Annotated in this window: 85 protein-coding genes, 4 tRNA genes and 1 pseudogene (1 of these 90 running past the window's edge); 24 read left to right on the forward strand and 66 right to left on the reverse strand. The window is 62.9% G+C overall.

Features of this window, described 5'->3' with window-relative positions:
• The 4 genes from AC1DWA_RS24235 to AC1DWA_RS24250 form a co-directional block, all read right to left on the reverse strand.
• Window positions 1–227 carry the 5' end (the start) of a DHA2 family efflux MFS transporter permease subunit gene (locus AC1DWA_RS24235; protein ID WP_003942006.1) on the reverse strand. 1,306 nt of this gene lie to the left of the window's left edge, so 227 of the gene's 1,533 nt are visible here — the first part of the coding sequence; its start codon is at window positions 225–227; its stop codon lies beyond the left edge, outside the window.
• A complete protein-coding gene (locus AC1DWA_RS24240; RefSeq protein ID WP_003941890.1) occupies window positions 224–694 on the reverse strand; it encodes a MarR family winged helix-turn-helix transcriptional regulator in 471 nt (156 codons plus the stop codon). Before AC1DWA_RS24240 ends, AC1DWA_RS24235 begins: the two co-directional genes overlap by 4 nt.
• Before the next feature lie 89 nt (window positions 695–783).
• Window positions 784–1,749 carry an NADPH:quinone oxidoreductase family protein gene (locus tag AC1DWA_RS24245; RefSeq protein ID WP_019744299.1) on the reverse strand — a complete coding sequence of 322 codons (966 nt, stop codon included), beginning with the start codon at window positions 1,747–1,749 and terminating at the stop codon, window positions 784–786.
• Window positions 1,750–1,828: 79 nt separating this feature from the next.
• A complete protein-coding gene (locus AC1DWA_RS24250) occupies window positions 1,829–2,485 on the reverse strand; it encodes a TetR/AcrR family transcriptional regulator (RefSeq protein ID WP_019744300.1) in 657 nt (218 codons plus the stop codon).
• A 65-nt stretch (window positions 2,486–2,550) separates the two neighbouring features.
• On the opposite strand from AC1DWA_RS24250, the gene AC1DWA_RS24255 reads away from it, so the two are divergent.
• Together AC1DWA_RS24255 and AC1DWA_RS24260 are read left to right on the forward strand one after the other, a co-directional pair.
• The gene (locus AC1DWA_RS24255) at window positions 2,551–3,540 is read left to right on the forward strand and encodes an NAD(P)-dependent alcohol dehydrogenase (RefSeq protein ID WP_020906826.1); all 990 of its coding nucleotides are present in this window, start codon (window positions 2,551–2,553) and stop codon (window positions 3,538–3,540) included.
• A gap of 44 nt (window positions 3,541–3,584) precedes the next feature.
• Complete coding sequence (locus AC1DWA_RS24260) at window positions 3,585–4,343, forward strand: acyl-[acyl-carrier-protein] thioesterase (RefSeq protein WP_020906825.1); 759 nt, start codon at window positions 3,585–3,587, stop codon at window positions 4,341–4,343.
• On the opposite strand, the gene AC1DWA_RS24265 is transcribed toward AC1DWA_RS24260, so the two are convergent.
• Window positions 4,340–4,540, reverse strand: a complete 201-nt coding sequence (locus AC1DWA_RS24265; protein ID WP_003941897.1) for a hypothetical protein — start codon at window positions 4,538–4,540, stop codon at window positions 4,340–4,342. The genes AC1DWA_RS24260 and AC1DWA_RS24265 overlap by 4 nt on opposite strands.
• Before the next feature lie 73 nt (window positions 4,541–4,613).
• On the opposite strand from AC1DWA_RS24265, the gene AC1DWA_RS24270 reads away from it, so the two are divergent.
• On the forward strand, window positions 4,614–5,111 hold the full coding sequence (locus AC1DWA_RS24270; RefSeq protein WP_007728426.1) for a SixA phosphatase family protein: 498 nt from the start codon (window positions 4,614–4,616) through the stop codon (window positions 5,109–5,111).
• Window positions 5,112–5,124: 13 nt separating this feature from the next.
• On the opposite strand, the gene AC1DWA_RS24275 is transcribed toward AC1DWA_RS24270, so the two are convergent.
• Window positions 5,125–6,132 carry an LLM class flavin-dependent oxidoreductase gene (locus AC1DWA_RS24275; protein ID WP_477847374.1) on the reverse strand — a complete coding sequence of 336 codons (1,008 nt, stop codon included), beginning with the start codon at window positions 6,130–6,132 and terminating at the stop codon, window positions 5,125–5,127.
• An 88-nt stretch (window positions 6,133–6,220) separates the two neighbouring features.
• On the opposite strand from AC1DWA_RS24275, the gene AC1DWA_RS24280 reads away from it, so the two are divergent.
• Window positions 6,221–6,607, forward strand: a complete 387-nt coding sequence (locus AC1DWA_RS24280) for a glyoxalase superfamily protein (RefSeq protein WP_003942070.1) — start codon at window positions 6,221–6,223, stop codon at window positions 6,605–6,607.
• Between the two features lie 64 nt (window positions 6,608–6,671).
• Here AC1DWA_RS24280 and AC1DWA_RS24285 read toward each other — a convergent pair whose 3' ends face one another.
• The 27 genes and pseudogenes from AC1DWA_RS24285 to AC1DWA_RS24415 form a co-directional block, all read right to left on the reverse strand.
• Window positions 6,672–10,628, reverse strand: coding sequence for a DNA-directed RNA polymerase subunit beta' (locus AC1DWA_RS24285; protein WP_019744304.1), 3,957 nt, complete (start codon window positions 10,626–10,628; stop codon window positions 6,672–6,674).
• A 117-nt stretch (window positions 10,629–10,745) separates the two neighbouring features.
• Window positions 10,746–14,252: a DNA-directed RNA polymerase subunit beta gene (gene rpoB / locus AC1DWA_RS24290; protein WP_477917136.1), complete on the reverse strand. Its 3,507-nt coding sequence runs from the start codon at window positions 14,250–14,252 to the stop codon at window positions 10,746–10,748.
• A gap of 461 nt (window positions 14,253–14,713) precedes the next feature.
• The gene (locus tag AC1DWA_RS24295) at window positions 14,714–15,577 is read right to left on the reverse strand and encodes a hypothetical protein (protein WP_477847370.1); all 864 of its coding nucleotides are present in this window, start codon (window positions 15,575–15,577) and stop codon (window positions 14,714–14,716) included.
• Between the two features lie 45 nt (window positions 15,578–15,622).
• A complete protein-coding gene (locus tag AC1DWA_RS24300; protein WP_019744307.1) occupies window positions 15,623–16,351 on the reverse strand; it encodes a hypothetical protein in 729 nt (242 codons plus the stop codon).
• A 99-nt stretch (window positions 16,352–16,450) separates the two neighbouring features.
• Window positions 16,451–17,698: an MCE family protein gene (locus AC1DWA_RS24305; protein ID WP_019744308.1), complete on the reverse strand. Its 1,248-nt coding sequence runs from the start codon at window positions 17,696–17,698 to the stop codon at window positions 16,451–16,453.
• Window positions 17,695–18,972, reverse strand: coding sequence for an MCE family protein (locus AC1DWA_RS24310; protein WP_020906821.1), 1,278 nt, complete (start codon window positions 18,970–18,972; stop codon window positions 17,695–17,697). Before AC1DWA_RS24310 ends, AC1DWA_RS24305 begins: the two co-directional genes overlap by 4 nt.
• Window positions 18,969–20,222, reverse strand: coding sequence for an MCE family protein (locus AC1DWA_RS24315; protein ID WP_003941941.1), 1,254 nt, complete (start codon window positions 20,220–20,222; stop codon window positions 18,969–18,971). The genes AC1DWA_RS24310 and AC1DWA_RS24315 overlap by 4 nt, the downstream gene beginning before the upstream one ends.
• A complete protein-coding gene (locus AC1DWA_RS24320) occupies window positions 20,222–21,217 on the reverse strand; it encodes an MCE family protein (protein ID WP_003942053.1) in 996 nt (331 codons plus the stop codon). Before AC1DWA_RS24320 ends, AC1DWA_RS24315 begins: the two co-directional genes overlap by 1 nt.
• On the reverse strand, window positions 21,214–22,293 hold the full coding sequence (locus AC1DWA_RS24325; protein WP_019744310.1) for an MCE family protein: 1,080 nt from the start codon (window positions 22,291–22,293) through the stop codon (window positions 21,214–21,216). The genes AC1DWA_RS24320 and AC1DWA_RS24325 overlap by 4 nt, the downstream gene beginning before the upstream one ends.
• Complete coding sequence (locus AC1DWA_RS24330; protein WP_019744311.1) at window positions 22,290–23,651, reverse strand: MCE family protein; 1,362 nt, start codon at window positions 23,649–23,651, stop codon at window positions 22,290–22,292. Before AC1DWA_RS24330 ends, AC1DWA_RS24325 begins: the two co-directional genes overlap by 4 nt.
• A complete protein-coding gene (locus tag AC1DWA_RS24335) occupies window positions 23,648–24,508 on the reverse strand; it encodes an MlaE family ABC transporter permease (protein WP_003941894.1) in 861 nt (286 codons plus the stop codon). Before AC1DWA_RS24335 ends, AC1DWA_RS24330 begins: the two co-directional genes overlap by 4 nt.
• Window positions 24,509–24,513: 5 nt before the next feature.
• Window positions 24,514–25,308: an MlaE family ABC transporter permease gene (locus tag AC1DWA_RS24340; protein WP_003942038.1), complete on the reverse strand. Its 795-nt coding sequence runs from the start codon at window positions 25,306–25,308 to the stop codon at window positions 24,514–24,516.
• A gap of 9 nt (window positions 25,309–25,317) precedes the next feature.
• Window positions 25,318–26,439: an ABC transporter ATP-binding protein gene (locus tag AC1DWA_RS24345; RefSeq protein WP_024487305.1), complete on the reverse strand. Its 1,122-nt coding sequence runs from the start codon at window positions 26,437–26,439 to the stop codon at window positions 25,318–25,320.
• A 259-nt stretch (window positions 26,440–26,698) separates the two neighbouring features.
• Window positions 26,699–27,085 (reverse strand): 50S ribosomal protein L7/L12, encoded by a 387-nt coding sequence (gene rplL / locus AC1DWA_RS24350; RefSeq protein WP_003941857.1) that lies wholly within the window; start codon window positions 27,083–27,085, stop codon window positions 26,699–26,701.
• Between the two features lie 78 nt (window positions 27,086–27,163).
• Window positions 27,164–27,748 carry a 50S ribosomal protein L10 gene (gene rplJ / locus AC1DWA_RS24355; RefSeq protein ID WP_003942074.1) on the reverse strand — a complete coding sequence of 195 codons (585 nt, stop codon included), beginning with the start codon at window positions 27,746–27,748 and terminating at the stop codon, window positions 27,164–27,166.
• Between the two features lie 453 nt (window positions 27,749–28,201).
• On the reverse strand, window positions 28,202–28,894 hold the full coding sequence (locus AC1DWA_RS24360; protein ID WP_042951226.1) for a hypothetical protein: 693 nt from the start codon (window positions 28,892–28,894) through the stop codon (window positions 28,202–28,204).
• A gap of 111 nt (window positions 28,895–29,005) precedes the next feature.
• Window positions 29,006–29,554: pseudogene (gene rplA / locus AC1DWA_RS24365) on the reverse strand (50S ribosomal protein L1); the annotation flags it as partial.
• A gap of 109 nt (window positions 29,555–29,663) precedes the next feature.
• Window positions 29,664–30,098 (reverse strand): 50S ribosomal protein L11, encoded by a 435-nt coding sequence (gene rplK, locus AC1DWA_RS24370; protein ID WP_003941896.1) that lies wholly within the window; start codon window positions 30,096–30,098, stop codon window positions 29,664–29,666.
• 66 nt (window positions 30,099–30,164) lie between these two features.
• Entirely contained in the window at window positions 30,165–31,001 is an 837-nt protein-coding gene (nusG, locus tag AC1DWA_RS24375; protein WP_003942049.1) for a transcription termination/antitermination protein NusG, read from the reverse strand.
• Window positions 31,002–31,085: 84 nt separating this feature from the next.
• On the reverse strand, window positions 31,086–31,589 hold the full coding sequence (gene secE / locus AC1DWA_RS24380) for a preprotein translocase subunit SecE (RefSeq protein ID WP_020968963.1): 504 nt from the start codon (window positions 31,587–31,589) through the stop codon (window positions 31,086–31,088).
• Between the two features lie 31 nt (window positions 31,590–31,620).
• A tRNA-Trp gene (locus AC1DWA_RS24385) sits at window positions 31,621–31,693 on the reverse strand.
• Between the two features lie 173 nt (window positions 31,694–31,866).
• A complete protein-coding gene (gene hadB, locus AC1DWA_RS24390) occupies window positions 31,867–32,292 on the reverse strand; it encodes a (3R)-hydroxyacyl-ACP dehydratase subunit HadB (RefSeq protein ID WP_003941909.1) in 426 nt (141 codons plus the stop codon).
• Window positions 32,279–32,833 carry a (3R)-hydroxyacyl-ACP dehydratase subunit HadA gene (hadA, locus tag AC1DWA_RS24395; protein WP_019744315.1) on the reverse strand — a complete coding sequence of 185 codons (555 nt, stop codon included), beginning with the start codon at window positions 32,831–32,833 and terminating at the stop codon, window positions 32,279–32,281. Before hadA ends, hadB begins: the two co-directional genes overlap by 14 nt.
• An 86-nt stretch (window positions 32,834–32,919) precedes the next feature.
• Complete coding sequence (rpmG, locus tag AC1DWA_RS24400; RefSeq protein WP_003941903.1) at window positions 32,920–33,087, reverse strand: 50S ribosomal protein L33; 168 nt, start codon at window positions 33,085–33,087, stop codon at window positions 32,920–32,922.
• A 61-nt stretch (window positions 33,088–33,148) separates the two neighbouring features.
• Window positions 33,149–33,221 (reverse strand) — tRNA-Met (locus AC1DWA_RS24405).
• A gap of 45 nt (window positions 33,222–33,266) precedes the next feature.
• A tRNA-Thr gene (locus AC1DWA_RS24410) sits at window positions 33,267–33,339 on the reverse strand.
• A gap of 312 nt (window positions 33,340–33,651) precedes the next feature.
• Window positions 33,652–33,734 (reverse strand) — tRNA-Tyr (locus tag AC1DWA_RS24415).
• Window positions 33,735–33,958: 224 nt separating this feature from the next.
• Here AC1DWA_RS24415 and AC1DWA_RS24420 point away from each other — a divergent pair.
• The gene (locus AC1DWA_RS24420; RefSeq protein WP_003941854.1) at window positions 33,959–34,450 is read left to right on the forward strand and encodes a YajQ family cyclic di-GMP-binding protein; all 492 of its coding nucleotides are present in this window, start codon (window positions 33,959–33,961) and stop codon (window positions 34,448–34,450) included.
• A gap of 70 nt (window positions 34,451–34,520) precedes the next feature.
• Here the strand turns inward: AC1DWA_RS24420 and htpX are convergent, their stop codons facing one another.
• Window positions 34,521–35,384, reverse strand: a complete 864-nt coding sequence (gene htpX, locus AC1DWA_RS24425; RefSeq protein ID WP_029254860.1) for a zinc metalloprotease HtpX — start codon at window positions 35,382–35,384, stop codon at window positions 34,521–34,523.
• A gap of 135 nt (window positions 35,385–35,519) precedes the next feature.
• The gene (locus AC1DWA_RS24430; protein WP_477917145.1) at window positions 35,520–36,569 is read right to left on the reverse strand and encodes a polyprenyl synthetase family protein; all 1,050 of its coding nucleotides are present in this window, start codon (window positions 36,567–36,569) and stop codon (window positions 35,520–35,522) included.
• A gap of 104 nt (window positions 36,570–36,673) precedes the next feature.
• Here AC1DWA_RS24430 and AC1DWA_RS24435 point away from each other — a divergent pair, with 104 nt between their 5' ends.
• Window positions 36,674–37,936, forward strand: a complete 1,263-nt coding sequence (locus AC1DWA_RS24435) for a geranylgeranyl reductase family protein (protein WP_370627643.1) — start codon at window positions 36,674–36,676, stop codon at window positions 37,934–37,936.
• A gap of 55 nt (window positions 37,937–37,991) precedes the next feature.
• Here AC1DWA_RS24435 and AC1DWA_RS24440 read toward each other — a convergent pair whose 3' ends face one another.
• The 4 genes from AC1DWA_RS24440 to menD form a co-directional block, all read right to left on the reverse strand.
• Window positions 37,992–38,690, reverse strand: coding sequence for a demethylmenaquinone methyltransferase (locus AC1DWA_RS24440; RefSeq protein ID WP_003941879.1), 699 nt, complete (start codon window positions 38,688–38,690; stop codon window positions 37,992–37,994).
• 37 nt (window positions 38,691–38,727) lie between these two features.
• Window positions 38,728–39,873, reverse strand: a complete 1,146-nt coding sequence (locus AC1DWA_RS24445; protein ID WP_024487303.1) for a glycosyltransferase family 4 protein — start codon at window positions 39,871–39,873, stop codon at window positions 38,728–38,730.
• A 68-nt stretch (window positions 39,874–39,941) separates the two neighbouring features.
• Window positions 39,942–40,385 (reverse strand): DUF3592 domain-containing protein, encoded by a 444-nt coding sequence (locus AC1DWA_RS24450; RefSeq protein ID WP_020968960.1) that lies wholly within the window; start codon window positions 40,383–40,385, stop codon window positions 39,942–39,944.
• Window positions 40,382–41,995, reverse strand: coding sequence for a 2-succinyl-5-enolpyruvyl-6-hydroxy-3-cyclohexene-1-carboxylic-acid synthase (gene menD, locus AC1DWA_RS24455; protein WP_020906813.1), 1,614 nt, complete (start codon window positions 41,993–41,995; stop codon window positions 40,382–40,384). Before menD ends, AC1DWA_RS24450 begins: the two co-directional genes overlap by 4 nt.
• A 68-nt stretch (window positions 41,996–42,063) precedes the next feature.
• On the opposite strand from menD, the gene AC1DWA_RS24460 reads away from it, so the two are divergent.
• The gene (locus tag AC1DWA_RS24460; protein ID WP_205907656.1) at window positions 42,064–42,666 is read left to right on the forward strand and encodes a flavin reductase family protein; all 603 of its coding nucleotides are present in this window, start codon (window positions 42,064–42,066) and stop codon (window positions 42,664–42,666) included.
• A gap of 58 nt (window positions 42,667–42,724) precedes the next feature.
• Window positions 42,725–43,552 carry a siderophore-interacting protein gene (locus AC1DWA_RS24465; RefSeq protein ID WP_477847356.1) on the forward strand — a complete coding sequence of 276 codons (828 nt, stop codon included), beginning with the start codon at window positions 42,725–42,727 and terminating at the stop codon, window positions 43,550–43,552.
• 64 nt (window positions 43,553–43,616) lie between these two features.
• On the opposite strand, the gene AC1DWA_RS24470 is transcribed toward AC1DWA_RS24465, so the two are convergent.
• Genes AC1DWA_RS24470 through AC1DWA_RS24480 form a run of 3 tightly spaced genes read right to left on the reverse strand, consistent with a single transcriptional unit; the run spans window position 43,617 to window position 45,753 of the window.
• Window positions 43,617–44,063 carry a DUF6918 family protein gene (locus AC1DWA_RS24470; RefSeq protein ID WP_205907655.1) on the reverse strand — a complete coding sequence of 149 codons (447 nt, stop codon included), beginning with the start codon at window positions 44,061–44,063 and terminating at the stop codon, window positions 43,617–43,619.
• Window positions 44,064–44,111: 48 nt separating this feature from the next.
• Window positions 44,112–45,107 carry an o-succinylbenzoate synthase gene (locus tag AC1DWA_RS24475; protein ID WP_205907654.1) on the reverse strand — a complete coding sequence of 332 codons (996 nt, stop codon included), beginning with the start codon at window positions 45,105–45,107 and terminating at the stop codon, window positions 44,112–44,114.
• Between the two features lies 1 nt (window position 45,108).
• A complete protein-coding gene (locus AC1DWA_RS24480) occupies window positions 45,109–45,753 on the reverse strand; it encodes a PaaI family thioesterase (protein ID WP_024487302.1) in 645 nt (214 codons plus the stop codon).
• A gap of 83 nt (window positions 45,754–45,836) precedes the next feature.
• Here AC1DWA_RS24480 and AC1DWA_RS24485 point away from each other — a divergent pair, with 83 nt between their 5' ends.
• Both AC1DWA_RS24485 and AC1DWA_RS24490 read left to right on the forward strand, forming a co-directional pair.
• Complete coding sequence (locus AC1DWA_RS24485) at window positions 45,837–46,730, forward strand: 1,4-dihydroxy-2-naphthoyl-CoA synthase (protein ID WP_024487301.1); 894 nt, start codon at window positions 45,837–45,839, stop codon at window positions 46,728–46,730.
• A 28-nt stretch (window positions 46,731–46,758) separates the two neighbouring features.
• Window positions 46,759–47,148, forward strand: a complete 390-nt coding sequence (locus AC1DWA_RS24490) for a VOC family protein (RefSeq protein ID WP_019744328.1) — start codon at window positions 46,759–46,761, stop codon at window positions 47,146–47,148.
• Between the two features lie 80 nt (window positions 47,149–47,228).
• Here AC1DWA_RS24490 and AC1DWA_RS24495 read toward each other — a convergent pair whose 3' ends face one another.
• From AC1DWA_RS24495 to AC1DWA_RS24515, 5 genes are read right to left on the reverse strand one after another with little or no spacing between them, the layout of a single operon-like run.
• Window positions 47,229–47,588, reverse strand: coding sequence for a hypothetical protein (locus AC1DWA_RS24495; RefSeq protein WP_003942018.1), 360 nt, complete (start codon window positions 47,586–47,588; stop codon window positions 47,229–47,231).
• A gap of 2 nt (window positions 47,589–47,590) precedes the next feature.
• The gene (locus AC1DWA_RS24500; protein WP_141487551.1) at window positions 47,591–48,349 is read right to left on the reverse strand and encodes an ABC transporter ATP-binding protein; all 759 of its coding nucleotides are present in this window, start codon (window positions 48,347–48,349) and stop codon (window positions 47,591–47,593) included.
• Window positions 48,346–49,089: an ABC transporter ATP-binding protein gene (locus AC1DWA_RS24505; protein ID WP_007728482.1), complete on the reverse strand. Its 744-nt coding sequence runs from the start codon at window positions 49,087–49,089 to the stop codon at window positions 48,346–48,348. Before AC1DWA_RS24505 ends, AC1DWA_RS24500 begins: the two co-directional genes overlap by 4 nt.
• Complete coding sequence (locus AC1DWA_RS24510; protein WP_030535486.1) at window positions 49,082–51,340, reverse strand: ABC transporter permease; 2,259 nt, start codon at window positions 51,338–51,340, stop codon at window positions 49,082–49,084. The genes AC1DWA_RS24505 and AC1DWA_RS24510 overlap by 8 nt, the downstream gene beginning before the upstream one ends.
• 60 nt (window positions 51,341–51,400) lie before the next feature.
• On the reverse strand, window positions 51,401–52,825 hold the full coding sequence (locus AC1DWA_RS24515; RefSeq protein WP_317558366.1) for an ABC transporter substrate-binding protein: 1,425 nt from the start codon (window positions 52,823–52,825) through the stop codon (window positions 51,401–51,403).
• Window positions 52,826–53,109: 284 nt separating this feature from the next.
• On the opposite strand from AC1DWA_RS24515, the gene AC1DWA_RS24520 reads away from it, so the two are divergent.
• The 5 genes from AC1DWA_RS24520 to menE are packed head-to-tail and all read left to right on the forward strand — an operon-like array spanning window position 53,110 to window position 56,421.
• A complete protein-coding gene (locus AC1DWA_RS24520; RefSeq protein ID WP_477847351.1) occupies window positions 53,110–54,309 on the forward strand; it encodes an inorganic phosphate transporter in 1,200 nt (399 codons plus the stop codon).
• 15 nt (window positions 54,310–54,324) lie between these two features.
• The gene (locus AC1DWA_RS24525; RefSeq protein WP_019744334.1) at window positions 54,325–54,588 is read left to right on the forward strand and encodes a membrane protein; all 264 of its coding nucleotides are present in this window, start codon (window positions 54,325–54,327) and stop codon (window positions 54,586–54,588) included.
• 54 nt (window positions 54,589–54,642) lie between these two features.
• Window positions 54,643–54,978 carry a DUF3349 domain-containing protein gene (locus tag AC1DWA_RS24530; protein WP_019744335.1) on the forward strand — a complete coding sequence of 112 codons (336 nt, stop codon included), beginning with the start codon at window positions 54,643–54,645 and terminating at the stop codon, window positions 54,976–54,978.
• Window positions 54,979–54,982: 4 nt separating this feature from the next.
• Window positions 54,983–55,285 (forward strand): DUF3349 domain-containing protein, encoded by a 303-nt coding sequence (locus tag AC1DWA_RS24535; protein WP_019744336.1) that lies wholly within the window; start codon window positions 54,983–54,985, stop codon window positions 55,283–55,285.
• On the forward strand, window positions 55,282–56,421 hold the full coding sequence (gene menE, locus AC1DWA_RS24540; protein ID WP_041814793.1) for an o-succinylbenzoate--CoA ligase: 1,140 nt from the start codon (window positions 55,282–55,284) through the stop codon (window positions 56,419–56,421). Before AC1DWA_RS24535 ends, menE begins: the two co-directional genes overlap by 4 nt.
• 54 nt (window positions 56,422–56,475) lie before the next feature.
• Here menE and AC1DWA_RS24545 read toward each other — a convergent pair whose 3' ends face one another.
• Window positions 56,476–57,369: a hypothetical protein gene (locus tag AC1DWA_RS24545; RefSeq protein WP_477847347.1), complete on the reverse strand. Its 894-nt coding sequence runs from the start codon at window positions 57,367–57,369 to the stop codon at window positions 56,476–56,478.
• 154 nt (window positions 57,370–57,523) lie between these two features.
• Between AC1DWA_RS24545 and AC1DWA_RS24550 the strand changes: the two genes are divergently transcribed.
• Both AC1DWA_RS24550 and AC1DWA_RS24555 read left to right on the forward strand, forming a co-directional pair.
• Complete coding sequence (locus AC1DWA_RS24550) at window positions 57,524–58,531, forward strand: daunorubicin resistance protein DrrA family ABC transporter ATP-binding protein (protein WP_003941960.1); 1,008 nt, start codon at window positions 57,524–57,526, stop codon at window positions 58,529–58,531.
• Entirely contained in the window at window positions 58,528–59,355 is an 828-nt protein-coding gene (locus tag AC1DWA_RS24555) for an ABC transporter permease (protein ID WP_003941848.1), read from the forward strand. Before AC1DWA_RS24550 ends, AC1DWA_RS24555 begins: the two co-directional genes overlap by 4 nt.
• A 21-nt stretch (window positions 59,356–59,376) precedes the next feature.
• On the opposite strand, the gene AC1DWA_RS24560 is transcribed toward AC1DWA_RS24555, so the two are convergent.
• Window positions 59,377–62,625 (reverse strand): AfsR/SARP family transcriptional regulator, encoded by a 3,249-nt coding sequence (locus AC1DWA_RS24560; RefSeq protein ID WP_477917139.1) that lies wholly within the window; start codon window positions 62,623–62,625, stop codon window positions 59,377–59,379.
• 49 nt (window positions 62,626–62,674) lie between these two features.
• Between AC1DWA_RS24560 and AC1DWA_RS24565 the strand changes: the two genes are divergently transcribed.
• Window positions 62,675–63,544: a 1,4-dihydroxy-2-naphthoate polyprenyltransferase gene (locus AC1DWA_RS24565; RefSeq protein WP_019744341.1), complete on the forward strand. Its 870-nt coding sequence runs from the start codon at window positions 62,675–62,677 to the stop codon at window positions 63,542–63,544.
• A 12-nt stretch (window positions 63,545–63,556) separates the two neighbouring features.
• Here AC1DWA_RS24565 and AC1DWA_RS24570 read toward each other — a convergent pair whose 3' ends face one another.
• The 4 genes from AC1DWA_RS24570 to AC1DWA_RS24585 are packed head-to-tail and all read right to left on the reverse strand — an operon-like array spanning window position 63,557 to window position 65,602.
• Entirely contained in the window at window positions 63,557–63,937 is a 381-nt protein-coding gene (locus tag AC1DWA_RS24570; protein WP_003941998.1) for a phage holin family protein, read from the reverse strand.
• 49 nt (window positions 63,938–63,986) lie between these two features.
• Window positions 63,987–64,553, reverse strand: coding sequence for a Clp protease N-terminal domain-containing protein (locus AC1DWA_RS24575; RefSeq protein WP_182261704.1), 567 nt, complete (start codon window positions 64,551–64,553; stop codon window positions 63,987–63,989).
• Between the two features lie 5 nt (window positions 64,554–64,558).
• On the reverse strand, window positions 64,559–64,810 hold the full coding sequence (locus AC1DWA_RS24580; RefSeq protein ID WP_003941869.1) for a helix-turn-helix domain-containing protein: 252 nt from the start codon (window positions 64,808–64,810) through the stop codon (window positions 64,559–64,561).
• Window positions 64,811–64,864: 54 nt separating this feature from the next.
• A complete protein-coding gene (locus tag AC1DWA_RS24585) occupies window positions 64,865–65,602 on the reverse strand; it encodes a lysophospholipid acyltransferase family protein (RefSeq protein WP_003941959.1) in 738 nt (245 codons plus the stop codon).
• A 122-nt stretch (window positions 65,603–65,724) separates the two neighbouring features.
• Between AC1DWA_RS24585 and AC1DWA_RS24590 the strand changes: the two genes are divergently transcribed.
• Window positions 65,725–66,348: a GNAT family N-acetyltransferase gene (locus tag AC1DWA_RS24590; protein WP_477847340.1), complete on the forward strand. Its 624-nt coding sequence runs from the start codon at window positions 65,725–65,727 to the stop codon at window positions 66,346–66,348.
• Here AC1DWA_RS24590 and cds1 read toward each other — a convergent pair.
• The gene (cds1, locus tag AC1DWA_RS24595) at window positions 66,246–67,349 is read right to left on the reverse strand and encodes an L-cysteine desulfhydrase Cds1 (protein WP_019744346.1); all 1,104 of its coding nucleotides are present in this window, start codon (window positions 67,347–67,349) and stop codon (window positions 66,246–66,248) included. The two genes, AC1DWA_RS24590 and cds1, sit on opposite strands and share 103 nt — an antisense overlap.
• Window positions 67,346–67,732 (reverse strand): DUF4229 domain-containing protein, encoded by a 387-nt coding sequence (locus AC1DWA_RS24600; RefSeq protein WP_019744347.1) that lies wholly within the window; start codon window positions 67,730–67,732, stop codon window positions 67,346–67,348. The genes cds1 and AC1DWA_RS24600 overlap by 4 nt, the downstream gene beginning before the upstream one ends.
• A gap of 291 nt (window positions 67,733–68,023) precedes the next feature.
• Here AC1DWA_RS24600 and AC1DWA_RS24605 point away from each other — a divergent pair, with 291 nt between their 5' ends.
• Window positions 68,024–68,236 (forward strand): BldC family transcriptional regulator, encoded by a 213-nt coding sequence (locus AC1DWA_RS24605; RefSeq protein ID WP_003942029.1) that lies wholly within the window; start codon window positions 68,024–68,026, stop codon window positions 68,234–68,236.
• A gap of 164 nt (window positions 68,237–68,400) precedes the next feature.
• Window positions 68,401–68,607 carry a hypothetical protein gene (locus tag AC1DWA_RS24610; RefSeq protein WP_019744349.1) on the forward strand — a complete coding sequence of 69 codons (207 nt, stop codon included), beginning with the start codon at window positions 68,401–68,403 and terminating at the stop codon, window positions 68,605–68,607.
• Between the two features lie 25 nt (window positions 68,608–68,632).
• Here AC1DWA_RS24610 and AC1DWA_RS24615 read toward each other — a convergent pair whose 3' ends face one another.
• From AC1DWA_RS24615 to hemL, 7 genes are all read right to left on the reverse strand, one after another.
• Window positions 68,633–70,312 carry a MinD/ParA family ATP-binding protein gene (locus tag AC1DWA_RS24615; protein ID WP_080909970.1) on the reverse strand — a complete coding sequence of 560 codons (1,680 nt, stop codon included), beginning with the start codon at window positions 70,310–70,312 and terminating at the stop codon, window positions 68,633–68,635.
• 142 nt (window positions 70,313–70,454) lie between these two features.
• On the reverse strand, window positions 70,455–71,417 hold the full coding sequence (gene ccsB / locus AC1DWA_RS24620) for a c-type cytochrome biogenesis protein CcsB (RefSeq protein ID WP_021333940.1): 963 nt from the start codon (window positions 71,415–71,417) through the stop codon (window positions 70,455–70,457).
• A complete protein-coding gene (gene resB / locus AC1DWA_RS24625) occupies window positions 71,414–73,078 on the reverse strand; it encodes a cytochrome c biogenesis protein ResB (RefSeq protein ID WP_021333939.1) in 1,665 nt (554 codons plus the stop codon). Before resB ends, ccsB begins: the two co-directional genes overlap by 4 nt.
• On the reverse strand, window positions 73,075–73,923 hold the full coding sequence (locus AC1DWA_RS24630) for a cytochrome c biogenesis CcdA family protein (RefSeq protein WP_003941906.1): 849 nt from the start codon (window positions 73,921–73,923) through the stop codon (window positions 73,075–73,077). The genes resB and AC1DWA_RS24630 overlap by 4 nt, the downstream gene beginning before the upstream one ends.
• A 2-nt stretch (window positions 73,924–73,925) precedes the next feature.
• Window positions 73,926–74,531, reverse strand: a complete 606-nt coding sequence (locus AC1DWA_RS24635) for a TlpA disulfide reductase family protein (protein WP_021333937.1) — start codon at window positions 74,529–74,531, stop codon at window positions 73,926–73,928.
• Window positions 74,528–75,187, reverse strand: a complete 660-nt coding sequence (locus AC1DWA_RS24640; RefSeq protein WP_003941868.1) for a histidine phosphatase family protein — start codon at window positions 75,185–75,187, stop codon at window positions 74,528–74,530. Before AC1DWA_RS24640 ends, AC1DWA_RS24635 begins: the two co-directional genes overlap by 4 nt.
• A gap of 67 nt (window positions 75,188–75,254) precedes the next feature.
• Window positions 75,255–76,580 (reverse strand): glutamate-1-semialdehyde 2,1-aminomutase, encoded by a 1,326-nt coding sequence (gene hemL / locus AC1DWA_RS24645; RefSeq protein WP_283384609.1) that lies wholly within the window; start codon window positions 76,578–76,580, stop codon window positions 75,255–75,257.
• 110 nt (window positions 76,581–76,690) lie between these two features.
• On the opposite strand from hemL, the gene AC1DWA_RS24650 reads away from it, so the two are divergent.
• On the forward strand, window positions 76,691–77,038 hold the full coding sequence (locus tag AC1DWA_RS24650; protein WP_007735283.1) for a hypothetical protein: 348 nt from the start codon (window positions 76,691–76,693) through the stop codon (window positions 77,036–77,038).
• A 59-nt stretch (window positions 77,039–77,097) separates the two neighbouring features.
• Window positions 77,098–79,029, forward strand: coding sequence for an acyl-CoA dehydrogenase family protein (locus tag AC1DWA_RS24655; RefSeq protein ID WP_046379830.1), 1,932 nt, complete (start codon window positions 77,098–77,100; stop codon window positions 79,027–79,029).
• A 40-nt stretch (window positions 79,030–79,069) separates the two neighbouring features.
• On the opposite strand, the gene AC1DWA_RS24660 is transcribed toward AC1DWA_RS24655, so the two are convergent.
• Window positions 79,070–80,086: an ABC transporter permease gene (locus tag AC1DWA_RS24660; protein ID WP_046378213.1), complete on the reverse strand. Its 1,017-nt coding sequence runs from the start codon at window positions 80,084–80,086 to the stop codon at window positions 79,070–79,072.
• A gap of 131 nt (window positions 80,087–80,217) precedes the next feature.
• On the opposite strand from AC1DWA_RS24660, the gene AC1DWA_RS24665 reads away from it, so the two are divergent.
• A complete protein-coding gene (locus tag AC1DWA_RS24665) occupies window positions 80,218–80,778 on the forward strand; it encodes a TetR/AcrR family transcriptional regulator (protein ID WP_020968944.1) in 561 nt (186 codons plus the stop codon).
• Here the strand turns inward: AC1DWA_RS24665 and AC1DWA_RS24670 are convergent.
• The 3 genes from AC1DWA_RS24670 to AC1DWA_RS24680 are packed head-to-tail and all read right to left on the reverse strand — an operon-like array spanning window position 80,769 to window position 84,385.
• Window positions 80,769–81,644, reverse strand: a complete 876-nt coding sequence (locus AC1DWA_RS24670; RefSeq protein ID WP_030535495.1) for a TIGR03619 family F420-dependent LLM class oxidoreductase — start codon at window positions 81,642–81,644, stop codon at window positions 80,769–80,771. The genes AC1DWA_RS24665 and AC1DWA_RS24670 overlap by 10 nt on opposite strands.
• Complete coding sequence (locus AC1DWA_RS24675; RefSeq protein WP_195791854.1) at window positions 81,641–83,299, reverse strand: ABC transporter substrate-binding protein; 1,659 nt, start codon at window positions 83,297–83,299, stop codon at window positions 81,641–81,643. Before AC1DWA_RS24675 ends, AC1DWA_RS24670 begins: the two co-directional genes overlap by 4 nt.
• A gap of 24 nt (window positions 83,300–83,323) precedes the next feature.
• Window positions 83,324–84,385 (reverse strand): DUF1214 domain-containing protein, encoded by a 1,062-nt coding sequence (locus AC1DWA_RS24680; protein ID WP_477917141.1) that lies wholly within the window; start codon window positions 84,383–84,385, stop codon window positions 83,324–83,326.
• Between the last annotated feature and the right edge of the window lie 56 nt (window positions 84,386–84,441).

Here is an 84,441-nt window from a genome sequence, read left to right on the forward strand (position 1 = left end):
CCGGTAACCGGAATGACCGTCGCCAAGGCGAGCGTGTAGGCCGTCATCGTCCACGCGACGGTGGCGTACGAAGTTTCGAAGTCCTCGGCAAAAGTGGTGAGCGCGACGCTCACCACGGTTACGTCGAGAATCGACATGATGGCGCCGAGCACCACCACGGAAGCGATCTTGAGGACCGCCCCGTCAAGTTTGTCGGACGCCGGTGCCGGCGCGTTCGGCGATGTCATCGCGAAGTCTCCTGGTTAAGTGCTCGCAGATAGTCACCCGCGAGAATGGGCTTGAGAGCCTCGAACAAACGAATCCGCTCTGGCTCAGGAACACGCGACGCGAATTCGCGAAGCTGGCCGCGCTTGCACTCGATGTGGTTGGTCGTCACCTTACGACCGGCCTCCGACAAGGAAACCCGCTTGACGCGTCGGTCCCGCTCGTCTTCACGGCGATCGACCAGACCCATGTTCACGAGCTGATCGATGTTCCGCCCCGTAGCTGCCACCGAGAGCCGAAGCTCGTCGGCAACCTCGTTGATCGGGATCGCCGCATCACGTTGTGCAAGTACGAACAGCACACGCACCTGAGAGAACGAGAGATCCAGTTCGATCAACGCATCGATCGACTCCGAATCACCGGCGCTCATCAGGCGAGTGAACAACTCGTCGAGTGCTCCATACAGGTCATCAGAATCGGAAGCGATCACCTGGCAAATGGTAGTGCGGTTGCAACTATTGCCCAAATGAAAACATGTTGCAACTTATTATTTGGTGAGCACCATCACGTTGCGAAGAATCATTCCTGCAGCAAGATGGCCTTTCCGAGAACTTTGCCGCTTTCGAGATCAGCCAGGGCAACTGCTGCGTCGGCAAGCGGATACCGTGCCTTGACCAGCGGACGCAAGCCGTTCCGGACGTGTTCTACCAGCGATGCATGCACCTCGGCTACCGCTTCGGGATTGGTGCGCGTGAACTCGCCCCACGCCGCGCCGACAATGCTGATGTTGCGGAACAGCACCCGGTTCACCTTGACCTGAGGAATGCCGCCGCCGGCAAAACCGATAACCACAAGACGCCCCTCCGGCGCCAGAACCCGGACCGCGTCGTCGAACGCATCCCCGCCTACCGGATCTACCACGATCTGAGCGCCGACGCCGTCGGTCAGTTCCCGAATCCGCTCTCCCCATCCCGGAGCCAGCGCGACAACCTCGTCGGCACCGAGCTCACGCAAGAAGTCCTCGACGCCTTCGCGTCGCACTACGGCAATCACCCGAGCCCCGTGTGCCTTGGCCAGCTGGATGGTTGCCGTTCCGACTCCGCCCGCAGCGCCGAGCACGACGACCGTCTCCCCCGCGACGATCTTCGCGCGACGAGCCAGCGCGAACTCCATCGTCTGATAGTTGATGATCAGAGAGGCCGCCTCGTCGAAGGCGAGTCCGTCCGGAATTCGGAGTACCTGCGCCGGGTTGACGGCAATCCGCTCTGCATAGCCGCCCAGATACGCGGCCGCGAGAACACGATCGCCCGGAGCGAAACCCGACCCTTCCGGCGCGGAGACCACGACGCCCGAGATCTCCGCGCCGGGAATGAACGGCGGTTCCGGGCGGATCTGATACTTGCCGTAGGTGATGAGTAGGTCCGGAAAGCAGACGCCACTGGCCTTCACATCGATGAGAACAAGACCTTCGGCTGCGGGCTCGGGAACCTCCTGCGCGACAATTCCTTCGGGACCGGACAGTTCCGTAACCACCATGGCGCGCACAGAAAGCTCCTCTTCGGGACATCTGAAGTCTGGACCGGTAACCCGGTTTTCTCGACTTTAACCCGGTACTCACGTCAGATCATCGTTCGCTCCCGATGTGCAGACGTTCGAGTCCGTCGAGAATCAGATCAAGACCGAAAGCGAATTCGGCGGCGTAGCTGTATCCCGGAGCTAGGACGTGCTCGGTGGTCAGCTCGGCCAGGTGCGGATACTGACCGCTCTCGAACGAGCCCATGATCGCCTTCGCCAGTTCCGTCGTTTCCTGCGCCGTTTCGAACGGCAAGCTCACCTCTTGCAGCACGAAGCCGTAGATGTACGCATCCATGATCGAAAAGGCATGCGCAGCAAGGGCGACCGGAAAGTCGGCAGCGCGTAGTGTTCCGATGACGGCGTCGTGGTGGCGCAGGGTCGCGGGACCAGGCGTCGTTCGGGACTCCATCAACGGAGTTGCCCACGGGTGCCTCCCCAGCACCTCCCGAGTCGATACCGCTCGCGCGTGAACTTCCGTTCGCCACGGCAGTCCCGGCGTCGGAAGATCGATCTCCGCAAAGACCGCGTCGACCATTCCGTCGAGCAGATCCCCCTTGTCCGAAACATGGTTGTACAGAGACATCGCCTCGACGCCAAGTTCGGTCCCCAGCTTCCGCATGGTCATCGAATCGATTCCGACGGAATCTGCAAGCGCCACGGCAGCGCGTACAACGTGATCTCGGGTCAATCTTGTGCGCTTCTCCACATTGACAGAACTTACACCGTAAGTGCAATACTTACGGTGTAAGCATTCGACGAACGGAGACTCGCATGCCGCAGGAACTGATGACCGCCGTCGTACAGGATCGCTACGGCGAAGCCGACGTTCTCTACCTCGACCACATTCCGCGCCCCACTGTCGCCGACAACGAAGTGCTGATTCGCGTCGAGGCCGCGTCCGTCGACCGCGGGGCATGGCATCTCATGGCCGGACTGCCATATCCGTTGCGCCTCGCGGGATTTGGACTGCGCAGACCTGAGAACCGGGTCCGCGGACTGGACGTGTCCGGCCGAGTCGAGGCCGTCGGCAGTTCGGTGACCCGCGTGGCAGTCGGCCAGGAGGTATACGGGATCGCGGTCGGTTCGTTTGCGGAGTACGCGTGCGCACTCGAGACGAAGATTGCCGCAAAACCTGCCCGGTTGTCGTTCGCACAAGCAGCAGCGGTGCCGGTCTCCGCCCTCACAGCGCTGCAAGCCGTGCGCGACCACGGCCGTGTGCAGGCGGGGCAATCCGTCCTCGTTCTCGGTGCATCCGGTGGCGTCGGGATCTACGCGGTGCAGGTGGCAAAAGCCATGGGCGCGCTCGTCACCGGCGTATGCAGCACCTCGAAAACCGATACCGTCCGCTCCCTCGGTGCCGACGAGGTTCTCGACTACCGCGTCGACGACGCCACCGACGGATCGCATCGGTACGACGTCATCATCGACACCGGCGGCAACCGCCGACTGCGAGATCTTCGACGGGCGCTCACACGCACCGGAAGGCTCGTGATCGTGGGCGGCGAGAACGGCGGACGGTGGCTCGGCGGAATCGATCGCCAAATCCGCGCACTGTGCTTGTCTCCGTTCGTATCTCAGAAGCTCGGGTCTTTGATGGCTTCGGAGAACGCCGAGGATCTGGAGGTGCTGACGGCAATGATCGACGCAGGTGTCATCACCCCGGTGATCGACTCCGTTCATCCCCTTGCCGACACCGCCGTCGCCGTGGCACGAATGGTCGACGGTTCCGGCTGCGGAAAGCAGATAATCGCCACTCGCTGAAAAGCCTGACAGAATCGGCTCACTCCAGCGAACAGGAATCTCACGTGAACCCAGATCTCACGCTCGCGCCGCAGCCAGACAGAGGACCGATCTTCGTCAAGTCCCGCCCGGTCCGTACCGGCGACATCGACGTCGCCAAGCAGGTCAGGCTCGACGCCGTCGCCCGTTATCTGCAGGACATCGGCAACGACAACATCGAAGCCGCCGGCGCCATCGACACTCATCCGCTCTGGATAGTGCGTCGTACGGTCGTCGATGTCGTACGCCCGGCGATCTGGCCGGAAGAGTTGACGATGACTCGCTGGTGCTCCGGCTTCTCCACGAGATGGGCGAACATGCGCGTGCGCTTCGACGGCAGCAACGGCGCGCTGATGGAAACCGAAGGCTTCTGGATCAACATCAGCGCCGAGTCAGGCATGCCCACCAGGATGAGCGACGACTTCATGCGGCCGTTGGAAGAATCCACCGACGAGCATCGCCTGAAGTGGAAGCGTGTCCTCGCCGAGAACGCACCGGAGGCAGACGACGCGGGTGTTCTGGACACGCCGTTCGCTCTGCGCGCCACGGATATCGACCCGTTCGACCACGTGAACAACGCCGTCTACTGGCAGGCAGTCGAAGAGGTCCTCAGCGCGCGCACCGAACTGCGTACAGTTCCGCATCGAGCACTGATCGAGTACCTCTCCCCCATCGTCTCCAGTGACGACGTCGTCCTGCGCAGCCGCGTCGACGACAAGACCGTCACGGTCTGGTTCCTGGTCGGCGAAGCGCTCCGCGCAGTTGCGCAGGTGAGCGCCCTCTAACGCAGTTTCTGGGTCGCGACAGCCGCGACACCGAACACCAACGCAAGAAGAATCGCGGCCCAGAAACCGAAGAGCCACCACACCACGCCGAACACGACCACTGCCGGGGCAACGGTGATGAAAGCGATGGTGGGGCTTTCGCGTACCACCTCGAGTGCAGTTCGGGCATTAGTTCGATCGAGCTTCTTACCGGCCATCGAAAACCTCCTTCAAGGTCCTGACCATCCAGAGTAACCGGACTGACGGGCACAAAGCGGATACCGTGAACGCATGGCCGACCACCGCACCCTCGTCCTCATGCGACACGGCAAGTCCAGCTACCCCGAGGGCATCCGTGATCACGAGCGTCCGCTCGCCGAACGGGGCCTGCGCGAGGCCCGCATCGGCGGCGAATGGATCCGCGAAAACGTCCCGCCCGTAGACGCCGTTCTGTGCTCCACCTCCCGGCGCACCGTCGAAACCCTTGCCTCGACGGGAATCGAAGCTCCCGCCGGATTCGAGAAGTCCATCTACGGCGGCTCACCCGCAGACGTCATTGCAGCTGCGCGAACCACGTCCGACCACGTCAAGACGCTCCTGATCGTCGGACACGAACCCGGAATTCCCTGGACTGCACTCGATCTCGCATCGAACGAAAACTCCGAAGCGGCCCAACGTATCCGCGACAAGTTCCCGACTTCGGCGATCGCCGTCCTCTCCGTACCGGTGCCGTGGACCGAACTCGACGACTCCGTCGCCACTCTGCTCGAGTTTCACGTGCCCCGTTAGATCAACCACACCGCTAAAGCACCTCACGTAGCAGGCGGTCCGAAAGTGCAAGCGCGTCACGGTCGTACGTCGACGTCGACGCCAGCACTTCGTCGGCACCGGTCCGCTCGGCGAGATCGTGAAGCTGTTGTTTCACCTCGACAGGTGTGCCGTGCAGCGCCGACGCCATGAACGACTCGATACGCCTGGCATTTCGATCACTGCGCGGGGCGCGCCTGATCTCGTCCGGCGACGCGAGCGGCGGAAACTCCCCCGTCCGTGACGATTCTGCGAGCGCGTATGCCTCCGGGATCAGCAACTCACGCGCCGCGTCGGTGGTATCGGCAACCGCCACTTCGAGAGAAACCACCACATAGGGTTCGGGATGAGCGTCGGTGGCCCGGAAAGCTCGGCGGTACTCGTCCAATGCATCCACCCGGTCGGTGCTCCCGATTCCGAGTATCGGCCCACCCACGACCACCGGAAGCCCCAGTTGCGCTGCCACTTTCAAACCTGTACGCGTCGCGAGTACGAAGATCGGCACCCCGGTCTCCGACGCCGGCCGTGCCGTCACTGCCGCGGATCCGTCCAGATAGCGCCTCACCTCATCGAGATCTGACGCAAACGTGTCCGGAACATCCTTGCTGCGTCGTAGTGCCTGACGAACAGGCTCCGTGAATCCYAGCGATCGGCCGAGGCCGAGATCGATTCGCCCCGGGTACAGAGCCTCCAGCATCAAGAACTGCTCGGCGACGATCAGCGGTTGGTGATTCGGCAGCATGACCCCACCGCTCCCGAGTCTGATATCGCGCGTATGCGCGCCGATCGCGGCAAGCAGTACTGCCGGCGACCCGCTCCCGATCCCGGGCACCGCGTGATGCTCGGCCACCCAGAACCGGTGGTAGCCGAGAGCGTCGGCGTGCGCGGCGCGTTCGACGGAATGCGTCAGAGCTGCGGAGTCGGGGTATCCGCTCCTGGTTCGGGATCGGTCGAGAAGTGAGAGAAGCACTCTCGGAGCAACAAGGAATTCGGAAAGTTTCATCCGGGCGCCTAATGAGGACCGTTTCTGACCGCAATACCCGCAACACTGGACCTGTCGCCGGAATCCACCATCACATGAAGGGCACGTCATGGACATCAAGCTCGAACTGGTCGCCATTCCCGTCACCGACATCGACCGCGCCAAGGACTTCTACGTCCGCCTCGGCTTCAACGCCGACCACGATCACACGGTCAGCGAGGACCTGCGCTTCGTCCAGCTGACCCCACCCGGTTCGGCCTGCTCGATCTGCATCGGCAAGGGAATCACCGACGCCGAGCCCGGTTCCGTCGTCGGCATGCAGGTAGTGGTCAAGGACATCGAAGAGGCTGAGCGCGAGTTCAAGAGCCGCGGCATCGACATCAGCCCGATCGACGACCAGGCCTGGGGGCGGTTCATCTACTTCGCCGACCCCGACGGCAACAAGTGGGCTGTCCAGGAGATCGTCATCCCGGACCTCAGCGGCAGCAACTCCTGAAACGAGCGACATGAAAAATCCCCCCACCTCTTTCGAGGTGGGGGGATTTTCTACGAACTAACGCTTAGCGGTAGTCGTTGCTGAAGCCGTAGTCGTCCAGCGGAACTGCAGCACCGGTGTTCTGGCCGAAGCCGTCCGGGCTGTAGTACTGGTCGTCGTACGACGGCACTGCGTAAGCAGCGGCGCGTGCCTCTTCGGTGGGCTGAACCTGGATGTTGCGGTAACGGTTGATACCGGTACCGGCAGGGATCAGCTTACCGATGATGACATTTTCCTTCAGACCGATCAGCTTGTCCGAGCGGCAGTTGATAGCCGCGTCGGTCAAGACACGAGTGGTCTCCTGGAACGATGCCGCGGACAGCCACGAATCCGTCGCGAGCGACGCCTTCGTGATACCCATGAGCACCGGACGGCCGGCTGCGGGCTCGCCACCCTCGGCGACAACGCGGCGGTTTGCCGACTCGAACTCGGCGCGCTCGGTGAGCGAACCGGGCAGGAACTCGGTGGCACCGGAATCGATGATCGTCACGCGACGAAGCATCTGGCGCACGATGACCTCGATGTGCTTGTCGTGGATCGACACACCCTGGCTCCGGTACACCTCCTGGACCTCGTTGACCAAGTGGATCTGAACCTGACGCGGACCCATGACTCGCAGGACCTCGTGGGGATCGGCAGCACCTTCCATGAGCTGCTGTCCGACCTCGACGTGGTCACCGTCAGCCAAGAGGCTTTCGCGACCATCGGCATGCTTGAAGACGCGCAGACGCTGACGCTTGCTGAGCTTGTCGTAGACAACCTCTTCGCCGCCGTCGTCCGGAACGATGGTGATCTTGTAGAAACGATCGCCGTCTTCGAGCTGTACCCGACCGGTGACGTCCGCGATAGGAGCCTTGCCCTTGGGCACACGTGCCTCGAACAGCTCCTGGACACGCGGCAGACCGCCGGTGATGTCATCTCCTGCGACACCACCCTGGTGGAAGGTACGCATGGTCAGCTGGGTACCGGGCTCACCGATCGACTGTGCGGCGACGATACCGACAGCCTCACCGATGTCGACCAGCTTGCCGGTGGCCATCGAACGGCCGTAGCAAGTGGCGCAAACGCCGGTGCCGGTGGTGCAGGTCAGGACCGAGCGGACCTTGACCGTCGTGATGCCGGCTTCGAGCAGAGCATCGATCGCGGGGTCACCGAGATCGTGGCCACGCTCGACGATGACGGTGCCGTTCGCGTCGACTGCATCGGCCGCCAAGGTACGGGCGTACGTGCTGGTCTCCACGTGAGCATCGCGGATCATCGTGCCGTCGGCCTGCTTCTCGGCGATCGTGGTGACGATGCCGCGCTCTGTTCCACAGTCGACCTCGCGGACGATGACGTCCTGCGAAACGTCCACCAGACGACGGGTCAGGTAACCCGAGTCGGCGGTGCGGAGTGCGGTATCGGCCAGACCCTTACGAGCACCGTGCGTGTTGATGAAGTACTCGAGAACGGTCAGGCCTTCCTTGAAGGAAGACTTGATCGGACGCGGGATGAACTCACCCTTCGGGTTTGTCACCAGACCCTTCATACCGGCGAGCGAGCGAACCTGAGTCATGTTGCCGGCTGCGCCGGACTTCACGATCATCGGGATCGGGTTGCTGTCGGGGAAGTGAGCCTCCATGGCCTTGCCGACCTTGTCGGTCGCTTCCTGCCAAATGGTGACCAGAGCGCTGTTGCGCTCCTTCTTGTCCAGAGCACCACGCTGGTACTGCTTCTCGATCTTGTCGGCCTGAGCCTCGAAGTCCTCGATGATGGCAGGCTTCTCCGGCGGCACGAGCACGTCGGAAATCGAGACCGTGACACCCGAACGGGTGGCCCAGTAGAACCCGACGTCCTTGAGCTTGTCGACGGTCTGAGCAACCACGATCATCGGGTACCGCTCGGCGAGATCGTTGATGATCGTCGCCTGGCGCTTCTTCGGCATCTGCTCGTTGACGAACGGGTAGTCCGCCGGAAGCAGCTCGTTGAAGAGCACACGGCCGAGTGTCGTGGTGGCGGTCCAGCCGTCACCGTATTTCCAGCCCTCGGGGAACAGTTCGTTCTCGAGGTCGCGCGGCGGACGCTGCTGCGTCAGACGCACCTTGATCTGAGCCTGAACCGAGAGCGCGCCGCGGTCGACTGCCATCTGAGCCTCGGCGGGCGAGGAGTACACGCCCTGCTCTGCCTCGTCGTTGGTCGGAGCAACGAGCTCACCGGTGACACCCTCGTCGAGACGGGTCAGGTGGAACAGACCCGTGACCATGTCCAGACGCGGCATGGCGAGCGGGCGACCCGAAGCAGGCGAGAGGATGTTGTTCGAGGACAGCATCAGGATGCGGGCCTCGGCCTGAGCCTCTGCCGACAGCGGGAGGTGAACAGCCATCTGGTCACCGTCGAAGTCGGCGTTGAAGGCCTCACACACCAGCGGGTGGAGCTGAATGGCCTTGCCCTCGACGAGCTGCGGCTCGAATGCCTGGATACCCAGACGGTGCAGCGTAGGTGCACGGTTGAGCAGCACGGGGTGCTCGGCGATGACCTCTTCGAGGACGTCCCACACCTGGACGCGCTTGCGCTCGACCATGCGCTTGGCCGACTTGATGTTCTGCGCGTGGTTGAGATCGACCAGACGCTTCATCACGAACGGCTTGAACAGCTCGAGAGCCATCAGCTTGGGCAGACCACACTGGTGCAGCTTGAGCTGAGGACCGACGACGATCACGGAACGACCCGAGTAGTCGACGCGCTTACCGAGCAGGTTCTGACGGAAACGACCCTGCTTGCCCTTGAGCAGATCGCTCAGGGACTTCAGCGGGCGGTTACCCGGTCCGGTGACCGGACGTCCACGACGACCGTTGTCGAACAGGGCGTCGACCGACTCCTGCAGCATCCGCTTCTCGTTGTTGACGATGATCTCGGGAGCACCGAGGTCGATCAGTCGCTTGAGGCGGTTGTTGCGGTTGATGACGCGGCGGTACAGGTCGTTGAGGTCGGACGTCGCGAAACGTCCACCGTCGAGCTGAACCATCGGGCGAAGCTCCGGCGGGATCACCGGAACAGCGTTGAGGACCATGCCCATCGGCGAGTTGCCGTTGGTCTGGAATGCCGCAACCACCTTGAGGCGCTTGAGTGCACGCAGCTTCTTCTGGCCCTTGCCGCTGCGGATGGTCTCACGGAGAGACTCTGCCTCGGCGTCGAGGTCGAAGTTCTGCATCAAGATCTGGATGGACTCTGCGCCCATCGCACCCGTGAAGTACTCGCCGTAACGGTCGACCAGCTCGCGGTACAGGAGCTCGTCGATGATGAGCTGCTTGACGCTCAGCTTGGTGAAGGTGGTCCAGATCTCGTCGAGACGATCCAGCTCACGCTGCGCGCGGTCACGGAGCTGACGCATTTCGCGCTCGCCGCCGTCCTTGACCTTGCGGCGGACATCGGACTTAGCGCCCTCTGCCTCGAGCTCGGCGATGTCGGCTTCGAGCTTCTGCGCACGTGCCTCGAGATCGGCGTCGCGCTGATCTGCGACGGTCTTCTTCTCGACCTGCATCTCGGCTTCGAGGGTGGACAGCTCGTTGTGACGGAGCTCCTCGTCGACGCCGACGATGACGTAGGCAGCGAAGTAGATGATCTTTTCGAGATCCTTCGGAGCCAGGTCGAGCAGGTAACCGAGACGGCTCGGAACACCCTTGAAGTACCAGATGTGCGTGACCGGTGCGGCCAGTTCGATGTGACCCATACGCTCACGACGAACCTTGGCGCGAGTGACCTCGACGCCACAGCGCTCACAGATGATGCCCTTGAAGCGGACACGCTTGTACTTACCGCAGTAGCACTCCCAGTCCCGGGTGGGGCCGAAGATCTTCTCGCAGAAGAGGCCGTCCTTCTCGGGCTTGAGCGTGCGGTAGTTGATGGTCTCCGGCTTCTTGACCTCGCCGTAGGACCAATTGCGGATGTCCTCTGCACTGGCCAAGCCAATGCGGAGTTCATCGAAGAAGTTGACGTCGAGCACGTAACTTCCTTTCCCCGTTGGGGTTACGGTTGCCGGTCACCCGGCAACCTGACTGCCAATTCAAATGTGAACTACGCCCCCGGGCCGCTCTTTCAAGAGCAACCCGGGGACCGAAACCTAGTTCGCGAGGTCGTCGACCGTCGCAGCTTCGTTCCTGGACAGGTTGATGCCCAGGTTCGCTGCGGCCCGCTCCAAGTCCTCGTCGTCGCCGTCCGCCATCGTGATGGCCGCGCCGTCCGAGGACAGCACCTCCACGTTGAGGCAGAGCGACTGGAGCTCCTTGAGGAGCACCTTGAACGACTCGGGGATGCCGGGTTCGGGGATGTTCTCGCCCTTGACGATGGCTTCGTACACCTTGACTCGACCGACCACGTCGTCCGACTTGATGGTCAGCAGTTCCTGCAGCGTGTAAGCCGCGCCGTAGGCCTGCATCGCCCAGCACTCCATCTCACCGAAGCGCTGGCCACCGAACTGGGCCTTACCACCGAGAGGCTGCTGCGTGATCATCGAGTACGGACCGGTCGAACGAGCGTGGATCTTGTCGTCGACCAAGTGGTGCAGCTTGATGATGTACATGTAACCGACCGAGACCGGGTACGGGAACGGCTCGCCGGAGCGGCCGTCGAACAAGGTGGCCTTTCCGTCGGGTCCGACCATCTGCTCGCCGTCACGGTTCGGCAGCGTCGCGCCGAGGAGACCGGTGAGCTCGTCTTCCTTCGCACCGTCGAACACCGGGGTGGCGATGTTCGAGTCGGCCGGAGCGGACAGCATCTCTTCCGGCAGGGTCGCAGCCCAGTCGGGACGAGTGCCGTCGGACGCGATCTGAATGTTCCAGCCGGTCTTGCCGATCCACCCGAGGTGGGTCTCCAAGACCTGACCGATGTTCATACGACGCGGGACACCGTGCGTGTTCAAGATGATGTCGACAGGCGTGCCGTCCGAGAGGAACGGCATGTCTTCCTGCGGCAGGATCTTGCCGATGACGCCCTTGTTACCGTGGCGGCCGGCGAGCTTGTCGCCGTCCTGGATCTTGCGCTTCTGTGCCACGTAGACGCGGACCAACTCGTTGACACCGGGAGGCAGATCGTCGTCTTCGTCACGTGAGAACACGCGGATTCCGATGACCTTGCCGGTCTCACCGTGAGGAACCTTGAGGGACGTGTCACGAACCTCGCGAGCCTTCTCACCGAAGATGGCGCGAAGGAGGCGCTCTTCGGGGGTCAGCTCGGTCTCGCCCTTCGGCGTGACCTTTCCGACCAGCACGTCGCCGTCACGAACCTCGGCACCGATACGGATGATGCCGCGCTCGTCGAGGTCGGCAAGGACCTCGTCGGAGACGTTCGGGATGTCGCGAGTGATTTCCTCGGCACCGAGCTTGGTGTCGCGGGCATCGATCTCGTGCTCCTCGATGTGAATCGAGGTCAGGACGTCCTCTTCCACGAGACGCTGCGACAGAATGATCGCGTCCTCGTAGTTGTGGCCTTCCCACGGCATGATCGCGACGAGCAAGTTCTTGCCCAGCGCCATCTCACCGTTCTCGGTGCAAGGGCCGTCGGCCAGAACCTGGCCGGCCTCGACACGCTGTCCCTCGTCCACGATCGGACGCTGGTTGGCGCACGTGCCCTGGTTGGAACGCGCGAACTTGCGCATCCGGTACGTCTTGCGGCTTCCGTCGTCAGCCATCACCGTGACGTAGTCCGCGGAGATCTCCTCCACGACACCGGTCTTCTCGGTGATGATGACGTCGCCGGCATCCACAGCTGCACRCAGCTCCATGCCGGTTCCGACGAGAGGTGCCTCGCTGCGAACCAGCGGGACAGCCTGACGCTGCATGTTCGCGCCCATCAGGGCACGGTTTGCATCGTCGTGCTCGAGGAACGGAATCATCGCGGTTGCGACGGACACCATCTGACGCGGCGAAACGTCCATGTAGTCGATGTCGGAGGACGCGACGAACTCGACCTCGCCACCCTTACGGCGGACGAGAATCTTCGAGTCGGTGAAGCGACCCTCGCGGTCGATGGCCGAGTTGGCCTGCGCGACTACGTGGCGGTCTTCTTCGTCAGCGGTCAGGTAGTCGACCTCGTCGGTCACCTGTCCGTCGACGACGCGACGGTACGGGGTCTCGATGAAACCGAACGGGTTGACGCGGGCGTAGACCGACAGCGAACCGATCAGGCCGATGTTCGGGCCTTCCGGGGTCTCGATCGGGCACATGCGGCCGTAGTGCGACGGGTGAACGTCGCGAACCTCGAGGCCGGCGCGCTCACGGGACAGACCACCCGGGCCGAGGGCGGACAGACGACGCTTGTGCGTCAGCCCCGACAGCGGGTTGTTCTGGTCCATGAACTGCGACAGCTGGGAGGTTCCGAAGAACTCCCTGATCGCAGCGACGACGGGACGGATGTTGATCAGCGTCTGAGGCGTGATTGCCTCGACGTCCTGCGTGGTCATACGCTCACGAACCACACGCTCCATGCGGGACAGGCCCACGCGGATCTGGTTCTGAATGAGCTCGCCGACGGTACGCAGACGACGGTTGCCGAAGTGGTCGATGTCGTCGACCTCGACGGGAACCTCGACGCCGCCAGGAGCCGTCATCGAGGTGTCACCTGCGTGCAGACGCACGAGGTACTCGACGGTGGCGACGATGTCTTCTTCGGTGAGCGTGGATGCAACGATCGGCTGACCCGCGTTCAGGCCGAGCTTCTTGTTGATCTTGTAACGACCCACGCGAGCGAGGTCGTAGCGCTTGTCCTTGAAGAACAGGTTCTCCAGCAGGGTCTGCGCGCTCTCCTTGGTGGGGGGCTCGCCCGGACGCAGCTTGCGGTAGATGTCGAGCAACGCCTCATCGGTGCCGGCGGTGTTGTCCTTCTCCAGCGTGGCCATGAGGATCTCGGAGAAGCCGAAGCGCTCCGTGATCTGCTCGGTGGTCCAGCCGAGTGCCTTGAGCAGGACGGTGACAGGCTGACGACGCTTGCGGTCGATACGGACACCAACGGTGTCGCGCTTGTCGACGTCGAACTCGAGCCATGCGCCGCGACCCGGGATCACCTTGACGCTGTGCAGATCCTTCTCGGTGCTCTTGTCGACGCTCATGTCGAAGTACACACCGGGGGAACGCACGAGCTGCGAGACGACCACACGCTCGGTGCCGTTGATGATGAAGGTGCCCTTGTCGGTCATCATCGGGAAATCTCCCATGAAGACCGTCTGGCTCTTGATCTCACCAGTGTTGTTGTTGATGAACTCCGCGGTGACGAACAACGGCGCCGCGTAGGTCATGTCCTTGTCTTTGCACTCGTCCGTCGAGGCCTTGACCTCGTCGAATCGAGGGTCGGAGAAGGACAGCGACATAGTGCCGTTGAAATCCTCGATCGGAGAAAGCTCCGCGAGGATGTCCTCGAGACCACCGGACACTGCATTGTCGCCGAGTGCCGCTGCTCGTTCACGCCAACTCTGCGCGCCGATCAGCCACTCGAACGAATCTGTCTGTACGTCAAGAAGCCCGGGAACTTCGAGGGGTTCGCGAACTTTCGCGAACGAAACCCTCTTCGGGGCTCCGGGGATTCCGGAAACTGCCTTGGTCTGGCTAGAGACTGCCAAGATGCGTCCTTCCAGCACCTCACGCGGGCCGCTCCGTGCTGTTGCGACCGCCGCTGTATCTGCTTCGAATTTCGCTGGTTACAACCCGAACGAAACCCGTCGCAGAAAGCAAGAAGTACTTGACTTCGCAGCGGTTGAGACGAGGGGTGGACAGGAGGCAGCCAGCGCAACGTCCAAAAGTACACCCTTACTCTGGAAATGTCGAGTCGGGTGTAACTGAGGGTCGAATTCAGATACTGACGTGAGACTGCCGATCACTCGTCCGTGCATGTTCACCGATCAGAGTGGACCTTGCAGACGGCTCCGTCAAGGGCGAGAGCGCGTGTCGCAGCATTCGAACATTTGTGACGCGCATTCGAACACCGCCACCGGAAGTGTAGCCAGCAACGGCGTCACATACGAAAAATCTGGACCGACATCGTGCGTCGGTCCAGATCTTCGCGCTGGTACGCAGGTGCTACTGGTCGCGAATCTCCGAGCTACTGGTCGCGAATCTCCGAGATCAGCCAGTTTCCGTCCTGCTTCTCCAGACTCACGATGACCATTCCGGAGCGAGAGTCTGCCGCCACGCCGTTCTGCGTCGAGCTGACGTTCAGTTGGGCGAGCAACTGCGCCCGGTCCTTCTCGAGTCGTGTGATCCCGATCAGCGGGACATCAGCGGTCGTTGTCGTCTGAGTTTGTTCGACGCCGGCCTTCTGCGTGTCCTTGTACTGGGTCAGCTGATCGCGCATCGACTGGTTCAGGCCCTGGACACCCTTGTCGAAATCGGCGTCGAACGTGTCGGGAGAGAACGTGAAGACTGCAGCCAACGCCGACGGCGTCACACGAAGAACCTCAGCCGTGGCGCCTTCGTCCACCCAGGCGATGTCGTCCGTCTTCGCGCCGACTTTGAAGAAGGCGATGCCGGCGAGGATCGCGACGATGACCGCTGCGGCCCCCAGGATCGCGACCAGGCGCCAACCGGCCTTGGATTGTGTAGGTGTTGTCGCCGACTCCCCCGCGCCCGTCTCCGGGGTAGCAGGGGCCTTGGGCTCGTCTGCGACGGTTTTCGCCGGTTTGGTCAGATCGGGGCCTGGTGTGGATTCCGGCGCGTCGGTTTCCGTCTTCGACGGCTCGATGTCTCCGGACTCGGCCTTCGTGAGCGTCGGCTTCGCAACCTTCGGCTTCGCAACCTCCGGCTTCGCAGCCTCCTGTGTCTCTTCTTCCGGCTGTTCGATCGCGGGCTCGACCGGGTCCGAGTCGGACGTCCCCGCGGGGACGTTGAGCGAACGAGCGCTTCCAGCGATCTTCGGCCGACGGTTCTGAGGGGAGGACGGTCCGCCGGTACGACGTTTGGGTGGCATTACGCGCTTCTCCTTCGAGGGATGTCGGTGTGCAGGTTCGACGAACTACTGGCCACCGGAATCACCACCCTCGGTTGTCGGTGCAGGAGCACCGGATGCAGGTGCTTCGGTCCCCGAACCGGGTGCGGGCGTTGCGTCAGGAGCAGGCGTGGAGCCGTCGGCAGCCGGCAGAGTGCCCGAGCCGAGATCGAGCCGCGATCCGATCGGATCAGCGGACTGCGCCTTCCAGACCCCGTCGACCTCGACCATGCCCAGCCGCATGCCGAGCTGATTCTTGACGAACTGGTTGCCCTGGGTCGTGGTGACTCGAACGACGACCAGTGCCGTGGCGGTCCGGTCATCGGTATTGAGCTCGGTCAGCGCGGACTGCACAACTTCGGTGTCAGCCTTCGAACCCGAGTTCCGCAACTCGTCGGTGATGGAATCCTGAACGGTCTGCAGATACGTCGTCATCTCGTCACCGGTCACCGAAGAACGCATGTTCTCGATCGACTGGTCGAGATTTGCCGAATCCGCGTTGTTGAGGTTGATCGCGACTTGCTGCGCACCGATCAGCGCGTCGTCACGCATCTCGGCGGTGGTGCGGTCGGTGGTGAGCGCCCGAACGTACGGGACGCCGAACACACCGAGCGCAACCACTGCCGCCAGAAGCAAGACACCGACCGCAATCAGAGACGCTGTCAGCCCCTTCGGTCTACCGGTTGTCGGCGCTCCCGATTCGACTTGCTCGGGCCCGCCGGACTGCGGGGAACTGTTTCTCTGAATCACACTCACTACCCTACTTACCTGTTTTGCCCAGCCTCTGGCCGCGAATCGTCAACTGCCACAACTCAGTAGCCTGAACTGCACAAACTCGACCACATTCGGATCGGTCTACTTCGGTGTCACTCCGAGCAACGGCGCCAACTGCGTCGCGATCGGGTTGAGGTTCAACTTGTCCGGATCGACCTTCGGCTTGAAGTCCCAAGGCTGGATCGTGTCGGGATCGGCGTACACCACGCGGTTGGCACTGCGGACGCCCGTCTCGCTGCCCAGCGGCGTCTCACACGACGCCGCGGTGTTGAGCGGGAAATCCTGCTGGGTGTCGTCGAAGTTGGGATTCTGACGTTTCATCTCGTCCAGGATCGCCATGGTGCCTTCGTAACCCACCGTGCACGAGAGCGGATTATTGGTCTCGAGCACCAAGCCCTGATGGACCGTTCCGTCGCCGGGAGCAACCGTCGGTGCGGCAGCGGCCAGGCCGGGAAGGAAGATCAGGAACGGCTGCAGCGCGATCGTTCGGGGTGCAAGCGTCTTGGTGGTCGCGGCAAGATTGGTCAGGTCAGTCGTCAGGCTCGGGCCCGCCTCGTTGATGAGGGCACCGATCTGATCGCTGGCCGGGATGCCGTTGTCGATCAAGCGACGGATGTCCGGATCGCTGGTCCGCAACTGCGCCGTGACAGCATCGAGATCGGTACTGAACTGCTTGATCGCGGAGGACTGATCCGACTGCGTCGTCAGTACCGTCTCACTGTTCCGAATCAGCGCGAGCGTCTGAGGCAGAGTGTCGAGCCCGGACTGCGAGAGACCGGACAGCGAATCGGCCAGGACCTGAATGTCCTCGCCCTTGCCGTTGAATGCGGCACCGAGTTCGACGGCGACGGTGTGGAGCGCGTCGACCGGCACGGACTTGACCAAGCCGTTGGCACTGGTCAGCACATCCTCGATCGGGATCGGAGTTGTGGTGTCCCCCACCGCGATCACCGAGCCGTCCGCGAGGAACGGTCCCTGATCGGTATCGGGCTGAAGGTCGACGTACTGCTCACCGATGGCGGAGCGGTTGGCCACGACTGCACGGGCCGACGCGGGAATCTCCGGAGCACTGTTGTCGATCTTCAGGTCGACCTGAATTCCGTCCTCGGTCAACGACATGTCGCCCACTCGCCCGACCGGCACACCGCGATACGTCACCTCGGCGTTGGTGAAAATTCCACCGGACGTGGCCAATTCGGTCTTGACCGTGTACTGACCGAACCCCATGAGGTTGTCCAGACGCACGTACTTGGCGCCGACGTAGATGAGACCCAGGAGCGCGACCACCACGAAGCCGACGAGCTGCCATCTGACCAGAGCTGATCTCACTGTCCATCACCACCGATTCCGAACTGTTCCAGCATTCCCTGGATGGGGTTGAGTGGGTCCGCTGCCGGAGCCGGTGTTGCCGGGTCGCCGGCCGTGGTGGCGGGTAGACCGGCGACGACGGGGATCTGCGGCAGGATCGGAGCGATCGGCAGCAGCGACACCGTCGGCCAACCCGGCCGCGGTCCGTTTCCGTTGTAGTACGGGTTGGACGGATCTACCACCGGCTTGGGATTGCCGAACTTCGGCTGACGGTATTCCGGTTCACCCTGTCCGACACCGAGACCCGAGAGAGTGTTGCCGATCTGCAAGTCGACGCTCAGGAAGAGGTTCACGGAACCACCCTGCGCAATCTTCTCGACACCGTCCGGGAACGGGAACGTCGGAAGGAAAGGAAGTGCCCCGACGAAGTCGTCACCGGAGTCTGCGAGCGCCTGCAGCGTTGGACGCAGAGCCTGAAGATCAGCGATCAGATCGTCCTTGGACTGCGTGAGGACGTCGGTTCCCACTGTTCCGAGTCGATCCACCTGAGCAAGCATCTGCGTCAGCTGCGGGCGCTGCTCGTTGAGAACCTGTGTCGCAACGGGGAGTTCCTCGAGAATCTTCCCGATCTTCTCGTTCTGATCGTTGACGCGGGTCGAGAGCACATCCAGGCCGTCGAGCGCGCGGGTGATGTCGTCACGCTGTTCGTTGAGTCCACCGATGAGTGTGTTCGCCTGCTCCAGAAGACTTCTCGTCTTGCCCTCGCGACCGTCGAATGCGGCCCCGAGTTCTTCGACGATGGGTTGCAACTGGCCCACACCGCCGCCGTTGAGCAGCAGCGACAATGCGCCGAGAACCTGCTCGATCTCCGTGGCGTGGCGAGTGCGATCGAGCGGAATCAGGTCTCCGTCGGCCAGCTTCGCAGAGTCCGGTCCGGACGGCGGGGCCGACAACTGGATGAACTTCTCGCCGAGCAGGTTGGTCTGCTCGACCGCGGCAATTGCGTTGGCGGGTAGATCAACCGACGAGTCGAGGATGATTCCGACGTCCGCGGTCCATCCGTCCGGGCCGACCGACACGTCGTCGACTCGACCGACCGGAACACCGTCGACCTTCACAGCGGACTGCGGAACAAGGTCCAAGACATCGTCGAACTGAATGGTCAAGTGCATCGGATCGGAACCCACATCGGGACCGCCGGGAAGCGGAACCGCGTAGATTCCCTCGGACGAGCAGGCTGTTGCCGAGATCAGGACGGCGCACAGTCCGGCGCCGACTATCAATGAACGCTTCACTCGCCCTCCCCGTTTCCACTGGTCAGTCGCGGTGACACGACGCCGGGCACAGTGCCCGGAACTACCTGCATCTGTCGTTCGGAACCGGCAAGGATGCCGAAGGGAAGGTTCAGGCCTGCAGCCTGATTGGCTGCGTCGGTCATCGCCGCGACGTTTGCGCACTGGTCGATAGCCGGTTGCATCTGCCTTCCCAATGCCTCGAACCGAGGATCACCGGGCAACAGCTTGCCGAGGTCCATCAACTTGCAGAGCACGCCGGCCGGGTTCTGAAGATCAGGGAACGCCAGACGTGAAGCCAGCACACCTGATTCGGCGTCGTACGAGTTGACCAGGTTGGAGATCGCCAACGGAAGCATGGTGAGCGTGTTGGCCAGGGCTTCCTTGTTGTTCGCCAATGTCTGTGTCGGTTCGACGAGACCCTCGGTTGTCTGGACCAGTTGATCACGGTTGTCTGCCACGAACTTCGCGACGTCGCCGAGAGCAATCGAGAGCTGGTTCAGAGCGGCACCGAGATCGTCGCGCTCACCTGCCAAGAATCCGGTCAGGTCCGACAACTGAGTGTTGAACTGGCGCACCTGCTGATCGTTGGCCGCGAGAGCGCCCACGAAAGTATCCAGGTTCTTGATGGTGAGCGAGATGTTGTCACGCGAATCGTTGAGCGTCCGTGCGGCATCCGAGAGGTTGGTGATGCTGTCTCCCAACGCTTCACCGTTGCCCTCGAGGTTGGCCGCACCTGTCTCTACGAAATCGGACAGTGCTCCGTTCTTGTTGGCACCTTCAGGACCGAGCGCCGACGCGAGTTCGTCGATGCTGGAGTACAACTGGTCGACCTCGACGGGCGTCGCCGTCTTCTCGATAGGAATGACTGCACCGCTGGCCATCTTGTCGCCGCCGGTGAAGACCGGTGTCAGCTGGATGTAGCGGTCGGCAACCACCGAAGGCGTGATCTGAGCGGCACTGGCACCGGCGGGGATGTCGATCCCACGATCGACGCGCAACTCGACCTTGACCTGATCTCCCTGAGGTTCGACGGATTCGACGGTGCCGACCTTGACACCGAGAACACGAACGTCGGAACCGTCGTAGATACCCACCGACTTGTCGAAGTAGGCGGTGATCTTGGTGGTACCGGCGCGAGTGAACACCCACCACAGCGCGCCACCGATTACGAGTAACCCGATCAGAACAGCGGCGATGATCGCGACCGAGCGCTTCTTGGAGCCGCTTCCGGCTTCGGCAGTATCAGCCATCAGTTGCCTCCCAACGTACGAACGGGGTCACGGTAGCCCGGAATATCCGGCAGACCCGGCGGAAGGAGGTTCACGACGACCTGGTCGAACCAACGGCCGTTGCCGACCACGTTGGCGTACAAGCGAATGAAGGGTTCGTAGAGCTTCAGTGCCTTGTCCAAGTTCTCGTTGTTGGCCTTCAAGATGTCGATGACGCCGTTGAGCTGCGTCAGCGCCGGCCCGATTGCCGCCTCGTTGTCGCGAACGAGACCGGTGAGCTGCTGAGAGACGCGCTGAGTTCCGGTGAGCAGCTGCGAAATCGCTTGCTGGCGATTGTTGAGCTCCTGCACCAGAAGTCCGCCGTCTCGGATCAGCTGGGTGAACTCCTTGTTGCGATCCGCAAGAATCTGCGACGTCTTCCCGGTGGCGGCGAAGAGCTTCTGCAGGTCCTGATCGCGGCTCGCAATCGTCTGCGACAGCCGGCTGACACCGTCGAGCGAAGCGCGGACATCGCCAGGTGTCTCGGAGAATGCCTGGGACAACGTCTCCATGCTCTTCGCCAACTGGTCGGTGTCGATGTCGCCGACGGTGTCCGCCGCTGCCGAGAAGGCCTGAACGACGTCGTACGGAGAGGTGGTGCGCTCGAGCGGAATCCGGTCCTTGGGATCGAGGTTGTCGGTTCCGCGCGGATCGAGTGCGAGGTACTTCTGTCCCAGAATCGTCTTGATCTGAATGGACGCAGAGGTTTGATCTCCCACCCACGCGTCACTGACCTTGAAGTCGACGAGAACACGGTCACCGTCGAGGTCGACGGAAGTGACCTTGCCGACCTTCACGCCGGCGATACGAACCTCGTTGCCAGGCTTGAGACCCGCAGCTTCGGAGAACTCGGCGGAGTAGGACGAGCCTGCTCCCACGAACGGAAGCGAATCGAGGAAGAACGCGGACAAAGTGGCCAACAGCACCACGAAGATACCGATGGCTCCGGCCATTGCCGGACTGCGACGTTTACTCATCGACCTTGCAACTCCCTCATACCGTCTTGAGTGCATCGCGTGGCCGCGTTGGTGTAAATCGGCTGATTGACCGTCGGCAGGCCGGTGGGCAGATTCAGCGAGGCAGACTGTCCTGGACCGGCAACGATGTCGATTCCGCACAGGTAGAACTGGAACCAGGAACCGTAACTCGCTACGCGAGCGAGCTTGTCGAGCTTGACCGGCAAGGTCTCGAGCACCGCGTTCACATCGTCACTACGACGGTTGAGTGTGGTCGCCAGCGTGTTGAGCGCCGTGATCGAGCCCTGAATCGACGGCCGCGTCGGCTCGAGCAGATCTGCCGTGGCATCGGTCAACCCGGCGAGTGAGGTGACGGCCGAACCGACGACACCGCGCTCGTTGGCCAACCCGGTGACGAGTTGCTGGGTATTGACGATCAGCGAATCGAGGTTCTTGTCGTTCGCATTGACGGTGTCGAGAACGTCGTTGAGGTTCTTGATCACCGCCCCGATGACGGCGTCCTTGTCCGCGACGGTGTTGGTCAAACTCGCTGTGTTGCGGACGAGTTCGCTGATGGTGCCGGACTCCCCCTGGAAGACCTGGATGATCTGGTAGGACAGCTTGTTGACGTCGTCAGCGCTCAGGGTGGTGAACAGCGGCTTGAAGCCGTTGAACAGCGTCGTGAGATTTACTGCCGGGCGAGTCTGCGCCAACGGCAGGGTGTCGCCGCCGGTGATCTTCTGCCCCTGGCTGCCTTCACCTTGCGAGAGCGAAATGTATCGCTGCCCGACCAGGTTGCGGAACCGGATCGTGGCGATGGAACTGGCAGGCAACCAATCACGGTCGGACACCGAGAACTGCACCTCGGCCTGGTTGTCGTTGACGATCGCGATCTTCTCGACCTGTCCGACACGAACACCGGCGATGCGCACCTCGTCACCCTCGTTCAGCGAAGTGACGTCGGAGAACACTGCGTTGAACTTGGTGCCTCCGCCGCCGCCGAGGTTGGCGATGCTGGCGGCCAGCAATCCTGTTGCCAGGACGGTGACCACCACGAAGATGATGAGCTTTGTCAGTGGAGCTGCGAGTCCTCTCATTGGACGCTCACCTCCGCACCGGAAAATGCCGGAGCACTGACCATCGTGGTCCACGCCGGAACATCGTCCGGCGCAACACCGTTGGCCTGTCCGTAGATCACCTTCAACGTATCCTCTTCGAGTTTCGAGCCCGCGTAGCCGGCCTGCTGAGCAGGACCGCTGTTGTTGGTCGAGAACAACTGAGGTCCTGAGCCCTCGGGTGCAGGCAGGAATTCCATGGTGGCGGGACCGGGATTGCGGGAAGGAACCTGGTAGGAACCGTCGCCGTACGAACCACCGGGGTACTGCGGGAACGGACGACCTGGCTCGGTCACGTTGTCGTAGCAAACCGGGCCGCGGTTGTCGACTAGCCGTGGCTCGTCCTGGTTGGGCAGGTAGCGACCCTTGGGGTTCACGATCTGAATACTCGCACGCACACCAGGATTGGGCGCATCGGTGGACAGGATCTTGGCAGCTTCCGGGGCGGTGTCCGAGAAGCCCTTGAACGTGCACCCGAACGTCGGTGAGTACTGAGCCAGAAGCTGGAGAGCTTCCTTCGAATCCGCAGCGAGCGTGATGATCGAGGACGAGTTCGCTTCGAGGAAGGCTGCGGTGTCCGACGATGTCACGGTGAGCGACGCCAGCAGAGTCCGCAACTGGTCCTGCTTCTGCACCACCGTGTTACCGGTCGTCCGCAGATTGTCGAGAGCGTTGATCAGATCGGGCGCAGCGTCCGAGTATGTCTGGGAGAAGTCCGCGAACTTGCGCAGATCCTCTTGCACCGCGGGCAGCTCGGTGTTGACGCCGCGGAAGATCTCCTCGAGACGATCGACCGTCAGACCGAGCTCAGCGCCGCGTCCCGTCAGACCCTGCGCGAGAGAACCGAGAGTGTTCGCCAGATCCTGCGGCGGAATCGCCTGCAGAAGTGGGAGCAGTCCGTCCAGAACGTCGCCGACCTCGACAGCGTTTCCGCTCTTGTCCTGCTGGATCACCGTTCCCGCGGAAATCGGAGCAGCGGTGGTTCCCTCCGGAATGATCAGGGAGACGTAGCGCTCACCGAAAAGCGTCTTCGGGAGCAGACGTGCCGTCACGTTCGACGGAATCAGATCAGCCTTGTCCGGTTCGATCGCGAGGACAGAGGTGACCTGGCCGTCTTTTGTCGACGCGGATCGCACCTCGCCGACCAGCAGACCACGAACCTTGACGTCCGCGTTGGGTGGCAAGGCATTTCCGACGGTGTCGGTGACGAGGTCGATCTTCACGACGTCCTTGAACGTCTTGTTGAAGGTTCCGATGGTGAAGGCCAGGAACAATGCCAACACCACGAAGAACACGAGTCCGAGCACACGGCGGCGCAGGACTGACGGAGCCTCGATCATCCGGCCACCCTCACTGTCGTCGTGGTGCCCCAGATTGCGAGGCTGAGGAAGAAGTCGAGAACGGCGATCGTGACGATTGCGGCGCGAACAGCGCGGCCGACGGCCACGCCGACGCCTGCGGGACCACCCGAGGCATGGAACCCGTAATAGCAGTGGATCAGGATCAGCACGAAGGCGAAGACCAGGACTTTCGCAAACGAATACAGCACGTCCTGCGGTGGCAGGAACAGATTGAAGTAGTGGTCGTACGAGCCCGTCGACTGCCCGTTGAACACGGTACTGATCACTCGCGACGCGAGGTACGCCGCAAGCAGACCCACGATGTACAGCGGGATGACGGCGACGAAGCCGGCGATCATGCGGGTCGTGACCAGGAACGGCACTGACGGAACTGCCATGACCTCCAGTGCGTCGATCTCTTCGGAGATTCGCATGGCACCGAGTTGAGCGGTGAAACCACAACCCACCGTGGCCGAGAGCGCAAGAGCCGCAACGATCGGAGCGATCTCACGGGTGTTGACGTATGCGGACAGGAAGCCGGTCAGGACCGAGCTACCCAACTGCTCCAGAGCGGCGAAGCCCTGCAGACCGACGACGACACCGGTGAATCCCGACATCATCGCGATGACACCGATCGTTCCGCCGATGACTGCGAGCGCGCCGCTACCGAAGGTCACTTCGGCGAGCAGCCGAAGCGTCTCCTTCCGGTACCGATGCAGGGTGCGCGGGGTCCATGCGATGGCGCGCGCGTAGAACGACATCTGCTCGCCCGCGCGGTCCAACGCGTTCACTGGAATTCTGGCAACTTTGCGGCTCTTCAGCAGGAACTGATCGCCGCGGCCTCGTGCGATGGTCATTTAGGTCAAGATCCCTTCGCCGGCACGATCTGGAGGTACACCATCGTCAGAATCAGATTGGCGAAGAACAACAGCAGGAACGTGATGACGACGGCCTGGTTCACCGCCTCACCGACGCCCTTCGGGCCACCGGATGGGTGGAGTCCCTTGTACGCGGAGATCACACCGGCGATGACACCGAACACCGCGGCTTTGATCTCACCGCTCCAAATGTCCGGTAGCTGCGCAAAAGCTGAGAACGACGAGATGTAGGCACCGGGGTTACCGCCCTGCAGGATCACGTTGAAGAAGTAACCACCCGCGATACCGACGACGGACACCAGTCCGTTGAGCAGCACAGCGATCAGCACCATCGCGAGTACACGCGGAACCACCAGGCGCTGAATCGGATTGATTCCGAGGACTTCCATCGCGTCGATCTCTTCGCGAATGGTTCGTGAACCGAGGTCGGCCGTCACGGCCGATCCGGCCGCACCGGCGACCAACAATGCTGTCACCAGAGGGCTACCCTGCTGGATCACCGCCAGGACGCTGGCAGCGCCGGTGAACGATTCTGCACCCAACTGCTTGATCAGCGAACCGGTCTGCAGTGAGACGACGGCGCCGAAAGGGATGGCTACCAATGCCGTCGGCAAAATTGTCACGCTGGCGATGAACCAGGCCTGCTCGATGAACTCACGGAACTGAAATGGACGCCGGAACGTATTCCTGACGACGTCGACAAACAGTTCGACGATGTTTCCGGCCTGAGTTAATGCTCCGTTGACCGGACTCAGAACCGAGTTGCGGGTAACCCCCATCCGATATGCCTACCCTTGCCCGTGTGTCGTGTTTCCGTAGGGATCGCCCTCGTATGCAGGAATGACCTGCGTGTCTTGCGAGTTGTCGTTCCACTCCCCCTGATAGCCGCTCGCGTCGGCGTACTGGGGAGCGTACTGCCCAGTTCCGTCAACCTCGTCGAGGCTGTCCTGAATTGCCGCCTGAGCGTTAGCTGGGAGGGTGTGCATGATCTGGCGGACGCGCTCCTGGCGACGACGAACAGCCTGACGCTCCGGGTTTCCGGGGGTGGCCTTCATCTGCGGCACGATGCCCTCGACGTCGTCGACACCACCGGCGTGGTGACCGGCGTCGACGAGCGCCTGCTCGTGCGCCATCTGAGCCTCGTCCTTTTCCTCCGACATACCGATCGGACCGATCATCGTTCCGTTGAGGAACTGCTTGACGACGGGCTCGTCAGAGGTGAGCAGCACCTCACGAGGACCGAACATCACCAACTGACGACGGAAGAGCATGCCGATGTTGTCCGGCACCGTGCGTGCGAGGTTGATGTTGTGCGAGACGATCAGAATCGTCGCGTCCGACTGGGCGTTGATGTCGATCAGCGTCTGGCTGATGTACGTCGTACGCACCGGATCCAGACCGGAGTCAGGCTCGTCGACGAGGATGATCTCGGGATCGAGAACGAGTGCACGCGCAAGACCGGCACGCTTGCGCATACCGCCGGAGATCTCACCGGGAAGCTTGTCCTCGGCGCCGACCAGACCCGTGAGATCGAGCTTCTCCATCACGATCTTGCGGATATCGGATTCCGACTTCTTGGTGTGCTCACGAAGCGGGAATGCGATGTTGTCGTACAAGTTCATCGAGCCGAACAGTGCGCCGTCCTGGAACAGAACGCCGAACAGCTTGCGGATCTCGTAGAGCTCCTTGGAGGAGCACTGCAGGATGTCCGTGCCGTCGATGACAATGGAGCCTTGTTCAGGGCGGAGCAGTCCGATCAGGGACTTCAGGAACACCGACTTACCGGTACCCGAAGGCCCGAGCAGTGCGCTGACCTCACCCGCGGGAAGTGTCAACGACACGTCCTGCCAAATCCTCTGCGACCCGAAAGACTTTGTCAGTCCTTGTACCGCTACCTCGACTCCCACCATTACCTCCGCGACGTCCGTTGCATGCATGCACCCGTGTGGGTTGGGTCACTCTATCGCATGGGAGTGGTACCCGTGACTGCGAATACTACTAACGAGTAGGGAAGAAGCATAATTCAGGTCACAGCCTAGTTCGGGCACCCCTCCCACCTGCATGGATTCCGACATATCACCCGCGAAAAAAGTTCAAAAAAAGAGGGCCACTCCCCGTGGGGAGTGGCCCTCTTCGTTACTACTCGCGAAGAGCAGCGGGAAAACCGTCTTACTTGATGACGATCTTTGCGCCGGCAGCTTCGAGCTTTTCCTTGGCAGCCTCTGCGGCGTCCTTGGCAACCTTCTCGAGGATGGCCTTCGGAGCGCTCTCGACGAGGTCCTTGGCTTCCTTCAGGCCGAGGCCGGAAACGACCTCACGGACGACCTTGATGACCTGGATCTTCTTGTCGCCAGCCGACTCGAGGACGACGTCGAACTCGTCCTGCTCTTCAGCAGCTTCTGCGCCGGCAGCCGGTGCGCCTGCAGCGGCGACGGCGACGGGAGCAGCAGCGGTGACCTCGAAGGTCTCCTCGAATGCCTTAACGAACTCCGAGAGCTCGAGGAGGGTGAGCTCCTTGAACTGGTCCAACAACTCTTCGGTGCTGAGCTTCGCCATTGTGGCGGTCCTTCCTGTAAGTCCCATGTCGCTGATCCGCGACCGGGCGGGGTTATAGCAGTGATGCGCGGGTGCGGATCAGCTTTCGGCTTCGGCCTCGGCCGGAGCCTCGGTGGCAGCCTCTGCGGGGGCCTCTGCGGCTCCGCCTTCTGCGGCCTTCTTCTCCTGCAGGGCAGCGGCCAAACGGGCCATCTGCGAAGCGGGAGCATTGAACAGGCCTGCGGCCTTTGCCAAGTTGCCCTTCATCGCGCCGGCAAGCTTTGCCAACAGGATTTCGCGGGATTCGAGATCCGCGATCTTGTTGACCTCTTCCACGGACAGCGCAGCGCCGTCCATGTAGCCGCCCTTGATGATGAGCGCCTTGTTGTCCTTAGCGAAGTTCTTCAGAGCCTTCGCAGCGTCGACCGGTTCGCCCTTGATGAATGCAATGGCGGTCGGACCAACGAACAGGTCATCAAGGCCCTCGATGCCAGCCTCTGCGGCGGCACGCTTGACCAGGGTGTTCTTGGCGACGGAGTAGGTGGCACCTTCTCCGAGAGCGCGTCGCAGTGTCGTGATGTTGCCAACCGAAAGGCCACGGTATTCCGTGACCACAGCGGCGGTCGAACCCTTGAACTGCTCGGTGATTTCCGCAACTGCGGAAACCTTCTCAGGCTTTGCCATACTTCGCCTCCTCTCGTGACAGTCGTTGTCCCACTCAGGAACCGCTGCACCTCATCGGGGTGAACCCGAGAAGACACAGTCCGCGACATGCAAAACGCCCCGGCGCAAGCGCACGGGGCGTACAGAGGAAACATGAAGAAGAGGCTTACGAATCAGCGTAACGATGCAACGCAAAGCAGTGCATAACCAGGCAAACTGTAGAACCACTACATCAAGCTATCCCCCTACCTCGTTCACCTACGTGGGCCGCCGGGCACTCCCGGACTTTCAACCACACTCATTACTGAGTGCAATCACCAACGGTCTTGGGTAGAACATGATTTTGGGGTGAAGTTCATATCCAGCACTGAACTCCGCGTCGAAGACTACCTGACTACTCGCTGCATAACCAAATCGGCCTCGTCACGCAGCTGGTTTCTTCAAGCACCCGGTTTCTTCAAGCACCCGGTTTCTTCAAGCACCGATGGCCCTGGCGATCTTGTGTTCGATCTCTGCCCGAGCTCGGTCCGGCAGCACCAGCAGCCCGTCGAGTTCCTTGTGAGCCTTCCGATACGCACTCTGACGTTCCTGTGGCGTCGCGCCATCGTCCATGGCCAGGCGCAGCAGACGTTGCGCCCTTACCAGGCGCTCTTGTTCGTCGAGGGTGAATCCGCTCCGTCGGCGACGCTTCGCCTCCGCTTCCGCGATCTCGAAGGCGATCGAGTAAGTGTGCACCGCCTCGCGGTACTCGGTTTGCGCCTGCTGGTTACCGATCATCGTCTCCGGATTGCCTGGACGGAGCAGATCGGCACGATATTTGGCTCGATGAAAATCGGCCGTCAAAGGCTCACGCATGTCCGTCATCATCGGAGTGTCGAGCAGTGTGACCGGATCGAGCTCGTACGAGAACCATCGGGCGTCGACCGCATCGTGCTGCTCGATGGCCTTGGCCAGCTCTCGGCGTTGTGTTTCTTCGTCGGCGTGATGTTGTGCGTTGGCCTGCGCGATGGCGACCTTGGTCTCCTGCTTGAGCCGGAAGCGCTCTTGCCGGCGCTCGATCCGCCTTTCGTTGGCAACCGCGACACCTTTCAGCGCCCCACCGATGGTGCCGCCGAAAACGAAGATCAGCCACCAAAAGTTTCCGAGGAACTGGAACGCTTCGTGCATACCCCGATGATGCCACCGTTAGATCGATACCACCGTTGGACCGATACCACCGTTGGACCGATACCACCGGCAGGGATCACCCTCTCCCGAAACAGACAAGAAGGCCGGCAGGGAGTGATCGAACGATGCCTTGCCGATGACGAAGTGCAGGTTGGCCTGCTTGTCGACGCGGAAGTTGATCTTTCCGCCCTTGATGTCGTTGACAGCCTTGGTGACATCCGCCGTGACGGTGCCCGTCTTCGGGTTCGGCATCAGGCCACGCGGTCCGAGGACACGGGCGATGCGGCCGACCTTGGCCATCTGATCAGGAGTCGCGATTGCGGCGTCGAAATCGACCCATCCACCCTGGATGCGCTCGATCAGGTCTTCTGCACCGACTACGTCAGCGCCTGCAGCCTCGGCTTCTGCTGCCTTCTCGCCAACAGCGAACACGATGACGCGAGCGGTCTTACCGGTGCCGTGGGGCAGGTTGACCGTTCCGCGGACCATCTGGTCAGCCTTACGGGGGTCGACGCCCAGACGAACTGCAACCTCAACGGTTGCATCCATCTTGGTGGACGACGTCTCCTTGGCGAGCTTTGCAGCCTGAAGCGGGCTGTAGAGCTTGTCTGCGTCGATCTTCTCAGCGGCGGCGAGGTACGCCTTGCTGCGCTTTGCCATTTGTTCTGTCCTTACTTATCACTGCAGCGAATTACCTGTGCAGTGGTGAATGGTTCAGTTGTGGTCGGGGCCTGGCCGGCCCTCCCACGTAGTGCTGTGGAGCGGACTATTAGCCCTGGACCGTGATGCCCATGGAACGAGCGGTGCCGGCGATGATCTTCGCGGCCTGCTCGATGTCATTGGCATTGAGGTCTTCAGCCTTGGTCTTCGCGATTTCGCGCACCTGATCCATGGTCACCGAGGCAACCTTGGTCTTGTGCGGTTCGCCGGAGCCCTTGGCGACGCCGGCTGCCTTGAGGAGCAGCTTGGCGGCGGGAGGGGTCTTCAGCTTGAAATCGAAGGTCCGGTCTTCGTAGACCGAGATCTCGACCGGCACAACGTTGCCGCGCTGGGACTCAGTCGCCGCGTTGTAGGCCTTGCAGAACTCCATGATGTTCACGCCGTGCTGACCGAGCGCGGGACCCACGGGAGGTGCAGGGTTAGCCTGACCTGCCTGGATCTGCAGCTTGATGAGCCCGGCGAGCTTCTTCTTCTTTGGGGGCATCTCTAGTTCCTAGTTTCTAGCTTGGGTGTGTGTCTTGCGTCGAACAAATTGCAAGTTTTGGGGTGGTCAGATCTTCGCGACCTGGTTGAAGTTGAGCTCAACCGGGGTTTCACGACCGAAGATCGACACGAGAACCTTGAGCTTCTGCTGCTCGCCGTTGACCTCGCTGATGCTGGCCGGAAGGGTTGCGAACGGGCCGTCCATGACGGTGACCGACTCGCCGACCTCGAAGTCGACCTCGATGAGGGGCTTGCCGAAGGACTCGGACGGTGCCTCGCCTGCTGCGACGGCGGCCGCTGCAGCCTGCTGCTTCTTCTGCTCCTGCTGCGGGAGCAGGAACTTGACGACCTCGTTGAGGGTCAGCGGCGAGGGACGCGACGTGGCACCGACAAAACCGGTGACGCCAGGCGTGTTGCGCACTGCGCCCCACGACTCGTCGTTGAGCTCCATGCGAACGAGGATGTATCCGGGCAGAACCTTGCGATTGACCTGCTTGCGCTGGCCGTTCTTGATCTCGGTGACCTCTTCGGTGGGAACTTCCACCTGGAAGATGTAGTCACCGACGTCGAGGTTCTGAACGCGAGTCTCGAGGTTGGTCTTGACCTTGTTCTCGTAACCGGCGTACGAGTGGATGACGTACCAGTCACCCGGGGCGCGACGCAGCGCAGCCTTGAGTTCGGCAACGGGATCCTCGACCTCGAGCTCGGCGGCGGGAGCGGCCTCGTCGGAGTTCTCGGCATCGTCGGAGATGACGTCCTCGGTCGCTGCAGCGTCTGCATCAGTGCCTTCGGCAACGTCTGCATCGGTGCCTTCGGCAACCACGACGTCTACTTCGGCTGCCGCCTCGGCAGAAACACGCTCTTCGGCCAAAGCCTCATTCGTGTCGTTCTCGGGGGTGCTCACTGGGGCACTCGCTTCCTCTCGTTACTCGGACCCGGGTCGGGTCTTGTCGCGCTCGCAGGCAAAGACGCCCGACTGCTACGGCGATCAGCCGAACAGCCAGGTGACACCCTTGATCACAGCGATATCGACGCCGCTGATGAAAGCGACCATGAAGACCACGAACGTCAGCACGACGCTGGTGTAGGTGATCATCTGCTTGCGGTTCGGCCAGATGACCTTACGGAGTTCTGCGATGACCTCGCGGAAGAATTTGCGCAGGCGCTTGAAGATGTTGTCCTTCTTCGCCTTGGGCTTCTTGCCGGGGTTCGTTGCAGTCGGCTTGGCCGAAGATGTCCGGGATGCCGTCCGGGCCGGAGTCTTCACGGTGGACGCGCTGACCGAGGCGCCGCGTGCAGCGCGCTTGCCGGTCGGCTTGTTGGAAACCCCACTGGATGCGGAGGGAGCCTTCTCGGCACCGTCCTTGTCCAACGACAGATCGGAACGCGTAGTCGCGTCAGCTGCAGTGTCGTCGACACCGGTCGAATCGGCAGACGTTGAAGTCTCCGCATCCGAAGTGTCGGCGTCGCGCTTGGCGCGCTCCTCGCTCACGTCGTTCCTCTCAGTCGCTGGCATCCGGGGGCAGGGGCGACAGGACTTGAACCTGCAACCTGCGGTTTTGGAGACCGCTGCTCTGCCAGTTGAGCTACGCCCCTTTGGTTGACATCGACAGGTGGACCCTGCCTGAATCAACCGTTCTGCGATCACACAACATACGCGCTACCCGAGGTGAATGTCTTGCAACATTCAGGGCAGCGCGCAGCGCTGAGGAATCCCAGAAATCTCAGTGTACTTCAAAGCCCCGGAACAAACACAATCCGCCCTGCGATCAGGCTAGACGGACCGTGGCGGTGGCACGACCGAAGATCTTCTTACCTTCGGACTTGGCCACGATTGCCAGTACTGCGGTCTTGCTTTCTTCGTCGATCGACTTCACCTTGGCGGTGAACTCGATCTCGGCAGCCTTGTCGGCTGCCACGATCACCGGGCTCGTGAACCGTACGTTGTACTCGGTCACTGCGCCCGGATCCCCCAGCCATTCGGTGACGTAGCCGGCACCGATGCCCATGGAGAGCATGCCGTGCGCGACGACGTCCGGCAAGCCGGCAAGTCGTGCGACCTCGTCACTGAAGTGAATCGGATTGGGATCTCCCGAAACACCCGCGTAGTTGGCGAGGTTTCCACGCGTCAGGGTGACGGACTTCTCGGGGAGAAGTTCGCCGACACTCACGTCGGAAAATTTACGAAGCGACATGCATCATCACGTCCTTGACTGCGTGGGCGATGTTCTCGTCCACTTCCCCACCCGTTCGAGCAACAAGCGTTGTCCACGTGGTGACAACTGCTTCGTCGTTCTGATCGGTGATGATGTTCTTGGTCACGATGATGTCGCTACCTGCGGCCTGCCTGAACGAATCCAGGAAAACATCGCAGAAGAGTCGGTCACCGACCTGCATGGGCTTGTGCAGCACCAGTCGCTGATCGGTCTGAAGAATCTGACTCAAGTCGTAGCCTGTGACGATCTCTTCGAACAGACGTCGCTGAGCAATGGCACCCACGATGGCGACGAACGTAATGGGAGCAATCAGGCCGTCGTATCCGAGACCTTTGGCTGCCGATTCGTCGTAGTGCGCAGGATGCGCGTCCTGGACGGCGCGAGCGAACTCGCGCACCTTCTCGCGTCCGACCTCGTAGAAGTCTTCGACACGATAGTGGTGACCGACCATCTGGACGGCATGAGCGGCCGGGTCCGTAGGGACCTCGGCCGCTGCCTGGTTCTCTTGCAAATCTGTCACGCGGTGAGACTCTCTTCTAGCTAGGACCCGAAGACGCAGGCCCCGAGAGGGTCTTCCGCGAAAATCGTCGTCCTGTTAAGGACTTACTACTTCGACTCGCGATGCGACTGGTGGGTTCCGCAGTTGGGGCAGAACTTCTTGAGCTCCAGGCGATCGGGGTCGTTGCGCCGATTCTTCTTGGTGATGTAGTTGCGGTGCTTGCATACCTCGCAGGCCAAGGTGATCTTGGGCCGAACGTCGGTCGAGGAGGCCACGGGATGCCTTCTTTCGGGTGTATCTGATTACGAGCAATCAGGGTGGATCATGCATATTGTGTAGCGGTGACCGGACTTGAACCGGCGACGCAACGATTATGAGTCGTTTGCTCTACCAACTGAGCTACACCGCCTCGGTGTCGAGTGTCGCGCGGAAAGCACGGCACCACAATCCAGCGAGCCCCCTAACGGAATCGAACCGTTGACCTTTTCCTTACCATGGAAACGCTCTACCGACTGAGCTAAGGGGGCGTGGCTCAGGAGTGCGTTGCCGCTCTCTTGAAGCCTCCGAAAGATTACACACGAACGAGCGCCAGCACCAAATCCGCTGGTCATCGGGGCAAAAATGGTGCCGGAGCCCATTGTTGCACCGATCGGGGCCGCTGGCGAGGGCTTTGCGGGAACCAACTTGACCCCGCACTCCCCCGAAGCCATCCCCAGAAGCACTCCCGAGGCCCCTGAGCCGCAGCCGACGCCGGCGTCACCAACGCGCACCCGACCTCGGAACAAGCACAAAAAAAGTCAGCCCCGACTCTCGTAAAGAGAATCGGGGCTGACTTGGTGTGGCAGATGTAGGATTCGAACCTACGTAGGCATAAGCCGACGGATTTACAGTCCGCTCCCATTGGCCGCTCGGGCAATCTGCCGTGCTTGCACCAGGCTTCGATCCGGCGCATTCGCAAGTATATCGCGACGTGCGGCGGCCGAAAACGGCTTCCTCGGTGCGGTGAGAAGAATACAACGAACACACCCCCATTTTGCAAACCGGGTGGTAACGGGCGGTGCCGACCCGATAACGTCGAGGTGTCCACCGGTATGGAAGGTGGGCAGAACTCGATGTTCGTGAACTACCGGAAAGCGGGAGTGTGAAGTGGCTGATTCGTCCTTCGACGTGGTGAGCAAGGTTGACCGTCAAGAGGTGGACAACGCCCTGCATCAGGCTGCCAAGGAGTTGACCACACGTTTCGACTTCCGAAACACGGGAGCGTCGATCGAGTGGTCTGGTGAAGAGACGATCACGTTGAACGCCGACACCGAGGAGCGACTGCTTGCCGCCCTCGACGTGTTCAAGGAGAAGTTGATCCGTCGTGACATCTCGCTGAAGGCATTCGATGCCGGCGAGCCGGCGCAGTCCGGAAAGATCTACAAGCTGTCCGGAACCTTGGTCCAGGGCATCAGCAGCGAGAACGCGAAGAAGATCACCAAGAAGATTCGCGACGAGGGCCCCAAGGGCGTCAAGGCGCAGATCCAGGGTGAGGAACTTCGTGTGAGCAGTAAGAAGCGCGACGACCTCCAGGGTGTCATCTCCCTGCTCAAGGGTGAGGACTTCGGGATCGCCCTGCAGTTCGTGAACTACCGGTAGTAGGGGCTGCGCCCCTGTGCGCGGTTAAGGAGTCCTAGGACTACCTAACCGCGCACAGGGGCCGAAGGCCCTACATCCCGGCCATCTTCTCCAAACGCTCGATCCGGTCCGCCATGGGCGGATGCGTCGAGAACAGCTTGCTCACCTTGTCCCCCGCTCTGAAGGGGTTGGCAATCATCAGGTGGGACTGCGCCGCGAGCTTGGGCTCAGGCGGCAACGGCGCGGCTGCCACGCCCGACTCGAGCTTGCGCAGCGCCGACGCCAACGCCAATGGGTCACCGGTGAGCTCGGCTCCCGATTGATCAGCCTGATACTCGCGAGAGCGCGAAACGGCCAGCTTGACCACGGTTGCCGCGATCGGTCCCAGTAGGGAGACGAGCAGCAAGGCGATCGGATTACTTCCCTGCCCGTTCCCTCGGCCACCGAAGATGCTCGCGTACATCGCGAAGTTGGCCAGGCCCGAGATGACGCTGGCCATCGCGCCGGCCACGGACGAGATCAAAATGTCCCGGTTGTAGACGTGGGAGAGTTCGTGCCCGAGTACGGCGCGCAGTTCGCGTTCGTTCAGGATCTGCATGATGCCGCTGGTCACGCACACCGCGGCGTGACGAGGGCTACGACCGGTGGCAAACGCGTTCGGGGCGTTCGTGGGGCTGATGTACAGCCTGGGCATCGGTTGGTGCGCCGTCGTGGCGAGTTCGCGCACGATCCGGTAGATCGCCGGTGCCTCGACCTCGGTGATGGGCTGGGCGCGCATCGATCGAAGCGCCAGCTTGTCGCTGTTGAAGTAGACGTAGGCATTCATGCCGACGGCAAACAGAACGGACCCCCACAGAAGGAACGGGCTGTTGAACAGCGAGCCGATGAAGACGATCAGCGCCGACATCCCCACCAACAACCCGAATGTCTTCGCACCGTTCGCGTAGCCGTGCAAACTGCTCACCTCTTGCCTCGCTGGAGCCGAAGGCTCACCCGAACTCCCGGCGTATGCACCGGTTCTGTTCAGTCAACGAAGGACAGGGTCATCAGGGTTCCCACCCAGGGTCGTCAGGGTTTCACCCCAGGTGCGTCAGCCGACTCGTTCGATCGTGTAGTCCACGAGGCGCACGAGCGCTTCGTTCGCCGGTCCCTGCGGGAGCTCGGCCAACTGGGCCTTTGCCGAGACTGCGTACTCGCCCAGCTTTGCCTTCGCCTTGACCATGCCCGGCGAACGCTCGAGCAGTTCGAGAGCTTCTTCTACCAAAGCGTCTTCGGTGACCGGGCCCGCGAGCAGCTCCCGCAGGCGATCTGCGTCGGCTCCTTCTTCGCGGAACGCGTACAGGACGGGCAGGGTGTGGACACCCTCGCGCAGGTCGGTGCCCGGAGTCTTGCCGGACTGCGCCGATACGGAGGAGATGTCGATGATGTCGTCGGAGATCTGGAATGCGGTGCCGACGGCGTCACCCAGGCGCTCGAGGCGCTCGATGTGAGCTGCGTCGGCGCCGGAGAAGGTGCCGCCGAATCGTCCGGATGCAGCGATGAGCGAACCGGTCTTCTCCCACACGACCTTGAGGTAATGCTCGACCGGATCCTGTTCCTTCTTGACGCCGATCGTCTCGCGCATCTGGCCGGTGACCAGCTCGGCGAAGGTTTCGGCGATGATCCGAACGGCTTCGGGTCCGAGCGTCGATACCAGGCGTGATGCGTGCGCGAACAGATAGTCGCCGGCCAGGATCGCCACGCTGTTTCCCCAGCGGGCGTTGGCGCTGGGTGCTCCGCGCCGCATGGAGGCCTCGTCCATGACGTCGTCGTGATAGAGCGTCGCCAGGTGAACGAGTTCGGTGACAGTCGCTGCGGTGATGATCGACGGATCGTTCGGCACCGGTCCGAGTTGCGCGGTCAGGATTGTGAACAACGGACGGAAGCGCTTTCCACCGGCTCGCGCGAGATGCAGCGCGGCCTCGGTGAGGAAGTCTTCGCCGTCGGACAGCTCGCTGACCAACAACTCCTCGACATCGGAGAGTCCACCACGCACTACTGCGGCGAGCTGTTCGTCGCCCAGGTCGATGYCTGCAACGACGGTGCTCGATGCGGTTGYGTCGGCAGCAGTCTTTTCGGTGCTCACGATGTCAGTACCCATTCCTGTCGTCAGTGACGGCTCGGTTCCCACGGTAGTGAACCTAGCGGTTCGCACTCGGGACGGCCTCGCCACGGTGGCGATCGCGAGCCTGGGAAGATGTGAGTGTGTCCGTAGAAGAGCAGTCCCCCGTCGTCGATTCGCTTCCGACCGAAACCGACATTGTGGTCATCGGCGCAGGTCCCGCGGGTTCTTCGGCCGCGGCTTGGGCCGCCCGCAGCGGCCGAGACGTCGTGCTGGTGGACGCTGCCGTGTTCCCGCGAGACAAGACCTGTGGTGATGGACTCACTCCGCGCGCCGTGGCCGAACTGGATCTCCTCGGCCTCGGCGAGTGGGTTCGGTCACATACGACGAACAAGGGCCTGCGGTTGTCCGGCTTCGGACAAGAACTCGAACTCGAGTGGCCGGGGACGTCGTTCCCGCCGATCGGCAGTGCGATCCCCCGGACCGAACTCGACGACGCCATTCGCCGGTGCGCCGTCGAATCCGGCGCGGTCATGGTCGAGGGCACCAAGGCCGTCGACGTCGAACTCGACGGTGATCGAGTAGCCGCCGTCGTACTCGCCGGCCCCTCGGGACGCAGCACTCTTCGTTGCCGGACGCTGATCATCGCCGACGGCGTTCGCTCGACGCTCGGCAAGAAGCTGGGACGGCAGTGGCACCGGGACACCGCGTACGGCGTCGCGGCACGCGCTTACGTCGCGACGCCGCGCAGCGCCGACCCGTGGATCACCTCGCATCTGGAACTGCGGGACGCCGAGGGCACGTTGCAGGCGGGGTACGGCTGGATCTTCCCGCTCGGCACCGGCGAGGTGAACATCGGCGTCGGGACACTGGCGACGTCCAAGCGCCCGGCGCCGGGTGCTCTGCGTCCCTTGCTCGACTTGTACACCGACCAGCGCCGAACCGAGTGGCAGTGGAGCAGCGAAATTCATTCCGTCGCTTCGGCTTTGCTACCCATGGGCGGCGCCGTCTCCAACATCGCCGGACGCAACTGGGCCGTGATCGGCGACGCCGCAGCGTGTGTGAACCCGCTCAACGGTGAGGGCATCGACTACGGCCTCGAAGGCGGACGTCTGGTGGTCGAACAGCTCGGCGCCGACGACCTCACGGAGCTGTGGCCGACCGTGCTTCGGGAGCATTACGGGCAGGCGTTCTCGGTCGCGCGCCGGCTCGCAGGCCTGCTGACGGTTCCGCAATTCCTGCCCGCCTCGGGCCCGATTGCGATGCGCTCACGGGCACTGATGACGGTCGCCGTTCGGGTGATGGGGAACCTCGTCACCGACGCCGACGCCGATCTGACGGCGAAGGCATGGCGTGCGTCGGGGGCCGCGTCGAGAAAGATCGACTCCCGACCGCTGTTCGGCTGAGCAAGTGCTGTGCGCCTTTATTAACCGCCGGGGGTTGATAAAGGCGCACAGCAGTTCAGGCAGTGGCGTAATGCAGCGCCACGATGCCGCCGGTGAGGTTGCGCCACTTGACGTTCTTCCACCCGGCAGCCTCGATCTTGCGTGCCAACTCTTCCTGGGTCGGCCAGGCGCGGATCGATTCGGCGAGGTAGACGTAGGCGTCGGGGTTGCTGCTGACGGTGCGTGCGACCTGCGGGAGCGCCTTCATGAGGTACTCCATGTAGACCGTGCGGAAGGGCCCGAAGACGGGCGTCGAGAACTCGCTGACGACGAGACGTCCGCCCGGCTTGGTGACGCGGGCGATCTCGCGCAGTCCGGCTTCGAAGTCGGAGACGTTGCGCAGCCCGAAGGAAATCGTCGCGGCATCGAACACGTTGTCGGCATAGGGCAGGTACATCGCGTCACCTGCGACCATCGGAACTTTGCGCGAGATTCCGGCCTTGAGCATTCCCTTGGAGAAATCGGTGGCGACGCACCAGGCACCGGAGCGCCCCAGTTCGACGGTCGAGACTCCGGTTCCGGCGGCGAGGTCGAGTACCTTCTCGCCCGGCTTGAGGTCGAGGGCTTCGCGGGTGGCCTTGCGCCAACCCTTGTCCTGGCCGAAGGACAGCACGGTGTTGGTGAGGTCGTATCGCTCCGCGACGTCGTCGAACATCGACGCGACTTCGTGCGGTTGCTTCTCGAGAGTTGCTCGGGTTCCGTGTGTAGTGGCCACACCCGAAACGCTACCAACCCTCGGGCAGCGAAGGCGTTCAGGCTGCTCTGGCACCCGTTCGCCGCCCGAGGCCCTGCACGTCCTCGTAGTGACGGAGCAACTCTTCGCAGATTGCCGGCCAGGTCCGGTGCAGCACCGAGCGCCTCGCCGCGGAGCCGAACTGCACCCGCAGATCACGCTGACGAAGTGCGTCGACGGCGCTTGGCAGGAGTTCGGTGAACCTGTCCGTCGGCAGGAGGTAGCCGTTGCGGCAATGCGAGATCAGGTCACGTGGTCCACCGGCGTCCGGTCCGACGACAGGTACACCGCTCGCGAGGGCTTCCTGAACCGCCTGGCAGAAGGTCTCGTGCTCGCCGGGGTGAACGAATACGTCCAGGCTCGCATAGGCGTCGGCCAGCGCGGTACCGCCGAGTTGTCCGGTGAAGATCGCATCCGGCATCAGTCGTCGTAGGTTCTCGCGATCCGGGCCGTCTCCGACGATCACGATCTGCACGCTGGGATCGGCCGCCAGCACGGCCAGTCGCTCGACGTGCTTTTCGGGCGCGAGGCGACCGACGAAGCCGACCACCAACTGGTCGCTGTCGCCGATCCAGGACTGCCGCAACGCCGAACTACGACGCGAAGGCGCGAACCGTTGTGCGTCGACGCCGCGGGCCCATCGGTGCACGCGCGGAATGCCGTGCTCTTCGAGGGCGTCGACTGCCGACGTGGAGGGTGCAAGGGTCCTGTTGCAGCTCTTGTGGATTCGACGGGTCCACGCCCACGCGGCGCGACTGGTGACGCCGAGACCGTAGCTTTCGGCAAATCCGGCGACGTCGGTCTGGTAAACCGCGACGGTGGGTATCGCGAGCCGCTTGGCGACGGCCACTCCCCCGGCGCCGAGCAGGAACGGCGACGCCAGATGGACGACGTCGGGCGCGAAGGTCCGCACGGCCGTCGTCAGACGCGGTTGTGGCAGGCCGACGGGGAGTGAACTGACTTTGGGCACCATRACGGCGGGCACCCGAACCACCTGAACACCTTCGTGTTCGGTGGCGGCAGAGGTGTCGGATCCGACAGTGTCCGGCGCAATGACCATGGCGTCGTGGCCAGTGCGATCGAGGTGTTCGAGCACGCGTAGTACCGAGTTGGTGACGCCGTTCATGTTGGGCAGGAATGACTCCGCAACGATGGCTACTCTCACACCGAGAACGGTGACAGGGCCAGGAAAAGTCCACGTCATGTTCGTGTGAAGTTCCGGCGAAGCGCGAACTAACTCGAAGCGACCGGTGCCGATCCCGGAGCTCCCGCTTCCCGCTTGCGCAGGTACCAGATCGACGGTCCAGCCAGGAGCCACGTCACGACGATCACCGATCCCGCCGGGATCAGCGCCACCGTCGCGTTGCGTCCCGCTACCCGGACCAAATCAGGGTCGGCTTTGGAGTACTCCACCTCGATGCGTTGTCCCACAGTCAGATTGGTGGGGTAGAGCACGCCGAGTTCAGGGTTGTGATTCGCGCCGTCCGGTGTCACGAAGCTGATCGCCGAACGTAGCGAGCCTGCCGAGAGCACCTCGGCGGTTGCGGTCCCCATGTTCGATTCGATGGTCCGATCGTTGCGCCAGGCACCGAGAACCAGGATCACCGCGAGCACCGAAATGCCGACCGCAACCACGAGTACGCCGATGCGGAAGCGCCGCAGAACCGTTTGCGTCACAGCTGTGCTCGCACGGAAGCGTGGAGTTCGCGCAGTCCACTGCGATCTGTCGCGACTTCGAGCACACGAATGCCGTTTGCGGGTTGCGCCAGCGTCGTTGCCAGGGCGTCGACGGTGACGGCTGCGTGCGGCACGCGGTAGGCCGCGCACAGCGCAGCGAGGTCCATGCCGTGCGGTGTTCCGAACACTCGCTCGAAGACGCCGGCGTACTGCGGGTCGCCTTGTTCGAGGAGCTCGAAGATGCCGCCGCCGTCGTCGTTGGCCACGACGATGGTGAGGTCGCTCGGCCTCGGCTCACCGGTCCCGATCAGCAGCCCGGACGCGTCGTGCAGGAAGGTCAGGTCGCCCATGAGAGCGACGGTCCGGCCGCCCTCGTATGCCAGTGCGGCACCGACCGCCGCCGAGACGGTGCCGTCGATACCTGCGACCCCGCGATTGGACAGCACCCGCACGGCGGGCTTGGGATAGCTCACGAGGGCCGCGTCGCGAACGGGGTTGGACGCGCCGAGCAGAAGCTGGTCGCCGTCCGCGAGTGCATCCATCACGGCAGCTGCCACGTGCAGGCCAGTCGCTTTGGGGTGGGCGTCGAGTTGCTTGCGGACGGCAGTTTCGGCGTGTTCGGTCAGCGCGGCGCATCGAGCAATCCAGGCGGGATCGGGCGTCCCGGTGACCACTGCCCTGGTTCCCGTGGCGAGCACGTTGCCGGATACGTCGGGCCAGCGCGGCCCGGTGGTCAGCGCGTAGACGTCGACGCTCGGGTCGGCCAACACCTTCGAGACCTGACGATGCAACGTCGGGCGGCCGGTGATGATCGCCTGCTTGGGCTTGAGTTGCGAGAGCGCGAGTGGATGCAGTGCGATCCCGTGCATCGGAGCCGTCGGCTCGGCCACCGTCGGCAGTCCGGCCAGCTCAGGCCGAAGTGCGCTGCCGTGTCCGGAAATGACCACCGTATCTGCGGTGAGGTCCAGATCGACCGGAACATCGAGCGTCGCGTTCTGGGTGGTGGTCCAGGCTGCACCGCCTGGACGGCCCTCCGGAACCGGGCCATGGACGTGCACGTCCGGCACCAGCGGCTCTCGGAGCGGGATGTCGAAATGCACCGGACCCGCGTTTCCGGATCTGGTTCCGCGGGCAGCGGCGAGGACCCGGCAGACCGCCGAGCGCCACTGGCTGTTCTGCGTCGAATCGTCCTCGGCCAAGCCCAGGCTGATGGTTGCGCGAACCTGACTGCCGAAGAGCCCGAGCTGCTCGACGGTCTGGTTGGCGCCGGTGCCGAGCATCTCGTAAGGCCGGTTGGCGCTCAGGACCACCAGCGGCACTCGCGCGTAGTTGGCCTCGAGGACAGCAGGTCCGAGGTTTGCGACGGCGGTCCCGGAGGTCATCACGATGGGGACCGGTCGTTTCCCTGCGATTGCCAGTCCGAGTGCCAGAAAGCCTGCTGTCCGCTCGTCGATCCGCATGTGCAGACGCAACCGGCCGTCGAGATCGGCGGCCTGGAGGGCAAATGCGAGGGGCGCGTTGCGAGAGCCTGGACACAGCACGACTTCACGCACGCCACCACGAACCAGTTCGTCGACGACGGCTGTGGCTTGTGCAGTGGACGGATTCACGCCTTCAAGAGTGTCAGATGTTCGGGTGCAAGCATGCCCAGGGGCGGGGACAGCGGCATTATGTGTGGGTGCGCACACTCTTCGATCCAGCCGAGCTCGAACCCCGCCGGTTCTATCAGTTACTCACCGCTTCGGTGGTCCCCCGGCCGATTGCCTGGGTGTCCACCCTGTCGGCGGACGGCGTCGGCAATCTGGCTCCGTACAGCTTTTTCACCGTGGCAAGTTCGGCGCCGCCGATCGTGCAGTTCACGTCGGTCGGACGCAAGGACAGTCTGCGCAACATCGAAGCGACCGGCGAATTCGTGATCAACCTGGCGACCGCCACGCTCGCAGACGTGGTGAACAACAGTTCGGCCTTCTACGACGCCGAGGCCGACGAATTTCTCGAGTTGAACATCCGTAGCGAACCGAGCGAGCGGGTTCGCCCTGTCCGGGTCGCCGACTCCCCGATCGCCATCGAATGCACGCTTCACCAGGTCATCGAGGTCGGTAATTCATTTGTCGTGATGGGAAATGTGGTCGCGGTCGCAGTACGTCCCGAGGCTGTCGCCGACGACGGGTTACCGGACTTCGCGGCAATCGCACCGATGAGCCGACTTGGCCGAGCGCAGTGGGGTCTTCCTCCCGAAGTCGTCGAAAAGGACAGACCCACCACTCCACAGCGACCCTAAATCAGGTTAGGGTTACCTGATTAGGTTCGAGTAACAGATAATCAGGGAGCAACCAGTCATGGCCAAGCGCGCCAAGTTCGTGAAACCGGCCTCACGCAGCATCGTGTCGGCGCAGGTCGTGGCGAACAAACGAATCAGCCCGAGCTTCATCCGGGTGACCATTGCCGGCGAAGAGCTGTCCACCATCACACCGATGGGTGCCGATCAGTGGTTCCGCATGTTCATCCCGCAGGTCGGCCAGAGCGAACTCCGGTTGCCGAGCGCGGCAAGCAATCTCTGGTACGCGCAGTACCTGTTGATGTCCAAGGACACGCGACCGGTCGTGCGCAACTACACGATTCGCGCCTACCGTGCTGCCGGAACCGGTCTCTTCGGCGAGACCACGGAAATCGACATCGACTTCGCTTATCACGGCGACATCGGCCCGGCATCCGCGTGGGCGGACACCGCGTCGACCGGCGACAATGTCGCCCTCCTCGACGAAGGCTGCATCTACAACCCCACACCCGAGGCCAAGTGGCAACTGCTCGTCGGCGACGAGAGCGCACTTCCGGCGATCATCGGCATTCTGGAAACCGCGCCGGCAGACCTGCGTGCCGAGGTCTTCGTCGAGATTCCGAACATCGAAGACAAGCAAGACATTCCGGAGTTGGCGAACGTCAACGTGCATTGGCTCGTTCGCGAGGACGAACACGCAACGCCGGGTGTTCTGACCCTCGAGACCGTCCGCGCCGCCGAACTGCCCGAGGGGCCGTCCTACACGTTTGTCGCCGGCGAACAGGCACTCACCACCGGGCTGCGTCGACATCTCGTGAACGACCGAAAGTTCGCCAAGACCGACATCACCTTCACCGGCTTCTGGCGCCACGGACATTCGGCTCACTGACAAACGAATGCAAAAAACGAGCGGCCCGGGAGAAACTCCCGGGCCGCTCGTTGTCTACGTTCGCTTATGCAGCGTGCTTCTGGATCACATCGCCCAGACGCGGCAGAGCTGCAGTCACATGCTTCTTGGCCGAACCGCGCAGCTTCGAGTACATCGACTTGACGACGGCCTTGTCGCTACCTTCGATACGCTCGTCCGTCACCTCGAGGAGGGAATCGGCAACCGCGTCACCGCGGGTGCTGATGAAATCGGCGAAGCTGCCTTCACCGGAAGCCGAGAATTCCTGCCAGTACGGCTCGAGCTTTGCCACGAAAGCCGGCAGAAGCGCGGTGACGGCGTCCGGCACGATGGACGGGCTCACCTTCTTGACCGCGCCGTAACCACCCTTGAGAGCCAGCCCTGAGGCCCCCGACTTATCCGAAACCTCTGCGTCGATCAAGGTCTGCACGTCCGCGACGACCGCGGGAACCCGTGATTCCTCGAGCAGGGTTTCGTTCAGAGCTGCAACCACTTTCGATCCCTTCATTCTTCACTGATGTTCATCAGGTCGCGCCCGAGACTATACGAAATTCGGCAGGTCTCTACTGCCGAGTATCCGATGGCAGCGCCTGGCCCTCTCCAACCACCAGTCGCGCCGGCCCGCGGGCGCGGCCAGCGTCTCGAGCAGAACCGGATCAGGCTCGACAGCACCAACGGACAAAGCGCCGTCGACGGCTGCTCCGGTGACCGCGACATCCCGGACGAACAGGCCGCCCGTGCCGAGGCCGCAGGCAAACGGAAGCCTGGGCAAGGCTGCCGCGGCCGCCAGTCCCGCGGACATCCCCACAGCCGTGTCCAGCGCACTCGAGACCACCACCGGCACCCCGTAGTCCGCCAGCTGCGCCGACAGCGCCACCACAGCACGCATTCCGCCCAGCGGGGGCACCTTCACGACGGCTACGTCCGCTCCCCCGGCTCGTACGACGCGCAACGGGTCCTCCGCACGGCGAATGCTCTCGTCGGCAGCGATCCGCACACCGGTCCCCGCGGCGCGGACGCTGACCAGTTCCTCGACGCTTGCACACGGCTGCTCCGCGTATTCGAGTTCACCGTCTTCGGTGATCGCTCGCAAAGCCGTGATCGCCTCGTCCACACTCCAACCGCCGTTGGCGTCGACGCGCACGTTCGGGATGTGCCGACGCACCTCGTTCACCCGGGCGACGTCCTGCGCCAACGACTGCCCCTTCTCGGCGACCTTGACCTTGGCGGTCCGGGCCCCGGGGAAGCGCTCCAACAATTGCGGAACGGCAGAGGCGTCGATCGCCGGCACGGTGGCGTTGACGGGAACGGCGTGACGAAGCGCAGGCGGCGGACCCAGCCACGCCGCCTCGATCCCGGCGAGCAGCCACTGCGACGCCTCGTCGTCGTCGTACTCGACGAAGGGTGCGAATTCTCCCCACCCGGCCGGGCCACGAACGAGCAGAGCCTCACGAGTCGTGATGCCGCGAAAGCGAACTCGCATCGGCAGCGCGAGCACCACGGCGTCCGAGATCAGATCGTCGAACGAGGGGAACATGTCAGGGCTGTCCTGGAAGCAGTTCGATCATGAGCGCCTCACCGTCGGCGAGGAGCTTGCCGTCGAGGTCGGTCAGACGTGCGCTGACAAAGGTCTTGCGACCCTCGACCCGATCCACCTTTCCTTCGATCACCAGTTGCGTGTTGAGCGGAGTGATCGCGCGGTAGTTGATGTGGAGGTAGCCGGTCCGGGAAATCGGACGGCCACCCGCGTGGACCGTCATCCCGAAGACGTCGTCGAACAGCAAGGGCAGGACACCGCCGTGAGCGGCACCGTTGCCGCCCAGGTGGTAGCGGCGGAAGACGCCGGTACTGCGGACTCCTTCGGTGTCGAACTTCTCGACCATCCACGGGAGCATGAGGAGGCTGCCGCGTCCGGGCAGTTGGATGTTCGAGCCCGCGGGCGACTTGCCCTCCGGCACCTCGTACGGAGTCAACCGATCGGCAAGCTCCTCGGCCTGCGTAGCGATGTCTGCGAGTACGTCGTCGGGAACATTGGTCGAGACGGCAAGGTCCTGCAACCTGCGCATCGCTTCGACGAAGCGGCCGAAGTCCGGACCTGCGGGAGTATGCCGGAACCGTGGAAATCCGCCCCGCTTCTCACCGTCTGTGACGATCTCCGTGCCGTCTGCGGTTTGTTCGCTCATGACCTGCACGTTAGCGCGCCCGGGAACGTGTTCTACCTCAGGCATCCGTTAGACACGCGAGGCGTGCCTCTATCGTGACTGAGGTGACCTTCAACCCGCAGCTCTGGCGCCCTGTTCCCGGATTCGAGAACCTCACCGACATCACGTACCACCGGCACGTCAGTCAAGGCACCGTTCGCGTCGCCTTCGACCGACCGGAAGTACGTAATGCGTTCCGCCCGCACACCGTCGACGAGTTGTACCGCGCGCTCGATCACGCCCGTATGACCTCCGACGTGGGAGCGGTCCTGCTCACCGGCAACGGACCGAGCGAGAAGGACGGCGGCTGGGCGTTCTGCTCGGGCGGAGACCAGCGCATCCGTGGCCGCAGCGGCTACCAGTACGCCGAAGGTGAAACGGCGGACACCGTCGACAAAGCACGCGCCGGACGCCTTCACATCCTCGAGGTCCAGCGCCTGATCCGCTTCATGCCGAAGGTCGTGATCTGCCTGGTCAACGGTTGGGCTGCGGGCGGCGGTCACAGCCTGCACGTGGTGTGCGACCTGACGCTCGCCAGCCGCGAGCACGCACGGTTCAAGCAGACCGACGCCGACGTCGGAAGCTTCGACGGCGGCTACGGCAGCGCCTATCTGGCAAAGATGGTGGGCCAGAAGTTCGCTCGCGAGATCTTCTTCCTGGGTGAGACGTACACCGCCGAGGAAATGCATCAGATGGGCGCGGTCAACAAGGTTGTCGACCACGCGGAACTCGAAAACGTCGCGATCGACTGGGCAGGCAAGATCAACGGCAAGTCGCCGCAGGCACAGCGGATGCTCAAGTACGCGTTCAACCTGCAGGACGACGGGTTGGTCGGCCAGCAGCTGTTCGCCGGTGAGGCAACACGTTTGGCGTACATGACCGACGAGGCCGTCGAGGGTCGCGACTCGTTCCTCGAAAAGCGTGATCCCGATTGGTCACCATATCCCTGGTACTTCTGAGACAGTAGGTGCGAGAGGGAGGTCGGACGTGGAGATTCTGAGTAGCCGTACGATATTGCGCCCGAGCGAGTACGAACGAACGCTGAGCTTCTACCGAGACACCCTCGGTCTGGCGATCGCTCGTGAATATCCCGGCGGCACAGTCTTCTTCGCCGGCCAAGGGCTGATCGAAGTCGCAGCGCACGGCGGCACCGGCGAAGGTGGCTTTCGCGGCGCGATCTGGCTGCAGGTCCGTGACCTCACTGCCGCTCAGACCGAACTGGTTCTCGCCGGAGTCAAGATCGCCCGCGAGGCCAGGCAAGAACCGTGGGGTCTGCACGAGATGTGGATCGCCGACCCCGACGGGACACCGATCGTGATGGTGCAGATCCCGGAGGACCATCCGATCCGACGCGATTCCCGGCCACCGTCCGCGTAGTCGAGACACAGCTGTAGCCGAGCAGTGACAGATGCCCGCCACGACTTTCGTGGCGGGCATCTGTCGGTTCTTCGCAGAGATCAGTTGCGCGTGCTCAGCGCCTGAGAGATCTGATCTGTCTGGGCCTGACCCTCGAGCAGTTGGCGAACCAACCACAGCCGCAGCACCTTTGCCACCGATGCGGCCAGGAAGAGTGCGGCACCGACCACTGTCAGGGCGAGGAAAACCACGGTGAGGATCTGGTACGACACCAGATCCCGCAGGTCCGAGAGCGTCAGCGAAGAGATGTAGACGACGAAGGCGCCGACGACTCCGACGACCATGAGCACCAGGCCGGCGATGCGCGTCGCAGCGTCGCCGCCTGCCTGCTTCTTGTCCAGCTTCAACTCTGCGATGTTCTTCTTGAATTCCTCACGGCGATCTTCGGCGAGAGTAGTCATCGTCATCCTCCTAGATAACTGGTAGAAAGTTCGTTTTCGATGTCGTGTGGATCGCCGGTCTTCACGACGCGTCCCTGCAACATGAGTGCGGCCGAGGTCGCGATGGGCAGCACCGCTCGTGCGAACTGCTCGGCGACGAGAATGGAAATGCCTTCGGCTGCAAGCGAGCCGACGACGTCGTACATCTGCGAGACGATTCGAGGTGCGAGACCCATCGACAGCTCGTCGAGCAGGAGCACCGTCGGGTGAGTGCCGAGCGCCCGTGACAGCGCCAGCATCTGCTGCTCGCCGCCGGACATCGATCCGGCCAACTGCCCGCGCCGCTCCCCCAGGATCGGGAACCTGCTGTACGCAACCTCTTCGAGTTCGGCCAACCCGACGCCCGTTCCGGTGGCGATCCACAGATTTTCGCGCACGGTCAGGTTTGCGAAGATCCCGCGCCCCTCGGGGATGGAGCAGACGCCCAGCCTCGCCAACTCCGAAGGCTCGACGCCGTTCACGACCTGGCCCGCGAGCCGGAACTCGCCGCGGGTGACCGGCAGGACGCCTGAGCAGATCTTGAGCGTCGATGTCTTGCCACCGCCGTTGGGTCCGAGCAGCGCCACCACTGCGCCCGGTTCGAGTACCAGATCCACCCCGTGCAGAACCTCGATGGATCCGTAACCGGCACGGACACCGGACAGTTCGAGCAACGGTTCGGAGCGGTCGGGGCTGCGTATGCCCTCGTCGATTTTCGCCTCGCCAATTTTCGCTGAAGTCATACCGCCTCCTCCTCGGTCCCGATGTAGGCCGCGATCACTTCCGGATCCGTCCGGATCTTCTCCGGATCGCCCGAGGCGAGGACTGCGCCGTAGTCGAGCACGTGAATGGTCGAGCACACCTTCATCACCAGCGGAATGTCGTGCTCCACCAGACAGATTCCGAGTCCACCCGCCGCCAGCTCGGTGAGCATCTCGGCAAAGACCTCGGTTTCCTGCTCGGTCTGGCCCGAGGCCGGTTCRTCGAGCAGCAGCACTCGCGGGTCGGTCATGAGCGCCCGTGCAACTTCGACAACGCGGGCGCGTCCGGTGGGGATGTCCGCGACGTCCTTGTCCGCGACATCCGTCAGCCCGGTCAGCTCCAGCAGACGATCCGTCTCGCTGTCCACGTCGATCTTGTTCCGGCCGTTCGCCTTGTGGATGTCTCCGGCGACGCGCAGGTTGTCACGCACCGACAGCGAGACGAACAGTTCGAGCCGCTGGAAGGTACGTGCGAGCCCGCGACCTGCCCGCTTGTGCGGCGGTAGCTTCGTCACGTCGACGCCGCCGAGGAACACCTGACCGGACGTGGGTTTCTGCAGCCCGGTGATGGTGTTGAAGAGCGTCGTCTTGCCCGCACCATTCGGTCCGATGAGTCCCGTCACGGTTCCGGGTTGCACGGTGAGCGAAACGTCCTTGACCGCGACGTGCCCACCGAAACGAACACTCACACCGCGTGTTTCGAGAAGAGGTGTGTCAGACATGGGCGGTCAACTCCTTCGGCGAGCCGCCCTGGTACTGAGGAATCCCCAGTTCGCGGTCGATCTCGTCACGGATCTCGGGGCTGTACGGGACGTCGATCCCGACGTCTTCGGGAACGACTGTCGCCTTGGCGGCCAATTCTTCCGGAGTGAGAACCGCACGGGGCATGACCATCTCGCCGATCACGGGCAGCATGAACACCACCGCGATCGTGATGGATGCGAACCACCAGTTGCCGAGCACGCCGGTCAGAGCAAGGACGTAGGTCAGTAGAACGACTGCGGCGCCGCCGATCAGAACCGGCCTGGCATCGGAGAGTCGACGGTATCCCTCGATCACGCTGTGCACGGTGCCACTGGGGTTCGCGCCGACACCGATGCCGATCAGCGCCGGGCTGACGGCCGCGATGTTGCCCAGCAGCAGCCACATTCCCTCCAACTCCGGTTGCGCCGAAGCCAGATTGGTGAACGAGACCATGATGACGGCAAAGCCGATTCCGGCCATGAGCCCACCGAACAGCGCGCCGGTGACGTATCCGATGCCCGCGACGACGGTCAGCATGAGCAGCGAGAGGCTGACCATGATGGCAAAGCTCTCACCCGAGACCGAACCCATCGCGCTCGACATCAGAATGCCGCCGAGACCGGCGATCCCCGAAGAGATCATGAAGACGCTCAGCTTGAGCCGAACCAGGCTCTGGCCGAGCATGGCCGAACCGGCCGGGCTGTCCTTCATCGCAGCGAGTCGGCGCCCGTAGCCGCTGTTACGCAACGCGATGACGCCGACGCCGAGTACCGAGAACAGGGCGGTCACGGTCATCAGGAACACCGTCTCGTTGCTCAGATCGAGCGGGCCGATCTTCAGCGGCGGGAGGGCGATGTTGCCGTCTTTGAACAGCGAATACTTCATGCCGAACATCTCGTGTTCGGTGGTGTCGCGAAGGACCATGTTGGAGAGGAACACTCCGAAGGCCATGGTCGCAAGCGCGAGATACAGCCCTCGAAGTCGCAGCGCCGGCAGGGCGACGAGGCCACCGATCACTGCGGTGACGAGGACTCCGACGACGATGCCCCACAGGTTGAGGTGCGCAGCCAACCCGGAACCTGAGATCCCGAAGTGGAAGGCCACGATGGTCGCGATAGCGCCGAAAGATACCGGCGCCAAGTTCAACTCACCCGCGTAGCCGGTGAGGAGTGTGAGCGAGAGTGCGATGATCGCGAAAGTCATTCCGATGGTCAGTGTCGTGACCGCCGACGTCACCATCAGCAGACGGATCAGGTACACGATGACGATCAGTGCCACGCCCCAGACGACGGCCTTGCGCACGCTCGGAACGTGGTACCGCTCGCGAGTGCGAGTGACCGCACCGCGCAGGCGGTCCTGAGGTAGGACGATGAGTACGACGAACAGCGCGATCATCGGCAGGGAGACACGGAAATTCGACGTCCAACTCCAACTGGTCGGGAAGTACGCCAATACGTACGTACCGGCAAGCCCGAGAACCACGGCGCCGACAAACGTGCGTGGGATGCTGCGCAACCGACCGAACATGGCCGCGGCAAACGCGTCGATCACCAAGAGCGTCAACATGTTCGCCTCGAGTGTGCCGCCACTGATCGGGGTGATCAGGATGCCGGCCAGGACTGCAAGCGTCGAACCCATCGCCCAGGACAGTGCCGCGAGACGCTCCGGATTGTGGCCGTTGAGGCGCAGTAGTTCCGGATCGTCGACGACGCCGCGCATCGCCACACCGGCACGGGTGCGCGTGAAAAGAATACGCAGACCGACGGCGATAGCAATCGCAACGAGGATGCAGATCAGCTCGTGGTAGCGGATGCTCGCGCCGAACACCGTGATCTTGGACTGGTCACCGAAGAACATTTGCATCGTTCGGGCGGTCTCGGGATGCCAGAACCAGTGCGAGATCGAGAGCATTCCGAGCAGGATCGATACCGTCACAACGATTTTGGTGACCTCGGCGGTATCGCGTAGCCCCTTCATGATCAGGACGTAGAGGCCGAGACCCATCAGCGGACCGACCAGGACCAACGAGATCAGCAAGGCGACAACCGTGGGAAGTTCCCAGCCGTAGCGCAACTGCCAGTAGATGAACGCACCGAGCATTGCCTGTGCACCGTGCGCGAAGTTGAAGATGCCTGACGTGTTGTACGTGAGTACCAGCCCGGAGGCGGCGATCGCGTACACCGACCCCAGGACCAGGCCCAGGATCGTGAAAGTGACAAAAGTGTTCATGGCTGAACCCTCGTTAGGGACTCGGGCGGCGGTTGGCGCKCGCCGCCCGAGTCGGAAGAATCAGGACTGCGGCTTGATGACGTTGGCGTTCTGGTACTTCGTCGAAACGCGGTCAGCGCCGAGCTCGGTTCCCCAGGTGCTCTTGTCGGTCGCGACGAGGTACTTGGGGTCGCACTTGAATTCGCCCGCGGTGGACGGGAAGGCCTGCGAGTAGGTACTGCCCTTCAGCGAGGTCATGAGTCCGCAGGTGGCCGGCATGTTCTTGCCGGGATCGGTGACGGCATGCAAGCCGCCGCCGTCCCACTCGTGAATGTTCGAGAGTTCGTCGACCATGCACTGACGCGTCAGATCGCTGCCGCACTCGTCCGCGGCGGCCGCCCACAGCAGGAACGACGACGCCGCCTGCATACCGAGAAGCGCAGTCTTGCCACCCTGCTCGGAAACCAGATCCACGTACTTCTTCACTGCAGGCACCTTGTCCGCGTTCTCGAGCATCTGGAAGGTCATGCCCGCGTTGAGGTTGTCGAGCAGTCCGGTGTCCTTGTTCCAATCGGAGACGGTCGCGCCGTACCAGGTGGCTTCACCGAAGAAGATGGGATCGATCCCGACCTGGTCGAGGGCCTTCACGAAGTTCAGCTCCGACGGGCTTGCCGATCGTGACGTCCAGATACCCTTCGCACCGCACTCCTTGTACTTCTCGGCAAACGGCACGTAGCTCGATTCGCCCTCGTAGTTGAGTGTGACGCCGCAATCCTTGAGCTTGAAGCCCGCAGCCTCGGCGATCGAACGAATCTTCGTGGTGGAGCTGATGATCGTGGGCATCGTGCTGTTGACGACGTCGAAGTCGTTCACCAGATCGGGATGCATCTCGGCCATCTGGAACCACTGCGAACCGTTCGCGTAGTCGACGGGGAACGGAACTCCCTGGAACGTCATGGGTCCGTTCGCGGCGTCCGGCGAGACGGTGAAGCCTGGCACTGACACCAGGTTGCACGCGACACGCGTCTGCTCGGCGGTCTGATCCATCGCGAAGCCGTAGCCGACCATCATGAACTGACTCCCGCACGCTTCCTGCATGACCGAGTTGGCCTGCGTCATCGCGGCGTCGTAGTCGGTACCGACGACCTTGCGCCCGTTGATACCGCCTTGATCGTTGCACCACGAGATGAGCGCGTTCACCGCATCGCTCATTTCCTTGTTCAGCCCGGGAGACTTCACGTACCCGCGGTCGTCACCGAACCCGATCTTGATCTCGGTGTCGCTGACGCCTTGATCGGTTGCGCCGGTGGCATCGCCTTCGCCGCACGGCGAATCGAGGGTGCCGAACTTCGCGTCGGATGTGCTCGACGCAAGATCGGCGCTGGCGCCTGATCCGCCGACAGCGACGGCGTAGGGATCGTCACCACGATTCGATGCGCAGGCTGATGCCAGAACGGCGGTCGCTGCGAGTGCCACGATCAGCTTCGTGGACTTGTTGGGCTTCACGGTCGGAGCTCTCCTTCTCACTGACAGACACCGAGATACAGAGGTGAAACCCCTGTTCCGGTGCGCTCGGTGCCCGTAGGTAATCAGCGTTTAAAACGGTCCGAATGTGCCTTCCCGGTGAGTGAGACCAAAAAGTGAGGTCCCACACAGGGTTCGGATTTCGTGGCGCTGAACACATCGCGAACGGCAGCGCCGCAGCCCACGCGCGGGGACGTACTCCACGGAGGCCCTGTTCGCATCCCGTTCGCTGTACTTTTACGCGTTCGATACGCACAATTCACGTTGTGACCGCAGAGCTCGTAATCCTCCTGGTGGTAGTTGTCACCGCCCTCGCGTTCGATTTCACGAATGGTTTTCACGACACGGGTAACGCAATGGCTACCTCCATAGCGACCGGTGCACTCAAGCCCAAAGTTGCGGTCACACTTTCCGCGATCCTGAACCTGGTCGGTGCGTTCCTGTCCGTCGAGGTCGCCGCGACGGTAGCCAAAGGTGTCGTCAACCTCGGCGCGGTCAGTGGGCAGGATCTGCTGCTGATCGTGTTCGCCGGTCTTGTCGGCGGAATCATCTGGAACCTGGCGACCTGGCTTCTCGGATTGCCGTCGAGCTCCTCGCACGCGCTGTTCGGCGGATTGATCGGCGCCGCGATCGCCTCCATCGGTATGGGCGGAGTCGAGTGGGGCGGAGTGCTGACCAAGGTCGTCGTCCCCGCAATCCTCGCGCCGGTCGTCGCTGCTCTGGTCGCGGGCGTCGGCACCAAGCTCGTGTACCGCATCACCGCATCCGTCAAGGAAGACGAGCGCGAGCGCGGTTTCCGTTTCGGCCAGATCGGCACCGCCTCCCTGATCTCACTTGCACACGGCACCAACGACGCCCAGAAGACGATGGGCGTCATCTTTTTGGCCCTGGTCGCTCACGGCACCATCACCGCCGAGACCGAGATGCCGTTCTGGGTGAAGTTCACCTGTGCCGTCGCGATCGCCCTCGGCACCTACCTCGGCGGTTGGCGCATCATCCGCACCCTGGGCAAGGGTCTTGTCGAGATTGCCGCGCCGCAGGGTCTGGCAGCCGAAGCGTCGTCCGCCGCCATCATCCTCACGTCGAGCCACCTCGGACTCCCCCTCTCGACCACCCACGTCGCCACCGGCTCGATCCTCGGTACGGGTATCGGTCGCAAGGGCGCCGAGGTCCGTTGGGGTGTCGCCGGCCGGATGGCCGCAGCCTGGCTGATCACATTGCCGTCGGCTGCCATCGTCGGAGCTATCTGCTGGGCTCTTGCACATCTGGTCGGCGGACTCGCCGGCGTGCTCGTCGTCTTCGCCGCGCTCATCGCCTTCGCGATCTTCATGTACATACGCTCGCGTAAGGAACCCGTAGACGCGGCGAACGTCACCGCCGAATGGGACGAGAATTCAGATGCGGCAATTGCCGAGATCCCGGCAGCCGAACCCACTCCGTCCACCGAAGCCACCCGCAACTCCTGAAAGGGGCGCAAGAGAATGCATCTACTCACCGATACCCTCGATTCGCTCTGGCAGGTAGTGGCAGTAGGACTGCTCTTCGGAGCGGGACTGCCGGCGATCTTCGCATTCGGCCTCAAGTCGCTGAGCCTGCCTAATCCCGACGGCACCGAAGGACCGACCACCCTGGGTAAAATGGGTGCGTACCTCTGTTTTGCGATCGTGCTCGTCACGATCTTCGCCGGAATTCTGTTGTTGATGAAGAACTTCTTGGCCAGCACGTTCGGAATCCACGTCTTCTGAGTGGTCGTCGCGGCACACCACTGAAACCACCGAAACGAAAATGAGGCCGAGGATTTGAGCAAGTATTCATTGCGCAGCGTGCTCGACTGGCTACGCGCCGGGTACCCCGAGGGCATCCCGGACAAGGATCATTTCGCCCTGCTCGCGGTTCTCCGTCGACGTCTGACCGACGAGGAGATCGAGCAGGTCGTTTCGATGTCCATCGAGTCCGCGCACGAGGTACCGGACCGCCACGTCGACTACGACACGATTCGCGCCATCATCGAGGGGATCCTCAACGAGGAGCCGTCCGAGGACGACGTCGATCGTGTCACCGAAAGACTGCGCGCAGGTGGGTGGCCGGTTATCGAAGACGTGGACGCCGACAACGAAGTTCGAGATGTGAGCTGACGTCATGGCTCTTCCGCCCTTCCTCACGTCGATAGTCGGCTGGTTGCGGGCCGGCTATCCCAATGGCGTCCCCGAACAGGACTACATCCCGCTCTTCGCACTCCTCACTCGCAGACTCTCCGAGGCCGAGGTCGACGCCGTCGCCGACGCGTTGATCGAGGACGGCGATCTGCCCATCGAGAAGACCGACATCCAGGTCCTCATCACGAAGATCACCAACGAGATGCCTCTCGAAACCGATGTCGACCGCGTGCGAAGCCATCTGGCTGACGGCGGTTGGCCCCTTGCCGGGCCGGACATCCGGTGAACGTTCTTCGCACACTCGCGGTTCCGCAGGGCGAGGCGGCTTTCGAGGTATTGCCTGCCGTCGCGCAGATCCTGGGCGGCGAGCACGACGCCGTGCTCCCCGTCCCGGCTGCCGACGCACGCGAGACGGCCCGACTGAGCGACGCTCTGCACCCCGATCAGCCCATCGACGACGGCGTCTCGCTGGTAGTCGCCACGTCGGGAACCACGGGAACGCCGAAGGGCGCGATGCTCGGTGCTGATGCCCTGCGTGCCAGCGGCGACGCGACCCACGAACGCCTCGGCGGCACAGGATCCTGGTTGCTCGTTCTCCCTCCGCACCACATCGCCGGTATGCAGGTTCTGCTGCGCAGTGTTCTCGCCGGAACGCAACCGGTGATCGTCGACGTCAGTGCGGGTTTCGACCCGGCAGCGCTTCCGGGCGCCGTCGCCGCGATGAGCGGACCGCGCCGCTACACCTCCTTGGTGCCGACGCAGTTGGTCAAGGCGCTCGGTGATCGCGCCGCGGTCGAGGCGCTGGCGTCACTCGACGCGGTTCTGCTCGGCGGCGCTGCGACTCCCGCGCCGGTACTCGCGCAGGCCACCGAAGCGGGCATCACCGTCGTCCGCACCTACGGGATGAGTGAAACCTCCGGCGGTTGCGTCTACGACGGAATCCCGTTGTCCGGAGCGCAGATTCGTATCGACGACGGGCGAGTGCTGCTGGGCGGACCGATGCTCGCGTCCGGGTACCGGGGGCTTCCCGACCACCCCGCTTTCGCCGAGCCCGGTTGGTTCCGGACCGACGACGCCGGAGCTGTGGTCGACGGAGTCCTGCGCATCAGCGGCCGGTTGGACGAGGCAATCTCCACCGGCGGGCTGACCGTCGTACCGCAGGTGGTCGAGGCCGCGTTGGCCGATCACCCCGCCGTTCGCGAGTGCGCGGTGATCGGCGTCGAGGACCAGCGGCTGGGGCAGCGGGTGGTGGCCGTGGTCGTACCCGAGGGCGAAGCTCCGACGCTCGACGAACTACGCACACATGCTCAGCGGACACTCGACGTTACCGCGGCGCCGCGCGAGCTGTTCGTCGTGGACGCACTGCCGCTCCGGGGGCCGGGCAAGCTCGACCGCGCCGCCCTGGTGGCTCGGTTCAGCTAGCAGCCGCAGCCCGATTGTTCAGCCGCAGGCCTGATCAGCGCCGCGGCTGCACAATCAGCGCGCGGCTCCGCGGAGGCAAGCCCGCTCGAACCTTTCGCGGACACGTTCGAAGTCGCGAAGATCCGCCCATACCCACCGGAACACCTCGAACCCCGCGTCCCGGATCGCGTCCTCCCGCAGTTTCTCGCGCTCTACCGCCCTCCCCGGATTGTCGCCGCGATACTTGACCATCCCGTCGAACTCGCCCACCACACCGTGCTCTTTCCAGAAGAAATCGACTCTCCCGATGAACCTGCCACCGTGACGGATCTCGTGCTGCAGGGTCGGCATCGGCCAACCGTCGTCGCGCATGCGTACCCGGCTGATGGACTCCCCCGGACTCTCGGCACCTGGTTCGATGAACATCGCCGCCACTCGAGCGCGACTCATTCCCAGCCGTCCGCGCGCATGATCGAGCGAAGCGTCGACGTTCTCACGCCTCATCCCACGTCGCAGGGCGCAATCACCGATCACCACGGCGGTCTCGAACGGCGTCGTCCGTGCGAGGTCGACGAACGTTCGCGCAAGCGACGTGGTTGCGACGCCGTCGATCAGCACGACCTCCTCGGCCGGGACCACTGCCGGATGAAGATGCAAGGTTTGACTCTTCCGCCCACCCGAGCACCGGTTACGCGTCATGTGCACGGTGCCCAATCGCAATCCGCCGCAATCCAATCCGTGCATGACCGCTGCCGAAGCGTGGCTCACGATTGCGCCTGGTCCACAGCTTTCGGTGGCTACCATGACAGCGCAGCGGTGGCGTGCTCTCGCATCGAGTTCGCGGAAGTGATCGGCGCGCATGTAGATCCCCGCTGCGATTCGGTGCAGCTCGCCGCGCCTGACCGCTCGCTGCAACTGCGCGTCGCTGGTGCCGTCGCGGTGAGCCTGTGCCCGCGTGAGAATCTCCATGCAGCGAGCGTGATGCCGCCGCGCCCGCACACCGACAAGCAAGATCCGTCTGGGGATTGTTTGCCGGTTGTGGAGCACCGACCTCGCGCGCTGTGCAAGTAACCGCAAGTTCCACGCAAGGTCCATGCAAGATCGATCTGCCAAGCTTCATCCCATGAACCACACAGCTTCGCCTCTTGCCATCGAGGCCGACGGACTCGTCAAGAAGTTCGGCGAGCACCGCGCGGTCGACGGCGTCAGCCTCACCGTCCCCACCGGCTCGGTGTTCGGCGTCCTCGGGCCGAACGGCGCCGGCAAGACCACCACCGTCCGCATGCTCGCCACCCTCCTTCGCCCCGACGGCGGTGAGGCGCGCATCTTCGGTCACGACGTCAGCCGTGAACCCACCGCGGTCCGCTCCCTGATCGGCGTCACCGGGCAGTACGCCTCCGTCGACGAGGATCTGACCGCGACCGAGAACCTCGTGATCTTCTCCCGGTTGCTCGGCCTGAGCCGCCGCGATGCGCGCACCAAGTCCCTCGAACTCCTCGAGGAGTTCGATCTGGTCGAGGCCGCAACCAAGCCGCTGAAGAACTTCTCCGGTGGTATGCGTCGGCGCCTGGATCTGGCGGCCAGCCTGATCGCCCGCCCGCCGCTGCTGTTCCTCGACGAACCCACCACCGGTCTGGATCCGCGCACCCGCGCCCAGATGTGGGTGACCATTCGGCGACTCGTCGCCGAGGGCTCGACGGTGTTGCTCACCACGCAGTACCTCGACGAGGCCGATCAGTTGGCCGATCGCATCGCGGTGATCGACCGCGGTCGCGTGATCGCCAACGGCACCGCCGACGAACTCAAGGCTTCGGTAGGGATCTCCTCCCTCCAGCTCAAGTTGGTCGACCGTGACCGAACCGAGGAAGCTCGCTCGCTCATTGCGGCTGCGCTCAGCGTCGAGGTGGGAGTCACCCCCGAAGTCGGTCGGATCACCGCACCGCTCAGCGACCCGTCGATCACAGCGGACCTGTTGATCCGTCTGCGTGAGCAAGGAATTGCCGTCGACGAGATCAACGTACAGAAACCCAGCCTGGACGAAGTGTTCCTGACCATTACCGGGCACCAGCCCGAAGACGGTGGACGCAACGACGCCCAGTCCGACAACGACTCCGATCGGAGCGTCGCATGACAACCACCCTCACCAAACCCCGGTCGCCGATAGCCCAGCCGGACGCCGCACCCCGCCGCATCAGCCTGCAGCAGAGCTTCGCGAACACGTTCACGATGGCGTACCGCGGAATTCTCAAGATCAAGCACAACCCCGAGCAACTATTCGACGTCGTCATCCAGCCGATCATCTTCACGTTGATGTTCACGTACATCTTCGGCGGCGCGATCGCCGGTGACGTGACGGCATATCTGCCGACGATCATCCCCGGCATCCTCGTCCAGACCGTCATCACCGGTTCCATCGTCACGGGCACTCAGCTTCGTGAGGACATGGACAAGGGCGTGTTCGACCGCTTCAAATCCCTTCCCATCGCTCGTATCGCCCCGCTGTCCGGCGCATTGCTCGCCGACGTCGTGCGCTACGGCATCGCCACGACCATCACGTTCATCGTCGGTTTCGCGATGGGATACCGCCCCGCAGGCGGCGTGGTCGGCATTCTGTCTGCCGCGATCCTGGTCATGGTGTGCGCGTTCTCCATCAGCTGGATCTTCGCCCTCATGGGCGTGCTGATGAACAAAGCGTCTACGGTGCAGGGTGTTTCGATGCTCGTGCTGTTCCCGCTGACGTTCCTGTCGAATGCGTTCGTCGATCCTGCCACCATGCCGAGTTGGCTTCAGAAGTTCGTGAACGTCAATCCGGTCTCACACTTGGTGACCGCGGTTCGCGAGCTGGCCAACGACGGTCACTTCGGTATCCACGTCGTGTGGTCGTTGGTCGGCGCCGCGGTGATCGTTGCCGTCATGGCGCCCCTGACCGTGCGGATGTACATGCGCAAGACATAAGTCCCGCAACATCGTCCAGCTCTAATCCAGCACCGGTCCGCGAAGCGCAGCCAACACTGCTTCGCGGACCGCTCTGCGTGAGTAACCCGATACCTTCTCGGTTTCCACAGACCACTTGTCGGCTCCGACTACACCAACCGCGAATTCGGAGAGGCGCGCATGGTGGAGCGAGACGAAGTCCTGTCTCCCCGGCATTTTCAACGACAGAGCCATCAGTTCGACCCCTCGATCGATGTTGCCCGCGACAAGATCGAACGACCCGATCGCCGACGCCAAGGAACCCGCGAGCGGCAGGTCCGCATAACCCTTGGGATCGAACTTGAGAGCACTCGAATCCTTCATCTGCAGAACACGATTTGCCACGAGTTCATGTCGGCCGTGAACGACGTGAGCACACACGGCCGCAGCACCGAGCAGAACGACGAAGGGATCACCGAAGATGTTCTCGATCGCAGAGCCCAACAACTCCAGTGCTTCTCGATACCTGGCCAACCCTTCGTCGATTCGGCCGTCGGCGAGATCCGCCTCGGCGATGCTCGCTATGAGCGCCGCGCGCCGTTGATCGGTTTCGATGGCACCGGTCCCACCCGAGTGCGCCAAGGCCGGGCGTGCCCGATCGAGAAGTGTTCGCCCGCCGGCGGTGTCACCGGATGCGATCATTGCTCCGGCTTGAAAGCAGATGAGCTGCATCGCCTCGTCACGTGCACCGAGGCGTTCCATCGACGCCGCCGCAATCGCGTAGAACTCGATGGCCTCGCCATATCGCGCGGATTGGCTGTGGACCGACCCGACATGCTGGGCCGCCATCGCAAGGCCCCACTCGTCACCGGCATTGGTCGCGTAGTCGAACAACGCTTCCCCGTCCAGCAAAGCGCCCCGCAGATCCCCGATGTTCTCGCGCATATTCGAACGCGCGGACAGCGCAGCCATTCGGGTCTCGGGGTCGGAACTGCGAACGCCTTCCGCAACCAAACGCGCAAGTCTGTGGTTGGCGATCCCACTCGTGGTCAGCTTGATCAGAAATGCGAACAACGGACCGAGATCATCGCGATCACGCAACAGCTTTCGAAGACGAACCCGCGCGCGGGCATGGTTTCGATCGGTCTCCGCGAAAAACAGATGCATCGCCACCAGAATGAACGTCGCGCCCACCAATTCTGCATTTACATCGCGTAGATCGTTGTCCGCGGTCGCCCCGACGATCTTCGACGCCCAGTTCGAGACTTCCGAATTCGATCCTCGTAYGGCCCACAGAATCGCGAGGACAGGAAAGACGTTGGCTACGGTCACCGCGTCGCCGCGCTCGACAGCCCAGCGAAGAACAGCGAGAAGGTTGTCGTGCTCGGCGTCGAGGTCGGCAATCAGGCGCAACTGATCCGTGCGTGCACGCACGACGGCGTCCTCTGCGATCGCGATTGCCCAGACATCCAGGCGCCGGATCACTTCCGGCCCCTCTCCGGACGCGGCGAGCTGCTCCTCGCCGTATTCGCGGACCGTCTCGAGCATGTAGTACCGAAGCTCACCCTGCCCGTCGCTGACGGAAAGAAGTGACTGATTGACCAGCGCTTCGACAGCGCCGGCCACATCGTTCAACTGTCCCCACCCGGCAACGGCCTGCGCCGAGGAAAGAGTGAAACCTGCCGGGAATCGGCACAACCGACGCAGCGCAATCTGATCCCCGCTGCCCAACAGATTCCAGCTCCAGTCGATCACCGCGTGCAGAGTTCGATGCCGATCTGGAGACGTCGGATCATCGGAGCGCAACAATGCGAACCGATCTCGCAGTCTCGAACCGATTTCGTCGACGCTCATCGTCCGGACCCGGGCAGCCGCGAGTTCGATCGCCAACGGGAGTCCGTCGAGCGTCGTACACAGCTTGACGACCGCGTCGACGTCCAGATGAACGGACGGCCGCACCGCACGGGCTCTCGCCGAGAAGAGTTCGACTGCCGAGCCGGTTCCGTCGTCGATCGCCAACGGCGGCAACGGGTACACCGCCTCGGCACTGATCATGAGCGGCGAACGACTGGTGGTCAGTACCGTCAGCTGACGACCGGCCGCGATCATCTCGGCCACGATCTCCGAGCACGCGCCGATCACGTGCTCACAATTGTCGAGGATGAGCAACATCGGGCCGGCGGACAGCGCCTCTTTGAGTCGCTCTCGCGCCGAATGCGTCCGGCCGACGGTCAATTTGCCTGGCGCCAGATCGGATTCGCTGATTCCGAGGGTGCCGCCGATGGCCGCGATGACATCTTCGCTGCTGCGCAACGACGCCAACTCCACGAGTACCACCGCGACGCCAGGCTGGTTCACGGATCCGCGTAGGCCCAATTCGTGTGCGAGACGGGTTTTTCCGGCGCCACCGGGTCCGAGAATGGTGACCACACGTGAGCGAGCCAGCAAGGATTCGATCTGGTCGATGTCGCTGTCGCGACCGAGCAAGGTGTTGGGGGCGGCGCGTAGACCGATCGCCCGCGCAGCTCGCGGTGTTGCCGCAGGTGCCCCGAGAAGTTCCGTGTTCAGAGTCACCAGTGCGGGTGACGGATCAGCGCCCAGGCGATTGGCGAGGTGGTTGCGGAACTCCGCGAACACTTCGAGTGCCTCGTTGACTCGGCCGGCTCCGGCGAGCGCACGCATCAACGCTTCGGCCGCTGTGTCGTCGAACGGGCTCGACAGATGGCGTCCGCGCACCAGTGGAATGGCGGCCGCGTACTCCCCCAACGTGAGCAACGCGTCGATCTGCGCGGACTCCAGTTCGTCGTACACGCGGCCCGCGTCGAGCGCCAGACGATCTGCGACGTCGCCGACCACGTCGCTCCCGGGGGTACCGCGCCACAGGCGCAGCGCCGCGGTCGTGACGGCGAGTGCCTCGGACGCGTCAGCGCCGCCGGCGCGCAGACGACGGACGGCGTCCGCTGCCCGGGCCAGGTCGACACGCTCCCGAGCGAGAGTGAGCCGGTATCCGGCCGCCGTGACTTCGAGCGCCCCGTCCGGAAGTGCAGATCGCAGGCGCGAGACCTGAGTGTGGAGGGCGTTCATCGGTGAGCGCGGCGGCTCCAGCCCCCAGACGTCGTCGATCAGGCTCTGCGCGGTACGTGGCTCACCCGGATTGCGAGCCAGCGCAACCAGCAGAGTTCGAGCTCGCGGACCCGGCAACGGAACCAGACGATCGCCCACTTTGGTCGAAATGGGTCCGAGCAAGGCAATGTCTGCCGGGTCTTCGCCCGACTGCGCGTACCTGGCGCGCTCACTCACGTCTCGAGTCATGTGCTGATCCACCGCGTTCGATCGTATTGCACAGTGCAAAGATCGTTGTATGGCAACAGCTGCTCAATGGATCGAAGGCGCGAGGCCGCGCACACTCCCGAACGCGATTGCGCCCGTGCTGGTCGGCACCGGAGCCGCGGCGTCCCTGGACCTCGCAGTGTGGTGGAAGGCGCTCCTGGCACTGATCGTCTCCTTGGCCTTGATCGTCGGGGTGAATTTCGCGAACGACTACTCCGACGGAATCCGCGGAACGGACGACGACCGCGTCGGGCCACTGCGCTTGGTCGGATCGAAGTTGGTCAGTCCCGGAGCTGTGAAGGCCGCAGCGATCAGCTGCTTCACCGTTGCCGCGGTAGCCGGGTTCGTTCTGGCGGCGACCACAGCCTGGTGGCTGGTTGCGGTCGGYGTGTTCTGCATCATCGGTGCCTGGTTCTACACCGGCGGCAAGAAGCCGTACGGATACAGCGGGTTCGGCGAGATCGCCGTGTTCATCTTCTTCGGGCTGATCGCAGTGCTGGGAACTCAATTCGTACAGGCCGAACGGGTGGATCTGGCCGGGCTGGCCGGCGCGATCGCCATCGGTTCATTCTCGAGCGCGGTGCTCGTTGCCAACAATCTTCGAGACATCCCGACCGACACCGAGTCCGGAAAGATCACTCTCGCAGTCCGGCTCGGCGACGCGAAGACCCGCACGCTGCACGTGATCCTGCTGGCCGTCCCGTTCGTCGCGACCTTGCTGCTGATCCTGCGTACTCCGTGGGCCCTGCTCGGATTGCTGGCGTTGCCACTGGCAATCCGAGCCAACGCCCCGCTGCGTTCAGGGGGCCAGGGAATGGCTCTGATCCCCGCGTTGCGCGACACCGGACTCGCCATGCTCGTCTGGGGTGCCGCGACCGCAGTTGCGCTCAGTCTCGCCTGAACGTCGACGTACTCAACGGTTGTCGGGGACGAACGCGCTGAGCAGAAAGTTCACGATCGAGATGATCAGCGCGCCCCAGACTGCCGTCCAGAAGCCGTCGACCGTCAAGCCGTAGGACGTACCGGACGAGATCCACGCCGTCAGCATCAGCATCAGGGCGTTGATCACCAGCGTGAACAGTCCGAGGGTCAGGATGAGCAGCGGTAGTGAGAGAAGCTGCACTACCGGCTTGATGAAGGCGTTGACCACCGTGAAGATCAAAGCGATCACCGCGATCACGAGAACCGTGCCCCAGGTGCCGTTGTCGTGGTTGGCGATCGTGATGCCGGTGACCCACGCCGACGCCAGCCAGATGGCTATGCCGTTGATGATGAGACGTGCCAGAAATGTCATGTCTGAATGCTGGCACATCCCGCCCCGTGCATGCGGAGCCGTGCCGAATCTAGGCGGCGCGATTCATCTTCGCTTCCAAGCGCTCACGGATCACCGACATCGTGACCTGCGTTTCGAGGGCCTGACGGGTAGGCCCGTCGGCGACACGCAGGATGCCGAGCAGGATGTGTTCGGCACCGATTCGATTGTCCTTGTGCGCGAGCGCTTCACGAAGCGAGAGTTCCAACACCTTCTTGGAGTCCTTCTCGAATCGTGAACGAGGAAACCCGAATCGGCCTTTCCGCGAAGTATCGACACCGTCCGGCACGGACGTCTCGTCCAGCACACCTTCACCGAACGACTGCTCGAGGCTTTCCCGAACCGCATCGAGATCGATGCCGATCGACTTGAGTATCTCGGCGTCGTCGTCGAGATTGTTCGAGCTACCTTCGTTCGATCCGGCGCCGGCGTGGTGGATCACGTCGAGGGAGACACCGGACTCGGTGAGCACCTCGGTGGCGATGCCCCGATCAGAGGTGAGCAGCGCGGTCAGAAGTTCCATCGGCGTGACCGGACCGGATCCGGCGACAGCATCGACAACGACGCCACGAGCCTGTGCGGAGAACCTTTCGAACATGGCAATTACCTGCCCTTCTCGCGCAGTGAACGCAGCATCGATTCCGACTGCGCGGACGCGTATTTCTTGTGGACGGCTTGACGGCTGACCTCGAGAGCTTCCGCGATCGCCTGCCAGGACCATCCGTGACGGCGCGCGTTGGCGACCTGAATGGCCTCGAGTTTTTCGAGTAGACGACGCAGCGCTCGAACAGCACGCAATCCCTCGGTGGGATCCGGGCTACCGGCGGCAGCAGCGAGAGAGGTTGCTTCGGTCATGATGTCAATTTAGGTTGACAACCGGAATCTGTCAACCAAAATTGACAGGCACGCCTAGTATCCGGCGACGGCTCCGTTCACTGCCACCTGCAAGTCGGCCTGCACAGTTCGGGCGATATCCATCGGTTTGTCCGGAAGTTCGGTCACCGGCATTCCGACAAAGACACTCGCAGCCTTGACGTCGCCGGCCACCGGACCGTAATTGATKCCGATCGACACCAGGGCCGGTGAGCATCCCAACTTCTCGGCGCGCGCGACGATGTGGCCGATTCCGCTGTTGACGTGCTGCAGCCGCGTCGGATCTTCGGTGTTGCACGTCCCTTCCGGGAAAATCGCCAGACAGTCCCCGTTGCCCAGCCGCTCGGCCGCGACGTCCATCATCACTCGGCCGGCATCCGAAACTGCACGGAGGCCGTAGTTCTTGCTGCGAAAAACCGGGATGCTGCCCATCATGTCGACCTTCTTGCGCTGTGAAGGATCAACGAAGAGTTCGTCTTTGGCGAGGACCCGTGTCCGTCCGATCACTCGACGCAACGGAGTACGCCACGCGGTCGCGGCGAGCGTGAACTGGTCGCTCTCGGTCAGATGATTGACTGCCACGACCAACTGCGTCTTACGTTCCAGCAGAGTCTTCAGCGCGGCTTCCGCACCCGGCGCGTACCTCACTCGCGGGCGGTACTTCAGCGCCAACGCGGCATAAGCGAGCTTCGCCACAAATCGGTTCTGCTGATGACTGCGGTAGTACTCGTACACAGCCTCGTAATTGTCGAGTGAAACTTCAGGATTGCCCATGATCCGCCCTCGCTGGAGAAGTGCCCCTTGACCAAACGATACACAACCTACGGTTGCGTAGGTTTGCGTTACAGAAGGCGTAGCGCTGGGAGAAACTCCGCTCTCGAGGTAAAACGGTTTCTGTGATCCGCTCGGCCACATCCACCGACCTACCCGCACTGCAACAGATCGAGATCGCCGCGGGCGAACCGTTCCGAGACATCGGGATGGACGCCATCGCAGACGATCCACCGCCGACGCTCGACGAGTTGAACGATTTTCTCGCAGCCGAGCACATCTGGGTTCAGACCGACGCAAACGACGTACCCGTTGCGTACGCGCTCGTCGAGATCGTGGACGGCGGTGCACATATCGAACAGGTTTCCGTTCACCCCGATCATGCCCGCAAAGGCCTCGGAGCTCAGCTGATCGACGCCGTCACCGAATGGGCGGCGGACCATCACCACGATCTCGTGACTCTGACGACGTTCGTCGACGTTCCGTGGAACGCGCCGTACTACGAGCGACTCGGGTTCGTGCGCCTGGCCGAGAACACGCTCTCTCCCGGTCTGATACGCATCAGAACGGACGAGCAGTCGTCCGGGCTGGACGCCTGGCCGCGCGTGACGATGAGCCGCCCGTCACACGGTCCGTCGCCGGCCATTCAGGAACTGGCGGTCCACGCACCGGAACGTACGAACTCGTCCAACACTGCCGTCGGACCGAGCAGGTCGATCCCTTCCGACGCCACCCATTCGTCGTTGTAGTACGTGCCCGAGTAACGCTCTCCGCCGTCGCACAGCAGCGTGACGACGCTGCCGCTGCGCCCGGCTGCCATCATCTCGGCAATCAACGCAAAAGCTCCCCACAGGTTCGTCCCCGTCGAGCCACCTACTTTGCGCCCCAGGGCTGTGCTGGCGTGCCGTGCGGCCGCGATCGAGCCTGCGTCCGGCACCTTGATCATTCGGTCGACCACCTGACCGACAAACGACGGTTCGACGCGCGGGCGGCCGATGCCCTCGATCCGGGAACCCCGTGTACCGACGATCGACGGATCGCTCGCTCGCCACGCGTCGAAGAACACGGAGTGCTCCGGATCTACCACGCACAGCCCCGTGTCGAATTTCCGATAGCGAAGAAAGCGGCCGATCGTGGCGCCGGTTCCGCCCGTCCCGGCTCCGACGACCACCCAGTCGGGAATCGGATGTTCCTCGTGCTCGAGCTGAGTGAAGATCGATTCGGCGATGTTGTTGTTTCCACGCCAGTCCGTCGCGCGCTCGGCGTGGGTGAACTGGTCCATGTAGTGACCGTTCAACTCACTCGCGAGCCGATGCGATTCCGAGTAGATCGAGGACGGATCGCTCACGAAATGACAACGTCCACCCTGCGCCTCGATCAGTGCGATCTTGGCGGGACTCGTGCTCGCGGGCATCACCGCGACAAAATCCAGGCCGAGCAACTTCGCGAAATACGCCTCGCTGACAGCCGTCGAACCGGACGACGCTTCGATGACGGTGGTCTCTTCGGTAACCCAGCCGTTGCAGATCGCGTAGAGGAAAAGCGACCGTGCGAGTCGATGCTTGAGACTTCCCGTGATGTGGGTCGACTCGTCCTTCAGATAGAGCTGGACGGTCCAGTTACTCGGCAGCGGATAGCGCAGTAGGTGAGTGTCCGCGCTGCGTTGCGCGTCGGCTTCGATCAGCCGCACCGCGTTGTCGACCCACTGGCGCGAGGTCCGACGGTCGACGTCGAGCGACTCCGTGGTCACCGCCCGTCTCCGCGCAGCTTGGAGCGAAGATCGTCACGATCGGACCGACGCTGGGCGTCGACCGCCGCAATGCCCGCATTGACACGCTTGCGCAGTTTCGCGAAGAGCAGCAGCGACAGCGGCAGCGCGATCAGAACTGCGAACAGTGCCGCGACGATCAAAGGAACGTCGGTGCCGGCGAGCTTTCCACCACCGATGATGACGGCACCGATCACGACGACAAGCAGCAGCCGAGCGACCGAGTACAGCACCACGTCGCGGGCCAGTTGACCCTTGGTCACCGGCCCGGCAGCCGACTTTGCTTGCCCAGAGTTTGCGGAGGGTTTACTGGCCTTGACCGGCTCAGAAGGAACATTTTCGGGGTTTTCAGACAACTGACTCACCCTCTCAGGTTACCCATTCCGAATACGGGTGGGACTGAGCCCGCTATATCCATTTTGTCCTTTACTTAAACATTACCTTATCTTGAAAGATCGACTACCCGGCTATATCTGTGCAAACATTGCGCTACCACTCAGAAAACGGTCGAATGTGAGCGAAGGACTTCGAAACAAACTCGACGCAGGTTTTTGGCAACTGGTCGACACAACGGTTCGGAACCAAAGTTCGGAATCACTGCTCGGTTCGGAATCACTGTTCGTCAAACGTTCGACATCAACATGGAGGACCTCACAATGAGCGCACCAACCTTCAATACCGCCGCAGACGCACTCATGACGCCCGGACAGGTAGCGGCATTGTTTCATGTCGATCCCAAGACCGTGACCCGCTGGGCACACGCAGGACGACTGGGCTCGCTTCGCACACCAGGAGGACATCGTCGATTCCGTGAGACCGAGGTCATGCAGCTTCTGCGCTCGCTGACCACCGAAGCGGACAACAACTGAGCAACTTTCGCTCACGTCGAAGTACTTGTAGTACCCGACAGATCTTGCAGTACCCGACAGATACAGCACTAGCGCACTGAGCCGAAACGCTTGTCCGCACCACTTCTGGTGAAGCGGGCCGGAGACTGAGTAGGCTCGACTTCAGTTCCCTGAGGAGGTGCGCCGTGTTGTATCTGTTGGCGTTGGTGGGTTTGGTGACATTGATCGTTCTGATGTGGAAGGCGTTCGGGCCCGATCCGTCGACGCGTACCCCGGTGAGCGGCGTACGCGGGCCGGACGACGATCCCGAATTCCTGTGGAATGTGAACCAGCAAACACGACGCAAGCGCACGGAAGGGCCGGACGTACCGCCGACTGACACGTCGACGTAGCGTCCGGGCTCACCCGGCTATCCGATTACCGCCCCGGCAACGCGAACGGGGAGGCCGGAAAGTCCTGCGCAACCACCGCAGCCAACTCCAGCACCGCTTCCCGAGTACCTGGACGCAGCCGGTCCAGATCGATTTCGGCGCCCTCTTCCAAATGCGGATCGAACGGAATCAGTCTCACCGCTCGACAGCGCTGCTCGAAATGCTCGACGACCCGGGGCAGATCAACCTTGCCCGAGCGAGGCCGTACCGCGTTGATGACGGCTACGGACGTGGCGACCAGCCTGCTGTAACCGTGAGCGTCGAGCCAATCAAGTGTCGCGGAGGCGCTACGTGCACCGTCGACAGATCCGGAACTGACGACGATCAACGAATCTGCACCTTCGAGAATGGCCTGCATCGCCGAGTGCATCAATCCGGTGCCGCAGTCGGTCAGAACTATGCTGTAGAACTTCTCGAGCATGTCGACCGTGCGCGTGTAGTCCCCACCGCTGAAGGCCTCTGAAACTGCTGGATCGCTGTCGGATGCAAGCACTTCGAGCCGGTGGCGATTCTGCGATGTGTAGCCACGGACGTCGCTGTACTTCTCGATGCTGTTCTCGTCGCGCAGCAGGTTTCGCACTGTTGCCGGAGTTTCGAGCGGGATCTTCTGGCTCAGCGTTCCCCGGTCGGGGTTTGCATCGACAGCGACGACGCGATCGCCGCGGATCGAGCCGAACATCGACCCCAGTGTCGCAGTGGTCGTGGTCTTTCCGACGCCGCCTTTGAGACTGAGCACTGCAACCTTGTAGCAGCCCTGCAGCGGCTGGTTGATCTGGCGCGTCAACTCGACGAGGTGCTGCTCCTTTGCACCGTTTCCGAGGTTCACCGATCGGCCGGACAACGTGTACAGCGCCTTACGCCAGCCACCCACCGGGGCAGGCCGGACAGGCCGCTTGACGAGGAGCGCAGCCGAGAGATCTTGCGCAGTCATCGGGAGAGCCGACTCGAAGCGACTGTCCGGAGCCGAGTTGAATCCGGTCTGCGGCATCGGAGCGCGAGTAGGTGGCGCTGTCGGCGGGGCCATCGGCATGGCCAACCCATTCGGCACGGCCTGACCATTTTGCAGGGCGTGGCCGTTCTGCACCGGCGCAGCGCCGGGGTGCCCGAACTGCCGAATCACGGGATTGGGCGGATGCACGCCGGGCGCAAAAGGCGCCTGCGGGTGCTGGAGCGGTCTCGCGGATCCATGCGCGGTCGGACTGGGCTGCGAATTCTGGACAGGCTGCGGATTCTGGACAGGCAGCGGATTCTGGACAGGCTGCGAATTCTGGGCAGGCTGCGGAGCTCCAGTTCGCGAATCCGGAACCGACCCTGCACGATTCGTAGGTTCGTAGGTCTGCATCGGCATCGCGGGCGAGGTCGAGAACTGGCCGTTGATCGGGCCGGGCTGTGCTGCCGGATACTGGATGACCGGCGTCTTGGGACCTGGTACCGGCGCCGCTGGGGTCGTCGTCGGCGGCGGAGCGGCAGGTGCACTGGGCGCCTGGCCGGCGACTTGCTGGAGCGGGCCGGAGTCGACCGGGGCCACGAAGAGACTGCGAACATCACTGGGAACCGAGTCGGATGACGGCTCGGGCGCGGATGTGCGCAGCTCGCGCCGCGTCGGCTCGGCAGGACGCACCGGCTCCCACAATCCTGCTCCGGCGTCTTCGATCTTGTCGGCCATCTCGCAGTTCCCCCTCGTCGATCCCGCAGCTACCAGACAGCTAGTAGTTCACCAAGCTGCATCGTAGCTGGCGCCGCCCCTGACTTACCCACCGGTAATACCTACAGACCGGTCGGCAGCCACCCACGGTACCTCGAGAGGATCAGTTGAGTCCCGCGTAGGAGTGCAAGCCGGACACGACCATGTTGATGATGAAGAGATTGAACAGCATCGCAACGAATCCGGCGATGTTGATCCAGGCAGCCTTCGTCTCCCGCCAACCAGACGTTGCCCTCGCATGCAGGTAGGCCGCGTAGATCACCCAGGCGATGAAGGACATCGTCTCTTTGGGGTCCCAACCCCAGAAGCGTCCCCATGCAGCTTCCGCCCAGATCGCACCGAGGATCACACCTGCGCCGAACAGCGGAAATGCGATGATCGTGCTCTTGTATGCCAAGCGGTCGAGCGTCTGGGCGTCCGGCAGTCGCTCCGCGATCCGGCCGCCGATGCTCGTGCCTTCGTCACCGGGCGGGAACTTCAGTCGCAACAGGAACAGGAGGCTGGCGATACCGCCGATCATGAAGATGCCGGAGCCGACGCTGACGATCGTCACGTGAATCGGCAGCCAGTACGAGCGCAGCGCCGGAACCACGGGAGCCGCGTCGGCGTAGAGAACCGTGCCGGCGAGGAACATCAAGATCAGAACCGGTACCAGCAGGAAGACCCACATCGGACGGTACGCCGGCTTGATCAGCAGGACGTGCCCGACCAGCAACGACGCCGCACACGCCATCGCCACGAATTCGTACATGTTGCCGAGTGGGAATCGTTCCGTCGCAAATCCGCGGAGCACGATCGAAGCGAAGATCAGTACTGTTCCGACAACCAAGACAGCTCGGCCCATTCCGCCGAATCGCTCCGAGAGCGACTTGGTCGGAGTCTCCGCGACCCGGCCAGGCACGGACGCGTCGACTCCACCGGCAGAGACCAGTTCCTTGTCCTGAACCGCCTTGGCTCTGGCCGACGCGTACTGCACGATGAGCAGCACAAACGCCAGCACAAGCACGGTGAAGGCGGACTTGAAGGCCCAGTCGCTGTACTGCGCGAGTGTCTCGTTGGTTGTCATCGGGCGTTCTCCTGCGCGTGCGGTTGGTTCACCGCGGTGGTCGGATTGCTTTTCAGCAAGCGGTCGGCGAGGCGGTCGAACTCGTCGCCCCAGCCTGCGTGGTCGGTGCGGGCAAGCCCACCAAGTTCTACTACAGTACGTCGTTCGTCATCTGGATAGATACGTGCCCAGACGCGGCGACGCTTGATCACGAGCGAGACGAGTAGCCCCGCCATCATCGTCAACGCTGAAACCAGTACCCACACCTGAGCGGGATCGTGGGAGACCTGCAGGTTGACGAAGTCGACGGCACCATCGAATCGCACCTGAGTTCCGTCGGCAAGCGTCGCGCTCTCACCCGGGAACAGATTGACTCGATCCTGCTTGACCAGCCGGCCCTGATTGATCAGTTCGGTGTTGAGTTCGAACAGCGATTGCGGGTTACCGGTATCGAGTCCGGTATCACCCTTGTAGATGTCGATGGCGACTGCCGGATCGTTCATCGCCGGGTAACTCGACGACAGCAGGTTGCCGTGGAACAGCGCTGTGGGCGCGAACAATCCTTCGATGGCAATCTGGTTCTTCCGGCGCTCGTCCGTATCGGGATACATGCCGCCCGGCGGGTCGAAACGCATCGCGCCACTACTCAGGAACGTCGTGGCGTCGTCCGGACGCCACTGGAGCGTCTCGGTGCGGGTCTCACCGTTCGGGAACGTGACGGTGAATGTCGGCGCGTATCCGTGTCCCTGCAGGTACACACGATCGCCGGCGATCCGCAGCGGGTGGTTCACCTGGATGGTCGTGTCCCGCCAGGTATCGGACTCGAGGTCGTCGCCTGCCTGGTACGAGATGTCCGAGGTGAACATCTCCGCCTGACCGGTCTCGAGGTAGTCGGCCTGGAAATTCTTCACACGGACACACAGCGGAGTCATGCCGGTGCCGTCGAGGCTCAGGCCCGCGACGAACGAGTCGAACACTGCCGGCGAAGTCGTGCAGAATCCGGGGCCGTCGTTGGCGATGACGATGCGATTGCCCTCGTAGCCGAACAACTTGCCCGCGGCAATCGCGATCAACAATCCGACCAGGGACAGGTGGAACACGAGGTTGCCGAATTCGCGGAGGTATCCCTTCTCCGCCGAGATGGTGATCTCGCCTTCGCGTCGTGATTTCGTATCGCCGCGACGCGTTTCGACGCGCCACCCACGCAGTTCTTTCGACACCCGGGCAGCAAGTTCGTCGGGAGTCTCGCCGTCGACGACGCTCTTGGTGTGGTGCGGCAGGCGAGCAAGATTGCGCGGCGCATTCACCGGACGGGTGCGCAGCGCCTTCGCGTGCTCCACGCAACGCGGCAGGATGCAGCCGACCAGCGAGATGAAGAGCAAAGCGTAGATCGCGGTGAACCAGAAGCTGCTGAACACGTCGAACAGTTCGAGGCGGTCCATCCACGGACCGAGCGTCGGACGCGCGGCGATGTAGTCGGCGACCTTGCCCTCGTTGAGGGTTCGTTGTGGCAGCAGGGCGCCGGGGATCGCCGCGAGTGCGAGGAGGAACAGCAGAACCAGCGCGGTCCGCATCGAGGTCAGGCCGCGCCAGGTGTTGCGCCCGAGTGCAACGACTCGACCGATCACCGACTGCTTCGGCAGCACGGGTGTCGGGTTGTCGTTATTGTCGTCAGCTGTCATATCGGCAGCGTCACCTCCGAGATAAATGCGTCGCGAACCCAGCCGACGAACTGGTCCCACGCGCCTGTGACGAGGGCGATTCCCACTGCCACCAACATGATTCCGCCGAAAATTTGAATGGTGCGTGCATTACGACGCAACCAGCCGACGCCGGTCAGCGCACGCGCCGATCCCAGCGCCAAGATGATGAACGGCAGGCCGAGTCCGATGCAGTACGCGACGATCAAGGTGACACCGCGCGCGGCGGTCATCCCGTCGGTTCCCGCGGCTACGGACATCACGCCTGCCAATGTCGGCCCGAGGCATGGCGTCCACCCCAGCGCGAACACTCCCCCGAGCAGCGGCGCCCCCACCAGCGACGACACACGACGCGGTTCGAAACGGACGTCTTTCTGCAGCGCCGGGATCAGTCCGATGAACACCAGACCCATCGCGATCGTGACCACACCGCCCACGCGCATCAGGACCTCGCGGTTGACGAGCAGAGTCGAGATCACGCCGAACACCGACGCGGTCGCGAGAACGAAGACGACGGTGAAGCCGGCGACGAACAGTCCGGCCGCACCGGCCACCCTCAGGCGACTGCTCCGGGTGATCGTCCGGGTCCTCGCCTCGTCCGCGGTGATCGCGGGGGCGTCGGCGCCGACGACGCCGGCCAGGTAGGACAGGTAGCCGGGAACGAGCGGCACGACGCACGGTGAAGCGAACGACACCAGACCGGCGAGCACACAGGCGCCGAGGGCCAGCAGAAGCGGACCGGACGACGCCGCGTTCTGAAACGCTTCGCCCACACCGGCACTCAGTGTGTCGCTGCCTGCCAGCAGCGTGGTGGTCGTGGTTGTCATCTTTACTGCGCGTCTTCCTGAGCTACTCGCTGGACGACGGGCAGCAAATCCTCGGCGAGAAGTTCTTGGAGGAACACCGCGGCAACGCGATGCTGGCGGTCCAGGACGATCGTCGTCGGAATGACCGACGTGGGGTAGCCGTCACCGAGGGCGATCAGCGAACGCATCGACGGGTCGTAGATCGACGGGTACGAGACCTTGTTGTCGACCACGAAGTCTTGCGCTTTGTTCTTGGTGTCGTCGCGGACGTTGATGCCGAGGAACTGCACGCCCGAATCCTTGGTCTGCTCGTAGACCTGTTCCAGGTCGTCGGCTTCGGCGCGGCACGGCCCGCACCACTGACCCCAGACGTTGAGGACGACGACCTTGCCCTCGAAGTCGTCGACGCCGACCTTCTTACCTTCGTTCATCAGATCGGGCCCGGAGAGCTTGCCGATGGTGCCTCGGTCGGACGGTGGATCGTAGAAGATCTTGGTCTGCCCGCCCGGTGAGACGAAGTCGAAAGTTCCGCCCTGTGCGACGGCGTCGTCGCCGGTCGCGCAGGACGAGAGAAGAAGCATCGCCGACGCAGCGGCTGCGAATGCTGCGGCGATGCGGCGCGAAATCATGCTCCTGTCACTCTCGGGTCGGAGGCACCGGCAGGTTCGGAGTAGACGATGTCGACCAGGGTGTCGCCCTCGTAGACCAGTGAGGTCAACGAGGCCAGTCCACACTGACGGTGACGGGGATCGTGCCAGAGACGCTCGCCCTGCAGGAATCGACGCAGTGTCCAGACCGGAAGCTGATGGCTGACGACGACGGCTTCGTGTCCGACTGCCGCGACGCGTGCGGCATTGACGGCTGCGAGCATGCGATGAGCGATCTGCAGGTAGGGCTCGCCCCAGGACGGGGTGAACGGGTCACGCAATTTCCACCAGTGACGCGGACGTGAGAGCGCACCGTCCCCGACGGCAACCTTGAGACCCTCGAACTCGTTGCCTGCCTCGATGAGGTTTTCGTCGGTGACGATGTCGAGCTTGTGTGCCTCGGCGATCGGCGTTGCGGTCTCTTGTGCGCGCTGCAGCGGCGACGCGACCACGTGGGTGATGTCGTGATCGGCGAGCACCGACGCGACCGCACGAGCCTGGGCTTCGCCCGCCACCGACAACCGGAAGCCCGGGAGCCGTCCGTAGAGGATCCCGCGCGGGTTGTGAACTTCGCCGTGGCGAAGGACGTGGACGATGGTGCGGGTGGACGTGTGGTCGGGGTGATCGGCGTCGGTCACAGTCGAGGGTCCTCGCTGAAGAAGATGGATGTCGGAAGCGTGCGGTTGTTGCTCGAGCTTGAACGTGTCAGGGCTTGACGGCAGCAGCTGCGGCCTTGGCGGCGTGCGGCATGGCGTCGGCGATGATCGAGAATGCTCGATCGTCGAGTGCAGCGGAGACGAACCACGCTTCGAACGCGCTCGGCGGCGGGTACACGCCGCGGGAGAGCAACGCGTGGAAGAAGGCGGGGAATCGCCAGGTCTGCGCGGCTTTGGCTTCGTCGTAGTTGGTCACCGTGTTCTCGGTGAAGAACACGCTCACCAAGGTTCCGGCGTACTGCACACGGTGTTCGACGCCTTCGGCGGTGAGGGCTTGGGTCATGAGGTCGCCGAGGGCGGTCGCGTTCCGGCCGAGCTTGGCGTACACCTCGGCGTCGGCGGCGCGCAGACTCGCGAGTCCGGCGGCGACGGCCACGGGGTTACCCGAGAGGGTGCCGGCCTGGTAGACGGGACCGTCCGGCGCGAGGTGACCCATGATGTCGGCGCGGCCGCCGAATGCTGCGGCAGGCAGGCCGCCGCTCATGACCTTGCCGAAGGTGTAGAGGTCGCCTGCGACGTTGTCGATGCCGTACCAACCCGAGGCGCTGACGCGGAATCCCGTCATCACCTCGTCCATGATCAGGAGTGCGCCGTGCTCACGGGTGAGGCGACGCAGACCCTCGTTGAAACCGGGAATCGGTGCGACGGCGCCCATGTTTCCGGCTGCAGCTTCGGTGATGACGCACGCGATGGCGCCGGGGTTGGCGGCGAACGCCGCGGCGACTGCATCGAGATCGTTGTAGCGGACGACGATGGTGTCTTCGGCTTGAGCGCCGGTCACGCCGGGCGAGGTCGGCAGCCCGAACGTCGCGAGGCCCGATCCGGCGTCGGCGAGAAGGGCGTCGACGTGGCCGTGGTAGCAACCGGAGAACTTGATGATCTTGGTGCGTCCGGTGAATCCGCGGGCGAGGCGGACTGCGCTCATCGTGGCTTCGGTTCCGGAGTTGACCAGGCGAACCTTTTCCACGGGCGCGACGCGGGCGACGATTTCCTCGGCGAGGGCAACTTCGCCTTCGGTCGGCGCACCGAAGGAGAGACCGCCGAGCGCTGCTTCGCGAACGGCTTCGACGACTGCCGGGTGAGCGTGCCCGAGAATCATCGGACCCCAGGACGACACCAGGTCGACGTAATTGTTCCCGTCGACGTCGGTGAGGGTGTAGCCGGATGCTTCGCGAATGAATCGCGGTGTTCCACCGACCGAACCGAACGCGCGGACGGGCGAGTTGACGCCACCCGGAATCACGTTGCCGGCACGTTCGAAGAGCCGAGCGGAGTTCGTTGCATGCACGTCGGGATCACCGGAAGACACAGTCACGGCTTCCAGTGTCCCAGTTCTGTCGAATCTGACAACGACAGGGTGTAGGACTTCGGTGCTCGAGGCGAGTTTTCCGGTCGAACCGGGCCCCGCGTGAGACGATTCCGAGCATGAAGCGACTGTTGACGACGCTGATGGTCTCGGCTGCGATTCTTCTCACATCGTGTGGTTCGGACGCTTCGAACGACGACAAGGCGACAGTTTCGTCGCCGCCGAGCGCCACCGACTCGGCTCGAACCACCGCGGCAACGAGCACCGACCCGGCGTTTCTCGGCGGGTGTTCGGCAGTGTCCGTCTACGTTCAGCAGCGTGTTCAGAGCGGCGACACGTCGACACAGACAGCGGGCGCCGACTTCCTGAAGATCGTCGAGAACGACCCTTCGTACCAGGCTATGTCCGAGAGCGAGAAGGAACTCTTCCGCCAAGGAATCGAAGCGGGTGCCGCGGGCTCCTGCTGAATGTGAGGTTGGGATCGAACCGGGTTGCCCGCGGTGCGCTACGCGCTATCGTCGGTTCCATGGCCACCACAGCGGACCACCTCAGGACAACACTCGACGGACGCTGGCGGGAGGTGCGTGAGCGCGTTCGCGGCGAATTGAACGACGAACGTTTTGCTCCGCACTACACACCCAACACCGCCATTGCGCGCTCCAAGGCTCTCGAACAGATGCGGGTCCTCGCCGATCTCGGCTACGCCGCAAACGGTTTCGCGGTCTCTCACGGCGGAACGGGCGACGCGGGTGGCGCCGTCACCAGCATCGAGATGCTCGCGATGTCCGACCTCTCACTGATGGTCAAGGCCGGCGTGCAGTGGGGACTGTTCGGCGGCGCCATCGAAAACCTCGGCACCGAGCGTCACCACCAGGCGTACGTCAAGCCGCTGATCGATCTGGACCTGCTCGGTTGCTTTGCGATGACCGAGACCGGTCACGGCAGCGACGTCCAGGAACTCGAAACCACGGCGACCTACGACGTCGAGACGGGCGAGTTCGTCGTCAACTCCCCCACTCCGTCCTCTCGCAAGGACTACATCGGCGGCGCTGCCCAGCACGCCACTGTCGCGGCAGTGTTCGCACAGCTGATCACCGGAGGCGAAAGCCAGGGCGTCCACTGCTTTGTCGTGCCGATTCGTGACGACGCCGGCAACGACCTCCCCGGAGTGACGACGTCCGACTGCGGGCTCAAGGGTGGACTGCCCGGAGTCGACAACGGCCGCATCGTCTTCGACCAGGTCCGCATCCCGCGTGAGAACCTGCTCAACCGTTACGCCGACGTCGCCGAGGACGGCACGTACACTTCGGCGATCGAGAACCCGAACCGTCGGTTCTTCACGATGGTCGGCACATTGGTTCGTGGACGTGTCACCGTCGGTGGTTCGGCGGCAGCGGCCGCCCGCGTGGGATTGGCCATTGCCGGTCGATATGCCCTGCAGCGCAGGCAGTTCAGTGCTCCGAAGAGTGACGACGAGGTCCTGATCATGGACTACCTCGTCCATCAGAAGCGTCTGCTGCCGTTGATCGCCCGCTCGTACGCTCTGCAGTTCGCACAGAACGAACTGGTCGCCGCGATGCACGACATTCAGAGCAGCGACGACCCGGACCCGCAGGAGCAGCGCGAACTCGAGGGTCGTGCCGCCGGACTCAAGGCCGCCAACACGTGGCATGCCACTCGGGCAATCCAGGAAGCACGCGAAGCCTGTGGTGGCGCAGGCTATCTCGCCGAGAACCGCCTCACCGCGCTCAAGGCTGACACCGACGTCTTCACCACGTTCGAGGGTGACAACCACGTTCTGACGCAGTTGGTCGCAAAAGAACTCCTCACCTCGTACGCCGACGAAGTCCGCGGCATGAGCCCGGTCGACTGGATGCGCTTCGCGGCTACGACGGTCTCCGACGTGGTCAAGAAGCGCACGGCAGCGCAGCAGATCCTGCAGACGATCGTCGACACTCGCCAGGACAACGAAGAGGACGGCAGCCTCTTCAACCGCGGCACCCAGATGAAGATGTTCGAAGACCGCGAGGAGTACCTACTCGCCACTGCGGCAAGGCGATTGCAGGCAGCGCAGAAACGCGAGGAGAACCCGTTCGACGCGTTCAACTTCGTGCAGGACCACGTGCTCAAAGCCGCTCAGGCGCACATCGAGCGCGTCATCCTGGAAGCATTCGTCGCCGGCATCGACTCGTGTGAGGACGAGACCGCGAAGGAACTCTTCGGCGAGGTGTGCGACCTCTACGCACTGTCCGTCATCGAGGAGGACAAGGCCTGGTTCATGGAGCACCGGCATCTGTCGGTGGAGCGTTCGAAGGCCGTGACGCGCGGGATCAACGAGCGGTGCCGCACCCTGCGCCCGCACGTCGAGACGCTGATCGACGGCTTCGGCATCCCGGACATCCTGCTGGGGTCGGCGATGTTGGACGGGCCGGGCACGGACGCCGTACGGCTGAAGTAAACAGTTCGGGTGGGGTCGGCAATCGCCGGCCCCACCACGCTCAGTGCGCTGCTGCCTTCTTCGACTGCCGAGAGGCAAGCAGTCCGGTCAGGCCGAGTGCCGCGACCAGCCAGATCCCCAGAACGAGCAGGTGCGGTCCGACTCCGTTCCCACCGAAGTAGATGACGGAGCGGATGGGCTCCATGGCCGCTGATCCGAGCCAGAACGAATGGATGTGCTGCCAGAATCCGGGCAGGAACGACACCGGAATGGCACCACCCGAACTCGGGAAGTTGATGAAGACGAGCACCGTCAGCACCGCGAAGATCGCGGCTTGGCCGAGCAGTCGATTGAGCAGGATGCTCACCGCACCGACGGTGAACGTGTAGAGCATCGAGATCCCCAGCAGTTGCAGGATCTGACCGACCGACGCCCCGAAGGCGTGCATGAAGATGCTGGTGATTCCGAAGGCTATGAGCGGGGTGAGTATCGCCGCACCGGCCAGGATCGAATACTGCTCTCGCAGCCGCATTCTCGGCGCAACCTGACTGAGCACCGTGATGGTCAGGTAGCCACCGAGGGTGCAGACGATCAGGAAGTAGAAGAGCCCGACGGTCGAGGAGTCGCGCGCCGTGACGGGCGCCGAGTCGATCACCGTGACCTGCTGCCCCGTCTGCTCCGCGACGGAATGCGCCAAGCTGCTCACCACGGAAACCGTCGAGGCGCCCGCACCGGTGGCGATATGTGCGGTCACGGTGTCACCGATCTCGACGGCGCCGATAGCGTCACGGTTGTCGATGCGCGAGATCGCGTCAGCCGAGTTCTCTGTGGCGACGAGGTCGAATTTGTCGCCAGACGTGGCTTCGATTCCCTCGATCAACGACGCCGTCACAGATGCTGGACCAACCACCACGATCGGTGCCTGGTTCGGCATCGGCGAGTGGAACGCGCTGACGTAACACAGGCAGAACATGATGACGAAGAACAGCGGAAACGCGAGTCCACTGCCCACCATCTTCCAGTTGGTCGGCGGATCGACGACCTCTTCACTGGGAACGCGGACATCGGTATCTGTCATATTTCACACTCTCTTCACTAACCGCATCTAGCTGTCAACACCGTTGACAGACTCAACAGTCAACACTGTTGACACGTTAGAGTCAACGCCGTTGACAACGAGGTCGGCGAGCGAGCACAGAGGTCGATGTCGTGACATCCACGAAGCACACACCAGAGCAGGAACAGCCCTCGACGTCCGAGGCGATTCGCGCCGCAGCGTTCCAACTATTCGGTGAGCACGGGTTCGGCGGCACGTCAGTTCGCGCCATCGCCAAAGTTGCCGGAATCGATCCGGCCCTGGTCATCCGGCATTTCGGGTCGAAGGAAGCGCTGTTCCTGGAAACCACTCCGGTTGCGGACTACTTCGAAGGTCAGTTCGACGGCCCACTCGACACCCTCGGTGAGCGGATCGCAGTCTTCGTCCTGGGCAAGGCCGACGCCCGGATGCTGTCGGTGTACACAGCGCTCATGCGAGCGTCGGACAGTCCACGCATCCGGGAGCGACTGCGCGAGATGACAGGCACGTTTGCCACCAATCTCGCCGCTCGCCTCGACGGTGAAGACGCGTACACCCGCGCACTCCTGGTCTCCGCCCAGGTGTCCGGCCTGTTGAGCGTCCTCAGCGACGAGAGCATCCCCCAGTCCGCAGATCGCGACGAGTTGGCAAAACTCTACGGCCGGGCGATGCAGACGCTGATCGATCAGTACTGAGTGATGACCTCCTCGGCAAACCGCCGAATGGAGTCGAGTCGCCCCTGACGATCACCGGCGTCAACTCCGTAGCGATACCAGGGCAACACTCTGATTTCCGTGACTCCGAGAGTCTCGAGTTCGCGATATCCGTCCAGATCACGAACATCCGTCGGCGAGACGTTGACGCCGAAAGGAACATCGGCACGACCGTACTCGACCCGCAATTCCGTGAGGCGATCGATAGCGCAGGCTAATTCGGCTTTGGTCGTGTTCACCGACATCCAACCGTCAGCCAGCCTGGCTGCACGACGCAACCCCGGTTCGCTGTGCCCACCGATGTAGATCGGAACCGGAATCTCCGGAGCCGGACTGATCATCAGAGCGTCGAAATCGTAGTGCTTGCCGTGGTATTCGACCCATTCCGGTCCACGTCCCGCACACACCGCCTTGATGATCTCGATGGCTTCGTCGGTACGCGCACCGCGGGTGCGCATCTCGGTCCCGGTGAAGGTGAATTCCTCGGGAATCCAGGACAAACCGACGCCGAGAGCGACGCGGTTTCGCGACATCACGGCCATGGTCGATACCTGCTTGGCCGTCAACAGCGGATCGCGCAGTGGAAGTTTGAACACATTGGTGTAGAACCGAATTCGCGACGTGACGACTGCCATTGCCGTCATCGCAATGAACGGATCGGGCATCGGCGTCTCGGGTGCCCACATCCGCTTGCCGTCAGCGGTGTACGGATACGGAGCCGACACCTGCTCGGGATAGAACACGGAATCCGGCATCGCGATTCCGTCGAACCCCACCTCTTCGGCGACCTGCGCCAACTCGCACAGTTCCAGGGCGTCGATCATCGCACCCGCCAAGGACCACTTCATCGTTCCACCGTTTCGCCGTTAGGCGAGATCCAAGCGCCGCCCAAGAACATGATGTCGGTGATGTTGCGTACGACGCCGTGAACATTGCCGTCCCATGCGGTCAACACCGATGCCGGACCCCAGATCACGTAAGGCACAGTCGCGTTGGCGTACTCCTGCACTTTACTGATCGACTCACGGACAGCATCGTCCGTCGGCGCAGTCTGCACTGCCGTGATCAGTGCGTCCATCTCCGGGTCCGCGAAGCCGGACGGGTTGTTCTTCGAATCACTGGCCATACTGTTGTACAAGTTGAGGTACGGCGCTTCTTCTCCGACCGGAGCGCCACCTCTGGTCATGTCGAAATCGTGGTCCTTGTATACCCGTCGAACCAGATCGGTCACATCGGTCGCGTAGTCGATGGTGACGTCGAAACCGATCGCGTTCAGCGACGCCTGAACCGTCAGTGCCGTCGCCTGTTGGCTGGGCTCCGGGGTGGTGAGGTAGCGGAGTTTCCCGTCGTACCCGTCGGACTTCGCTTGATCGAGCAGCGCCTTTGCCTTCACCTGATCGAACGGAATACCTGCTGTGTTGTTGAACCAACGTGACGTCTGCGGGACCAGATCGGAACTGGCGGTGCCCAATCCGTTGTTCGCACGAGTATTGACCGCCTCCGGATCCACCCCGTAGGCGATCGCCTGACGGACGCGTACATCGGCCCCGGGCTTGCCCTCGCGATTGTTGATCGTGCCGATCCCGTTCTGTCCGGTCGGACTGAGGTAACCCGAGTATCCGTCGTCGAGAGCTTGTTCGATCACGGCCTCGTCGCGGAGGATGTACGTCATGTCGATCTGGCCGCTCTTCAACGATTCGTACTGAGACTGCGCACCCGACGTGGGAACAAACCGCACTGTGTCCAGTGGCGGTTTACCGCCCTGATAATCCGTGCGTGCGGCGAGTACCAGTTCTTCGTGCGGGGCGAACTTGGCCAAGGTGAACGGACCCGCCCCGATCGGTGTGAACGCTCCCTCCCCGGTTCCTGAAACCGAACCTGCCTTTCCCCCTGAACTTCGCGCAACGATCATTCCGGGGCCGAGCGACAACAGCGCCGGGAATTGACGCCAGGGCCGCTCGAGCACGAATTCGACTGTGGTGGCGTCGGGCGTCTCGATCCGATCCACGATGTTGAGCCAGGTCTGCGATACATCACCCTTGCCTGCCACGAATCGATCGATACTCCACTTGACTGCTTCCGCGTCGAGCGGACTTCCGTCGCTGAAGGTGAGGCCATCAGCCAAAGTGACGGTGTACGAAGTGAAGTCGCTGTTGTTCGACAGTGTCTTCGCGAGTTGTGGCACGAAGCTCCCGTTTGTGGAGTCGCTGCGTACCAACGTGTCGTAAATCGCGGCCATTTCGGTTCCGCCGGTCGAACCGGCGGCTTGCGTTCTCGTGGGGTCCAACGAGGAAGGGAACGAATAGGACCCGAAGGTGAGAACACCGCCGTCGATCCGCTCCCCCACATCTGGGGCGCCCACAAAACCAGCTGCGCCACTACTGCTCGGTGAAGCCGATCCCGAGTTGTCCCCACTGCTCGACGCGCAGCCGGCCAACATCAATGCACCGGCGAGCCCGAGCGCGACAAAGCGAGGGCCGAACCTAATCTTCTTGGTGTACATACGTTCCCAATCTCCGTCAGCGTGTCAGATCTTGACTACCTTCGACGTCGGGATCGGGTGCGAGTCCGCCTTGATCCAGCGCAGCGCCCATGTCCCCTCGGCATGCGAATCGGTGTCGATCCAGTTGCCATAGCCCGGATCCTTCGCCGCCACGACGATTGTCATGGTGCCGTCGTCGTTGAGCTTCGCGGTGTGATTGTTGATGTAGATGTTCGTGCGGTTGTAGTCGAGGGACTCGACCCAGAAGTTCTGCAGCACGAAGTTGAAGTACTCGCAGTTCGGAACCTCGGTCTCGATGACCCACGCCTCGTCCTCGGCGAGCTTCCAGTAACCGTGGAAGTAGAAGATCGTCGGATCGCCGCCGGCGTCCTGGAAGTAGTCCTGTCCCCAGTCGAAGATCTCGTTGGTGTGCGGCTGGAATTTGCGCGACCACTCCAGGAAGGTCTCCGCCATCCCCTTCACGATCCCGACGGACTTGGTGAGGCGTTCGCCGATCTCTTCCGGACTCAGCGGGACGAACTCGCCGTCCGGGTTCAGGCATTCGATGGTCAGATCACCGATGACCTCGTTGCGCCGATCCTGGTGAGTTTGCCGAACGGAGATGAGGTTGCTGCCGGGCGCCAAAGGCAGCCAAGCGCCCTCAGCGGGCTTGTCGACGCTCGCGATGAACTCGAAACGGCCGTTCTCGTCGACCTCGAGGTCGTGGATATGCAGATCTCCGGTCTGCAGCATGGTGCCGTCGATGTGGTACCGATTGACGCGCGAGCCGAAGGTGATCAGCGGGACGGTGCCTCGGGTGCCGATGATCCGGTAGTTGTACTTACCGGAAATGTTGGCGCGCATGTAGACGTTGTCCGGGTTGTCGGCACCGATCTTCGTCATCATGTTCGGGTTCGGAGCCGACGAGAACTGCGGCCACCGTGGATCGGTGTACTCGACACAGTTGATCGTGCCGTACCGAAGCAACCGACTCAGGTAGCGGATGCCCTCGGCTTGAGTCAGCGGATCCTGAGGGACGATCTCGTCCTCCAGGACCTTTCCGACATCGAGCAGATCTGCGCAGAACTTTTCCCAAACAGCATTCATGTGGATCTCCTTGTTTCAGTTGGGGCTTCGCCCTGTGCGCCTTTTTGGTAGTCGGC

This window comes from Rhodococcus sp. P4_F3_2 (assembly GCF_056401335.1).

What these genes read in the sequence shown, in the direction of transcription:
- AC1DWA_RS24255 (WP_020906826.1), top strand. Translation starts at nt 2,551, where the DNA reads ATGCCGCAGGAACTGATGACCGCCGTCGTACAGGATCGCTACGGCGAA.
- AC1DWA_RS24265 (WP_003941897.1), bottom strand. Translation starts at nt 4,540, where the DNA reads ATGGCCGGTAAGAAGCTCGATCGAACTAATGCCCGAACTGCACTCGAG.
- AC1DWA_RS24270 (WP_007728426.1), top strand. Translation starts at nt 4,614, where the DNA reads ATGGCCGACCACCGCACCCTCGTCCTCATGCGACACGGCAAGTCCAGC.
- AC1DWA_RS24280 (WP_003942070.1), top strand. Translation starts at nt 6,221, where the DNA reads ATGGACATCAAGCTCGAACTGGTCGCCATTCCCGTCACCGACATCGAC.
- AC1DWA_RS24295 (WP_477847370.1), bottom strand. Translation starts at nt 15,577, where the DNA reads ATGCCACCCAAACGTCGTACCGGCGGACCGTCCTCCCCTCAGAACCGT.
- AC1DWA_RS24315 (WP_003941941.1), bottom strand. Translation starts at nt 20,222, where the DNA reads ATGGCTGATACTGCCGAAGCCGGAAGCGGCTCCAAGAAGCGCTCGGTC.
- AC1DWA_RS24320 (WP_003942053.1), bottom strand. Translation starts at nt 21,217, where the DNA reads ATGAGTAAACGTCGCAGTCCGGCAATGGCCGGAGCCATCGGTATCTTC.
- AC1DWA_RS24325 (WP_019744310.1), bottom strand. Translation starts at nt 22,293, where the DNA reads ATGAGAGGACTCGCAGCTCCACTGACAAAGCTCATCATCTTCGTGGTG.
- AC1DWA_RS24330 (WP_019744311.1), bottom strand. Translation starts at nt 23,651, where the DNA reads ATGATCGAGGCTCCGTCAGTCCTGCGCCGCCGTGTGCTCGGACTCGTG.
- AC1DWA_RS24335 (WP_003941894.1), bottom strand. Translation starts at nt 24,508, where the DNA reads ATGACCATCGCACGAGGCCGCGGCGATCAGTTCCTGCTGAAGAGCCGC.
- AC1DWA_RS24340 (WP_003942038.1), bottom strand. Translation starts at nt 25,308, where the DNA reads ATGGGGGTTACCCGCAACTCGGTTCTGAGTCCGGTCAACGGAGCATTA.
- AC1DWA_RS24345 (WP_024487305.1), bottom strand. Translation starts at nt 26,439, where the DNA reads ATGGTGGGAGTCGAGGTAGCGGTACAAGGACTGACAAAGTCTTTCGGG.
- rplL (WP_003941857.1), bottom strand. Translation starts at nt 27,085, where the DNA reads ATGGCGAAGCTCAGCACCGAAGAGTTGTTGGACCAGTTCAAGGAGCTC.
- rplJ (WP_003942074.1), bottom strand. Translation starts at nt 27,748, where the DNA reads ATGGCAAAGCCTGAGAAGGTTTCCGCAGTTGCGGAAATCACCGAGCAG.
- AC1DWA_RS24360 (WP_042951226.1), bottom strand. Translation starts at nt 28,894, where the DNA reads ATGCACGAAGCGTTCCAGTTCCTCGGAAACTTTTGGTGGCTGATCTTC.
- rplK (WP_003941896.1), bottom strand. Translation starts at nt 30,098, where the DNA reads ATGCCCCCAAAGAAGAAGAAGCTCGCCGGGCTCATCAAGCTGCAGATC.
- hadB (WP_003941909.1), bottom strand. Translation starts at nt 32,292, where the DNA reads ATGTCGCTTCGTAAATTTTCCGACGTGAGTGTCGGCGAACTTCTCCCC.
- AC1DWA_RS24465 (WP_477847356.1), top strand. Translation starts at nt 42,725, where the DNA reads ATGGCCAAGCGCGCCAAGTTCGTGAAACCGGCCTCACGCAGCATCGTG.
- AC1DWA_RS24475 (WP_205907654.1), bottom strand. Translation starts at nt 45,107, where the DNA reads ATGTTCCCCTCGTTCGACGATCTGATCTCGGACGCCGTGGTGCTCGCG.
- AC1DWA_RS24480 (WP_024487302.1), bottom strand. Translation starts at nt 45,753, where the DNA reads ATGAGCGAACAAACCGCAGACGGCACGGAGATCGTCACAGACGGTGAG.
- AC1DWA_RS24495 (WP_003942018.1), bottom strand. Translation starts at nt 47,588, where the DNA reads ATGACTACTCTCGCCGAAGATCGCCGTGAGGAATTCAAGAAGAACATC.
- AC1DWA_RS24500 (WP_141487551.1), bottom strand. Translation starts at nt 48,349, where the DNA reads ATGACTTCAGCGAAAATTGGCGAGGCGAAAATCGACGAGGGCATACGC.
- AC1DWA_RS24510 (WP_030535486.1), bottom strand. Translation starts at nt 51,340, where the DNA reads ATGAACACTTTTGTCACTTTCACGATCCTGGGCCTGGTCCTGGGGTCG.
- AC1DWA_RS24525 (WP_019744334.1), top strand. Translation starts at nt 54,325, where the DNA reads ATGCATCTACTCACCGATACCCTCGATTCGCTCTGGCAGGTAGTGGCA.
- AC1DWA_RS24535 (WP_019744336.1), top strand. Translation starts at nt 54,983, where the DNA reads ATGGCTCTTCCGCCCTTCCTCACGTCGATAGTCGGCTGGTTGCGGGCC.
- AC1DWA_RS24545 (WP_477847347.1), bottom strand. Translation starts at nt 57,369, where the DNA reads ATGGAGATTCTCACGCGGGCACAGGCTCACCGCGACGGCACCAGCGAC.
- AC1DWA_RS24550 (WP_003941960.1), top strand. Translation starts at nt 57,524, where the DNA reads ATGAACCACACAGCTTCGCCTCTTGCCATCGAGGCCGACGGACTCGTC.
- AC1DWA_RS24555 (WP_003941848.1), top strand. Translation starts at nt 58,528, where the DNA reads ATGACAACCACCCTCACCAAACCCCGGTCGCCGATAGCCCAGCCGGAC.
- AC1DWA_RS24570 (WP_003941998.1), bottom strand. Translation starts at nt 63,937, where the DNA reads ATGACATTTCTGGCACGTCTCATCATCAACGGCATAGCCATCTGGCTG.
- AC1DWA_RS24575 (WP_182261704.1), bottom strand. Translation starts at nt 64,553, where the DNA reads ATGTTCGAAAGGTTCTCCGCACAGGCTCGTGGCGTCGTTGTCGATGCT.
- AC1DWA_RS24580 (WP_003941869.1), bottom strand. Translation starts at nt 64,810, where the DNA reads ATGACCGAAGCAACCTCTCTCGCTGCTGCCGCCGGTAGCCCGGATCCC.
- AC1DWA_RS24605 (WP_003942029.1), top strand. Translation starts at nt 68,024, where the DNA reads ATGAGCGCACCAACCTTCAATACCGCCGCAGACGCACTCATGACGCCC.
- AC1DWA_RS24615 (WP_080909970.1), bottom strand. Translation starts at nt 70,312, where the DNA reads ATGGCCGACAAGATCGAAGACGCCGGAGCAGGATTGTGGGAGCCGGTG.
- ccsB (WP_021333940.1), bottom strand. Translation starts at nt 71,417, where the DNA reads ATGACAACCAACGAGACACTCGCGCAGTACAGCGACTGGGCCTTCAAG.
- resB (WP_021333939.1), bottom strand. Translation starts at nt 73,078, where the DNA reads ATGACAGCTGACGACAATAACGACAACCCGACACCCGTGCTGCCGAAG.
- AC1DWA_RS24630 (WP_003941906.1), bottom strand. Translation starts at nt 73,923, where the DNA reads ATGACAACCACGACCACCACGCTGCTGGCAGGCAGCGACACACTGAGT.
- AC1DWA_RS24635 (WP_021333937.1), bottom strand. Translation starts at nt 74,531, where the DNA reads ATGATTTCGCGCCGCATCGCCGCAGCATTCGCAGCCGCTGCGTCGGCG.
- AC1DWA_RS24650 (WP_007735283.1), top strand. Translation starts at nt 76,691, where the DNA reads ATGAAGCGACTGTTGACGACGCTGATGGTCTCGGCTGCGATTCTTCTC.
- AC1DWA_RS24655 (WP_046379830.1), top strand. Translation starts at nt 77,098, where the DNA reads ATGGCCACCACAGCGGACCACCTCAGGACAACACTCGACGGACGCTGG.
- AC1DWA_RS24660 (WP_046378213.1), bottom strand. Translation starts at nt 80,086, where the DNA reads ATGACAGATACCGATGTCCGCGTTCCCAGTGAAGAGGTCGTCGATCCG.
- AC1DWA_RS24670 (WP_030535495.1), bottom strand. Translation starts at nt 81,644, where the DNA reads ATGAAGTGGTCCTTGGCGGGTGCGATGATCGACGCCCTGGAACTGTGC.
- AC1DWA_RS24675 (WP_195791854.1), bottom strand. Translation starts at nt 83,299, where the DNA reads ATGTACACCAAGAAGATTAGGTTCGGCCCTCGCTTTGTCGCGCTCGGG.
- AC1DWA_RS24680 (WP_477917141.1), bottom strand. Translation starts at nt 84,385, where the DNA reads ATGAATGCTGTTTGGGAAAAGTTCTGCGCAGATCTGCTCGATGTCGGA.